Here is a 106,243-nt window from a genome sequence, read left to right as displayed (position 1 = left end):
GGCGACGGGGGACACCCCCGGCCGGGCCGGCCGTCGCGCACTCCCCCGTCGCCCCACCCGACACCGCACGGCGGAACTGATCCGCAAGCCCCCCCACAAGCTCTTCGTATGCACGTCCCGAAAAGATCGAAAGGCGGTGGGAGCTGTGCGGCTCTCACGAAGAGGCCTGCTCCGCGCGGGCCTGGGCGGTACAGCCGCCGCGGCACTCGGCGGCCTGGCCACCGGCTGTGCCGTACCGACCGGTTCCACCGGCCGGAACATGGTCCTCTGGTACTGGAGCGGCGGTCTGAGCGACACCGTCGTCAAGAACGCCAAGGCCCGCTACGGCGGTTCGGTGGACCTCCAGGCCATCCAGATCGGCGGTCAGTACCGCTCCAAGCTCATCACCACCATCACCGGCCGGGCCCACATCCCCGACATCGCGGGGCTCAAGGGCGAGGACATGGCCGCCTATCTGCCGAACGCGGACCAGTTCATCGACCTCAGGACGCTGGGCGCGGAGAAGTACAAGGACCGGTACCTGTCCTGGAAGTGGGACCAGGGCATCGCCGACGACGGCACGATGGTCGGCTTCCCGATCGACTGCGGCCCGGTCGCGCACTTCTACCAGTACGACGTGTTCCGCAAGGCGGGACTGCCGTACGAACCCGACGACGTGACCGCCGGACTCGACACCTGGGAGAAGTTCTTCGACGCGGGCGAGCAGTTGGGCAGACGCGTGTCGGGGGCGAAGCTGCTCACCGACGTCAACTCGGTCTTCGAGAACGTCGTGCAGCAGGGCGCGAAGCGGTACGTCGACAAGGACCGCCACTTCATCGGCGACCAGGAACACGTGCGCCGCGCCTGGGCGCTCGCCGTCGAGGCCAAGCGGCGGGGCATCGTCTCGGACCTGGTCAGCGGTACCCCGGACCAGCTCTCCGCCATCCAGGACGGCAAGCTGCCGAGCCAGCTCAACGCCTCCTGGGCCTCCTTCGACATCAAGAACGGCGTGCCGCGGACCAAGGGCAGGTGGCGGGTGGCACAGATGCCCGTGAGCCCCGCGAACAACGGCGGTTCGTTCCTGTCGATCACGAAGGAGTGCCGGGAGCCGGAGCGGGCCTTCGAGATCATCACCTGGATCCTCAACGCGTCCAACCAGGCGCAGGGTTACGTCGACGCGGGCCTCTTCCCCTCGACGCCCGCCTCCTACGGACTCCGGCAGATGCAGGAGCCCGACCCCTTCTTCGGCGGCCAGGTCACCACCGATGTCTTCGGGCCCGCCGCGCAGAAGATCGTGGTCGCCTACAACAGCCCGTTCGACGTCGCGCTCGGGCAGCCCCTCAAGGACGAGATCAAGAACGTCGGCGTCCTCGGCAAGGACCCGAAGAAGGCCTGGAGTGACGCCATGAGCAAGTGCCGTCGGATCGCGAAGCACCTGGGGGTGAGCTACTGATGGCCGTTCTGGAGCAGACCCCGCCCGTGGTGGCGCCGCCCTCGCCGGCCCGGCCCGCGAAGGGCTGGCGCAAGTACTGGCACCTGTACGCCGCGATCTCCCCCTTCTACCTGATCTTCCTCGCCTTCGGCCTCTTCCCCGTCGGCTTCTCGCTCTACCTGTCCTTCCACCGCTGGGACGGCCTCGGCTCGATGGAGTGGGCCGGGCTCTCGCAGTACCAGTACCTGCTGAGCGACAGCGACTTCTGGAACTCGATCGGCAACACGATCGTCATCTGGGCGCTGGCCACCTTCCCCATGATCTTCCTGGCGATGGTCACGGCCGTGATGCTGAACTCCGCGGTCCGCTTCAAGGGCCTGTACCGCGTCGCGTACTTCCTGCCGAACGTCACCTCGGTCGTCGCCATCGCCATCGTCTTCGGCTCGATCTTCTCCACCAACGCCGGCATGGTGAACGCCGTCCTGCACGCGGTGGGCATCGACCAGGTGGCCTGGCTCAACACGCCCTGGGGCATCAAGGTCACCATCGCGGCCCTGATGACCTGGCAGTGGACCGGCTACAACGCCATCATCTTCCTCGCCGGGCTCCAGACCGTCCCGGGCGAGCTGTACGAGGCCTCGCGCGTGGACGGCGCCGGCCCGGTCCAGACCTTCTTCCGGATCACTCTCCCGCTGCTGCGGCCGACCCTGCTGTTCGTCCTCGTGGTCTCGACCGTCACCGGCCTGCAGAGCTTCTCCGAACCGCAGGTGCTGCTCCAGACCTCCTCCAACGACTCGACGTTCGCGGGCGGTCCGGGCCACTCCGGCCAGACCATGGTCCTCTACTTCTTCCAGCAGACCTTCGACAACAACGACTTCGGGTACGGCGCCGCGGTGGCCTGGGGCATCTTCCTCGTCGTCGTCCTCTTCTCGATCATCAACTGGCGCCTCGTGCAGCGCCGGGGCGACTAGGAAGGGCCCGTCATGGCTTCCATCAAGGGGTCCCGCCGCAGAGGGATCGCGCTGCACCTCCCGCTGGTCCTCGGCACGATCGTCTCGGCCTTCCCGTTCTACTGGGCCGTGATCATGTCGACGCACAGCTCGTCGGAGATCTTCTCCTACCCGCCCAAGCTGCTGCCGGGCACGCACTTCCTGGAGAACGTCCGCAACCTGTTCGACGCCGTCGACTTCTTCGGGTCGATGTGGAACTCGCTGCTGGTCGCGGTGTCGGTGACCTTCCTGGTCCTGCTCTTCGACTCCCTCGCGGCCTTCGTCTTCGCCAAGTTCGACTTCCCCGGCAAGAACGTGCTGTTCGGGCTGCTGATGGTCATCTTCATGGTGCCCGCGCAGCTGTCGGTCATCCCACAGTTCGTGATCATGGCGAAGATCGGCTGGATCGGCTCGATGACCGCGCTGATCGTGCCGGCCGCGGCCAACGCCTTCGGCATCTTCTGGATGCGCCAGTACATGAGGACGGCCATCCACGACGAACTGCTCGACGCCTCCAAGCTGGACGGCGCGAACTTCCTGCGCCAGTACTGGCACGTGGCCCTCCCGGTGGTCCGGCCCGGCCTCGCCTTCCTCGGCATCTTCACCTTCATGGGCCAGTGGAACGACTTCGCCTGGCCCCTGATCGCCCTCACCAACCCGGACAACGTCACCCTCCAGGTGGCGCTGTCCCAGCTCAACGGCACCCACGGCACCACCGACTACGGCATCGTGATGACCGGCGCCCTGCTCGCCCTCGTCCCGCTGCTGATCGTGTTCGCGATCGGCGCCAAGCAGATCATCGGCGACCTCGCGAAGGGAGCCGTGCGCGGATGACGGACGATCCGCTGATCGCCCTGCGCCCCTGGGAGGCACCCGAGGTGACCTCCTGGGGACGGCTGCCCATGAACGCCGTCGACCGGCGCTCCGGAGCACTCCCCCTGGACGGCGACTGGCGTTTCCAGTTGCTGCCCGCTCCGGACGCGCCGGTCGGCGGCTCCTGGTCGACGGCCCACGTCCCCGGCGCCTGGACCATGCAGGACACCGGCGACCTGCCGCGGTACCTCAACGTCCGCATGCCCTTCCCGGAGTTCCCGCCGCACTCCCCCGCCGCGAACCCCACGGGCGTGTACGAGCGTGAGGTGGACGTCCCCGCCGACTGGGCCGGACGCCGGATCGTGCTCCAGGTCGGAGCCGCCGAGAGCGTGCTCCTCGTCCATGTGGACGGGCGGCCCGTCGGGATCTCCAAGGACTCCCACCTGGCGGCCGAGTTCGACCTGACGGGGCGGGTGCGCGCCGGCGAGCGGGCCGTCGTACGGCTGACCGTGGTCAAGTGGTCGGACGCCTCGCACATCGAGGACCAGGACCACTGGTGGCACGGCGGGATCACCCGCTCGGTGCTGCTGTACGCGACGGACCCGCTGCACCTGTCGGACGTGACCGTGCGGGCCTCCTGCGACGGCTCGTTGCGGGTGGACTGCCGGGTGCGGGAGGCGGGCGGGGCACTGCCCGGGGGCTGGTACGTCAGCGGGGAGCTGGACGGGCTCCAGCTGGCACAGGACGCGGAGTTCGACCGGATCAACCGGGAGGACGAGCGGGTCTCCGACTTCCTCGGCGAGGCACGGCTACGGACCGTCGTGGAGGACGTCCGCACCTGGAACGCCGAGACGCCCGAGCTGTACACGCTGACCGTCCGGCTGCACCGCGCCGACGGCACGGTCGCCGACACCGCACGGCACCGGATCGGCTTCCGGGACGTCGAGATCACCGGCCGGGACCTGCTCGTCAACGGCGAGCGGGTGTTCGTCCGGGGCGTGAACCGGCACGACTTCCACCCGCTGACCGGGCGGACGGTGTCGTACGACGACATGCGCGCGGACCTGGTCACGCTGAAGCGGTTCGGGTTCAACGCGATCCGCACCTCGCACTACCCGAACGACCCGGCGCTGTACGACCTCGCCGACGAGCTCGGTCTCTACGTCGTCGACGAGGCGGACATCGAGTCGCACGACCACGCCCACGAGATCGCCGACGACCCGCGCTACCTGAACGCCTTCGTGGACCGGGTCTCGCGGATGGTGCTGCGGGACAAGAACCACCCTTCCGTGATCATCTGGTCGCTGGGCAACGAGTCCGACTACGGGGCGAACCACGACGCGGCCGCGGGCTGGCTGCGCCGCCACGATCCGACGCGTCCGGTGCAGTACGAGGGGGCGGCGAAGCTCGACTGGGCGGCCGCCGGCGACGCCACCGACATCGCCTGCCCGATGTACGCCCCGCTGGACGAGTGTGTGGAGCACGCCCTGTCCGGGCGGCAGACCAAGCCGCTGATCTGGTGCGAGTACTCCCACGCCATGGGCAACAGCAACGGCACGCTCGCGGACCATTGGGCGGCCATCGAGTCCACGCCGGGTCTTCAGGGCGGGTTCATCTGGGAGTTGTGGGACCACGGCATCCTCCAGCGTGTGAACGACGGCAGACCGGTCGGACGTGGGGGCGTCGGACTCCATGACAACGGTGTCGCCTCGCCCGGGTACCGCTGGGCGTACGGCGGTGACTTCGGCGAGAGCGACCACGACGGCGCCTTCGTCGCCGACGGTGTGGTCCTTCCCGACCGCACACCCAAGCCGGTGATGTACGAGCACCGGGAGATCGCGGCGCCGGTGCGCATCGAGTGCTTCCGGCACGAGGGGATCGTGCTCGGGAACCACCAGCACTTCCGGGGCCTCGACTGGCTGGCCGCCGAGTGGGAGCTCTCCCTCGCCGACGGCCGCGTCCTGACCGCGCCCGCCGAGCTGCCCGACCTGCGGCCCGGCCAGACGGCGGCGGTGCCGCTGCCCTTCGAGCTGCCGGGGGACGGCGGCGAGGCGTGGCTGACGCTGCGGGTGACGACCGCGCGCAACGAGCCGTGGGCTTCGCGCGGGACGGTGGTGTGCCTGCCGCAGGTGCGGCTGCGGAAGGCGGAGCGCCAGGCACCCACGGCGGTGCGGAATCGTTCCGTCAAGGTCGACGACGACGGGCTCCTGGTCCATCCGCTGCTCACCGCCGCCCCCACGCTGTCCCTGTGGCGGGCGCCCACCGACAACGACGAGCTGGGCGGAACGGCCTCGCGCTGGCGCGGCTGGGGCCTGGACGCCCTGGTGCGCAAGGTCGCGCACATACGGCAGACCCCGGGACGCGTCACCGTCCGTGCCGAGTACGTGTCCGACGCGGGTGTGGTCCGTCATGTGCAGGTCCTCACCGCGGTGGAGGGCGGGGTGCACGTCGAGGAGTCGGCCGAACTGCCGGACGCCCTCGCCGATGTGGCGCGGGTCGGCTCCGTGTTCGAGACGGTCGCCGGGCTCGACCTGATGGAGTGGTTCGGGCAGGGCCCCTGGGAGTCGTACCCGGACCGCGCCTTCGGGGCGCCCGTCGGCCACCACTCGGTCCCCGTGGACGAGCTGTTCACGCCCTACCTGCGCCCCCAGGAGAGCGGCGGGCGGCACGGCGTACGGCACTTCAGCCTCCGCGCGCCCGACGGCACCGGCCTCTCGGTCGTCCTGGACGAACCGCGCCAGGTCGGCGTGACCCGGTTCCGGGCGGCGGACCTGACCGCCGTGGCCCACCACGACGAGCTCGTCCCGAGAGCGGGCTGTGTGGTGCACATCGACGCCGCCCACCGGGGCCTGGGCACCGCCTCGTGCGGCCCGGACACCTTCGCCTCCTACCTCGTCACGCCGGGCGTCCACCGCTGGAGCTGGACGCTGCGCACGCTCTGACCCCTCTCCGATCCCCCCGTCATGTCCTGGAGCACACGTGTGTACCTCGCATGAGCACGACCACGGCCAGGAGGCCGCTCAGGCCGGTGCCGGCCGGCGCGGTTTCCTGCGGGCCACGGCGCTGCTGGGTGCCGCGGCCACGGCGGGCGTCGCCCTGCCCGTCGCCGCGGCCGGTACCGCCTCCGCGGCCTCGCCCACGTGGCGCCCCGACACGGAGAGCCGGCGTTTCACGCTCGCCGTGATGCCCGACACGCAGTACCTCTTCGACGGGCCGAGCATCGACAAGGCACCGGTCGAGGCCTCGCTGCGGTATCTGCTGGAGCAGGGCGAGGAGGAGAACATCGTCTTCCTGTCCCACCTCGGCGACCTCACCCAGAACGGCGCCGCGGCCGAGTTCGCCGCGATCGGCGAGGCCTTCGCGCTGCTCGACCGGCGCGGGGTCGGCTACAGCGTCCTGGCGGGCAACCACGACGTGAAGTCGTCCAGCACCGACCAGCGTGGCCCGACGCCGTACCTGGACGTGTTCGGTCCGGACCGTCTCGAACGGCACAGGACCTTCGGCGGCGCCTCCGCCGACGGCTACAACACGTACCACCTCTTCAGGGCGGCGGGCCGCGAGTGGATGGTGCTCGCGCTGGACTGGCGGCTCTCGGACCAGGGGTACGCCTGGGCGAGGAACGTCCTGGCCGCTCACCCGAGGACTCCGGTCGTCCTGACCACGCACGAGCTGGTCGTCGAGGACGACACCCTGTCGGCCTACGGGCAGCAGCTGTGGGACCGGCTGGTCAAGGACCACGACCAGATCTTCCTCACCCTCAACGGGCACTACTGGCCGGCCGGCCGGGCGACCCGCACGAACACCGCGGGCAACGACGTCCACCTGCACCTGACGAACTACCAGAACCGGTACTTCGGCGGCGCCGCCATGATCCGGCTGTACCGCTTCGACCTCGACCGCGGGGTGATCGATGTGGAGACGGTCTCCCCGTGGATCCTCGGCCGGGCCGCCGAGGGGCTCAACGAGCTGGAGCGGCAGGAGATCGAACTCAGCGGCGACGCCGACCGGTTCTCGGTCGCCGTCGACTTCGAAAGGCGTTTCTCCGGCTTCGACCCGGTGCCGGAGCGGCCGGCCCGTCCGGTGTCCAGGATGCTGATCCGCGGGACGGCCGCGTACTGGCGCTTCGAGTCACCCGTCTCCGGCACGGTCCGCGACCTCTCCGGCCGCGGCAACGACCTCACCGTGGTGTCGGTGGGCGGCGGCACGCTGGGCTGGTCCCCGGACCATCATCCGGACCAGCCCGGTCACGGCAGCCTGGAGTTCCAGGGCTACAAGTCGCCGCTCAGGGGCGCCTACCTGCGCACGGTCGACGGCGCTCCCCTCAACTCGGCCACCTTCAGGGACGGTTACACGATCGAGGCGTTCTACCGGCTCCCCGCGGACTGGGACCCGGACCACAACGCCTGGTCGGGCCTGGTGAGCCGGACCGGTACCGGCGGTGCCGCCGGCAAGACGGCCGACGACCCCGACGAGCCGCTCGCCACGCTCTCGCTGTCCAACGACCGTGAGCCGCAGTGGGCGATGCGGCCGGTCGACCAGGAGGGCATCGCCACCAACTGGGGCCAGGAGACCCCGCTGGAGACCTGGTGGCACCTCGCCGTCGTCAACGACGGGAAGCACACCACGCTGTACGTCCAGGGCTGCCCGGTGGTCCGCAACCCGAAGGCGTCGGCCGTCGGGATCACCTCGGTCGGCGAGCCCTGGCTGCTGGGCGGCTACACCTACGCCGACAGGATCGACCAGATCTTCCACGGCCGACTCGGCGACGTGCGGATCGCCTCACGGGCGCTGCCCGTCTCGTCCTTCATGACTCACTGACCCGCTTGCGAGGATCACCATGACCGAGCAGCAACTGCCTTCCTGGGCCGACCCGTCCGTCTCCCCCGCCGACCTCGACGCGCAGGGTGTGTCACGACGTGGACTGCTGCGCCGTGCGGGCCTGTTCGGCGCGGCTTTCGCGCTGGGGTCGGCGACTCCGGCACTGGCCGCCCCCGGTCGTCCTCGCCTGGGCGGCGACGACCCACGCCTCGCCTACCTCGTCGGCGACCACCACGTGCACTCCGTCTACAGCCACGACGCGAAGTACACCTTCTCCCAGCAGGCGAGGGCCGCCGCGAAGTACGGCCTCGACTGGATGGTGTTCAACGAGCACTCCAACTTCGGACACGCCTACTACGGTGCCGAGTTGGAGCACGCGGAGATCGTCAGGGCCCGTGCGGAGAACCCGCGCCAGCTCATCTTCCAGGGTCTGGAGTGGTACATCCCGGCCGCCGAGCACGGCACGGTGTTCGCGGCTCCCGGCCCCCACGAGACCGACCTGCTCACGCAGTTCGAGCTCGCCTACGACGGCAAGCTGCTCGGCTACACCGAGGGCTCCGTGGGCGCCGCCGACACCGCGCGCAACGAGGCCCATGCCGTGAAGGCGATCAAGTGGCTGGCGGAGCAGCGCCGTTCGGGCTACGTCGACGACGTCCTCGTCATCGCCAACCATCCGCTGCGGCTCGGCATCGACTCGCCGCACGAGATGCGGGCCTGGCGAGACGCGGGGCGGGGTGGCGGGAGAGGAGCGGGGCCGGGCGGCGGGAGAGAAGGTGCCCCCGAGATCGTGATCGGCATGGAGGGCGCGCCGGGCGCCCAGGGCGCGGCGATCCCCGGCTGGCGCGGGGCGACCTCGATCCGCGGCGAGTACGAGAACAAGCCGTCGGCGCAGTCCTGGCCGGGCTATCCGGCGGAGGCGTACGTGACGTACGGCGGTTTCGACTGGGCGACGGCGACCGTCGGCGGGCTGTGGGACTCGATGCTGGCCGAAGGCAGCCTGCTCTCGATCACCACGAACTCCGACAACCACCGCACCGTCTTCGACACCTGGAAGAACGGTGACTGGCCGGCCGGGCAGAACTTCGACAACACCGGCAGGCTGCCCGACCCGGTTAACACCGACACCCCGCAGCCCGGCAGCGACTTCTGGCCCGGCCAGTTCAGCCGCACCCATGTCGGCGTCACCCGGTACGGCTACCGCCCGGTGATGGCGGGCCTGCGCGCGGGCCGCGTCTGGGTGGACCACGGGCACCTGCTCGACGGACTCGACGTCCGTGTGAAGCGGGACTGCGACGCAGGGCGCGGTGTCACGCTGGGCGGGCGGCTGCGGGTCCGCAAGGGTGAGCGGATCACGCTGTACGTGACGGTCACCAGCGCCTCCCGAGTGAACCCCCACGGATTCCTGCCCGAGTTGGCGCACGTGGACGTGATCCGGGGCGCGGTGCGCGGTCCGGTGGGCGACCGGGACGCCTGGCGGGCGCCGGACACCAGGGTCGTACGGACGACGGACGTGTCCGGCCGGAAGGGCACGTACACCCTGCGCGTTCCGCTGACCGTCGGGGACGAGTCCTTCTACGTCCGGCTGCGCGGCAGCGACGGCAAGCGGCACGGCACGGGCTACCTCGGCGCCTCCGTCGACCCGCACGGCCCGATCCCCCACGAGCCCGGCAACGGGGACCCGTGGGAGGACACGTGGTTCTACTCGAACCCGGTCTTCGTTGATATTGCGGGATCCTGACGGTCGGTCACCCCGTAGCTCACTTTGCGTAGGCGTCGGGACATCTCAAGGTGTGTGCGAAACGTGTCCGGTCCGCTACTCAGGGTTGGAGAAAGTCTCGCCCCGCCCCTCCGGCACGTCGGCGCTGCGGTTTCCGGGAAGGTGCCTGCTGACAATAGGAGGGGCGGGGGGACGGCCACCCCCTAATTCACACCTGCCGCCCTTCGTGCGAGAGGGCGGCCATACCAGGCAATGAGTTCGGGTATTCCTGCGGCCGCATGCCGATACATATCGCGTCACCTCCCCGCAACAGGCCAGAGGAGAGAAATTCAGAGGCGAGAAGTCCGGTACACGCTTCACCGAATATGCCACGTAGATTTATGCAAGGACCGGCACATACTGCATACACCGAACACACGAGCGGGGTCACTCTCCGACAAGATCCCGCCGTGGCGGCCAGTCCGGAATGGTCCTCAAGTGATCGCCATTCACCACTGATGCACCTAAACACAAGACGAACAGGGCAAGACGCGGAACATAGAGCCGTCAACACGACAAAGGGTTCATTTCTCCCTCGAATCGATCAAGGCGCGCGCCGCCGACCTCGCCGCCCAAGTCGACTGCGCAAAGCCCTCCCCGTGGGGACTCCAGGGCGGGGAGTTGGCACCCAGGTGACCTTTTCCAGGCAGGTGGTGTTTACTGGGTATCGGTCTGAGCCTCGACGGGTCCAGGCCCTTTCCGGGAGGCTCCGGGGGTGGTTCCCCGGAGCCTCCTCTTTTTCTCTCGCGGTTACCGGCGGGCCCTTCGCCACTCATCTGCGGTAAAAATTCGCAACGGACTGCATAAAATCCCAGGGGACCCCTGCAGATAAAGTCGCATCCTTCCACCCTGCTGAAGGCGCTGTGATGCACATCACACCACCAAGGAAGCGTGACGGGAACTCCCTCTGGCGAGGGAGAGATTTACTGCTCCGCCGCCCACGACGGGAAACTTTGCTCTCCGTCATCAGTGACTGGCGATTTCCTGGGGCAGAGGGGTAACTTGTCAAAACGTCTTCGCCTCGCAGCCCGCCTAACCACCGGGCCGACAACGCGAGAGAGAGGACCTGGACCCGTCGCCCGGGTGGGCCGCAGCCAGCGGTGCACCCGGATCCCACCCTCGCCCGAAGGACCTCAGACCGATGAACACCGCCATCGCCGATGGCTTCGGCATACCCCCCACTCCACCTCATGACACAGCGTCACCTCTGACGCTGTGTGACGACCGCGGTGCGGCTGCGCGGCGGCACGACCGCCGGCCCCTGACCGCGGCCCGCCTGACCGGGGCCCGGTAATGGTCCCGAAGGTCGACGCCTTCCGGACCGCCGACGTCCTCAAGGGACGTCAGGCCATGCGACCCGGCAGCTTCCTCGCCCATCTCCCCGAAGGCGCCTGGCCGTTGCTGGTCAGCTCCTGGGGCGCGGACAGCCGCGTCTACCAACGCGACGACGAACTGCCCATCGGGCGACACGACGAACACGTGCACATCGTGCTGGGCGGATGCGTCCGGCAGGAGCGCCATCCCTTCGGCCCCGGCAAGGACGCACCCAAGATCACCCGCTTCCGGGGCGTCGGTCAGCTGCTCGGCGAGACCAAACTCATCGAGCCGGACGCCACGGTCAGGACGACGTGCCTCACCACGACCTGGGTCATGCCGTGCCCGTTGCAGGGCATGAACCTTCTTCTGCGCCGACGCCCACACATCCAACTGGCCCTGCTGCGCAGCCTGGAGGACCGCAACCGCACCGACGAGATGATCTACGGCACCCTCACCCGCACCCCGTTGCAGCGGGTCAGTGCGCTCCTCGTCCATCTCGCCGCGGTCGCCGGGACCGCCGACCCTGCCGCGCCGGGCCAGGTCACCATCCAGGGCCCCAGCCAGAAGGACATGGCGGATGCCCTCGTGCTGGGTGTCTCGACCGTGGAGAACACGATCCGTCTCCTGCGTGCCCCCGGCACCGACAGCGGTCTGCCCCACGGCGGTGTACTGCGCAGCGGATACCGCCAGTTCGTCGTGACGGACCTGCCCGCCCTCCGCCGCACGGCCGGACTCTCGTAGACCGCGCCACCGCTCCCTGCCCCCGCGCCACCGTCTCCCGCGTCACCGCTTCCGTCCCCGCCTTCGAATGTGTCCGTGCTCCTCGTCAGGGGCGTGCGTACGCGTTCTCATGAACGGATGACACACCCATGATGTCCAGCACAACCGTCCTGGCCGCCGGAACAGACACCGGATCCGCCCTGGTGGGCGCCGTCTGCGGCGTGGCCGCGACCTTGATCGCCGTTCTCACCCTCCGTCACCACCGTCGGGCACTCGCCTGGGTCCAGCGCATGCGCAGGTCCGACGAGGACGGACACGACTTCGACGACGCCACGACCTACCTCAGGAGGCTCGTCGAGAAGCTGTGCGAACACGCCCACAAGCCGTGCCACTCGGCGAACTTCGAACCGCTGCACGGTCTGCGCCACCTGCTGGACGACACGGCACAGCGCACGGAGGCCATCCGACCCGAACTCCAGGTCGTCGTGGAGCGCCTCGACCGCTATCTGGCCACGGTGCTTCCGCCGGTACCGGGTACGGGCGAGATCCCGGCCGCCGAACTGACCGCGCGTCTGGAGGCCGCGATGCAGCAGGAATACGCCCGCATCGAGCTCAAGAACGCGGTCGGTGCCGCGCAGCAGCGGATCCGCACCCTGCGCAGGGCCACCTGATCAGACGTAGAACCGGGAAAGGCTCTGGAGCACGGCCGCCGGCTTCGCGCCGCCCTCGATCTCGATCGCCCCGTCGACGGTGATCTGGACACCGCCCGGCACCTCCTCGACCTCGGTCAGCTTGCCGACCAGGCGGATGCGGGAGCCGACCTTCACCGGGGAGGGGAAACGGACCTTGTTCAGGCCGTAGTTGACCTTCGTCGTCACGCCCTGGACGTCCAGGAGTTCGGTGAAGAGGGGGATGAACAGGGACAGGGTCAGGTAGCCGTGGGCGATGGGGGCGCCGAACGGGCCGTCCTTGGCGCGCTCGGGGTCCACGTGGATCCACTGGTGGTCGCCGGTCGCGTCGGCGAAGGTGTCGATGCGCTCCTGGGTGACCTCGATCCACTCACTGGTGCCGAGGTCGCTGCCGGCGAGCTTCTTCAGTTCGTCGACGCCGTTCACGGTGAGGCTCATGGGGTTCCTTAGCTGTTGCCGTAGCGCTTGCGCACCCGGGACTTGAGGAGCTTTCCGGAGGCGGTGCGCGGGAGTCCGTCCGCGATCACCACCGACTTGGGGATCTTGTACTTGGCGAGCCGGCCGGCCAGGGAGGCCAGGATCTCGTCGGGGTCGGGCGTGGCGCCCTCGCGCGGGACGACGACGGCCCGCGGCACCTCGCCCCACTTGTCGTCCGGGACGCCGATGACCGCGCACTCGGCGATGTCCGGATGGCCGAGGAGCAGGTCCTCGATCTCGGCGGGGTAGATGTTCTCGCCACCGGAGATGATCATGTCCTTGATGCGGTCCACGATGAAGACGTATCCGTCCTCGTCGACGCGGGCCGCGTCCCCGCTGCGGAACCAGCCGTCCGCGAAGGAGGCGGCGGTCTCCTCGGGCAGCCCCCAGTAGCCGGGCATGACGTGCGGGCCGCGGAGCACGACCTCGCCGGTCTCGTCGACGTCGACGGGCGCGAGGTCCGGCCGTACCACCCGGACGTCGCTGAAGAAGTGCGGCACGCCCGCCGAACCCGCCTTGCTGACGGCGTGCTCGGCGTCCAGGAACAGGGTCCCGGGAGAGGCCTCGGTCATGCCGTAGCCCTGGAGGAAGGTGAGGCCTCGCGCCTGGTAGGCGGCGATGAGGGGGGTCGAGACCGGGGAGCCGCCGCACGTCAGGATGCGCAGGGAGGACAGGTCGGCGTCCGGCCAGCGCGGGTGTCTCGCCACCTGCTCGAACATCGTCGGCACCCCGAACATGAAGGTGATCCGGTGCTGTTCGATCAGGTCGAAGGTGGCGTCGGGGTCGAAGGACTCGACCAGGACGCAGGTGCCGCCCTTGAGGAGCACCGGGAGGGTCAGCATGTTCAGGCCCGCGGTGTGGAACAACGGGGCGGAGACCAGGGCGCGTTCGTCGGCGATGAGGTCGGTGTCGACGAGGACGTTGATCGCGTTCCAGGTCAGGTTGCCGTGGGTGAGCATCGCGCCCTTGGGGCGGCCGGTCGTGCCCGAGGTGTACATGATGATGCAGGTGTCGTCGGGCGTGACCGGCTCGTCGACCGGCTCGGCCGGCGACTCGGCGAGCAACCGCTCGTACTCGGCGCCGACTTCGACGTACGTGCGGACGTCGGTGTCGCCCGGCAGTCCGGCGACGAGTCCCGCGTGCGAGGGGCCGTAGACCAGTGCCCTGGCCCCGGAGTCGGAGAGCTGGTAGGCGATCTCCGGCCCGGCGAGGCGGGTGTTGAGGGGGACGAAGACCGCGCCGAGGGTGCCGGCCGCGAACAGCGTCTCCAGGTAGGAGGGGTGGTTGGGGCCGAGGTAGGCGACCCGGTCGCCGCGCCGGATGCCCCGGGCGCGCAGGACGTGCGCGAGGCGGGTGACGCGGGCGTGCAGCCCGGCGTAGGTGACCGTCGTGCCGCCGTGGACCAGGGCGGTGCGGTGCGGGGTCTTGCGGGCCCGGCGTGCGGGCCACGAACCCAGTCCCTCGTTGCGCATCAGGGGCCCCTTACGGCTTGGTCAGCCCGAGCAGACGGGCGGCGTTCTCCTTGAGGATCCTCGGCTTCACGTCGTCCTTGACCGACAGCTTCTCGAAGTCGGCGAGCCAGCGGTCGGGGGTGAGGACGGGGAAGTCGGAGCCGAAGAGAACCTTGTCCTTGAGCAGCGTGTTCGCGTACTGCACGAGCTGCGGCGGGAAGTACTTCGGCGACCAGCCGGACAGGTCGATGTGCACGCCCGGCTTGTGCGTGGCGACGGCGAGGGCCTCGTCCTGCCAGGGGAACGACGGGTGCGCCAGGATGATCTTCAGGTGCGGGAAGTCGGCGGCCACGTCGTCCACGTGGAGGGGGTTGGAGTACTTCAACCTGATCCCACCGCCGCCGGGGACCCCGGCGCCGATGCCGGTCTGCCCGGTGTGGAAGAGGGCGATGGTGCCGGTCTCCTCGATGACCTCGTAGAGGTCGTAGGCCACCGAGCGGTCGTTGGGGAAGAAGCCCTGGATGCTGGGGTGGAACTTGAAGCCCTTCACCCCGTACTCCTCGACCAGGCGGCGGGCCTGCTTGACGCCCGCCCTGCCGCGGAAGGGGTCGATGGAGGCGAAGGGGATCAGCACGTCGGAGTTGGCGGCGGCCGCCTCGGCGACCTCCTCGTTGGGGACGGGCGCGGTGCCGGTCGCGGACTCGGCGTCCACCGTGAAGATCACGGCGGCCATCCTCCGCTCCCGGTAGTAGGCGGCGGTCTCCTCCAGGGTCGGCTTCCGCTTGCCCTCCACCTTGAAGTAGGCGGAGGAGGCGTCGTGCAGGTCGTCGTCCAGCGAGGAGTGGCCCTTGGAGGAGACCTCGGCGTGGGTGTGGACGTCGATGGCGACCAGCGACTCGATGTCCATCACGCCTCCGGAAGCTTCGGTGCCGGGATGCCGACGGTCTGGAGCTCGGCGCCGACCGAGCCGGTGAAGGCGTCGGCGAGGGTCTCGGGGGTCCAGCCGCCGTCGGCGTAAGCCGTCCTGATCTCCTGCGGATGGGACCAGAGTGCCACCTTGTCGCCACCGATGCCGATGGCCTGGCCGGTGATGCCTCGGGCGGCCTCGGAGGCGAGGAAGGGGACGAGGGCCGCGCAGTCCTCGGGGGTGCCGAAGCCCTCGCCCTTGCGGAGGAAGTCGGGGAGCGGCTCGCCGTTCCGCATGGCCTCGACGTAGGGGGCGAAGGCGGGGATGGTCTCGGTCATCGCGGTGGCCGCGACGGGCACGATCGCGTTGACGGTGATGTTCGCGCGGCCCAGTTCCATGGACCAGGTGCGGGCGAAGGCGGCGATGCCGGCCTTGGCGGCGGCGTAGTTCGTCTGCCCGAAGTTGCCGCGCTGGCCGGCCGGGGAGCCGACCAGGATCAGGGTGCCGCCCTCGCCCTGTTCGCGCATGCGGACGGCGGCGGCGCGGGCGCAGGTGAAGGTGCCCTTGAGGTGGGTGGCGATCACCGCGTCGAAGTCGTCGTCGGTCATCTTCCACAGCACCTTGTCGCGCAGGATGCCCGCGTTGGTGACCAGGACGTCGAGCCGCCCGAACTCCGCCACGGCCCGGTTCACGAGCCGCTCGGCGGCTTCGGTGGTGCCGACCGGGACGACCTCGGCGACGGCGGTGCCGCCCGCCTCCGCGATGGACTTCACGGCCGCCTCGGCCACGGCCTCGTCGACGTCGTTGACGACCACGGACGCGCCGTGGGCGGCCAGGGCGTGCGCGTAGGCGAGGCCGAGGCCCCGGCCGCTGCCGGTGACGACGGCGGCCTTGCCGGTGAGATCGATGCTGGGCACGAGGAGGTCCCTTCACGAACGGATGCGGGTGGCGCGGCTTCGGAAAGCGCGGTGTGACTCCGGGATCGAAGCTAAGAGCAATAATTGGTGACGTCAATAGTTGTTGGCGACCTTCGGGTGCGTCATGCTGGAATCTCCCTGACACCCCGAGCACGAGGAGCCCGCCATCACACGTCAGCACGTCACCCCGAAGGCCATCGACTCGGAGGAGCCGTGGATGCGCGGGCTGCACGCGGACACCGGCTATCTGCTGTACCGCCTGGGGCTGCGCTCGGGTCAGTTGTTCAACACGTTCCTCCAGGAGTCGGGACTGCGGCTGCGGCACTACGCGGTGCTGCGCTACCTCGCCGGCTCCGAGGGCGCCCTCCAGCGGGAGCTGAGCACCCGGCTCGGCTACGACCCCAGCGCGATCGTCGGCCTGGTCGACGACCTGGAGAAGCTGGGCATGACCGAGCGCCGCCCCTCCCCCGACGACCGCCGCAGCAAGACCGTCGTGCTCACGGACAAGGGCCGGGCGTTCCTGCGCGACACCGACGAGGCGGGCAGACGGGTCACCAACGACCTGCTCGCGCCACTCGACCCCGCCGAGCGCGACACCCTCCAGGCCCTCCTGCTGAGAGTCGCCGACCGGCCATGACCCTGCGCTCCGCCCCGGACCGCCTGCTGGCCGTGCTCGCCGCGTTCGACCACGACCACCCGGCGCTGTCCCTCACCGACATCAGCCGGCGGGCCGGACTCACCCTGACGACCACGCACCGGCTGGTGGGCGCGCTGGCCGACTGGGGCGCGCTGGAGCGGGACGACGCCGGGGTCTACCACGTGGGACTGCGCCTGTGGGAGGTCGCCGCGCTCGCGCCGCGCGGGGTCGCGCTCAGGCAGCTCGCGCTGCCGTACCTGGAGGACCTGTACGAAGCCACCCACGAGAACGTGCAGTTGGCGGTGCGGGACGGCGCGGACGTCGTCTACATCGAATGGATCGCGGGGCGTTCGTCGGTCGGCGTGCACATCCGGGTCGGGGCGCGCTGGCCGCTGCACGCCACCGGGGTCGGCCTGGTGCTGCTGGCGCACTGCGAGCCGCACGAGCAGGAGGAGTACTGCGCGGGCCCGCTCGCCGTCTTCACGCCGTACACCATCGCCGAACCGGTGCGGCTGCGCCGGGTCCTGGCCGAGGTGCGGCGCACCGGCGTCGCGGTGAGCAGCCGTCAGGTCACCGACGACGCCCTGTCGGTGGCCGCCCCCGTGCGGGGGCCCGACGGGGCGGTGGTCGCGGCCGTGTCGGTCGTCGTGCCGTACGCCGACGCCCAGGTGCCGGCGCTGGTCCCGGCGGTACGGCTCGCTGCGCTCGGGATCTCGCGGGCGCTGGGCTGGCAGCCGGCGGTGCCGCCCCTGACCGGCACCGGATATCCCTCGCACCGGTGAGGTCCGGGCCACCTCGGCGTCGTGATACTGGAACGGCCCCGGCCCCGAGGAGCCGCTCATGCCCGCCGCCCGGTCCTGGTACGCCCCCGTCGTGACCCGTCTGAGGACGACGAACCCCTACGTCGTCGACAGCGCCCTCGCCCTCCTGGTGCTGTTCGCCGCCTCCCTGCAGTGGCTGTTCCCCGACGAGGGCGACGACCGGCTGACCCTGGCGGGCTGGCTGCTGGGCGCCGCCACCGCCGTCCCCCTGGTCTGGCGCCGCCGCTTCCCCTGCTCCTGCGCCCTGGCCGTCTCGGCGGCCACCACGGCCATGGCCTACTACCACGCGCCACCGCCCGACGTGCTCTACGGCGGGCTGGTCGTCCTGTACACCATGGCCGCCCAGAGCCTTCCCTGGCAGCGCCGCTCGATGCTGGTGGGCTGGCTGCTCGGGGCGGTGCTGACCATGCAGCACAAGGAGCACTCCGAGCCCTTCGAGTACGCCTTCCACATCACCGGCATGATCTGCGCCTACGGCCTCGGCGTCCTGGCCCGTGTCCAGCGCGCGTACACCGCAGCCGTCGAGGACCGGGCCCGCCGGCTGGAACGGGAGCGGGCCGCCGAGACCGCGCGGGCCATCGCCCAGGAACGCTCCCGCATCGCCCGGGACATGCACGACATCCTCGCGCACGCGGTGAGCCTGATGGTCGTCCAGGCGGAGGCCGGGCCGGTCGTGGTGCGCAGTGATCCGGCCCGCGCCGAGGCCGCGTTCGACGCGATCGCGGCCAGCGGCCGGGACGCGATGGCCCAACTGCGGCGGATTCTTGGCGTGTTGAAGGAGGAGGAGCGCCTGGGCGGGGCCGTGCGGCTGCCGCAGCCGGATCTCGCCGGGCTGCCCGCCCTGATCGGCCAGGTCGCCGAATCCACCGGGCTCCGGATCGACCTGAGCGTTCGCGGCCGGCCTCGTCCGCTGCCCCCGGACACCGAGGTCGCCGCCTACCGCGCGGTGCAGGAGGCCCTGACCAACACGCTGAAGCACGCGTACGCTTCCTGCGCACAGGTGGAACTCGACTGGGCGGAGGACGGGTTGACCCTCACGGTGACCGACGACGGCAGGGGCCCCGCGCGCACGGCCGGCGGACACGGGCTGATCGGGCTCAGGGAGCGGGCGGCCGCCTGCGGGGGCAGCGCGCAGGCCGGTCCGGGCCCGGAGGGGGGCTTCCGGGTCGTCGTACGGCTGCCCGCGACCGCCGAACGGGAAGCGGCCCTCGGGTGAGCATCCGGGTGGTCGTCGCCGACGACCAGGAACTGGTCCGCAGCGGCTTCACCATGATCCTGGAGGCGCAGCAGGACATCGAGGTGGTCGCCGAGGCCGGGGACGGCGCCGAGGCGGTGGAGGCGGTGCGCAGCCACGCGCCCGACGTCCTGCTCCTCGACATCCGGATGCCCGTCATGGACGGCCTGGAGGCGGCCCGGCGGGTGTGCGCCCGGTCGAGCTGCAAGGTGGTCATGCTGACCACGTTCGACCTCGACGAGTACGTGTACGACGCCCTGTACGCGGGCGCCAGCGGCTTCCTCCTCAAGGACGTGCGCCGGGACGACCTCGTGCACGCGGTCCGCGTGGTGGCGGGCGGCGACTCGCTGCTCGCCCCGACCGTCACCCGCCGCCTGGTCGCGGACATCGTGCGCCGCCGCCGCGAGGAGGCCGCCGCCGGACCCGCCCCCGACCGCCTGGACGTCCTGACGGCCCGCGAGGTGGAGACCCTGCGGATGCTGGCCCGGGGCCTGTCCAACGCGGAGATCGCCACGACCCTGTTCGTCAGCGAGCACACGGTCAAGACCCATGTCAGCAACGTGCTGGGCAAACTGGGACTGCGGGACCGGGTGCAGGCGGTGATCTGCGCCTACGAGACGGGGCTGGTGACGCCGGGTGCGCCCTAGTCCCCCAGTTCGGTGAACAGGGTCAGTTGCAGCGAACCGGGCGCCTCCAGGCGGGAGTTGAGCGAGTTCCAGGGCGTGCGGGTCGGTTCGGCGACCACCTCCGCCCCGGCCTGCGCCAGCCTCGCCGTCATGACCGTCGAGTCGTCCACCTGGAACGCCACGCGGATGTGCCCGGCGGCCCGCCGCCCCACCTCGACCTCGTCGATGAACGCGGCGTGGTTCGGATCGGTGAGCTCCAGCGTCGCGCGTCCGGCCTCCAGGATGGTGACCCGTCCGTCGGGCGAGGAGAACGCGGCCCGTTCGGGCAGCCCGAGGACGTCCCGGTAGAAGCGCAGCGCCTCGTCGTAGTCGTCCGCCGTGACGACGAGCCGGAGTTCACGGACAGCGGGCGGTACCTCGGACATGCGGCCTCCTCTTGGGTGTCTGCTGGGTCAACTGCCCGACCGGTACCGGAGATTCCTCCCCCGCGGGAGTGAGGGACCGCCCCGTCTCACCCGTGCGGCGGAGGGGCCGAAACCGCCCGCCCCGGCGATCCGGCGGGCGCGCCCGCGGCAGCAGTCTGAGGTGCCACCGACCACCGACCGCTCCGACCCGCCGGGAGGCCCCCGTGCTCTCCACCCTCGCCCGGGCTGCGACCCGCCGCCCGCTGACCGTCATCGGCCTCTGGGCCGCCTTCCTGCTGCTGGGCTTCGGCCTCGGGACGGGCGTCTTCGCCGACCTCTCCGACGACGTGCCCGACGTGCCGGGCACCGAGTCCGACCGGGCCGACGACCGGCTCTCCGCCGTGGACCCGTCCGGCGAGTCCGTCACCGCGGTCGTCGCGGGCGAGGCCGTCGCCGACGCGGCGCTGCGCGCCCAGGTCGAACGGACCGTCGCCGAGGTCCGCGAGATCGCCGGGGTGGCCCAGGTGCCGGACCCGTACCGCACGCCCGGTCTCACCGCCCGCGACGGACAGGCACTCGTCATCCCCGTGACCTTCGAGGGCGGCCTGAGCGACGAGGCCGAGGAGGAGGCGACGGACACCGTCGTCGAGACCGTCAAGCGGATCGACGCGCCCGACGTCCACGTCAGCGGCGGCGAACTGCTCGGCCGGCAACTCGGCGAGCGGGCCCAGGAGGACGTGCGGAACGCCGAGTTGATCTCCCTGCCGGTCGTACTGGCCCTGCTGCTCGTCGTGTTCGGCGGACTGCGTGCCGCCGCCCTGCCGCTGGTGATCGCGGTGAGCGGGATCGCGGGCGCCTTCCTGGGACTGTTCGCCTTCAGCCAGGTCACCGACATCTCGGTGTACGCGATCCAGGTCACCACCATGCTCGGGCTCGGACTCGCCGTCGACTACGCCCTGTTGCTGCTGGTCCGCTTCCGGGAGGAGCGACGGCACACCGAGGACCTGGTCGAGGCCGTGCACCGCACGGTCGACGCGGCCGGCCGGACCGTCCTGTTCTCCGGCCTCACCGTGGCCGTCAGCCTGACCGGGCTGCTGGTGTTCCCGAGCGTGTTCCTGCGCAGCATGGGTCTGGCCATCGCCGCCGTCGTCGTGGTCGACATGCTGGCCGCGGTCACCCTGCTGCCCGCGCTGCTCACGAGGTTCGGGGGGCGCATCCGGCCCTCGAAGGCGCGTTCCGAGGACGAGGAGGGCCGGGTCTTCGCCCGTCTCGCCCGGTTCGCGCAGCGCCGCCGGATCGCCGTCCTGGTCACCGTCGTCCCGGTCCTGCTGCTGCTCGCCCTGCCGCTGACCGGCCTGCGCATCGCCATCGGCGACGCCCGGCAACTGCCCGCGAGCACCGAGGCACGGCAGCTGTACGACACCGTGGACGCGCACTTCCCGAAGGGCACCGGCGTCTCCCCCGTGGTCGTCCTCCTCGGACCCGGCACCGACAGCGCGACCGCCGACCGCGTCCGCGCCCTGGTCCCGCACGCCGAGTCCCGTGACCTGCCGGGCGGCAGCACCGTCGTGGAGCTGCCGCCGCCCGGCACGGTGGACGGCAAGGCGGTCACCGCCCTGGTCGAGCGGGTACGGGACCTGCGCGGCGACCAGCCCGTCGAGGTGACCGGGGTCGCGGCCCGGCTGGTCGACTTCCGCGCGATGCTCGCCGACCGGGCGCCCTGGGCGGCGCTGACCGTCCTGGCCGCCGTCTTCGTGCTGCTGTTCGCCTTCACCGGTTCGGTGCTGATCCCGCTGCGCACCATCGCGACCACCCTGCTCAGCCTGGGCGCGGCGCTCGGTGTGGTGGTGTGGGTCTTCCAGGACGGCCACGGGGCCGGGCTGCTCGGCGGCGAGGGGCTGGGCGCACTGAGCCTGACCGCCCCGCCGCTGATCGTGTCGATCGCCTTCGGGCTCGCCATGGACTACGAGCTGTTCATCCTGGCCCGGATGCGGGAGGCCCGGCAGCGCGGCGGCGACGACGAGGGGGCCGTCGTGACCGGGCTGCGCCGCTCGGGGCGGGTCGTCACCTGTGCCGCGCTGCTCCTCGCGGTCGTGTTCGGCGCCTTCATGACCGGCGGGTTCTCCCCCATCCTGCAGATCGGTCTCGGGCTGACCCTCGCGGTGCTGATCGACGCGACGGTCGTACGGATGCTGCTGGTCCCGGCGACCATGGCGTTGCTCGGCCGGCGCGCCTGGTGGGCCCCGAAGCCGCTGCGCAGGGTGCACGACCGGTTCGGGCTGCGGGAGTCGACCTCACACGAGCGGTCCCTGACGGCGACGGACGACGGTTCCCGGGAACCCCGGAGGGCGGCGCCCGGGAGCCGGCGACCATGACACTGGTTGGCCGTTCCTGGTGGGCGCGTGCGGCCGGGAGCCGACGACCGCGGCCCCGGCCGGCCGCCATGTTCCGCGAACACCAGTGCGGGGAGCGGTACGGAGAGGGTGGCACCGCTCGTCCGTTGGCCGCGGGCCGGTGGGGGTTTGTCGCGCGGTTCCCCGCGCCCCTTGAGCAGGTGCGGTTGCAGCTCTTTCAGGGGCGCGGGGAACTGCGCGACAAGCCACGGCGCACCCGCAGCCGCCCGACGACCCAACCCGGCGCCCTGTAACGTCGATGGGCCCGCCCCGACCCACTGAGCGAGCCCATCGACGTTCAGCCAGGTACTGCTCAGCCGGCGAGGATCTCCCGCGCCGGCTTCGCCGTCTCGCGCAGGGCGCACGGCCGGTCCGGGCTGCGGGATGCGGCAGCGGTCCCTGTCGACGAACGCCTGACAGCGACGGACGGTCGTGCCCCGACGCGCCACCGTGCCCGCGTGTCCGACGGCGGTCGGGGCACCCCTCGAAGTCATCCACTCGTGCCGGCCGACGGGCGGGGCCGACCCTGGAAGCCGCCCCGGCGTATCCGCAGGAGGCCCGGCCGCCCCTCGGGGCCTCTTATCGGAATCTCAGCCCACGGCCCGGTGATTCAAAGGATCACCCAAGGTGCGAGGCGCACGATGCACCCGCAAAGGCGGACATCTCAGGAAGGCCTCCCGTGGGCGACTCGCACATATCGAACCGGTCCGAGCAGTCGGAGAAGTGGTCCCGCCGCGGGATCCTCGCCGCGCTCGGCGCCGTACCGGCCGCGACCCTGCTGACGGGGTGCGGCAGCGGTGGGGCGGGCGCCTCACCGGGGTCGGCGGCGACCGCGTCCGTGCGGGCGGCCACCCGGAAGCCGGTCGTCACGGTCACCCCGGCCGACGGCACCACGAAGGCCGACTTCACCGCCCCCGTCGAGGTCGTCGTCACCGACGGAACCCTCGCCTCGGTGAAGGTGACCGGCAACGACGGCTCCGCACTGGACGGGTCCTACAACGACGACAGGACGACCTGGACCTCGTCGCGGAACCCCTACTCGGGCACCGAGTACACGGTCGCGGTCACGGCGCAGGACGGCACCGACGTGACGGCGGCCTTCACCACGAGGTCGCCCGGCGAGACGTTCGTGGGCTACTTCACCCCCGAGGCGGGCTCCACCTCCGGCGTCGGCATGCCCGTGTCGATCGACTTCACCCGTGCCGTGTCCGACAAGGCCGCCGTCCAGAAGGCGATCACCGTGACCGCGGAGCCCGCGGTGGAGATCGTCGGCCACTGGTTCAGCGACACCCGGCTCGACTTCCGGCCCGAGACCTACTGGGCGGCCGGCACGAGGATCACGCTCGGGCTGCGGCTCAAGGACGTCCAGGGCGCGGACGGCGTCTACGGCGTGCAGTCGAAGGACGTCACCTTCCACATCGGCCGCGAGCAGATCAGCACGGTCGACCTGGCCACCAAGGAGATGGTCGTCCAGCGGGGCGGCGAGACGATCGCCACCTACCCGGTCAGCGGCGGCGACGCCGAGCACACCACCTGGTCCGGGATCATGGTGATCAGCGAGCGGTTCGAGCAGACCCGCATGGAGTCCTCGACGGTCGGGCTCGGCGACGAGTACGACATCTCCGACGTCCCGCACGCCCAGCGCCTGACCACCTCCGGCACCTTTGTGCACGGCAACTACTGGGCGTCCACCGCGGTGTTCGGCCACCAGAACACCAGCCACGGCTGCATCGGCCTGCACGACGCCAAGGGCGCGAACGACAGCTCCGTGGACGGCTACAAGTTCTACGACAGCTCCATGCTCGGCGACGTCGTGATCGTGAGGAACTCCGGGGAGAGGACCGTGGAAGCGTCGAACGGCCTCAACGGCTGGAACCTGTCGTGGTCGGACTGGAAGGCCGGCAGCGCGCTCTGACCGTCACAGGAGTCTGGCGAGGGCGGCCTCGGAGGGGCTTCCCGGCGCCGCCTGGTAGACGATGATCACCTGCTGCTCGGCGCCCCCGACGGTGAGCGCCTGCCGCCGCAGGGCCAGCTCGCCGACGACCGGGTGCGCGAAGCGTTTGAGCTCGTCACGGGCGGGCCGCGCGTCGTGCCGGGCCCACAGGCGCCGGAAGTCCTCGTCCGCCTCCAGTTCGGCGACGAGCCGCCCGACCCGGGGATCGCGCGGATCGGCCTCGGCGCGCAGGGCGGCGGCGGTCTGCGCGGCGATCCCGGGCCAGTCGGGGAACAGGCGGCGGGCCGCCGGGTCGAGGAACACGTCCCTGACCAGGTTGTGTCCCGGCTCGTACAGGGGGGCGAGCGCGCGGGCCCACTTGTTGGCGGCGAGCACGTCGAAGAGCCGGTCGCGCACATAGGCCGGGGTACCCGCCCACGCGTCGAGCAACTGGTGCACGTCCGGGGCGACTTCGGTCCGAGCGGGGCGTACGGGGCCGGGCTCGGGCGCGGCGAGCGCGAACAGGTGCGCGCAGGAGTCGTCGTCCAGTTCCAGCGCCCGGGCGATAGCCCGCAGCACCTGCGGCGACGGATGCCGGTCAACGCCCTGTTCCAGGCGGGTCAGATAGGGCTCGCTGATGCCGGCCAGCCGGGCCAGCTCGTCACGGCGCAGCCCGGCGACCCGGCGCCTGCCGTGGTCGGGCAGCCCCGCCCGCGAGGGCGGGACCCGGCCCCGCCGGGCCTTCAGGAACTCTCCGAGCGTGTTGTCGGCCGCCATCTCGGAAGGGTAACCCTCCGGGGGTGCTGGCTGCCGTCCGGCAGGAGGCGCAGGGTCGAGTGCATGCAGAAGACATGGTTCATCACCGGAGCGTCCCGCGGCTTCGGCCGGATCTGGACCGAGGCCGCACTGTCCCGGGGCGACCGCGTGGCCGCCACCGCCCGCCGCGTCGAGTCCCTGAAGCCCCTCGCCGACACCTACGGCGACAGCGTGCTGCCCCTCACTCTCGACGTCACCGACAGGGCGGCCGCGTTCACCGCGGTCCGACGAGCCGCCGACACCTTCGGACGCCTCGACGTGGTCGTCAACAACGCGGGCTACGGCCTGTTCGGCATGGTCGAGGAGACCACCGAGGAACAGGCCCGCGCCCAGTTGGACACCAATGTGCTCGGCCCGCTGTGGGTGACGCAGGCGGCCCTGCCGGTGCTGCGCGCCCAGGGCGCCGGGCACATCCTCCAGGTGTCCAGCCTCGGCGGCCTGGCCGCCTTCCCCTCCCTGGGCCTCTACAACGCCTCCAAGTGGGCGCTGGAGGGCATGAGCGAGGCGCTCGCCCAGGAGGTCGGTCCGCTCGGCATCCGCGTCACGATCGTCGAACCCGGCCCCTACGGCACCGACTGGTCCGGCTCCTCCGCGGTGCACACCGACCCCATCGACGCCTACGACCCCGTCCGCGAGGCACGCCGGGCCGGGGCCGCGGCCCGCGCACCGCAGGATCCCGCGGCCACCGCCGAGGTCGTCCTCGAACTGGTCGACACCGACGAACCGCCCCTGCGGCTCTTCCTCGGCACGTACCCCTACCCCGTCGTCGAGGCGGCCTACCGGCAACGCCTGGACACCTGGGAGGCGTGGCGGGGGCTCGCCGCGCAGGCATGAGCCTGCCCTCCGCCGGGGCCCTGGAGGCGCCCCCGGACTCGGCACGCGAACGACCGAACACCCGACACCCCTCACCACACGGGGCCGACCAGCGAACACCACGCGCGCCCCGAGCCGGGGCCCGGCCGCACGCATCCCGGCCCGGCACCGGCCGACGCATCACCCGACGGCCGCGGTACCAGCCCTGCCGCCGCTCACCGCCGCTCACCGCCGCTCACCGGCCGGGCCGGCGGGGATCGACCCGGCACCGGCCACCGTCGTCGAGTCCCGCTCGGCGCAGGGTCCGGGTCGCATTCACGCGGTGAACTCACCTGCGGCGCGGCGACTTTCACTGTTTCACCTCTTGACGACCGGAGTGGCCGAGAGCACATTGGGCGCACTTTGAGAGCGCTCTCAGAGCGCCCCGAGAAGCACCCGCACCCCCACCCCGTACCCGAGAGGCACCCCCATGAGCGAAACCTCCGGCATACCCAGACGGCGCCGCGCCCTCGTCGCCGTGCTGAGCACCCTCGGCCTGGCGGCCGCCCTCGCGACGGCCGCCACCCTGCCCGCCGACGCCTCCGCCCCCACGCCGCCCTCGGGCTGGTCGCAGGTCTTCCTGGACGACTTCAACGGGCCCGCCGGAACCGGCGTCTCCACCTCCAACTGGCAGTACGCGACCGGCACCTCCTACCCGGGCGGCCCCGCCAACTGGGGCACCGGCGAGGTCGAGCGGATGACCAACAGCACGAGCAACGTCGCCCTCGACGGCAACGGCAACCTGCGCATCACCCCGCTGCGCGACGCGGCAGGCAACTGGACATCGGGCCGCATCGAGACCAACCGCACCGACTTCCAGCCCCCGTCCGGCGGCAAGCTGCGCGTCGAGGCCCGCATCCAGATGCCCAACGTGACCGGCACCGCGGCCGAGGGCTACTGGCCCGCCTTCTGGATGCTGGGCGCTCCCTACCGCGGCAACTACCAGAACTGGCCGAGCGTCGGCGAGCTGGACATCATGGAGAACGTCCAGGGCATGAACCGCGTCTGGGCCACCATGCACTGCGGCACCAACCCCGGCGGCCCGTGCAACGAGACCTCGGGCATCGGCAACAACGTCCCCTGTCCGGGCGCCTCCTGCCAATCGGCCTTCCACACCTACACCATGGAGTGGGACCGCTCGGTCAGCCCCGAGACGATCCGCTTCTCCGTCGACGGCACCCAGTTCCACTCGGTCAACGCCGGCCAGATGGACGCGGCGACCTGGTCCAACGCCACCAACCACGGGTTCTTCATCATCCTCAACGTGGCGATGGGCGGCGCCTTCCCGGACGCGTTCGGCGGCGGCCTCGACGCCGGCACCCAGTCCGGCGTGCCCATGGTCGTGGACTACGTCCAGGTGCTGTCGGCGGGTGGGAGCGGTACCACGCCGCCGCCCACGGGCGGTGTCGACGCCTACGGCACCATCCAGGCGGAGTCCTTCACCAGCCAGAGCGGTGTCGGCACCGAGACCACGTCCGACACCGGCGGCGGGCAGAACATCGCCTCCCTCGCCAACGGCGACTGGGCGCTCTACCAGAACGTCAACTTCGGCTCCACGGCGGCCAGGCAGTTCGTCGCCCGGGTGGCGAGCGGCGCGGCGAGCGGTGTCAGCGGCCTGGTCGAGGTGCGCCTGGACAGCCGTACCGCCACCCCGATCGGCAGCTTCGCGCTCGCCAACACCGGCGGCTGGCAGTCCTGGCGGACGGTCCCGGCGAACATCAGCGGCGTCACGGGCACCCACAACGTCTATCTGACCTTCACCAGCGGCCAGCCGGCCGACTTCGTGAACGTGAACTGGTTCAACTTCGGTCACTGACCGACTGGTCGAGTCGCCCCGCGAGGCCGCCGAGCGGTCTCGCGGGGCAGCTCCGTGTCACCCCAGGTAAGCGGGCGCGACCGCGGAGTCCATCAGGCGGCGGGCCGTACCGGTGCCGTCGGCGGGCACGGTCCACAGGTCGGAGCCGTAGTCGCCGGGGAGGGCGTAGACGAGGGTGTCGTCGTCGGCCCACAGGGCCTGGTCGTCGAGGTTGCGGGACTCGGCCGTCGCGGTCTCCTTCATGGTCCGCAGGTTCAGGACGTACAGACGCCAAGGGGCGTCGGCGGAGGCCCCCTTGACGCGTTTCTTGTAGGCGACGCGCGTGCCGTCGGGCGAGAGGGAGGGGCATTCGACGTTGCGGTGCAGGGTGGTGAGGGTGCGCGCGGTGACGTCGCCCCGCACGAGATAGGTCCGGCCGCCGGTCGCCAGCGTGGCGTAGAAGCGGTCGTCGTCGGCGAAGGTGACGCCCCAGACGTTGGTGTCGGCGGAGTGGTACGCACGGCCGTCCTTGATGATCCGGAAGGTCTCCAGGTTGTCGTCGATCGCCCAGGTACGGGTGTCCACGACGGCCGTGCGGGTGGAGAAGTCCGTTCCGGCGTACGAGTCCCCGCTGACGAACACCGTCCAGGCGACCATGTGCCCCGAGGGCGAGACCCGGGCCCGGGTGGGGATGCCGGCCGCCGGGAAGCGGTGGCGTTCGCGCAGATGGGAGTCGAGCACCACCGCGCGGTAGGTGTCCTCCAGCGCCCCGTGCACGGCCTGGAGACAGATGCCGGTGCCGGCCGCCGCGTGGAAGCGCAGGCACTTCACCCCCGAAGCGGTGCGCGGGCCCTCGGGATCGTCGGCGGGGACGGTGGCGATCTCGTCGCGGTGCGGGCCCCAGGCGAGGTTGCGCACCAGCAGGCGGCGTTCGGCCGTCGGGCCGAGCGAGACGGTGCCGGCCCGCACGGTCGGTCCGTCGGCCTGCTGCCGGTCCCGCAGGCCCGAGCGGTGGGCGGCGTACAGCACCGAGCCGGTGCCGACCGCGCCGAGCAGCACGACGGCGACGAGCAGGGTCAGCAGACGGGTCGTCCGGGTCATGCGGGCACCTCGTCGGGGGTGTGGGTCTCGTCCGTGCCGCGCAGGAGGAACGCGGCCACGACGGCGCCGGCGGCCAGCGCGGCCGCGGTGAGGGCGAGCGCGGTCCGACCGCCCCACAGGCTCCAGGCCGCGCCGAAGGCGAGCGAGCAGGCGAACCGGGCCAGCGCCTGCCCGGTGCCGACCAGCGCCTGTCCCGCGCCCTGGTGCCGGGCGGGGACGACCGCGGCGGTCGCGGCCGCGAGCACTCCGTCGGTGGCCGCGTAGAAGGTGCCGTGCAGCACGAGGACGGCGAGCAGGGCGGGGACGCCGTGCCACGGGGAGAGCACGAGACCGTAGCCGAGCAGCAGGACGCCGTGGCCGGCCAGGAAGAGCCGGCGGCGGCCGACGCGGTCGGCGAGTGCGCCGAGCGGCACGGCGAGCAGCAGGAAGAGGGCGGCGGTGCCGAGCGGCAGCAGCGGGAACAGGTGGGCGGGCAGGTTCCCCTCGCGCTGGAGCAGCAGATACAGGAAGGAGTCGCTGACGGTCGTCAGTCCGAGCAGGGCCGCGCACAGCGTGAGGCGGCGCAGTTCGGGCCGCCGCAGCAGCCCGATCGCGTCGCGCAGCGCCGGGGGCCGGTCCGGCCCGGGCGGCGGAGTCGGTCGTACGGCAGCGGCGGGGGCGTCGGCGCGGCGGGGCACGAAGAGCACCAGCACCACGACGCCGAGCACGGCGACGCAGCCGCTGACCGCGAAGACCGCGTCGTAGCCGTCGACGGTGGCCCGCAGGACGGCGAAGGCGAGGAGCGGGCCGAGGAGCGCGCCGGTGGTGTCCATGGCGCGGTGGACACCGAACGCCCGGCCCCGCTGGGCGGGTTCGGTGGCCAGGGAGATCATCGCGTCCCGTGGGGCGGTGCGCAGTCCTTTGCCGGTCCGGTCGACGGCGAGCACGGCGCTGAGCACGGGCAGGGTGTGGGCGAGGAGCAACAACGGCTTGCACAGCGCCGACAGGCCGTAGCCGAGGCCCGCCACGAGCTTGTGGCGGCGGCCTCCCCGGTCGGCGAGGTGGCCGCCGGCCAGCCGGACCAGGGCGCCGACGCCGTTGTTGATGCCGTCGAGGAGGCCGAAGCCGAGGGGCGAGAGGCCTAGGCCCGCGACCACGTACAGCGGCAGGACGGCCGTCACCATCTCCGAGGAGACGTCCGTGATCAGGCTGACGGCGCCCAGCGCCAGCACGGTGGAGGGCACGGCGGCCGGCCGCCGCCCCGGACGGGTGTCCGGGACGGCGGCGGCCTCGGTGCCGCGGGAACCCGTGCTCCGGGAGTCCGCGAGGTACACGGGCGTCAGTTCCAGATGCCGGTGATGTCGGAGGCCGAGGCGGCGTTGCCCGCGTGGGTGCTCAGACCGGCCAGGTCCTCCACCGTACGCAGCACGTTGTAGTGGTTGTAGGTCGTGGAGCTGGAGCTGCCTGCGGCGACGTGCTGCCCGTAGAACAGCGTGGGGATGCGGTTGCCAGAGAGCTTGTTGTCCTCGTCGAAGGTGACGGCGAGGATGCTGTTGTGGGTCCTGGCCCAGGTGGCGTAGGCACCCAGCTCGTTCTTGATCCAGGTGTCACCCGTGGAGACCGAGCAGTCGTGCATGTCGCTGCACAGGTTCGGGACGACGAAGGACACCTTGGGCAGGGTCGTGTAGTCGGTGGGGAACTGCGCGAAGGTCTTCGCGGTGCTGGTCGGCACGTTGGAGAAGCCGAACCACGGGTTGTGCTTCTGTGCGTAGTCGCCGCTGCTGCAGGTCGTCGAACCCTGGCTGGGCAGGGATTCGTTGTAGCTCGCCCAGGTCTTGCCCGCGGCGATCAGCTCGGAGGCGAGGTTGGGCTTGGCGATGGATCCCACGCTCACGCAACTGTCGTCGGTGCGGCCCTGGTTGGAGCCGGAGAAGAGCATGTAGTAGTTCGGCTCACTGGGGTGGGTGAGGCCGTAGGACTGGGTGAGGGTGGCGCCACCCGCCTTGAGGGTGTTGTTGAGGTAGGGGGCGCTGGAGCTGCCGATGACCTGCGAGTAGGCGTGGTTCTCCAGCACCACGACCACGACGTGGTCGGGGGTGGGGAGGGCGGCTGCCTCGGCGCTGGAGGCCGTCGCGGCCCACACGCCGATCGAGCCTGCGGTGAGGGCGAGGGCTCCGGCGAGTGCGGAGAGGGAACGTCGGTTGCGCTGGGGTGCCTTGACGGCGGCCATGACTGTCCTCCGGACAGAGGTGACGGACGTTCGGGGGGAGCGGCGCCGCAACCCTAGGAGCCCTCGGCCGGGTCCGCGTGAAGGCCCGGCGAACCGTGGGCTCCGCCAGGCAAAGATCACCCCACGCACAGGTCATGCACAGCAAAGGGCCGGTCAAGTGAGCGTCGGGCCAGCCAGTTTGACGGGATGTCAACCGTCCCGGCCCGTGAGGCAGAACTCGTTCCCCTCGGGATCGGCCAGTACCAGGTGGTCCGCGAACCGGTCCCGGACCGTCGCACCGAGCCCGACGAGCCGCTCGGCCTCCGTCTCCATGTCCCGGGCGGACAGGTCCAGATGCACCCGGTTCTTGCCGCTCTTGCCCTCCGGCACCAGCTGGAACCACATCCGGGGCCCGCCCTCCGAGGACTCGACGAGCACGGTCGGGTCGTCCTCGACGTCCGTGATCCCGAGGGCCCGCAGCCGGGCCAACTCCTCGTCGTCGTAGGGTGCCACGGCGTAGCCGTCCAGCGCGTCCGCCCAGAACCGGGCCGTGGCGGCGGGACGGGCGCAGTCGAAGACGATGTCTCGCAGCCGGGCCATCCGGTCCCCTCCTACCGCAGGTCCGCGCGGAAGGCGGCCGGCGTCATGTCGGTGTGCTGATGGAAGAACTTGGAGAAGTTCGCGGCATCGGGGAACCCCACCGCCGCCCCCACCCGCCCGATCGGCATGTCGGTGTGGGCCAGCAGCCGCTTCGCCTCCAGCACGACCCGCTTGTCGATGAAGCCCTTGGGCGTCTCCCCCGTGGCGGCGCGCACCGCGCGCACCAGGGTCCGGCGGGAGTAGCCGAGCGCGTCGGCGTACGCGCTGACGCTGTGGTTCGTGTGGAAGCCCTTCTCCACGGCGTCCCGGAACAGGGTGAACGTCGACTCGGTGCGCCGCCCGGCCTCCGCCGAACTCGCCGCGAGGTGGGCGAGCCGCAGCAGGAACGCGGTCAGCGCGTGCCGCAGCACCGAGGTGTGCAGGCTCAGCGGCAGGGTCGTGGTGTCCTCGTACTCCCGTTGCAGCAGGGCCAGCGAGGCCCTCAGGCCCGCCGACTGATCGTCGGAGGGCCGCAGCAGCGGCGGGAGGTCGTAGCGGTAGAGCCCCGTCGCCTCCACCGTGGCCCGCGGCAGGAAGCCGGGTTGCATGGTCAGGACGGTTCCGCGGTACTCGCTCGTCGGTGAGAAGCGGTGGACCTGGCCCGGGCGGATCCACAGGAGGTCGCCCGCCGTGGCCTCGTACTCGGCGAAGTCGATCATGTGGCGCACGGGGCCGCCGTCGAAGAGCATCACGACATGGAAGTCGATGCGGTGCACGCGCTCCAACGGGGCATCCGCGTGCCATGTGCGGTCGGCTCCCATGGGGCCGACCTGCATGCCGACTCCGCACACACTCAGCTCGCTGGGGAAGGGGAACGTTCTGATCCCGTCCACACCGCCGTCACCGTCTCCACCCTGGATGGAGCCTTGGGATGTTCTGTCCGCCATGTCCTGCTCGTGCCGCCTGCCTGGAGCGTTCCGTGTCCCACTTTCACCACAGGCTGACACACGGCGACCTTCCCCCGTTTAAGTCAGACTTTTAAGTTCGAACACATCAGACCAGCAATCCCGCTCCGATCGAGGACTTCTTGAAGATGAGCACGCAGACACCGGACAGCTTCGAATGGACCGAACTCGACCGGCGTGCCGTCGACACCGCCCGCCTCTTGGCGGCGGATGCCGTGCAGCAGGTCGGCAACGGACACCCTGGCACCGCGATGGCCCTGGCCCCGGCGGCGTACACGATCTTTCAGAAGGTGATGCGTCATGACCCCGCCGATCCCGAGTGGACCGGCCGTGACCGCTTCGTCCTCTCCCCCGGGCACACCTCGCTGACGCTCTACACCCAGCTCTACCTCTCCGGGTACGAGCTGGAACTGGACGACCTCAAGGCCTTCCGCACCCACGGCTCCAAGACGCCCGGCCACCCCGAGTACGGGCACACCGCCGGGGTCGAGACCACGACCGGTCCGCTCGGCCAGGGTGTCGCCAACGCGGTGGGGATGGCGATGGCCGCCCGCTACGAGCGCGGCCTCTTCGACCCCGAGGCCCCCGAGGGCGAGTCGCCCTTCGACCACACCGTCTGGGCCATCGTCTCCGACGGCGACCTGGAGGAGGGCATCTCCGCCGAGGCCTCCTCCCTCGCCGGCCACCAGAAGCTCGGCAACCTGGTCTTCCTCTACGACGACAACCACATCTCCATCGAGGGCGACACCGCCACCGCGTTCTCCGAGGACGTGCTGAAGCGGTACGAGGCGTACGGCTGGCACACCCAGCGCATCGAGCCCGGCGCCGACGGCGACGTCGACGTCCATGCCCTGTACGCGGCCCTGAGGGCGGCGCAGGCCGAGACCGGACGCCCCTCGATCATCGCGATGCGCACGATCATCGCCTGGCCCGCCCCGAACGCGCAGAACACCGAGGCCGCCCACGGCTCCGCGCTCGGCGCCGACGAGGTGGCCGCCACCAAGCGCGTCCTCGGCTTCGACCCGGAGCGCACCTTCCAGGTCGACGACGAGGTCCTCGCCCACACCCGCCTGGCCCTGGACCGGGGTGCCGAGGCGCACGCCGCCTGGGACAAGCAGATCTCCGCATGGCGCGGTGAGCAGCCCGAGCGGGCCGAGCTCTTCGACCGGATCGTCGCCGGCCAGCTCCCCGAGGGCTGGGAGTCCGCGATCCCGGTCTTCGAGGAGGGCAAGTCCGTCGCCACCCGCGCCGCCTCCGGCAAGGTGCTCCAGGCGCTCGGTCCGGTCCTTCCCGAGCTGTGGGGCGGTTCCGCCGACCTCGCCGGCTCGAACAACACCACCATCGACAAGACCAGCTCCTTCCTGCCGAAGGGGAACGCGCTGCCGGAGGCCGACCCGTACGGCCGTACCGTCCACTTCGGCATCCGCGAGCACTCGATGGCCGCGGAGATGAACGGCATCGCCCTGCACGGCAACACGCGGATCTACGGCGGCACCTTCCTGGTGTTCTCCGACTACATGCGCAACGCCGTGCGCCTGTCCGCGCTGATGCAGCTGCCCGTCACCTACGTCTGGACGCACGACTCCATCGGCCTCGGCGAGGACGGCCCCACCCACCAGCCGGTCGAGCACCTGGCCTCGCTGCGCGCCATCCCGGGCCTGAACGTCGTCCGTCCGGCCGACGCCAACGAGACCGCGACCGCCTGGGCCGAGATCCTGAAGCGGCATGCCACCGACCCGGCCCCGCACGGCCTCGCGCTCACCCGCCAGGGGGTCCCGACGTACGCCCCGAACCCGGACGCGGCCAAGGGCGGGTACGTGCTCCGGGACTCCTCCACCGGGACCCCGGACGTCGTCATCATCGCCACCGGGTCCGAGGTCCAGCTCGCCGTCGCCGCGCGGGAGCAGCTGGAGGCGGAGGGGGTCGGCACCCGGGTGGTGTCGATGCCGTCCGTGGAGTGGTTCGAGGAGCAGCCGCGGGAGTACCGGGACAGCGTCCTTCCGCCGTCCGTGCGAGCCCGCGTCGCCGTCGAGGCCGGTATCGGTCTCACGTGGTACCGGTTCACAGGTGACGCAGGACGCATCGTCTCCCTCGAACACTTCGGCGCCTCCGCCGACGCGAAGACCCTGTTCGCCGAGTTCGGGTTCACCCCCGAGAACGTCGCCGCCGCAGCCAGGGAATCACTGGCCGCCGCGCGTGGTTGATCCGACCGCCAGAAAGAAGATGATCACTGTGACCGAAGCGACCGCGACCGCGGGAGCACTCAAGCGCCTGACCGACGAAGGCGTCTCCATCTGGCTGGACGACCTGTCCCGGGGGCGGATCGAGTCGGGGAACCTGGCCGGGCTCGTCGCCACGAAGCACGTCGTCGGCGTCACCACCAACCCCTCCATCTTCCAGGCCGCCATCGGCTCCGGAGCGGGTTACGAGGAGCAGCTCGGCGACCTCGCCGCCCGGGGTGTGACGGTCGACGAGGCCGTACGGATGATGACCACGGCGGATGTCCGTGCCGCCGCCGACGTGCTGCGCCCGGTGTACGACTCGACCGGCGGCCGGGACGGCCGGGTCTCCATCGAGGTCGACCCGCGCCTCGCCCACGACACCCGGGCGACGATCGCCGAGGCCAAGCAGCTCGCCTGGCTGGTGGACCGCCCGAACGTCATGATCAAGATCCCGGCGACCAGGGCGGGCCTCCCCGCCATCACCGAGGTCATCGGCCTCGGGATCAGCGTCAACGTCACGCTGATCTTCTCGCTGGAGCGCTACCGCGAGGTGATGGACGCCTACCTCGCCGGTCTGGAGAAGGCGGCCGCGAAGGGCCTCGACCTCTCCACGATCCACTCCGTCGCCTCCTTCTTCGTCTCCCGGGTCGACTCCGAGATCGACAAGCGGCTGACGGTCCTGGGCACCGACGCGGCCCTCGCGCTCAAGGGGAAGGCCGCGCTCGCCAACGCGCGGCTCGCCTACCAGGCGTACGAGGAGGTCTTCGCCTCGGCCCGCTGGACCGCCCTCGGCGGCGCCCGCGCCAACAGGCAGCGCCCGCTGTGGGCCTCGACCGGCGTGAAGGACCCGGCCTACAAGGACACCCTCTACGTGGACGAGCTGGTCGCGCCCGGCACGGTCAACACCATGCCGGAGGCCACGCTCGACGCCACCGCCGACCACGGCGTGATCACCGGCGACACGGTGACCGGCGGCTACGCGCAGGCCCGCGCCGACCTGGCCGCCGTGGAGGCGCTGGGCATCTCGTACGACGAGGTCGTGCAGCAGCTGGAGGACGAGGGCGTCGCCAAGTTCGAGACGGCCTGGCAGGACCTGCTGGACGCCGTCACGAAGTCGCTGAACAGCAAGGGAGTGGACGCGGAATGACCATCACCGCCGACTGGGAGAACCCCCTGCGCGACGAGCGCGACCGGCGTCTCCCCCGGATCGCCGGCCCCTCCGGGCTCGTCATCTTCGGCGTCACCGGCGACCTGTCCCGCAAGAAGCTGATGCCGGCCGTCTACGACCTCGCCAACCGCGGCATGCTCCCGCCGGGCTTCTCGCTCGTCGGGTTCGCCCGCCGGGACTGGGAGGACGAGGACTTCGCGCAGATCGTGCACGACTCCGTGCGCGAGCACGCGCGGACCGAGTTCCGTGAGGAGGTGTGGCAGCAGCTCGCCGAGGGGATGCGGTTCATCCCGGGCGACTTCGACGACGACACGGCGTTCAAGCAGCTCCGCCAGACCGTGGAGGACCTGGACAAGGCCCGCGGCACCAGCGGCAACTACGCCTTCTACCTCTCCGTACCGCCGAAGTTCTTCCCCAAGGTGGTCCAGCAGCTCAAGAAGCACGGGCTGGCGAACGCCCCCGAGGGGTCCTGGCGGCGGGCGGTCATCGAGAAGCCGTTCGGCCGCGACCTGAAGAGCGCCCGCGAGCTCAACACCCTCGTGCACGACGTGTTCGAGCCGGACCAGGTCTTCCGCATCGACCACTACCTGGGCAAGGAGACCGTCCAGAACATCCTGGCGCTGCGCTTCGCCAACCAGATGTACGAGCCCATCTGGAACCGTTCCTACGTCGACCACGTGCAGATCACGATGGCCGAGGACATCGGCATCGGCGGCCGGGCCGGCTACTACGACGGCATCGGCGCCGCCCGTGACGTCATCCAGAACCACCTGCTCCAGCTCATGGCGCTCACCGCCATGGAGGAGCCGGCCGCCTTCGACGCCGAGTCGCTGCTCACCGAGAAGCTGAAGGTCCTCAGGGCCGTGAAGCTGCCGGAGGACCTCGGCAGGCACACCGTGCGCGGCCAGTACGCGGGCGCCTGGCAGGGCGGCGAGAAGGTGCTCGGGTACCTGGAGGAGGACGGCATCGACGCGGCCTCCACCACGGACACGTACGCGGCCGTCAGGCTGAACGTGGACAACCGGCGCTGGGCGGGCGTCCCCTTCTACCTGCGCACCGGCAAGCGGCTGGGCCGCCGGGTCACCGAGATCGCGGTCGTCTTCCAGACGGCCCCGCACTCGCCCTTCGACTCCACGGCCACCGAGGAGCTCGGCTCCAACGCCATCGTCATCCGGGTGCAGCCGGACGAGGGCATGACGGTCCGCTTCGGGTCGAAGGTGCCGGGCACCTCGATGGAGATCCGGGACGTGACGATGGACTTCGCCTACGGCGAGTCGTTCACGGAGTCCAGTCCGGAGGCGTACGAGCGGCTCATCCTGGACGTCCTCCTCGGGGACGCCAACCTGTTCCCGCGCCACCAGGAAGTGGAAGAGTCCTGGAAGATCCTCGACCCGATCGAGGAGCACTGGGCGAACCACGGCCGTCCGGCGCAGTACGCGTCGGGCACCTGGGGACCCGAGGAAGCCGACGAGATGCTCGCACGAGACGGACGGAGCTGGCGCAGGCCATGAAGATCGACCTGACCGACACCACGGCAAGCAAGATCAACAAGGCGCTGGTGCAGGGTCGCCGCGCCATCGGAACGCCCGCGGTGGGCATGGTCCTGACGATGGTGATCGTCACGGACGAGGAGAACGCCTACGACGCGATCAAGGCGGCCGAGGAGGCCTCGCACGAGCACCCCTCGCGCACCCTGGTCGTCATCAAGCGGCACGCCCGCACCCCGCGCGACCGCACCAACTCGCACCTCGACGCCGAGGTCCGGGTGGGCGCCGACGCCGGCACCGGCGAGACTGTCATCCTGCGGACCTACGGCGAGGTGTCCGACCACGCCGACTCCGTCGTGCTGCCGCTGCTGCTGCCCGACGCCCCGGTCGTCGTGTGGTGGCCGGTGGACGCGCCGGAGAACCCCGCGAAGGACCCGCTGGGCGCGCTGGCCCAGCGCCGGATCACCGACCTGTACGCCGTGGCCAACCCCCTCGACGTCCTCGCCGCCCGGGTCCGCTCCTACGCTCCGGGCGACACGGACCTCGCCTGGACCCGGCTGACGCCGTGGCGCTCGATGCTGGCGGCGGCCCTCGACCAGGCCCGCGCGGAGATCGTCTCCGGGGCCGTGGAGGCCGAGGCCGAGAACCCGGCCGCCGAACTGCTCGCGCGCTGGCTGGAGGCGCGGCTGAAGGTGAGGATCGACCGCGTGGTCAGCGACGGTCCGGTCGTCACGGCCGTCCGGCTGGGCACCGCGAACGGCGAGATCGTCATCGACCGCCCCGAGGGCCCGCTGGCCACGCTGTCCCTGCCGGGTCAGCCCTCCCGCACCCTCGCGCTGAAGGTCCGCTCCACCTCTGAACTGATCGCCGAGGAGCTTCGCCGCCTCGACGCCGACGAGATGTACGCCGTCGCCCTGCGGGGCGAGGCCGGCAAGGAGACCCCTGCTCATGTCTGACTCCCCTCTTCTGACGCACCGCCCCGAGTGGACGGCCCTGGAGGACCACCGCGCCGAGCAGCACGCGCATCTGCGTGAGCTGTTCGCAGAGGACCCCGGGCGCGCCGAGCGGTACGTGGTGCGCGTGGGCGACCTGCGCATCGACTACTCCAAGCACCTGATCACCGACGAGACCCTGGCCCTGCTCCAGGAACTGGCCACCGCCACCGACGTGTTCGGGCTGCGCGACGCCATGTTCCGCGGCGAGAAGATCAACACGACCGAGGGTCGGGCCGTGCTGCACACCGCGCTGCGCGCCCCCGCCGACGCGGTGATCGAGGTCGACGGCGAGAACGTCGTGCCCCGCGTGCACGCCGTGCTCGACAAGATGAGCGACTTCGCGAACCGGGTCCGCTCCGGCGAGTGGACCGGCCACACCGGCAAGCGGATCAAGAACGTCGTCAACATCGGCATCGGCGGCTCCGACCTCGGCCCCGCGATGGCCTACGAGGCCCTGCGGGCCTTCACGGCACGGGAGTTGACCTTCCGATTCGTCTCCAACGTGGACGGCGCCGACCTGCACGAGGCGGTGCGCGACCTCGACCCGGCCGAGACCCTGTTCATCGTCGCGTCCAAGACGTTCACCACCATCGAGACGATCACCAACGCCACCTCGGCCCGCACCTGGCTGCTGGAGGGCCCGGACGGCCTCCACGACGACAAGGCCGTCGCCAAGCACTTCGTGGCCCTGTCGACGAACGCCGAGAAGGTCACCGACTTCGGCATCGACCCGGACAACATGTTCGAGTTCTGGGACTGGGTCGGCGGCCGCTACTCCTACGACTCGGCGATCGGCCTCTCCTTGATGATCGCCATCGGCCAGGACCGGTTCCGGGAGATGCTCGACGGCTTCCGGATCGTCGACGAGCACTTCCGGAACGCGCCCGCCGAGGCCAACGCCCCGCTGCTGATGGGCCTGCTGGGCATCTGGTACGGCAATTTCCACGACGCCCAGTCGCACGCGGTCCTGCCCTACTCGCACTACCTGTCGAAGTTCACGGCCTACCTCCAGCAGCTCGACATGGAGTCCAACGGCAAGTCGGTGGACCGTGACGGACGGCCCGTGGAGTGGCAGACCGGGCCGGTGGTGTGGGGCACGCCCGGCACCAACGGGCAGCACGCCTACTACCAGTTGATCCACCAGGGCACCAAGCTCATCCCGGCCGACCTCATCGGCTTCGCCCGTCCGGTCGGCGAACTGAGCGACGAACTCAAGGCGCAGCACGACCTGTTGATGGCCAACCTGTTCGCGCAGGGGCAGGCGCTCGCCTTCGGCAAGACCGCCGAGGAGGTGCGCGCGGAGGGCGTGGCCGAGGAGCAGGTGGCGCACCGCACCTTCCAGGGCAACCACCCCACGACCACGATCCTGGCCAAGGAGCTCACCCCCTCCGTCCTCGGCCAGTTGATCGCCCTCTACGAGCACAAGGTGTTCGTCCAGGGCGCGGTCTGGAACATCGACTCCTTCGACCAGTGGGGCGTCGAGCTCGGCAAGGTCCTCGCCAAGCGCGTCGAGCCCGCCCTGACCGAGGGCGCCGAGGTCCCCGGCCTCGACGCCTCCACCACCGCCCTCGTGGCCGCCTACCGTGAACTGAAGGAAGTGCACTGACATGACAGCGATGCAGCTCGGTCTCATCGGCCTGGGCAAGATGGGCGGCAACATGCGCGAGCGGATCCGCCGCGCCGGCCACACCGTCATCGGCTACGACCGCAACCCCGAGGTCTCCGACGTGGCGAGCCTCGCCGAGCTGGTCGACAAGCTCGAGGCGCCGCGCACGGTGTGGGTGATGGTGCCGGCCGGCGCCGCCACCCAGTCCGTGGTGGACGAGCTCGGCGAGCTCCTCTCCCCCGGTGACACCGTCGTCGACGGCGGCAACTCCCGCTGGACGGACGACGAGAAGCACGCGGCGGAACTCGGCGCCAAGGGCATCGGCTTCGTCGACGCGGGCGTCTCCGGCGGGGTGTGGGGCCTGAAGAACGGCTACGCCCTCATGGTCGGCGGCGACAAGGAGCACGTGGACCGGCTCCAGCCGATCTTCGAGGCGCTCAAGCCCGAGGGGCCGTACGGCTATGTCCACGCCGGCAAGGTCGGCGCCGGGCACTTCTCCAAGATGGTCCACAACGGCATCGAGTACGCCATGATGCAGGCGTACGCCGAGGGCTGGGAGCTCCTTGAGAAGGTCGAGTCGGTGGACAGCGTGCGGGAGGTGTTCCGCTCCTGGCAGGAGGGGACCGTCATCCGTTCCTGGCTGCTCGACCTCGCGGTCAACGCCCTCGACGAGGACGAGCACCTGGACAAGCTGCGCGGGTACGCGCAGGACTCCGGTGAGGGCCGGTGGACCGTGGAGGCGGCCGTCGACAACGCGGTGCCGCTGCCCACGATCACCGCGTCGCTGTTCGCCCGGTTCGCGTCCCGCCAGGACGACTCCCCGCAGATGAAGATGGTCGCGGCGCTGCGCAACCAGTTCGGCGGGCACGCCGTCGAGTCGAAGAAGTAGGCGCGCCATGGGGGATCTCCTTCTGGTCCGCCATGGTGAGACGGAGTGGAGCGTGTCGGGACAGCACACCAGCTGGACCGACCTGCCCCTCACCCAGCACGGCGAGGAACAGGCCAAGTCGCTCGCTCCGCTCCTGTCCGGCCGGACCTTCTCACTCGCGTTGACCAGTGAGCTGGGCCGCGCGATACGCACCGCCGAACTGGCGGGCATCACCGGGGCGGTGACCGACCCCGACCTCCACGAGTGGGACTACGGCGCCTACGAGGGCGTCACCACGGTCGACATCCACCGGACCCGGCCCGACTGGGACCTGTGGACCGACGGGGTCCCGCCCGGGCCCGAAGGGCACCCCGGGGAGTCGCCGGAGCAGATCGGCCGGCGGGCCGACCGGGTCCTCGCCCGCGTCGACGCCGCCCTCCCCGACGGGGATGTGGTCCTCGTGGCCCACGCCCACTTCCTGCGGGTCCTGACGGCCCGCCGGCTGGGCCTGACCCCGGCGGAAGGGCGTCTGTTCCAGCTCGCGACCGGCACGGTGAGCCGGCTGTCGACGGAACACGACCGGCCGGTGATCGCTGAGTGGAACACGAGGGCCTAGCACGGCAGTTGTGGACGGCCCGGGAGCACCGACTCCCGGGCCGTCGCCGTCCGTGGGGCCAGTTGACACCGTGACGCGGGCGTTGGAGAGTCACGGCTGATGGAGATCGACAACCTGACCCCGGCCGAACTGCGGGTGTGGCGTGCCTTCCCGAAGGGCGAGGCCGTGGACTTCCGTACGGCGGAGGGCGAGGACGTGGCGGGCGGCGCCGGGTGGGGCGGCGAACGCACCGTGCGGGCCTCCGTGTTGCGGGCGCTGATGCTCAACGGACCCCAGGAGGATGGGGAGATACCCGCGCTCAAGGTCGCGGGTGCCCGGGTCACCGGTGTGCTCGGGTTGCAGTACGGCACCGTCGAGCACGCCGTACGCCTCAGTCACTGCTTCTTCGACGACACACCCCTGCTGTACGGCTGCCGGCTGCGCCAGTTGAACCTCAGCGGTTCCGTGCTGCCGGGGCTGACCGCCGCCACCCTGCACGTGGAGGCGGTGCTCCGGCTGACGGACGCCCGGGTGAACGGCCCGGTGCGGCTCGGCGGAGCGCAGATCGCGGGGGCCCTGTTCATGGACCGCGCCGAGATCACCGCGGTCGACGCCGGGGAGCCCGCGCTCCAGCTCAACCACATGAGCATCGGCGACGACCTGTGGGCCCCGGGCCTGCGCGCCCACGGCGAGGTCCGTCTCAACGGCGCCACCGTCGCCGGCTCCGTCAACCTCAACGACGCGCGGCTCAGCCACCCCGGCGACATCGTCCTGGACGCGCAGACCCTCGTCGTGGAGGGCGACTTCCATCTGCGCCGGTCGCACGCCTTCGGCTGGATCGGCCTGCGGGGCGCCCGGATCGCGGGCCGGCTCGACTTCTCGTACGCCCATCTGTCGAACCCGGGCGACGCCGCCCTCAGGGCGAACAGCTCCACCATCGGGGAGCTGTGGCTGCGCAAGGGGCCGCCCGTCGAGGGCACCCTCAGTCTGCGTCGCGCGCAGATCGACGACCTGTTCCTGGAACCGGAAGTGGTGCCGGAGGAGGTGCAGTTCAACAAGCTCGTCTACACCTCGCTCACCCCGCAGGAGCCCGCCGAGCGCCGCCTTCCCATGCTGGAGCGCGACCGGGAGGGCTATGTCCCGCACGCCTACGAGCAGTTGACGGCCGCGTACCGCCGGATCGGCGACGACCACGCCGCCCGGCTGGTCCAGCTCGCCAAGCAGCGCCGCCGTCGCGCGACGCTGCCCTGGTACGGACGGCTGTGGGGCCACGTCCAGGACGCCGCCGTCGGCTACGGCTTCCACCCGCTGCGCGCGGGGGTGTGGCTGGTCTCCCTGCTGGCCGTCGGCTCGGTCGCGTTCGGCCTGCACCATCCGCCGCCGCTGAAGGCGGGCGAGGCCCCGCACTTCGACCCGGTCTTCTACACCCTCGACCTGCTGCTGCCGGTGATCTCCTTCGGCCAGGAGGGCGCCTTCGCTCCGCGGGGCTGGTACCAGTCGCTGTCGTACGCCCTGGTCATCGCGGGCTGGATCCTCGCGACGACGGTCTTCGCCGGGGTCACCCGGACCATCAACCGGCAGTGATCCGGGGCTGCTCGGGGGTGCCGGCCGCGGCCGCCAGTTCGGCGATGTCCGCGAGCATCCGGGCCGCGTCCGGCTCCCGCCCCGTGAACAGCCGGAACGCGTCCGCGGCCTGGAAGGCGGCCATCCCGCCCCCGTCGAGCGTGGCGCAGCCCAGCGTGCGGGCGGTGCGCAGCAGTTCGGTCTCCAGCGGGCGGTAGACGACCTCGGCGACCCACAGCTCGGGGCGCAGCAGGCCGGCCGGCAGCGGCAGTCCGGGATGGGCGGCCATGCCGGTGGGGGTCGCGTGCACGAGACCGTCGGCGTCGGCCAGCAGCGGGGCCAGCCGGTCCGGGCCGGCCGCGGCCGCGCGTCCCTCGCCGAAGTGGCCGTTCAGGGCGGCGGCGAGGGCGGCGGCCCGGTCGGCGAGCGCGTCGACGACCGTGACCCGCCCGGCGCCCAGGGTGAGCATGGCGTGTGCGACGGCCGCCCCCGCCCCTCCGGCGCCCAGTTGCACGACCCGGTCCAGGGGCACGTCGGGCAGCCCGCGCGCGAAGGACGCGGCGAAGCCGGTGACGTCCGTGTTGTGCCCGGTCGCCCGGCCGTTCTCGAAGACGACGGTGTTGACCGCGCCCAGCGCCTCGGCCTGCGGGCTGAGCGCGTCCAGGTGCCCGATGACCAGCTGCTTGCAGGGGTGGGTGATGTTCAGCCCGTCGAAACCGAGGTCGCGGGCGGCCCGCACCAGTTCGCCGACCGCCTCGGGGCGCACACCGAGCACGTCGATGTCGATGAGCCGGTACAGACAGCGCAGGCCCTGCCGGTCCGCCTCCCGCTCGTGCAGCGCCGGGCTCAGCGAGGGGCCGATGCCGGCGCCGATCAGTCCGACGAGAAACGAGTCCCTGGCCACGCGACCTCCTGAGCCGAGCACTAATGTACGAACCAGTACGTTAGCTATATCAGCCGGACGGCCGCCGGGGAAGAGCGGGGCGGCGCCTTCTAGAATCTGCGGCACCGGCCGCTCTCCCGAAGGAACCCGATGACCAGCGTCGACGAACCGGCACGACCCGGCGGGCGGATCCGTGACGCCGCCCGCACCCAGGCCGAGATCCTCGACGTGGCCACCCAGGAGTTCGCGCGGGCCGGCTACGACGGCGCCCGCGTCGACGAGATCGCCGCCCGCACCCGTACCACCAAGCGGATGATCTACTACTACTTCGGCGGCAAGGAGCAGTTGTTCACCGCCGTCCTGGAGCGGGCGTACGGCGTGATCCGGGAGGCGGAGCAGGAGCTGGACGTCGAGCACCTGGACCCGGTCGCCGCGATCCGGCGCCTCGCGGAGCTGACCTTCGACCACCACGAGCAGCACCCCGACTTCATCCGTCTGGTCAGCATCGAGAACATCCACGGGGCCGAGCACATCGCCGGCTCCGAGAAGCTCGGCAGGATCGGCTCCCCCGCGCTCGACGTGATCCGCCGCATTTTGGCCTCGGGGCAGGAGTCCGGCCTGTTCACCGCGGACGTGGACGCGGTCGACCTGCACGCGATGATCAGCTCGTTCTGCTTCTTCAGGGTCGCCAACCGGCACACCTTCGGCGCCCTCTTCGGCCGCGACCTGGTCGCCCCGGAACAGCGCGAGCACTACCGGGCCATGCTGGGGGACATGGTGATCGCGTATCTGACCGCGGAGCGTGCGGCGGACTGAGCCGGGCCCGGTACGACCCCTTGACACGCCGGACATGCGGGCGCAACATCCTCCGCAACCGCTACTAACTATCCAGTGGGTTAATTAACTGGATAGCTCCCGGAGTCCCCCCGAAGGAGCACCCCGTGACGCCCACCGTCGCCCCCCGCGACCCCGCCCAAGCCGCCGGGCAACCGAAAAAGGCCGCCACCGCCGCCTGGATCGGCAGCGCCCTGGAGTACTACGACTTCTTCATCTACGGCAGCGCCGCAGCCCTGATCTTCCCGAAGGTGTTCTTCGACGAGTCCGACCCGGCCACGGCGACCCTGCTGTCGCTGGCCACGTTCGGGGTCGCCTACGCGGCCCGGCCGGTCGGCGCGCTCTTCCTCGGGCATGTCGGCGACCGGGTCGGCCGCAAGAAGATCATGGTGTTCACGCTGGTCCTGATGGGCCTGTCGACCTTCCTCATCGGCTGTCTGCCCACCCGCCACCAGGTCGGCGCCCTCGCCCCGGTCCTGCTGGTGCTGTGCCGGGTCCTCCAGGGCATCTCCGCGGCCGGTGAGCAGGCCAGCGCCAACTCCATGAGCCTGGAACACGCGCCGGCGCACCGGCGGGGCTTCTTCACCAGCTTCACGCTCAGCGGCACCCAGGGCGGGCAACTGCTCGCCACCCTTGTCTTCCTGCCGGTCGCCGCGCTGCCCGAGGAGCACCTGCTGTCCTGGGGCTGGCGGGTGCCGTTCTGGCTGAGCGTGGCGGTCGCCGTGGTCGGCTTCGTCATCCGCCGCAAGCTGGACGAGACACCGGCGTTCGAGCAGCAGGCCGCCTCCGGCGAGGTCGTGAGGCTGCCGCTGGCGGTGCTGCTGCGGGAGCACTGGGCGGACGTGCTGCGGGTGATCGGGGGCGCGCTGATCGCGTCGGTGTCCACGATCTTCACGGTGTGGGCGCTGGCGTACGCGACGAGCGACGCGGTCGGGATGAGCCGTTCCTCGATGCTGTGGGTGGGCGCGCTGGCCAACCTCGTCGCGCTCGCGGCGATCCCCCTGTGGGCCACGCTGTCCGACCGCATCGGGCGCCGGCCGGTCTTCCTGGTCGGGGCGGTGGGCAGCGCGGTGACGATGTTCCTGTACCTGTGGGCTGTCTCCACGGGCAACTACCCGCTGACGCTGCTGCTCGGCATCGTCGCCTTCGGTGTCGTCTACAGCGCCGCGAACGGGGTCTGGCCGTCCTTCTACGGCGAGATGTTCTCCACCCGGGTCCGGCTGTCGGGCATGGCGGTCGGCACGCAGATCGGGTTCGCGGTGGCCGGTTTCGCGGTCACCTTCGCGGCGCAGATCGCGGGGCCGGACGGCACCGACTGGTCCTCGGTGGCCCTGTTCACCGCGGCTCTGTGCGTGCCGCCGGTGATCGCGGCGCTGACGGCCCGCGAGACCCACAGGGTCGCCACGGAGGACCTCGGCTCGCGTACGCCCCGGGAGGTGCCCCGTCCGCAGAAGGTGACGGCCTGACCCCGCCCGTCGCGTCTACCGGTTGGACCAGCTCCGCGTGCACAGCACCAGCCGGTAGCCGTCCGGGTCCTGCACGGTGACGCCCCACTCGTTCCAGTACGGGTTCGGCGAGAGCACCCGCTTCCCGCCGTGCGCCTCCAGCCGGGCGACCAGGTCGTCCGGCACCGGCCCGTCGACGTAGACCACCAGGAGATCCTCCTCGGTGGGGCGGGGTTCGACGGGCCGGCCCCGCTCGTGCACCAGCTCCAGGTGCCAGCCGGCGTCCGGCCACCCGAGCATCAACAGGTCGTGCTCACCCGGTTCGGAACCGCCCTCCGCACGCCATACGACCCCCAGGCCGAGCCCTCCGGCCCAGAACCGCTCGGCGGCGGCCAGGTCCCGGGAGGGACGGGCGATGCGCAGGTGACTGTGACCGTTGACGGGCATGGTGTCCTCTCCCTGGATGTGCCGGTCAGCGTAGGCGACCGCCGTTCCCTGGCACATCGGCCGTCCGCCCTGCGCCCGGGGTCGTAGGACCGGCGGACGGCGGTGGCCGGTGCGTGCGGTCGAGGACGGGCGAGTTCCTGGCGGCGGGCGGCGCGGGTGGGCGGATTCCCCGCGCCGGCCATACGCGTACGCCCCCGGCTCGCGGATCCGGCGGACAGCGGCGAGCCGGTCAGCCGGTCAGCGTCCCGGTGGGGATCCCGTACGCGCGTTCCACCCGCAGCCGCAGCACCAGTCGCCGGTCGCGGACCATCGCTGCCCGGTAGTCGTCCCAGTCGGGGTGTTCGCCCTGGACGTCCCGGTACAGGCGGACGAGTTCCTCGACCGTGTCGTCGTGCGGGTCCTGGGCCACGGGCGTGAGCTCGGCCGTGCCCTCGGCGACGGTGTACGCCCACCGGTCCGCCGTCGTCACGTGGTACGAGGCACGGGGATCCCGGCGCAGATTACGGGTCTTGGCGCGGTCGTCGGTCAGGGAGACCCGGATGATCCGCTCGTCGGGGTAGTAGGCGTGCGTGACGTTCGACAGCTGGGGGCGGCCGTCGCGCTTGAGGGTGGTCAACACCCCGCCGTGGCTCTCGGAGAGCAGTCGGAGCAGTGCGTCCTGTGTCGCGTCCTCGGTCATGACTCGGTCAACCGGCCCGGCCCGGCCGGGCATTCCCGCGCCCCCGGATTCCCGGCAGACCCGCAGCTCGTCGCGGTTTTCTGAGCGACGATGATGTCTGAGGCGGTCCGGGCCGGGTAGGTCGGTCCGCACCTCGACGCTGCGACGGAGGAGAGCGATGGCACAGCTTCGACAAGAGGTCGATCCCGGTGAGGTGGGACTGGACGAGAAGGCGCTCGACCGCCTCGACCGGCACTTCGCCCACTATGTCGACGAGGGCCGCATACCCGGCTTCCTGGTGTCCGTCGCCCGCGGCGGACGCGTCGCCCACCTCACCACGCACGGCCACCGTGACCTCGCAGCCGGCCTGCCGGTCGAGGCCGACACCCTGTGGCGGATCTACTCGATGACCAAGCCGGTCACCTCGGTGGCCGCCCTGATGCTGGTCGAGGAGGGCAGGCTGTCGCTGGACGACCCGGTCGCCGAGTACCTGCCGGCGTTCGCGCGGCCCCGCGTCTACGTGGACGGCTCCGGCGACGACGTCACGACCCGCCCCGCGGACGGCCCGGTCCTCATCCGGCATCTGATGACCCACACCGCGGGCCTGACCTTCGCCTTCTACCACTCCCACCCGGTCGACGCCCTCTACCGGGAGGCCGGCCTGGAGTCGTCCGTGCTGCCCGGCTCCGACCTCGCGAAGACCGTCGACGTGTACGCGAGCCTGCCGCTCCAGTTCGAGCCGGGCACCCAGTGGAACTACTCGGTCGCCTCCAACGTCCTGGGCCGGGTCATCGAGGTCGCGTCCGGCCAGACCCTGGACGCCTTCTTCGCCGAGCGCGTCTTCGGCCCGCTCGGGATGACCGACGCCGGCTTCTGGGTGCCGGACGAACAGGCGGACCGGCTGGCGGAGTTGTACGGCGAGAAGGACGACGGCTCCATCGAGCCGGTCCCCGGACTGCCGCTGCGTGGCCGCCCCCGCCTGCTGTCCGGCAGCGGCGGCCTGGCGGCGTCGGCGTACGACGTCCACCGGTTCGCGGAGCTGCTGCGCCGCCGGGGCGAACTGGGCGGCACCCGCCTGCTGTCGGCCGCGACGGTGGACCTGATGACGTCCAACCACCTCCCGGGCGGCGCCGACCTGCGCGCGTTCGGCACCAAACCGGCCCACGACGAGCCCGGCAACGACGGCGTCGGCTTCGGCCTCGGTGTCTCGGTGGTGATCGACCCGGCCCGCACCCTGGCACCCTCGACCGCCGGTACCTTCGGCTGGAGCGGGGCGGCGTCCACGACGTTCTGGGTCGACCCGGTCCGCGATCTGACCGTGCAGTTCCACACCCAGGTGCGGCCGAAGACGCTGAAGCTCTTCCCCGACCTCAAACGGCTGGTCCACGAGGCGGTCGTGGCGTAGGACCTGTCCGACCGCCCGGTGGGCCGTGCCGCCTACTGGTCGACGCGCAGCGTGAAGTGCACGCCGCCGCGGGCCAGTTCGCCCAGCCACTGCTCCGAGCGGGCCGCGGTCTCGGCGGCACGGTTCAGTCCGGCCGGGAGCGAGCCGTCCAGGATGTGGCCGACGCCCAGGGCGAGGGTGCGGGAGACACAACGGGCCATGGCGCTGTCCTCGTCGTCGCCCACCAGGTCGAGGAGGTAGCCGCCGGACCAGGTGCGGCCGTCCTCGGCGCGCACGTCGAGGGAGACGGCGAGGACGACCCGGTCGCGGTCGGCGTCCGTCGTCGGGTACGTGGCCGCCAGCTCCCGCGCCAGGGCGGCGATCCGGGTGTCGTCGCCGGTTCGCAGCTCCTCGAAGACCGGCTCCCAGGCCCGCAGCCAGCCGTCCAGACGCAGGGTCCCGCGCACGAAGGTCCGCGGTGTCCAGGCGGCCGGCAGCCCGTACTGCTCGACGAAGGGGACGCTGTCGCGGTTGGGGTAGACCTCGAAGGTCTCACCGTCCACGACATGCCGCCGGGTCGCCTCCCAGGGGCGCCCGGCGGTGACCGGGGTGCCGTGGTCGATGTAACGGGCCGGTGAGCGCAGGGCGTTGAGGACTCCGGCGGGGGCCCAGCTGAAGCGGTACCTGAACTCATTGGGGACGGCGGGCACACCGCCGCAGTAGGAGGTGAGGTGGTACGACGCCGGTGTCCCGTCACCGATCGCCGCGCGGGCCCGGGCGACGAGGCTGTGCGCGAAGAGGTGGTCGACGCCGGGGTCGAGGCCCGCCTCGGTGAGGACGACGAGCCCCGCGTCCCGGGCCGCCGGCACGTGGTCGAGGACGGCGTCGGACACATAGCTGGAGCAGGCGAAGTGGGCCTGCTCGCGCACGCAGGCGGCGAGGATCCCCGCGTGCTCGGACGCGGGCAGCATCGACACCACGACGTCACCGGGCGCCAGTTCGGCCGCGAGCGCGGACAGCGTCCAGGCGCGGGGCGCGGCCCGTCCGCCCAGCCGCAGCCCTTCGAGGGCCTGCTCCGCCCGCTCCTCGGTGCGGTGCCACAGCAGCACCCGGTCGGCCGTGTCGCACAGCGCGGCCAGACCGCTGCCGGTGGAGAGCCCGGCGCCGATCCAGTGGACGGTGCCGGTCGCGGGTACCAGGTCAGTCACGGTGGAACTCCCCGTCCTCGATGCCGAGTTCACGGCACGCCTGGTGGAACCGGTCCAGAGCGCGTCCCCACGGGCCGCCGGCCCCGAACTCCAGCAGCAGGGGCAGCAGGGAGCCCGAGAACCCGACGCTGGACTCCTCGGGGAGCAGGGACGGCAGGTTGTCGATGGCGATCAGGTCGAGCGGGGGTTCCTTGTGCAGCCGGCGGACCGGCTCGGCCCACTCGGTGGTGCGGTCGTAGACCGGCAGGACGTTCAGAGGGGAGCCGACGTCGCAGGTGACGTCGGAGAGGGTGCGCAGCCGGCGGGCCGGGTCCTCCAGATCCGCCTCGCGGACGAACGGCGGGATCGGGCTGGTGGCGAGGACGCAGTTCACCAGCACGTCGTGGGCGAGCAGGGCCGCGCGGTCCAGGTCCCGGGTCTCGTCGAGGTCCCAGCAGGTGGGCTCGATCCCGGCGGCCCGCAGCGCGACGCGGGCACCCCGTCCGCTGCGGCCCAGCGCCCCGATCACCAGCGCCGTGAACTCCTCGTCCCCGGCCACGGGCCGCAGCGCCTGCTCCAGTTCCTCCTGCGAGGTGGGTGTGAGGGGCGCGGACAGCCTGCCCCGGTGCTGGAGCACGGCCAGGGCCGCGCCCAGGTAACCCGCCCAGTAGCCGAAGGCGGCCAGCCTGCGGCCGTGGTCGTCGACCAGGTACTCCAGGTCGAGGAGGGCCCCTCCCCCGGCGGCGAACCGGCGCAGCAGGTCGCGGGCGCCCGGCTGCTCCTTGTAGGCGTGCCCGAAGAAGACGTGCCGGTGCGTCAGGGCGGCGGGCTCGTCGGGGAGTTCCTTCAGGCCGACGACGACGGCGTCCTGCGGTGCCCGGGAGGCCCACGAACCCGCGGGGGCCACACCGCAGCCGGCCGCCTCGTACTGCTCGACCGGGAAGATCCGCTGCGGTGACTCCTCCACGGTCACCGTCACGCCGCTGTCGACGAGGCGCCGGGCGTCGGACGGCACGACGGGCGTGCGCCGCTCGGTGGAACGGACCTCGTGGCGCAGCCACAGGTGGAGCTCGGTCATACGCGGTTGGCCTCCGGGCGCGGGGCGTCGGCCGCGAACCGGCCGGCGCTGAGCGGGCTGATGTCCACGAAGGGTACGCGGCCGAGGTACAGGTCGCGGACGACCTCGCCGACGGCCGGTCCCTGGAGGAACCCGTGGCCGGAGAAGCCCGTCGCGTACAGGAAGCGGGAGACCGAAGTGGCCTCGCCGATCAGGGCGTTGTGGTCCGGGGTGATCTCGTACAGGCCGGCCCAGCCGCCGGTGCGGCGCAGGTCGAGCAGGGCGGGGGCGCGGTGCCGCATGGCCTCGGCCAGACGGGGGATCCAGCGGTCGTGCGGGGCGGTGTCGAAGCCGGGCCTCTCGTCGGGGTCGGACATGCCGAGCAGGAGGCCGGGGCCTTCGCCGTGGAAGTAGAGGCTGGTGGTGAAGTCGATGGTCATGGGGAGGGTGGGCGGCAGTTGCGGGACCGGTGCGGTGACCGCGATCTGGCGGCGCAGCGGCTCGACGGGCAGGTCCACGCCGGCCATCGCGCCGACGGCCCGCGACCAGGCGCCGGCCGCGCAGATCACCGTGGAGGTGGCGATCCGGCCCCTGGTTGTGACGACGGCCGTGATGTCCTGGCCGCGCACCTCGATGCCGGTGACCTCGGTGTGCCGCAGGACGGTGGCGCCGTGGCGGCGGGCGTCGGCCGCGTAGCCGTGGACGACGGATTCGGGGGTGCAGTGGCCGTCCTCGGGCGAGAAGACGGCGGCGAGGAGGCCGTCGGTGGTGATGAGCGGGGAGAGCCTGCGCGCCTCGGCCGGGTCGATCATGCGGCTCGGGACGCCGAGGGAGTTCTGGAGCCGGACGCTCGCCTCGAAGGAGGCGACCTCCTCGGGCGTCGACAGCAGGAACAGGTACCCGACCCGGTGCAGCCCGATGTGCTGCCCGGTGTCTTCCTCGAAGCGGCCGAACGCCTCCAGGCTGCGTGCCCCGAGGCGGATGTTGAGCTCGTCCGAGAACTGCGCCCGCACCCCGCCCGCCGCCTTCGAGGTGGAGCCGGAGGCGAGTTCGTCCCGCTCGACGAGGACCACGTCGGGGACGCCCGCACACGCCAGGTGGCGGGCGATGCTCGTGCCCATGACGCCGCCGCCGATGACGACGACGTCGGCCGTGCGCGGGGTCATCGGTACTCCCCTTCACCCCCGGCGGTCAGGACAGGTGGGCCACCGCGTCCAGGTGGGGCAGGTGGTGGTCCATGCGCTCCCGCTTGGTGCGCAGGTAGGTGATGTTGCTCTCGCACGGTGTAATGAGCAGCGGCACCGTCTCGGAGACCTCGATGCCGTGCCGTTGCAGGGCCTCGCGCTTGCGCGGGTTGTTGGACATCAGGCGGACCGAGTTCACGCCGAGGTCGTGGAAGATCCCGGCGGCGACGCCGTAGTCGCGGGAGTCCACCGGCAGGCCGAGCGCGAGGTTCGCCTCGACGGTGTCCAGGCCCTCCGCCTGGAGCGCCATCGCGCGCAGCTTGGCGAGCAGGCCGATGCCCCGGCCTTCGTGGCCCCGCAGATAGACGACGATGCCGCTGCCCGCCTTGACGACGGCCCGCAGCGCGGCGTCGAGCTGGTCACCGCACTCGCAGTGCTGGGAGCCGAACGCGTCACCGGTCAGGCACTCGGAATGCAGTCGCACGAGGACGTCGTCCGCGCCTATGTCGCCGTGGACCAGGGCGACTTGTTCGTCACCGCGGTCGTGATCGAGGTAGCCGATCGCCTGGAATTTCCCGTACACGGTGGGCAGCGGGGCATTCACCACGCGTTCCACGCCGGTGCGCTGTGGTGCCTTCTTGCCGAGGACGCCAACTTTGTCTGTCATGATCTGTTTCCTAAGCAGAGACGAAAGGCCGTGAAAAGATGAGCGGTTCGGGAATGCGGTCGACGGCGTACGGTCTGTTGCCGGCGGACACTACGGAGGACGTACGGACACGGGGAGCGGGCGTCTCAACGCAGGTCGCCGTCCTTCCGGTCGGGAGCTTCGAACAGCACGGTCCGTACCTGCCCCTGGCGACCGACACCCTCGTCGCCTGTGCCGTCGCGCGGCAGATCGCCGCGGCGTACCCGGTGCACCTCCTCCCCCCGGTGACGGTCTCCTGCTCGCACGAGCACGCGGCCTGGCCGGGGACCGTCAGCATCTCCGCCGTCACCCTTCACTCGGTGGTTCGGGACATAGCCGCCTCGCTGCGCCGCTCGGGCGTCGAGGCCCTGGTCGTGGTCAACGGGCACGGGGGCAACTACGTGCTGGGCAACGTCGTGCAGGAGACCTCCGCCCGCGGGGAGCGGATGGCGCTGTTCCCGGCCGCGGAGGACTGGGAGACCGCCCGTACGGAGGCGGGAGTGCTCACCTCGCTGCTCACCGACATGCACGCGGGAGAAATCGAGACCTCCATTCTTCTGCACGCGCACCCGGAATGTCTGCGCCCCGGTTACGAGACCTCCGATTTCGTCGCGGACGACCGTCGTCATCTCCTCACCCTCGGCATGTCCGGTTACACCGATTCCGGTGTCATCGGGCGCCCTTCACTGGGCACGGCGGAAAAGGGGAAAGCCTTGTTGGAGAGCCTCGCGGCATCCTTCGGGACGTATTTCTCGATGCTGACGGAATCCGACGCCGGGTGAGTCGTCGCCGGGCGCCGCAGACCCTGGTACCAGCGGACGACCAGGACGGCCGCGCCCGGCAGGCTCGCCACGAAGCTGAGGACGCCGTACACGATCGCCGTCGCGAGGCCGGCTCCCGCGCCGAGGCCCATGGCGGCGAACGCCCAGGCGGTGACGCCCTCGCGGGGGCCGAACCCGCCGATGTTCAGGGGCAGTCCCATGGCGAGCAGGGCGAGCACGGCCAGCGGCAGCAGGACGGCGACGGAGGCCCCGGAGCCCGCGATGCGGGCGGCGAGCACGAACATCCCGAGGTGTCCGGCGAGGACGACGACCGAGGAGAGGGCGACGCCGGGCCAGTTGCGGCGGGACAGCAGTGCCTCGCGGGCCTCGCCGAGGGTCGAGCCCAGGGCCCGCCCGGGGCGGTGGGGGCGGGTCCGGTTCATCCGCAGGGCCACAACGACGGCGAGCGCGCCGAGGGCGGCGAGGCCGGCCAGGGGGGCGAGGTGGCGGGCCTCGGCCAGCACCGGGGAGTCCATGGTGAGCAGCACGGCACCGCCGACGACCGCCAACGCGATCTGTCCGGCGACCCGTTCGAGGACGACGGCCCGCACTCCGCGGCCCATGTCGCCCGCGCTCTGCCCGTGCCGTACCGCGCGGTGCACATCGCCGAGCACACCGCCCGGCAGGGCCGCGTTCAGGAACAGGGCCCGGTAGTAGTCCGCCACGGCCTCGCCGAGCGGCAGCCGGATGCGCAGCCCGCGGGCCACCAACTGCCAGCGCCAGGCGCTGAAGACGGTGGTCAGGACGCCGATCGCGAGGGCCGCCAGCAGAGCGGGAGCGTCGATCCGGCGCAGCCCGTCCAGGAAGACGCCGGTGCCGAGGCGCCACAGCAGGAGAGCGAGGATGGTGACGCCGGCGACGGTGCCGAAGTGGGTGCGCAGCGCGCGGGAGTTCAGCACCGCGCGCAGACCGGTGCGCCGGCGGGGCCGGGCCTCGGCCACGATCACACCGATCCGGTCCCGGGAGACGGCGGCCTCGGTGAGGTCCGCGGCGGGCACACCGGCCGCTTCGAGGATGTCGGCCCGGGCCACCAGCGCCTCGGTCCGTGCCGTGAGCACGTCGTCCCGGGTCCGGACCACCTCGGCGCGCAGGGTGCGGGCCCGGTGGGAGAGGGGGGCAGGACCGGCCGGTTCCGCGGGTCGCCGTACCGGCAGACCTGCCTCGGTGCGGGCCGGCTCCGGCCGCACCGTCTCCACGCTCATGACGCTCCGCCCGTCGGACGGGACAGCGCCAGCAGGTCGCTGTGGTGGACGACGGCCTTCAACTCACCGGCGCGGCACGCCTCCAGACGCTCCCGGAGGTAGGGCTCGGCGCGCTCCTTCAGTTCGGGGCGTTCCTCGACGGCCGCGCCGACCCAGCCGCGCAGCCACTGCGCGGTGAGCGCGGACTCGGCGGGCCCCAGACGCCAGGCGCTCGGGTGCAGGCGTACCGTCGCGCCCCGTTCGGAGAACGCCTCGCAGGCGACGGTGACGGCGTCGGGGCCGAGCAGTGCGCCGCGCCGCTGGTGGGCGTTGAACGCGTCGGCGATCTCCTCGTCCAGCGGGTCGGCCGGGTCGAGTTCGACGCGGCCCGCCACGGACAGGGTGAGCAGGGCCGGGCAGCCGGCGCCCGTGCAGGCGGCGGCGAGGGTGTCGATCTCCTCGCGGGTCAGCACGTCCAGGAGGGCGGAGGCCGTCACCAGAGAGGCGCCGGCGAGGGCGTCCGGGGTGAGCAGGCCGACGTCGCCGCGCCGTGTCTCCACGGTGACCCGGCTGCCGTCGGCCGCGGAGCGCGGGGAGGCGACGGCCGCGAAGTGCAGCAGGTAGGGGTCCCGGTCGTGCAGGATCCAGTGCTGGGGGCCGTCCAGGCGGGGCGCCAGCCAGCGGCCCATCGAGCCGGTGCCGCAGCCCAGGTCGTGGATGACCAGCCCGGCCTTGCCGGGCAGGTTGGCCAGCCGGATCCGCAGCGGGTCGAGCAGGTCCGTCGCCCGGGCGGCCGCGTCGGGCCCTTCCCGCAGCTCCAGCCACTCGGGGGCGTACCGGGGAGCGTCGTCGGGCCCCGCGTCCCGCAGGCGTACGGTCGGACGCTCACCGGGGCGGGTGCTGGGACCGGCACCGGGGATCACCGAATCCGTGTCGGAGGGGACACCGGCCTGCATCGCCACCTCCCGGGGGCCCGGCTGGGCCGGGATCCTGCCGCTCTGCTCGGTCGCCGTCTTCCTCATGCCGCCCTCCTGGGCTCGCTGGGGAGCCGGCCGAGCACCCCGGCCAGGCTGCGGGCGGTGGTCGCCCAGCCGTCCAGGGCGGCCCGCCGGCCCCGGGCAGCCGCCTTGAGCCTGCGCCGTACGTCCGCCTCGCCGAACCAGCCGCGCAGTTCGGCGGCGAGGGCGGCGGGGTCCTCCGGCGGCACGAGGATGCCGGGCACCCCGCCGTCGGGCGCGCGGCCGACCGCCTCGGCCACTCCGCCGACGTCGGTGGCCAGCACCGGGATGCCGCGGGCGAGGGCCTCGGTGACCGCCATGCCGTAGGTCTCGGCGTAGGAGGTGAGGACCATCAGGTCGGCGGCGTGGTAGCTGGCGTCGAGCTCGGCCCCGGCCTGCGGTCCGGCGAGGTGCAGGCGGTCCTGGAGGCCGTACTTCTTGATGAGCGTCCGCAGATGTGCGACGTACTCGGGGTCCTGGGTGATCCCGCCGACGCAGACGCAGCTCCACGGCAGGTCCTGGGCGCCGGCCAGGGCCTCGATCAGCCGGTGCTGTCCCTTGCGGGGGGTCACCGCGGCCACACACAGCAGCCGGGAGACACCGTCGGTGCCGGAGGCCAGCGGGGCGATGTCGGCGCCCGGGGTGGCGACGTGGACCCGCTCGGGGGCGAGGCCGTGGTGGGAGACGAGGCGCCGTACGGCCCAGTCGCTGGTGGCGACCACGGCGGACACGGCCCGCAGCACCTCGCGTTCCCTGGCGTCCAGTTCGAGGGCGAGTGCGGGTTCGAGTCCGGTCTCGTCGCCGAGCGGCAGGTGGACCAGGACGGCGAGGTGCAGCCGCTGCGCCTCGGGGACGACGATCTCCGGGACCCCGCAGGCCACCAGGCCGTCGACGAGGACGACGGTGTCGTCGGGCAGGTCCCGCAGGGTGCGGGCCAGTTCGGTACGGGCCGCCGCTCCGGGGCGGGGCCAGCTCCCGGCCACCGCGTGCCGCTCGACCTGCCAGCCGAAGCCGGGCAGGTCCAGGCAGACCCGCCGGTCGTAGGCGTTGCCGCCGCTCGGCGCGGTCGGGTCGTCCACGCCGCCCGGCATCACGAAGTGCACGGAGCGCAGGGACATCGGGATGATCTCGGCCTTCTTGAGGGCGGTGTGCTGCACGGGCACGTAGTCGAGTGTGGCCGTCCGCCCGGTGGTCATGTCGGTCACAGGGCACGCTCGTAACTCGCCCAGGCGACATGCGACTCGTGCAGGGTGACGGTCAGGCCCGCGAGGCCCTTGGCGCCCTCGCCGAGCGCGCCCTTCTCGATGCGTTCGGCGAGCCGGTCCGCGATGACCTTCGCCAGGAACTCCGTGGAGGTGTTGATCCCGGCGAAGTCGGGTTCGTTGTCGAGGTTGCGGTAGTTCAACTCGCTGACGACGGCACCGAGTTCCTGGGTGGCCAGTCCGATGTCGACGACGATGTTGTCGTCGTCCAGCTCTTGGCGCCGGAAGGTGGCGTCCACCAGGAACGTCGCTCCGTGCAGACGCTGCGCGGGCCCGAAGACCTCGCCGCGGAAGCTGTGGGCGATCATGATGTGATCGCGGACGGTGATGCTGAACAACGGACGACCCTCCAGGTGCGGCGCGTCTGGTCCTCCGGCTGATCCCTGCCGGGGGATGCCGTGTAGTACGGCTCTCCGCTTCCCCGCGTTCAGCCGGATCTCACTCTTTTCTCAGGTCAGGCGCTCTTGCCGTACCTCACGAGGTGACAGAGGGCCGGAATCTCCCCACTGGCCAGCGCGGGCATCACCTCCGGCAGTTCTTCGAACGCGCTTTCCCCCGTGATGAGGGCGTCGAGCGCCGGATCGGCCAGCAGCTCGAGGGCGAGGGCGAGCCGGTCGCCGTAGCTGCGGTTCGCCCGGGCCGGGGAGACGGTGCCGACCTGGCTGCTGCGGATGACGAGGCGCCGGGAGTGGAAGGCCTCGCCGAGCGGGAGGGCGACCTTCCGGTCGCCGTACCAGCTCAGTTCGAGGGCGGTGCCCTCGGGCCTGAGCAGTTCCAGCGAGCGGGCGAGGCCCTGTTCGGTGGCGCTGGCGTGGACGACCAGGTCGCAGTCGCCGAGGGCGTCCGCGGGGACCGCGAAACCGACGCCGAGGGCTTCGGCGGTCGCGGCGCGGGCCGGGTCGGCGTCCACCAACTGGACCCGCACGCCGGGGAAGCGGGCCAGGAGCGCGGCGACCGAGCTGCCGACCATGCCGCCGCCGACCACCGCGATCCGGTCGCCCACCAGGGGCGCCGCGTCCCACAGGGCGTTCACGGCGGTCTCGACGGTGCCGGCGAGGACGGCCCGCCGGGCGGGCACGTCGTCCGGTACGACCGTCACGGCGCTCGCGGGCACTACGTACCGCGTCTGATGCGGGTACAGACAGAAGACGGTCCTGCCCTTCAGCGCGGCGGGCCCCTCCTCGACCAGCCCCACGCTGAGGTAGCCGTACTTCACGGGACCGGGGAAGTCGCCCTCCTGGAACGGTGCCCGCATGGCCGCGTGCTGGCTCTCGGGGACCCCGCCGCGGAACACGAGTGTCTCCGTGCCCCTGCTGACTCCCGAGTACAGCGAGCGGACCAGCACCTCGTCCTCGCCGAGGGCCGGAAGGGGAGCCTCCCGTATCTCGCCCTCACCCGGGGAGCGGAGCCAGAACGCGCGTGCGGCGGGCTTCATCGAGAACCTCCTGAACGATCGGCAACCCGTGCACGTACCTCGTTCACGTACCGAGATGTGCACAGGCCGCGCACAGTACGCGGCCTTGATCGACTCTGTCATCTGGCCGGAGGAATGTGCGGTGGCCCTGAACAACACTTACGAGGCAAGGCTGGTCCAGCAGGAGACCGCTGTCGGAGCGGGCGTGCAGATCCTGTTGCTGGCCCTGCTCGGCACGGCGATCGGCATGGGGCCGGCGGGCTGGCTGACCGGCCTCGCCTTCGCCGTCGCCACCTGGGCCGTGCTCTCCAGGGCGCTGCACCGCACCCGGCCGCGGTCCTTCGGACCCGCCAACCGGGTGACGCTCGGCCGGGCCACCCTGGTGGGCGGGGTCACGGCCCTGGTCGCCGACTCCTACCAGGACTCCCCGCCGGTCACCCTCTTCGTCGGGCTGACGGCAGTGGCCCTGATCCTCGACGGCGTCGACGGCAAGGTGGCCCGCGCGACGGGCACGTCGACCCCGCTGGGCGCGCGGTTCGACATGGAGGTCGACGCGTTCCTGATCCTGGTGCTCAGCGTGTACGTGTCGATGTCCCAGGGCCCGTGGGTCCTGCTCATCGGCGCCATGCGCTACGGCTTCGTGGCCGCGGCCCGCGTCTGGAACTGGCTCAACGCCCCGCTGCCGCCGAGCATGGCCCGCAAGACGGTGGCCGCGCTCCAGGGCATCCTGCTGCTGGTGGCCGCCTCCGGGTACCTGTCGTTCGCGGCGACCTTCGGTGTGGTGGCGCTGGCCCTGTCCACGCTGGTCTGGTCCTTCGGCCGGGACGTCCTGTGGCTGTGGCGCACCCACCGCGCGGACCAGGCGGCGGTGGAGGAACTCCTGGACCTGGTCCCGACACCGGCCCCGCAGGTCGTGGCGTCCTGAGGTCGGGGCGGGACATCGGAAGACAGCCCGACGCCCGCACCGCGAGGCTCCGGCGTCCGAGGCATGGCGCGACGGCCGCCGGCGACCGCCCGCCAGGACCGCGGTCGGGGCAAACGGAGGGCAGCCCGACGCCTGCTCCACAAGCCGCCGGCTCCCGAGAGAGCGTGGCGTGAGAGCGGCCGCCGGTCACGGCGCCCTCCCAGGCGGGAGGACCCCGGCCGAGGCAACGGAAGGCGGTCCGGCGCGTGCACCGCGAGCGGCCGGATCCAGAGGGGCAGCCCCTCGGTGGCCGGGGACCGCACGGCGGCTCACGCGGTGACCGTGGGACGGGGCGCGGCCGGGAACTTCCGAAGCCGACCTCTGCATCCGCACCGGAGCCGGTCGCCCGCTGAAGGGGGCTCAGCCTTTCAAGCGGAAGACTTCCGGGGCTGATCCCTGACACCCGCCCCGCAGGCCGTCGGTCAGCCCTTCAGGGGTACCCGGTAGACCGTCGACTCCCGCTGGCGGAAGCCCTGGCGCTCGTACAGCCGGTTGGCGGCCGCCCGGTCGGGGCGGGAGGTCAGGTCGACGGTGCGGGCCCCGGCTTCCCGGGCGAGCCGGATGGCCTCCCTGATCAGCAGTCCGGCGATGCCCTGGCCGCGTGCCTCGTGGTCGACGATCACATCCTCGATGCGGGCCCGCAGTCCCGCGGGCGCCGGGAACATCACGAGGGTGAGGGTGCCCACGACCGACCCGGACGTGGACCTGGCGAGCAGCATGGTGTTGGCGTCGCAGGCCAGGATGCGGCCGAGCGCGGCGAGGTCGAGGGCCTCGGCCGTCGAGGACAACTGCGGCAGCATCCGCGCGAAGGCGTCGACGAGTTCCTGGTCGGCCTCCCGGGCGATCTCCACCCGGATGTCCTGAGTCTCCATGGGGTGGACCCTATCGCCGCGACCCCGCGTCCTCCGGCAGGGGCAGCAGTCCCACCGCCGCCACCGGCACCGCCGCCAGCAGCAGCCACGGCACCGCGGCCGGCAGGCCCGCGTCCAGGAGTGAGCCCGTGACAGAGCTGCCGATCAGGACGACCAGGCCGGAGACCGAGGAGAGCGCCCCGGTGTAGAGGCCGAGTCGCCCCGGGTCCGCGAGGTCGGGCACCCACGCCCGGGCCACCGGCGCGACGAGCATCTGCCCGAAGGTGAGCAGGACGACGAAGCCGGCCGAGGGCAGCAGTCCCGCCGTACCGGTCCGGTCGGCGGGCCGGGACACCGCGACGACCGCGAACCCGGCGCCGATCAGCAGGAGCCCGGCCGCCATCGACCGGCGCAGCGGCAGCCGGGAGCCGGCCCAGCGGGTGACGGGGAGCTGGGCGGTCACCACCAGCAGCGAGGACAGGGCGAACAGCCAGGCCAGCGCCGCCTGCGAGCCGGTCGCGCGCTCCACCTCGGCGGGGAGGGCGAGGTAGAGCTGGTTGTAGGCGAGCAGGTAGGCGCCGTACGCGCAGCACAGGGCGAGGAAGCGGCGGTTGCGGAGCAGAGTTCCCAACCCGCCGCGCAGAGCGACCCGTTGGCGGCCGGGGATGTGCTGGGGCAGCATCCACGCGTGCCCGGCGAGGACGAGCACGAAGATCCCGGCGCCCGCCAGGCACACCGTGCGGAAGTCCACCGCCAGCAGCAGCGCTCCCAGCAACGGCCCGACGAACGCCCCCGCCTGCCCGGCGACGGTGAACAGCGCCAGCACCCGGTTCCGTCGACCGCCCGCCTCCTCGTGGACGACGGCCTGCCGTGCGACCTCCGACTCCACCGCCGGCGAGAACAGCGCGGCCGCGAACCCGATGAGCAGCACGGCCCCGATGACCGCGCCGGTCCGTTCGGCGTACCCCAGCCACGCGAACCCGGCGATCCGCAGCGCGCAGCCGGCGAGGACGACCGGCCGGATCCCGTACCGGTCGGCGAGCGCCCCGCCCACCACGAACAGCCCCTGCTGACTGAAGGTCCTCAGCCCGAGTACGAACCCGACGAGCCACCCCGCCATCCCGACGGCCTGCCCGAGGTGTTCGGCCAGGAAGGGCAGCACCGCGAAGAAGCCGATGTTGAAGGCGAGTTGGGTGAGGATCAGCAGCCGCAGCAGCGGCGAGAGCCGGGCCGCGGTCCGCGGCGCACCGACCGGCGTCGACGTCATCGGGCCTCCCCCTCCGCCGGCTCCCGGGCGGATGCGCACGGGGTGGCGGTACGAGGACGTGGGCGCCGGCGCGGCCACCGCACCCCGTCCGCCGCGCTCACCGCGAGCGCGCCCAGCAGGGCGAGTGCGGCGGCGGGGGCGAGGACGGCCCAGGGGGCGCGTTCGGCGTAGGGCTGGTTCTCGGCCAGGAGCAGGCCCCACTCCGGGGCGGGCGGCTGGGCGCCGAGGCCGAGGAAGCCGAGGGACGCGAGGGCGAGCGCGACACCGGGCAGGCGCAGCAGGGCGTGCCGGGTGACGGGCGGCAGGATCGCGGGCAGCAGTTCGTGCCGCAGCAGGTACCGGCGGCCGGCGCCCAGGGCCCGGGTGGCCGCGAGGTGCGAGGTGGCGCGTTCCTGCCGGAGCAGCGCGGAGGTGTGCGCGGCGAGCGCCGCCCAGGAGACGGTGGCGACGGCGATCGCGGGCGTGGCGGCACCGCTCCCGGCGACGGCGGTCACGAGCAGCGCGGCGAGCACCGGCGGTACGGCGTTGACGGTGTCGACGAGCGGACCGGACAGCCGGGGCAGCAGCCCGAGCAGGACGCCGGCCGCCAGCGCGGTGACGCTGACGGCGAGGGCGGTCAGCAGGGTGTCGAGGGCCCCGTGCCCGACCCGGGCGAGCAGGTCCCGGCCGAGCGCGTCGGTGCCGAACGGGTGGGCCCAGGAGGGGGGTTGGAGCCGGGCCCCGGTGTCGAGGGCGAGCGGGTCGCGGGGCAGGCCGAGCACGACGACGGCGGCCAGGAGACCGCCGTACAGGAGGGGCCGGGTGCCGCGGGCGGGCCGTCGGGGGCGGTGCAGGGAGTCGAGGGCGCCGTCCCGCAGGGCCGGGCTGGTCAGGAGGCGGACGGTGAGTGCCGCGAGGCCGGTGGCGACGGCCGCGAGGAGCAGCAGGGCGAGGGTGCCGGCCTGGAGCACCGGCAGGTCCTGGGCGAGGGCGGCCTGGAGGGTGGTGCGGCCGAGGCCCGGGATGTCGTAGATCTGCTCCACGGCGACGGATCCGGCCGTGAGGCCGACGACGAACAGGCCCAGGTTCGGCAGCAGTGCGGGGAGGCAGCGGCGGACCGCCTTGGCGGCGACGGTGCGGCCCGGCAGTCCGCGGGCCGCCGCGGCCGCCGCCCAGGGTTCGGCGAGGGCGCCGGGCAGCAGGTCGTCGAGCAGCCGCCCGAGCACGGCTCCGGCGGGCAGACCCAGGGCGAGGGCGGGCAGGATCGTCCACCGTGGCCCGTACCAGCCGAGGGCGGGCAGCCAGCCGAGCTGTACGCCGACGACGGTGGCGAGCACGGAGGCGGTGAGGAACTCGGGCAGTGCGGCGAGCATCGCCGAGGCGCCGCCCCGGGTCCGCCGTCCGTCGAGGCGGCCGTGCGCGCCGAGCCACAGGGTACGGGCGCACACCAGGGCGGCGGTACCGGCGGCGACCGCGAGCGCCACCGTCACCAGCAGCAGGGACACCCCGAGTGCCTGGGCGACGGTCGGGGCGACCTGGGTGCCGTTCAGCCATGACCGGCCGGCGTCCCCGCGGGGCAGCCCGCCGAGCCACTGGCCCAGCAGGTGCACGGGGCCTTCGTCCAGGCCCAGCCGGTCCCGGATGTCGGCCAGGACCCGCGGTGTCGGGGCGCGGTCCGCGGAGCGCGCCTTGAGCACGGTGAGCGCGGGGTCGGTGCGCGACAGCCACGGCAGCAGGCCGATCCCGCACACCAGGGCCGCCGCGAGCAGGACACGCCACAGCAGGGTGGCCACGCGGTGCGCCACGGGTCAGCGTCGCGTTCCGGGGCCGACCAGCGTCCGTTCGTACGGGTCGAGCAGCACGCCCCGGACGCCGGTGGCGACACCGGTGATGATCCTCTGGTGGGCCAGCGGCACCACGGCGTCGGTGCCGAGGACCGCCGCCTCGGCGCGCATCGCCGCGTCCTGCCGCGCACCGGTGTCGGCCACGGCGTCGGCCTCGGCGACCGCCCGGTCGACCTTCCCGTCGCACAGCCGGGCCAGGTTGTAGCCGCCGTCGCAGGTGTGGTCGCTCGCGAGGACGCCGACGGGGTCGCCGGTGTCGACGAGGCTGTTGCGGGCGCCGACGAACCCGTCGAACTTCCCGGCGAGCACGTCGCTTTCGAGCCGCGCGTACTCACGGACCACCAGCGTGACCCGGAACCCGGCTCTGCGGAGCTGCTGTTGCAGCACCTGGGCGGTCTCCGGGAGTTCGGGCCGGTTGTCGTAGGTGGCGAGGGTGACGGCGGTGCCGTGCGGGTCCGCGGCGGCCGCGCGCCCGGCGGGCCGTACGCGCTTGCCCTCGGCCCACGTCACGGCCGGTCCGTAGAGGCCGGCGCCGGGATCGGCGTGGCCCTCGAAGACGCCCTTGACGACGGCGGAGCTGTCGACGGCCGCGCGGGCGGCGGCGCGCAGCTTCGGGTCCCTGAAGGGGCCGGACCGGGTGTTGAGGTGCAGGCTCGTGGTGCGGGTGGTGGCGGTCTCCTCGACGGTGGCCTCGTCGAGGGTGGCGGCCTGGGCGACCGGGACCGCCTCGGCGATGTCGACCTGGCCGGTGCGCAGGGCGTTGGCGCGGGCGGTGCCGTCGGCGACGAAGCGGGCATCGATGCCGGGGGCCTGGGCGCGGCCGCCCCAGTAGTCGTCGAAGCGGTCGAGGGCGGCGGAGGCGGAGCCGGTGACCCCGGTCAGCTCGAAGGGGCCGGCGCCGGTGCCGACGGGATCGACGCGGCCGTCCTTGCCGTATGCCTTCGCGGCGAACACGGCGAGGCTCGGGCTGGACAGCCGGAGCGGCAGGACGGGGTCGGGGGTCCTCGTGGTGATGCGTACGGCGTCGCCGGCCGCCTGTGCCGTCAGCGTGACGCCGGAGAGGGCGGCCGGGGCGGGCTTCGCCTCGCCGGCGTGGGTGAGGGCGGCGGCGACGGTGGCCGGGGTGACCTCGGAACCGTCCTGGAAGCCGGCCTCGCGCAGGGTGAACAGCCAGGTGCGGTCGTTCTCGCGGCGCCAGGACTCGGCGAGCGCGGGCGTGGCGGCGCCGTTGGCGTCGAGGGCGGTCAGGCCCTCGCTGACACCGAGGCGGCTGAGGAGGGTGGCGTCGTCGCCGTACGGCGAGAGGTTCTCGGCGGGCGGGAAGGCGAGGGCGACACGGAGCCGGGAGCCGTCGCCCGTGGCGCTCCCGGAGTCGCCGCCCGGGGAGGCGAAGCAGGCGGTGAGCAGCGGGGCGAGCAGGAGGGAGCCGAGTGCGTGACGGCGGCGCATCGCGGTCACCGTCCCATCGGTATCTCGAAGTGGACGACGTTGCTCGCGCCGCCCGTCGTCTCGCGTTCGTCGTGCACGACCTTGCCGATCGAGCGCCAGAACGGTTCGGCGCCCGGGACCGCCGGGTCGGTGTGCAGATACACGGAGCGGTAGCCGCCGTCTGCGGCCGCGAAGGCCAGCAGCTCGTCGACCAGGCGGCGGGCGAGGCCGCGCCTGCGGTGCTCGGGGCGGACGTAGATCCGGCGCAGTTGGGCGGTGTCGCCGTCGGGGTAGCGCTCGGCCAGTTCGCGCGGGTTCGGCGGGTGGGCGGGGCCGCGGGAGTCGAGGGCGCCGGTGGCGACGACGGCCCGGTCGTCCGGGTCGAGGGCGACGAGGAGGGTGTGGCGGGCCGGGACGAGGTAGGCGGCGGCCGGGTCGATGATGTCGGCGTGCCAGCGGGGCACGTACCCGGTTCCGAAGTCGCGGTAGACGGTGTCGAGCATCACGGCTCGCGCACCTTCGAGGTCGTCCGGGCCGGCGGCCCTGATGCTGTAGTCACGCACTTGCACATCATATGCATTAAGGGTCAGGGTCTTGATCACGGGGGCGATTTGACAGTGATCGAACGCACGCCATAGAACCTACCGACATGACATCCATTTTCAAAAAGATGGAGCGGTAGTGCGGATCGCCTTCGTCGGCAAGGGCGGCAGCGGCAAGACCACCCTGTCGGCGCTCTTCTCCCGCCATCTGGCCCGTTCCGGCGCACCGGTGCTGGCCGTGGACGGCGACATCAACCAGCACCTCGCCGAGGCTCTGGGCCACGACGGCGACGACCTGGGCGCCCCTCCGCTGGGCGCGCACGTGGCCGACATCAAGGACTTCCTGCGCGGCGACAACCCGCGCATCGCCTCCCCCGAGGCGATGATCAAGACCACGCCGCCGGGCCGGGGTTCACGTCTGCTGCGGCTGCTGGGCGACGACGAACTGCACGCCCGACACGTCCGGCGGGTCGGCGACGTCCCGCTCATGGTGACGGGCGCGTTCGAGGAGAGCGACCTCGGCGTCGCCTGCTACCACTCCAAGCTGGGCGGGGTGGAGCTGTACCTCAACCACCTGGTCGACGGCCCCGGCGAGTACGTCGTCGTCGACATGACCGCCGGCGCGGACGCGTTCGCCTCGGGCCTGTTCACCCGCTTCGACGTGACCTTCCTGGTGGCCGAACCCACCCGCAAGGGCGTCTCGGTGTACCGCCAGTACCGGGACCACGCACGGGAGTTCGGGATCCGGATCGCCGTGGTCGGCAACAAGGTGACCGGCGAGGACGACCTCCTCTTCCTCAAGGAACACGTGGGCGACGACCTGGTGACCCACCTGGTCCAGTCGCCCTGGGTGCGCGCCGCCGAACAGGGGCGCGCCGAGGGCGGCCCGGACTCGCTGGAGCCCCACAACCGGCACGCCCTGTCGATCCTGCGCGAGACGGTCGACGCCCACCCCCGCGACTGGCCGACCCTCCACCGCCACGCGGTCGAGTTCCACCTGCGCAACGCCCGCTCCTGGGCGAACGAGGCGACCGGCCTCGACCTGGCCTCTCAGGTGGACCCGGACTTCGTACCGGGTCCCGCCTCCCTCGGCTGACCCCCTCCTCCCACTGACAGACAGGAACCGCAGCACATGTCTCTCGACGTATCGCCGAAACTCCTCGCCGAAGCCGAACAGGGCGACATCCGCGAAGAGGACTTCGTGGACACGGTCCGCGCCTCCCTCCCCTACGCCTACGACCTGATCGCCTCCCTGGCCGAGGAACTGCGCGGCGGCCAGGCCGAGTTCACCGACAATCAGACCCCGCCCCCGTCGGAGAAGGAGCGCGGCCAGCTCCTGCGCGCCCTCGCCAGCGACGCCATCCGCGGCAGCCTGGAACGCCACTTCGGCGTGGCCCTGGCCTTCCAGAACTGCCACCGCGTGGCCGCCTTCCGCCCGGAGTCGGCCGACGGCGAGACCTACACCCGCTTCACGTCGGTGCGCTCGCAGGTGCTGAACCAGTCGCCGGAGTTCAGGGACTGCTGAGCGGAGTCCGGTGCGCGGGGCGGAAGGGCCGGGCGGTGCGACCGCCCGGCCCTTCCCCCTCGTGTCCGGGACTTCCGTCCCCTACGTCACGTCCCCGACGTCACGTCACCGCGGTGACGTCGCCGCCGGCGCCGGCGCGTACCCCGTCGGACGGGCCGTGAAGGTGCCGCGGCCCTGGGTCCGGCTGCGCAGCCTCGTGGCGTAGCCGAAGAGTTCGGCCAGCGGCACGGTCGCCGTGACGGCCCTCGAACCGCCGCGCACGGCCGAGCCGGAGACCCTGCCGCGGCGGGCGGCGAGGTCGCCGAGCACGGCGCCCACGGCGTCCTCGGGCACGGTGACCGTGACCTCGGCGACCGGTTCCAGGAGGACCATCGCGCAGGCGCGCAGCGCCTCCCGGAGTCCGGCCCGGCCCGCGGTGCGGAAGGCCGTGTCAGAGGAGTCCTTCACATGCGTCGCCCCGTCGGTGAGGGTGACGCGCAGGCCCGTCACCGGGTGTCCGCCGAGCGGCCCTTCGGCCAGGGCGTCCCGGCAGCCGGCCTCGACGGCGCGGACGTACTCCTGCGGGACGCGCCCGCCCACCACCGCGGAACGGAACTCGAAGTCCTCCCGCGAGGGTTCGACGTCGAGCACGACATGGGCGAACTGCCCCGCCCCGCCGTCCTGTTTGACGTGCCGGAAGACCAGACCCGACACGCCCCGCCCAACTGTCTCCCGGTAACCAACCCTGGGACGGCCGGTGTTCAGAGCGAGGCCGTGCTCGCGCCGTACCTTCTCCACCGCGACCTCCAGATGCAGTTCACCCATGCCGGACAGCAGGGTCTGGCCGGTCTCGGGGTCCGTGCGGACGACGAGCGAGGGGTCCTCCTCGGCCAGCCGGGCCAGCGCGGACGCCAACCGGTCGCTGTCGACGGCCCGTTGCGGCTCGACCGCCACGGACACGACGGGGTCGGCCACGCTCGGCGGTTCGAGCACGAGCGGGGCCTCCGGCGCACACAGGGTCGAGCCCGCCCGGGCCGACCGCAGCCCGACGACGGCGACGATGTCACCGGCGACCGCACGCTCCAACGGGGCGTGCCGGTCGGCCTGCACACGCAGGATCCGCCCGACCCGCTCGGTGCGGCGCGCGCCCGCGTCCCACACGGTGGCTCCCTTCTCGATCGTTCCCGCGTACACCCGGACGTACGTCAGCCGTCCCGTCGGGGTGGCGTGCACCTTGAACGCCAGCGCCGCGAAGGGCGCCGCCGGGTCGCAGGGCCGCTCCTCGCCGTTCTCGCCGCGTACGGCGGGCACGTCGAGCGGTGACGGCAGGTACGCCACGACGGCGTCCAGCAGCGGTTCGACCCCGCGGTCGCGGTAGGCCGAGCCGCACAGGACGACCACGCCGTCGCCGCTGCGGGTGAGGTCCCGCAGGGCGGCGGTGAGGGTGCCGGCGGACAGGGTCTCCCGGTCGCAGAACTCCTCCAGGGCGGCCGGATGCCGTTCGGCGACGGCCTCCTCCAGCGTGCGGCGACGCCCGAGCGCCTCCTCGCGCAGGGAGTCCGGCACGGGTTCTTCCCTGACCGTGCCGTCGTCCGGCCAGGTCAGTGCCCGCATCCGGACCAGGTCGACGACACCGGTGAAGCCGTCCTCGCTGCCGATGGGCAACTGCACGACCAGCGGGGCCGGATGCAGCCGCCGCCGGATCGACTCGACGGCCGCGTCCAGGTCGGCGCCCGCGCGGTCCATCTTGTTGACGAACGCGATCCTCGGCACACCGTGCCGGTCCGCCTGCCGCCACACCGACTCGCTCTGCGGCTCCACGCCCGCGACCGCGTCGAACACCGCGACCGCGCCGTCGAGCACCCGGAGCGAGCGCTCCACCTCGTCGGCGAAGTCGACGTGCCCGGGGGTGTCGATCAGGTTGAGGCGGTGTCCGTCCCAGGCGCAGCTCACGGCCGCGGCGAAGATGGTGATCCCGCGGTCCCGCTCCTGCGGGTCGAAGTCGGTGACGGTGGTGCCGTCGTGGACCTCGCCGCGCTTGTGCGTGGTGCCGGTGGCGAACAGGATCCGCTCGGTGACCGTGGTCTTGCCGGCGTCGACGTGGGCAAGGATGCCGAGGTTGCGGACGACGGCGAGCGGGTCGGGGTGGTGGGTGGTGCGCACGGCCCATGGCCTTTCGGGTGGTGTGGTGACAGGGCTGCGCGATGTCCCGTACGACGGCATGACGGCACGTCGGTGCGTGTGCGTGGCAGGGGTGTCCGGCCTCGGTCAGGCGGTCGTCGCGGGCGTCCGGTGCCGGCCGCGCAGCGGGCACCGGAGGGCCGGGGACACGAGGATCACGTCGTACGACGTCCGGGGAACGGCGACAGCGCTGCGCACGCACACGGCCGTACTCCCCTCGTTCGTCGTCCCCTTCACGGGCTGCGTGGTGAGTGTAGGGACACGGGAAGGGGCGGGGCACGGGATTTTTTCCGTGCCCCGCCCCTTCCGGCCGGACGTCGGCGCTAGAGGCCCTGGAGGCCGTCGTAGGCGGCCATGACGAGGTCCAACCCCCGGGTGTCCTCGGCGGGTTCGCGCATCTGGTTGGTCGTATAGGCCACCACCATGCGGGCGTCGGGGTCGATCATGACGAGGGAGCCGCCCCAGCCGCCCCAGCCGAAGGAGGTGCCGAACAGGCCGTAGCCGAGGCCGTACCGCTGTGTCATGCCGATCACGCGGTCCTCGCCGTTGAACTGCTCCTCCCGGGCGCGTGCGGCGCCCGCCGCCGACAGCAGCCGTACGCCCCGGACGGTTCCGCCGCAGGCGAGCGCGGACTGGACGAGGGCCACCGAGCGGGCGTTGCCGAACCCTCCGGCGGCGGGGATCTGGGCGCGCCGCCAGGCCGTGCTGTTGCCGTCCCGGAGGCGGAAGGCGGTCGCCGTGGTGCGCGGGGCGTCGCTGTTCGCGGCGCCCGCGGTGTAGTCCTCGTCTCGGCCGGGCGGCGGGAGCGTACGGGCGACCCGGTGGTCGTGGTCGGCGGGGAGCCCGATGTGGAAGTCGGCGCCGAGGGGGCCGGTGACCTCCTCGGCGAGGAACCCGCCGACCGTGCGGCCGGTGATCCGGCGCAGCACCTCGCCGACCAGGAAGCCCTGGGTGAGCGAGTGGTAGCCGGCGGCGGTGCCGGGCTCCCACAGGAGCGGCTGGGCGGCGAGCCGGGAGGTGGCGGCCGGCCAGTCGTAGAGCTCCTCGACCGGGCCCTCCCAGTGGGGCAGGCCCGCGGTGTGCGACAGCAGGTGCCGCACGAGCACCTTCTCCTTGCCGGCGGCGGCGAACTCCGGCCAGTAGCGGGCCACGGGGGCGTCCAGGTCGAGAGCGCCGCGGTCGGCGAGGATCAGCGCGCACAGCGCCGTCATCGTCTTGGTGGTGGAGAAGACGTTGGTGATGGTGTCCCGTTGCCACGGGACCGTCCGGCGGGCGTCGGTGAAACCGCCCCAGACGTCCACGACCGGTTCACCGTCCACGAGGACGGCCACGGAACCCCCCGCGTCCCCTTCGTCCAGCAGCGCCGCCAGCCCGCTCGGTACCGCGGAGAACAGGTCGTCGTACGTGCCCTGGATGTCGGCCATGGAGGGTATTGAGCTCCTCGCCCGCCGCGCCGGTCAACCGATATTCGGGTGGATCGCTCCGCCGTGCCCACACCAGCGCCGCCGCCGACGCCGCCAAGGTGACCAGGCCGCCGGCCAGGAGTCCGGACCTGGCGCCCTCCGCCTCGACGAGCGGGCCCAGCGGAAGCGCGCCCAGCGGTGTCGATCCCTGGAAGATCACGACGTAGAGGGCCAGCACCCGGCCGCGGTACCTCGGGTCGCTGCCCAACTGCACACGGTGGTTGGTCGCCTGCGCGAAGTAGCCCGCCCCGAAACCGGTGGCGGCGAGCGCCACGAGGGTCAGGGCGAACGTCGGTGCCAGGCCCGAGGCGGTCTCGCACAGCCCGAACAGCGCGCTCGCGCCGATCACCACCCCGGCCGTCGGTCTGCGCACCCGGGCGGTCGTGACGAGCGCGGCACCCAGCGAGCCGGCCGCGAGTGCGGAGGTCAGCAGTCCGAACGAGGCCGGGCCGGTCCCGAACTCCGCCTTCGCGAGGACGGGCAGGGTGAGCTGGAAGTTGAAGCCGAAGCTCCCCACGACCGCCAGCAGGGCCAGTGGCAGCAGCAGGTCGGAACGCCCCAGCACATGACGGAGTCCGGCCGTCACTCCGCTGCTCCGGCGGTGCCGGTCGGACCGCGGATGGACGGAACACCGCTCGTGCTCCCGCATCAGCGCGACGCTCGCCACGGTCGCGCCGTAGCTGACGGCGTTGAGCAGGAACACGGAGGCGGCGCCGAGGCGGCCGATGAGCAGGCCGGCGAGCGCCGGACCCACCATCCTGGCGACGTTGAAGTAGGCGCCGCTCAACGCCGAGGCGTTGGGCAGGAGTTCGGCGCCGACCAGCTCCCCCACCAGGGCCATGCGGGTCGGTGCCTCCACGGCGGTGACCATGCCCAGGGCCGTGGCGAACACGTAGAGGTGCCACAGCCGCAGTCCCGGGCCGACGGCCACCAGGAAGACCAGCGCGGCGAGCAGTGCGGCGATCCCGTTCGCCACCGCAAGGAGCCGCCGCCTGTCCCACCGGTCCGCGAGGGTGCCGCCGTGCAGCGTGAGGAGCAGCACGGGGGCGAACTGGAGGCCGGTGACGATTCCGAGCTGTGTCGCCGAGTCGCCGGACAGGGACAGCACCAGCCAGTCCTGGGCCACCAGCATCATCCAGGTGCCGGTGACGGAGAACACCTGGCCGATGACGAAGAGCCGGAAGTTGCGCACGGCGAGCGATCTGAACGTGTGCCGGAACATCTGCTCGTGCCGGTCAGGGCGCGGTGCGCGCGGCACCCCGGGGTGCCGCCGCCCACGCTCCCGCCGGCACGTGGGGGCGCTCCTCGGCAGGCCACCGGGGCGTCCGAGCGCCGGGCGCCCGGGGCCCCGCGTCCTGCGCGGAGGCACGGACCAGGGCGAGCAACACGGCGGTGACAGCGGCCAGTTCGGTGTCGGACGGCCGGCCCGCGCGTACCTCGAAGGCCGCGGAGACGGGACGGGCGGCGGGGTCGCCGGTCACTGCGGCTGGTTCCCGTGCTTGCGGCTGGGCGCGGCGACGTACTTGGCGCGCAGCATGCCGAGCGCGTCGGTCAGGCGCATCCGGGTCTCCGCCGGGTCGATCACGTCGTCGACGAGTCCGCGTTCCGCCGCGTGGTACGGGTGCATCAACTGCTCCCGGTACTCCTCCATGTACTGTTTGCGGGCGAGTTCGGGGTCCTGTGCGGCGGCGATCTCGCGCCGGAAGACCACGTCGGCGGCGCCCTCGGCACCCATCACGGCGATCTCGTTGATGGGCCAGGCCAGCGAGACGTCGCAGCCGATCGAGCGCGAGTCCATGACGATGTAGGCGCCGCCGTAGGCCTTGCGCAGGATGACCTGCACCCGGGGCACGGTGGCGTCGCAGTAGGCGTACAGCAGCTTGGCGCCGTGGCGGATGATGCCGCCGTGTTCCTGGTCGACCCCCGGCAGGAAGCCCGGGACGTCGACGAGGGTGACGAGCGGGATGTTGAACGCGTCGCAGAACCGCACGAACCGGGCGGCCTTCTCGCTGCCCTTGATGTCCAGCACCCCGGCCAGCACGGACGGCTGGTTCGCCACGACACCGACGACGTGGCCCTCCAGGCGCGCCAGGGTGCACAGCACGTTGGGGGCCCAGCCCTGGCGGACCTCGAAGTGCTCGCCCCCGTCGACGATCTCCTCGATCACCCGGCGCATGTCGTACGGGCGGTGGGGGTCGGCGGGGACGAGGGCCGCCAGGGTGTCGGTGCGCCGGTCCGCGGGGTCGGTGGAGGACTCGGCGGGCGGGGCCTCCCGGTTGTTGGCCGGGAGCAGGGAGAGCAGGTAGCGGACGTCCGACAGACAGGCCGCTTCGTCGTCGTAGACGAAGTCCGCGACGCCCGAGACCGTGGCGTGCGGGTCGGCGCCGCCCAGTTCGTCCTGGGTGATCGTCTCGCCGGTGACCGCCTTGACCACGTCCGGGCCGGTGATGAACATCTGCGAGGTGCCGCGGACCATGAAGACGAAGTCGGTGAGCGCGGGCGAGTAGGCCGCGCCCCCGGCGCACGGCCCCATGATCACGCTGATCTGCGGGATCACCCCGGAGTTGCGCACGTTGCGCCGGAAGATGCCGCCGTACCCGGCGAGGGCGCCGACCCCCTCCTGGATCCGGGCGCCGGCGCCGTCGCACAGCCCCACCAGGGGAGCACCGGCCGTGGACGCCATGTCCATGATCTTGTGGATCTTCTCGGCGTGCGCCTCTCCGAGCGAGCCGCCGAAGACCCGGAAGTCGTGGGCGTACGCGAAGACCATCCGCCCGTACACCCGGCCCCAGCCGGTGACGACCCCGTCCGTGTGGGGCCGCTTGTGCTCCAGGCCGAAGCCGGAGGCCCGGTGCCGGCGCAGACCCTCGACCTCGGTGAAGTCACCGTCGTCGAACAGCAGGGCGAGGCGCTCACGGGCGGTGAGCTTGCCCTTGGCCCGCTGGGCCCGGGTGGCCTTCTCGTCCGGGCCCTCCCGGACGGCGGCGCGGATCGCGTGGAGTTCCGCGACCCGGTCGCGGGCCGCCTGGAACGGATTGTCCTGTACGACGGTCATGACTGCCCTTTCTCCTGACAGGCCGGGTGTGCGGGGGCGCCGGGTTCAGGCGTGGCAGGTGGGGAGGCCGCCGTGGAACTCCAGCATCTCGCCGAACGCGGCCATCTCGTCGATCGGTTCGCCCAGGGGCCCGCCGCGTTCCTCCGCGACGGCCCGGACGAGGTTGGGCACGAGCCGCTCCGGGTCGAGCAGAGCGCCCCACTCCCCCAGGTCCGTCTCGCGGGCTGCCTCCAGGGGGGAGACGCCCGCCGACACGGTGTCCTCGGCGAGCCGTTGCACCCAGCGCAGATAGCGGGCGCAGGTGTCGAACACCTCGGGTCCGCAGACCGGGCCGTGTCCCGGTACGACCGTGGTGGGCTCCAGTTCGCGCAGGAGCCGTATCGCGCGGAGCGAGCCTTCGACGGAACCCATGAGGCAGAAGGGCGTCACCCCGTTCATGACGATGTCCCCGGTGAACAGCACACGCCGGTGCGGCACCCAGACGACGGTGTCCCCCGTGGTGTGCGCGGGGCCGGGGTGGATCAGCTCGACCTCCTCGCGGCCGGTGTGCAGGGTCATCCGGTCCGAGTAGGTGAGCTCCGGCAGGGTGACCCGCACCTCGCCCCACGGCACGTCGGGCCACAGCCTCTGGAGTCCGAGGCCGGACCTCGCCATGTCCGAGCGTGCGGTGTCATGGCCGACGAACAGGGCGTCCGGTGCGAAGACGCAGTTGCCGAAGGTGTGGTCGCCGTGCTGGTGCGTGTTGGCCACCAGCAGGCGTGAGCCGCCCCTGAGCCGCTCGGTCGCCGCGCGGAGCCTGAGGGCCCGGGCCCGGGTCGCGGCGGTGTCCACGACGAGGGTGACGTCGGTGCCGGGCAGGACGCCCGCGTTGCTCAGGCACCAGCTCCCGTCCGGCTGGACGAAGGCGTGCACACCGTCGGCGACCTCCTCGAACCGCGGCTCGTACGGGCCGAGTCCACTCATGTCGGCTCCTCCTCCTGGACCCCGGGCACGGACCGCCGCCCGGCGGGCCTTCAGCGTCGGTCCCGCGCTTCGAGGACGGTTAGAGACCGGACGGTGGCGCGGGACCGCCACGGCGCGCGATCCGTTCTCGATCATTCGTCGACGGGGGCCTGTGACCCTGGACCGCACACGGCCCGGAGGAGGGTGATCATGAGCGGGAAAGCGGTGGTGACGGGCGGCACCCGGGGTGTCGGACTGGCGGTCGCGCGCAGGCTGTGCGCGGACGGCCGCGACGTCCTGCTCGTCTACGGGCACAGCGACGCCGACGCCAAGCACGCCCTGGACTCCCTGTCCGGGCTGCCGGGGACCGTGACCGCGGTGCGGGCGGACCTGACCGCTCCGGGCGGCGTCGTGCGGGTGCTCGACGAGGTGCGGGAGACCTGGGGCGTCCTGGACGTCTTCGTGCACGCGGCCGCCCACCGGCGTCCGCCGGCCGGGCCGCGGGCCTCGCTGCGGGACGTACGGGACGATCTCGCCCTGGCGCTCGCTCCGCTGCTCGCCGGTGTGCCCGTCCTGACCGGGCTGATGGCGGGCCGGCCTGGCCGGGTGGTGGCGGTGAGCAGCGCGGGCGCGGGCCGGGTCGTCCCCGCCTATCTATCGCAGGGGGTGGCCAAGGCCGCTCTGGAGAGCCTGGTGCGCTATCTCGCCGTGGAGCTGGCCCCGGCAGGCATCACCGTGAACGCGGTGTCCACCTCGAAGATCGACAAGGGGCCCGGTGCCGGAGGTCCGGCGGAGGCGGTGGCGGCGCTGGCCGCGCGCACCCCGGCGGGGCGGCTGACCACGCCCGACGACATCGCCGACGCCGTGGCCCTGCTGTGCCGCCCGGACGCGGGCTGGATCCACGGCCAGGTCGTCACGGCCGACGGCGGCCTGTCCCTGGTGGCCGGCTGACCCCGCGCCACGGCCCGGGAACAGGAGGGCCGTGTGCCCTTCCTGCCCTGGCCCCCGGCCCTGGAACGGGAGCAGGTCCCGCTGCCGCGTGACCAGGCCGTCCCTGTCGCCCGCGGAAGGTGCCGCCGGCGACGGGGGCGCGGCCGGTTCCTGTTTCGCCCGAGCGGAGCACGTCCAGGTCGGACGGGCCCGGGCCGTATCGCCGCGGAGATGATCGGCTCGTACCCTCCCGGCGCGGCGGCCATCGCTCCGGGTGCACCGCCCCTCAAGCGGCCCACCGGCACCCGCCATCCCCCGTCGGGCGCCGGTGGGCCTGTTCGTGCGGCTCCTGCCCCCTGCGTCTCAGGTCCGGGCCGGGCCCGCGACGGTCCGCAGGCTCTGGTGGATCTCCAGGGCGGCCGAGGGCCGGTTGAGGGTGATGCAGTGCAGTCCGGGAGCGCCTTCGGCGAGGAGCCGGTGCGCCATGGCGGTCGCGTACTCGACGCCGATGCGATGTCCTTCGTCCGGCCTGTCCCGGGCGGCGTCCAGGCGCCGGGCCAGGTCCTCGGGGAAGGCCGCGCCGGACAGCGCGGCGAACCGCCGGATCTGGCGTACGTCGGTCGCCGGCATGATCTCCGGGATGATCGGTGTGTCACAGCCCGCGGCCCGGACGCGGTCGCGCAGCCGCAGGTAGTCCTCCACGTGGAAGAACATCTGGGTGATGGCGTAGTCGGCGCCGGCCCGGCACTTGGCCACGAAGTGCCTGATGTCGCTGTCCCAGTCGGCGGAGCGCGGGTGCATCTCCGGGAAGGCCGCCACCCCCACCCCGAAGTCCCCGGACTCCTTGACCAGGCCGACGAGTTCGCAGGCGTGGCGGAAGCCGTGGGGGTGCGCGCGCCAGGGGGCGTTCGGGTCTCCCGGCGGGTCTCCCCGCAGGGCGAGCACGTCACGGACGCCCGCGTCGGCGTACTGGCCGAGGACGTGGCGCAGCTCGGCCACCGAGTGTCCGACGGCGGTGAGATGGGCCACCGGGCGCAGGGTCGTCTCCGCGGCGATCCGCCGGGTGACCGCCACGGTGCGGTCCCGGGAGGAACCGCCGGCGCCGTAGGTCACCGACACGAAGGCCGGTGACAGCGCCTCGATCCGGCGGACGGTGTTCCACAGGGCCTGCGTGCCCTGCTCGGTCCGCGGCGGGAAGACCTCGAAGGAGAAGAAGGGGACCCCGCCGGCCAGGACCTCGCGCACGGTGGGTGCGCTCACCCTGCTGTGCACGGCAACACCTCCAGGAACGGCGCGAGTTCGGCGGCCGCCCCGGGGCCGTAGGCCTCGTGGAGGCGGGCCAGCAGGACCGGTGCCCGCGGGGCGTACTCCTGGGTGCCGACCGTCTCCAGCGCCAGTGTGGCCAGCGCGCAGCCCAGTCGGGCCGCGGCCTGCTCACCGAGTCGCCACGCGCAGGCGGCGAGGAAGCCCGCGCGGAACGCGTCGCCGACGCCGGTCGGGTCGACGGCGGGTGCGGTGGTGACGGCGGGGACCCGCAGCGGCCGGTGTCCGGCCCGCTGGACACGGGCGCCCCGGTGGCCGAGGGTCGTCACCCAGGAGCCGACGCGGCCCAGGATCTGCGCCTCGGTCCAGCCCGCCCGCTCCTGGAGGAGCGCGGACTCGTACTCGTTGGTGAACAGCAGCCGTGGGTGGTCCAGCAGGGCGCGGACCTCGGACCGTCCCAGGTGCGCGAGTTGCTGGGAGGGATCGGCGGCAAAGGGGATCCCCAGGGCGATGCACTCCCGGGTGTGCCGGAGCATCGCCTCGGGGTCGTTCGGCGAGACGACCACCATGTCGAGGCCGCCGGTGCGCTCGATCAGCGGACGGAGGCTGATGTCACGGGCCTCGGCCATCGCACCGGCGTAGAAGGTGGCGATCTGGTTCTGCTCGGCGTCCGTGGTGCAGATGAAGCGGGCGGTGTGCCGGCTGTCGGAGACGGTGATGGAGTCGGTGTCGACCCCGTTCCGCTTCAGCCAGAGCTGGTATTCGGCGAAGTCGACACCGGCGGCGCCGACCAGGTACGGCGTCAGACCGAGCCGGCCGAGTCCGAAGGCGATGTTGGCGGCGACTCCGCCCCGGCGGATCTCCAGTTCCTCGGCGAGGAAGGAGAGCGAGACGCGGTCCAGGCTGTCGGCGAGCAGCTGCTCGGTGAAGCGGCCGCGGAACTGGAGCAGATGGTCGGTGGCGATCGATCCCGTCACGGCTATGCGCATGGCGGCCTCTCTTTCGTGATGGTGCCGGACGAACGGGATCAGACACCGGCCGCCCGGCGCAGAGCCTCGGCGCGGTCGGTGCGTTCCCAGGTGAACTCGGGCAGCTCACGGCCGAAGTGGCCGTACGCCGCGGTCCGGGCGTAGATCGGGCGCAGCAGGTCGAGGTCGCGGATGATCGCGGCCGGACGGAGGTCGAAGACCTCGTGCACGGCCTCCTCGATACGGCTCTGCGCGACGTCGGCCGTGCCGAAGGTCTCGACGAACAGGCCCACCGGCTCGGCCTTGCCGATCGCGTAGGCGACCTGGACCTCGCAGCGCGGGGCGAGTCCGGCGGCGACGACGTTCTTGGCGACCCAGCGCATCGCGTACGCGGCGGAACGGTCCACCTTGGACGGGTCCTTGCCGGAGAAGGCGCCGCCGCCGTGGCGGGCCATGCCGCCGTACGTGTCGATGATGATCTTGCGGCCGGTCAGGCCCGCGTCACCCATCGGGCCGCCCACCTCGAAGCGGCCCGTCGGGTTCACCAGCAGCCGGTGGCCGTCCGTCTCCAGCTTGATGCCCTCGTCCCCGAGCTCCGCCAGCACGGGCTCCACGACGTGCCGCCGGATGTCCGGCGCGAGGAGCGCGTCGAGGTCGACACCGGCGGCGTGCTGCGAGGAGACGACGACGGTGTCGAGCCGGAGGGGCCGGCTGCCCTGGTACTCGAGGGTGACCTGCGTCTTGCCGTCCGGCCGCAGGTAGGGGACGGTGCCGTCCCGGCGGACCTCGGACAGCCGCGCCGCCAGGCGGTGTGCCAGGTCGATGGGAAGCGGCATCAGGGTCGGCGTCTCGTCGGTCGCGTACCCGAACATCAGGCCCTGGTCGCCCGCGCCCTGCCGGTCGAGGTCACCGGCGTCGCCGTCGACCCGGCTCTCGTAGGCGGTGTCGACGCCCCGTGCGATGTCGGGCGACTGCGCACCGATGGACACCGAGATCCCGCAGGAGGCGCCGTCGAAGCCCTTCGCCGAGGAGTCGTAGCCGATCTCGAGGATCTTCTCGCGCACGAGCCGCGCGATCGGCACGTGGGCCTCGGTGGTGACCTCGCCGGCCACGTGCACGAGACCGGTGGTGACCAGCGTCTCCACGGCGACTCTGGAGGCGGGGTCCTCCCGCAGCAGCGCGTCCAGCAGGGTGTCGCTGATCTGGTCGGCGATCTTGTCGGGGTGGCCCTCGGTGACGGACTCCGAGGTGAACAGGCGTCCGGGCATGGCTGTGCCTCCTGAAGGGGCGTCGGCTCCGGTGGGGATGGGGAGCGGCTGGTCCGGTCCCCCGCACCGTAGCCAGCCGCGTTAGAGCCCTGTTCGCGCCAGTGTCCGGATCCGCACGGGTGTTCTCCGGCATCTCGACGAACCCTCGAACCGGGGTGCGGACGATGGACCGTCATCCGAACTCCCGAGGGATGCGAGGACACTTCATGACCATCAGCGACACCAGCGCCGGGCCGTCCCTGGACGCGCCGGCGATCGCCCGCCTGAGCGCCTCCTACGCCGAGGCCCGCATACTGCACAGCGCCGTCGAGGTGGGGCTCTTCGAGCTCCTGTCCGAAGGGCCGCAGAGCCAGGGCGAGATCTGCGCACGGCTGGAGCTCCACCCGCGTCTGCTGCGGGACTTCCTCGGCGCGGTGGCCGCGCTCGGTCTGATCCGGCGCGACGGCGCGGAGTACCGGCTCACGCCCGAGGTGGAGCAGTTCCTCGTGCCCGGCGGCCCGCTCTACCTGGGCGCCCGGATCCGTACCGCGGGCCGGCGCCACTACCACACCTGGGGCCGGCTCACCGAGGCCCTGCGGGACGGCGAACCCAAGGCCGGGGTCGGCACGGACGCGTTCGCCACGCTCTACAGCGACCCGGAGGCCACCCGGAACTTCCTGGTCCACATGGACGCCAACAACGGCGTGGTGGGGCCGCAGCTCGCCGAGGCGGTGGACTGGTCGGCGTACTCATCGTTCGTCGACGTGGGCGGCGCCCGGGGCAATGTCGCCGCCCAACTGGTGCGTCGGCACCCCCATCTGTCCGGCGGGGTCTTCGAACTGCCCGCCGTGCAGCCGTTCTTCGAGGAGTACATGGCCGAACTGGGCCTGACCGGGCGGGTGGTGTTCCACCCGGGCGACTTCTTCGCCGACTCCCTGCCGCAGACCGACGTGCTGGTGTTCGGGCATGTGCTGCACGACTGGTCGCAGGACGAACGGCAGGAGCTGCTCGACCGCGCCCACGCCGTGCTGCCGCCGGGCGGGGCGGTCGTCGTCTACGACCAGATGCTCGACGAGGAGGCACCGGACCTGCGCAGCCTCGTGGGCAGCCTGAACGTCGGCCTGATCACGCCGGGCGGCTCGGAGTACACCGTGTCGGAGTGCCGCACCTGGGTGGAGAAGTCGGGCTTCACCTTCCTGTCGGCCACCAGGCTGGCGAAGGGCAACGACACGGTCGTCGTCGCCGCGAAACGCGACTGACCCGGCGACGGCGCACACTTCGGCCCCGGAACCGGGAAGGGTTCCGGGGCCGAGGTGTGCCGGGAGGGCTGCTCAGCCCGCCGTACCGGCCAGCTCGGTGAGCTGGTCGCGCACGTCGGCGTCGAGCTGTTTGCGCGCCACGCGGGACTCCTCCTCGGGAACCGGCCCTGTCAGGGTGACGGTCCTGCGGAGGCGGACCGTCGTGCCGCCCTGTTCCTCGGTGAACCCGAACTCGCCCGTCGACGCGTGCAGTTGCGGGGCGAGCTCGGTGTGCCGCTTGAACACGAGGCGCCCCTCGGAGGGTTCGACGCACACCCAGTGCGCGGCGCCGTCCGGGAGGGTGCCCGCCGCGCGGGCCGCCACCTCCTCGCGGGGCGCCTGCACCCGGACCGTGCGCACGCTGGTCAGGGTGTCGCGGCGCAGTGCCTCGATCGACCCCGCCAGCCGGGCGATCCCGGCGAGCTGGCGGGGCACGTTGTCGTCGAGCTGCCGGGCCACCTTGTCGGCGGCCGCCGGGCCGGCGCCCTCGGCCGGCTCGAAGGAGTGCCGCACCCGCAGCCTCGTCCCGCCGTCCGCCAGGCGTTCGAAACGCCACTCGCCGCGCATGGCGGTCAGCGGCGGCCGGGGCGTCTCGTGCTCGAAGGAGATGAGCAGGTTCTCGGTGTCCCGGACCCGCCACAGCCGCCAGCCCCGGGGCGCGCCGCCGTCGATCACCCAGCGGGCCACGAGATCGCGCTCGGCGCTCTCGGCACGGACGATCTCGGCGTGCAGATGGGTGGCGAAGTACTGGGGGGCCTCGACCACGTCGGCGACCAGGTCGAAGAGGAGGCGGGCGGGCGCCGCCGCGGTCAGCTCATGGGTGAGTTCGGTCATCGGAGTTCCTCCGTGCGTCGGTGGTCCGGGGACACGCTGCGGGCGAAGGGGCCCGCCTGCCAGTTCGCCTCGATACCCCAGGAGACGACCCGCGTCGGGGTGATCCGGATCAGCTCCTGGGCCACCTGGTCGCCCAGGCGCCGCCCGCCTTCGGCCAGGGCTTCGGCGAGGCCGCGGATCTCGATGCCCCGGGGTGCCGTCGGATCGGCCGGGTCGACGTCGTCGACGACGAACGCGACCCGGGGGCGGGCCCGGACATCCCGGTACTTGCGGCTCCTGCCGAGGTTGAGGCCGCCGATGTCGATGGTCGCGAGGTCCGGGTTGTAGTGCAGGCCCACCGGGACGACGTGCGGATCGCCGTGCGGGCCGACGGTCGCCAGGCGGCCGAACGGCTGCGAGGTCAGGTACTCGATCTCCTTGTCGGTGAAGATCACGCGATCCTCCCCCTCACAGCTTCGCGGCGGGGCCGAGCGGATCCAGGGTGAGCGACGGGTCGTCCCGGACCACGGGGGCCACCACCGCGTCGACGCGGCGCAGGAGTTCGTCGTCGAGGACGACGTCGGCGGCGGCCGCGTTCTCCACCACCTGCTCCGGACGGGAGGCGCCCATGACGGTGGCGGAGACCCCCGGCCGGCCGAGCACCCAGGCGATCGCCAGCCGGGGCAGGGTGAGTCCGGCCTCCGCCGCGAGCGGCTCCAGGTCCGCCACGGCGGCGAGCACCTTCTCGTTGAGGTAGTCCCAGCGGCCGATGGACTTCGCCCCGCCCGGACCCGACCCGGCCCGGCTGCCCTCCGGCAGGCCCGCGCCGGGCCGGTACTTCCCGGTGAGCGCGCCGCCGGCGAGCGGCATCCACGCGATCTGGCCGACGCCCGCCTCCCGGCTCGCGGGGAGCACCTCGGCCTCGACGACCCGCCACAGGAGGGAGTACTGCGACTGGTTCGCGATGAGCGGGACGTGGAGTTCCCGGGCGATGCGGGCCGCCGCACGGATGCGGTCGGCCGGCCATTCGGACACCCCTATGTAGTGCGCCTTGCCCGCGCGGACGACGTCGGCGAGGGCTTCGAGGGTCTCCTCCAGCGGGGTCTCCGCGTCGTGGCGGTGCGTCTGGTAGAGGTCCACGTGGTCCATGCCGAGCCGGCGCAGGGAGGCGTCGACCGACTCGGTGATGTGCTTGCGGGAGAGCCGGCCCGCGTTCGGGTCGCCCGGCCGGGCCCAGCGGCCCGACTTGGTGCAGACGACCAGTTCCTCGCGCCGGACGCCGGCCAGGGCGCGGCCGAGGATCTCCTCCGCCCGGCCCTCGGCGTACAGGTCGGCCGTGTCGAAGGTGGTGATGCCGTTGTCCAGGGCGGCCCGTACGCAGTCCCGGGCGACCGACTCGTCAACCTGGTCCCCGTGCGTGATGGCGTTCCCGTAGACGATCCGGCTCACCACCAGACCGCTGTCCCCGACCCGTGCGTACTTCATCGCTTGGTTCCTTCCTGTGTGTCCACGGCCGTGGGCGCGCCGGGGGCGGCCGTCACGACGTGTACGGGCAGCGGATCGACCCGGTGGGTGGAGACCTCCGTCAGTCCGGCGGCCGCGACCATCCGCCGTGTCGTGTCCAGGGAGTGGGCCTCGCCGCCGGGCGTGGAGACCAGCATCAGCAGCGACAGCAGATGGGCCGCGTGCTCCTCGGCCGGGGGGCCGCCGTCGACGGTGAACCCGACGGTGACCAGCCGCCCGCCGGGGCGCAGCGCGCCGGAGAGCCGGCGCAGCAGCGCGACGCCCTGGTCCTCGGGGAACATGGGCAGCAGGTTGGCGACGACGATCAGGTCGTACGGTCCGGCGAGCGGGGCGGTGAAGGCGTCGCCCTCGATGCGGCGGGTGCGGTCCGCGAGCCCCATGCGCTCGGCGTGGACCAGGGCCTGGTCGAGGACGTCGGGGCGGTCGAGGGCGTGCAGGACGGCGGTGGGGTGCAGCCGGGCGAACTCGAGGCCGAACAGCGCGTGCCCGCAGCCGACGTCGAGCACCCGCGGTACCGGCACGGTGTCCGCCCAGGCCCGGGTGGACTCGACGAGGGCGGCCGCGGCGGCCCGGGTCACGAAGGTGCCGTCCGCGGCGAAGTCCCGCCAGTAGGAGAACCCCGGCTCGGTGGCGTCGGGGGTGAGGAGGGTGCCGCCCTTGCGCACCACGGCGGCGAGGTCGCGCATCGCCTCCCACTCCCAGTCGCTGACGTTGATGCGCAGCGCGTGTCCGGCGTACTGGGGGCTGTCGCTGACCAGGAGTTCGGCGGCGCCGGGCGGGAGGGCGAAGCGGGTGCCGTCCTGGACGAGCAGTCCGGTGGCGGCGGCCGCGCCGAGCAGGATGCGCAGGGCCCGGGCGTCCGCGCCGACGGCACGGGCCAGCCGGTCGGGGTCCAGGGGGCCGGCGGCGAGCGCGTCGAAGACGCCGAGTTCGGCCGTCGCCCTGAGCAGACTGGTGCGTTTGAAGGCCTGGAGGGTCTCCAGCAGGCTCTGCCGGGTGACGGCCGGCGCCGCGTGGGTCGTCATCGTCAGCTCTTCTGGAAGATGAAGCCGTAGGTGCGCTCGACCCGCACGCGCAGCACGAGCCGCTGGTCCTTCACCTTGGTCCGGCGGAACTCCTCCCAGTCCTCGTGCTCGCCCTGGGTGGCGCGGTACATGTCGCAGAGTTCGTCCACCACGGCGTCGTGCGGGTCGGCGGCCACCTCGGAAACCGAGGCGGTGCCCTCGAACACCCCGAAGGCGAACATGTCCTCGGTCGTCACGTGGAAGCTGACCCGGGGGTCCCGGCGGGCGTTGCGCGTCTTGGCGCGGTCGTCGGTGGTGGCGATCCGGATGGTGTCCGTGGCGGGGTCGTAGCTGTACCCCACGTTGGAGAGCTGGGGGCGGCCGTCGCGCTTGAGGGTGACCAGGACGCCGCGGCCGCCGCTGCGTTCGGCCAGCAGCCGCCGGTAGGCGTCCTCCTGGTGCTGACTCATGACTTCTCTCCGTTCGTACGGCTGTGAACTGACGTGTGGGGCTGGGGTGTTCAGGACGCTTCCGGCAGGGAGGCGGCTGCGGGGGGTGTGACGCGGGCCGCGGTGAGTCCGGCGGACCGCAGGGTGTGGTCGAGGTCCGTGCCGTCGGCCAGCGGGCCGCGGGCGGCGAGGTGGCCGTCAGGGCGGACGAGCGCGAAGTCCCCTGGCCCCAGGCCGAGATCGCGGCGCAGGACGCCGTCCGGGTCCAGCAGCGGGCGGGGTCCGGAGGTGTCGCCGGCGTCGCACAGGCGGCGGACCGAGACCGCCCGGCCGTGGGTCGCGTCGAGCCGTCCGACCAGCTCTCCGGTGGGACGCCCGCCGGCCGTCGCGGGCAGCAGCAGGGTCCAGCGCGGGTCGTGCAGCTCCTCGCACAGGTCCCGCCAGCCGGCCCTGGTGCGCCGGTCCTCGGCGGTGCATCCCACCCGCTGTCCGGGCCGCGGGCCGGGGCCGGGCGGAGCGGGCCGGCTGAGCGGGCTGTCGGGGTACTCGACGGTCAGTCCGCAGAAGCCGCGGATCATCTTGCGCTCCAGCTTCCGCTTGAGCGGGGTGATCCGCCGGACGGCGCCGAGACCGACCGGCAGCAGCACGGGCCCGAGGGCGTTGCGCAGGGCGACCAGGGCGGTGGCCACGCGGGTGGAGCCGAGCAGGCGTTCGCCGACGGGGACGCGTTCGGCGCCGTAGCTGTCCAGCAGCCGGTCCTCGGCGTGGCCGCGGATCACGTCGGCGAGTTTCCAGGCGAGGTTGTAGGCGTCCTGCATGCCCGCGTTCATGCCCTGCCCGGAGGCGGGGCTGTGCACGTGGGCCGCGTCCCCGGCGACGAAGCAGCGGCCGACGCGCATCCTCTCGATCATCCGCTGCTGCACGGTGAAGACCGAGATCCAGGTGGGCGGTGCCACCTTCACGGGCCGGCCGAGCGCGGTGGAGATCTTCCCAGCGAGGCGGTTCCTGATCACCTCCGGGTCGTCCGCGTCCGTGATGTCCTGGGTGTCGATCACCCGCCACTTCCCGGAGGCCGGGAAGGGCACCATCAGCAGGGTGCCCTTGCCGGTGTGCAGCAGGTGGTTGCTGTCCCCGGGGAGCGGGGCGTCCGTCTCGACGTCGGCGTTGAGCCAGGTCTCGCTGGCGTCGCCGAGGAGCCGGAGCCCCAGGCTCTTGCGGACGGTGCTGTGCGCCCCGTCGGTGCCGACCAGCCACGGCACGGAGGAGGTGGTCGCGCGGCCGTCCGCCGCGACGAGCCGTACGTCCACGTGGTCGTCGTACGGGGTGAAGGAGTCGAGGGCGACGCCCCACTCCACCTCGACGCCGCGCTGGGACAGCCGCTCCCGCAGCACCTCCTCGGTCACCACCTGGTCGACCATGAGGCTGAAGGGGTAGCGGGTGGGCATCGTGGAGTAGTCGGTGTCGAAGCGGACCAGGGTGCGTCCGCGCAGGTGCAGGGTGAAGTGCTCGACCTTGCGGCCGCGCGGCAGCAGGCCGTCCAGGACGCCCATCTGGTCGCAGATCTCCAGGGTGCGGGCATGCACGGCGAGGGCCCGGCTGGTGACCGCGGGGCCCGGGGCCCGGTCGACGATCCGTACCGCCACTCCGCGCCGCGCGAGTTCGTGGGCGAGGGTGAGACCGACGGGGCCCGCGCCCACCACGAGGACGTCGGCGCCCGCGGGGCTGTCAGTCATGCCGTGCCTCCGTGAAGGCCTTGGCGAGGGCGAGTGTCGCCGCGCTGTTGCCGCCGACCGCGCGGCGGACGAACGCGGCCGCGGACGCGCGGGTCCCGCCGGCCTGCGGGACCTCGGGGATGGCGGCCTCGTTCAGACGCACGCGGTGCCAGGAGGTCGCCCGCACGCCGTCGGCGGTGGGCACGACGGTCCACGCGCCGACATGAGCGGTCATCAGCGGCGGCGTAACGAGTTGCTTGTAGACGATGCGCCGCTGCTCCGGGAAGCAGACCCGGACCGACTCGGTGGTGTGGGCCGAGCCCTCCTTGGTGACGGTGTCCATCACCATCCACTGGATGTTCTCGACGTCCTCGCGCAGCCTCATCCGGGAGACGTGGGGCAGCCGGTCCGGCCAGGCCGCGGCCTCGTACAGGAACCGGTAGACGTCCCCGGGGTCTGCGTCGACCAGCGTGGAGTCCTCGAACTCGAAGACGAGGCCGGCGGTGTCCGCGGCCTGTTCGGCGAGCGCCTTGATGCCGGCGAGTTCGGTTCCGCTGTTGCGGTCGGTGGCCTGCTCGATCCATGCGAGGCCGGCCGGGTCGTCGTCGACGGCGGTGAACTCGTGGAGCAGGGTGAGGCGGGCGGTGCCCGGTGCGGTGCCGGCCTCGACGATCCACTCGCCGCTCATCGAGGCGACCGGCGGCGTGGAGACCTCCTGCCGGAAGGTGATCCGAAACCGCTTCGGGTCCAGGTCCCGGCGCGAAGTCCAGGTCTTAGCCTCGCCGTTGGCGGTGGCCCAGATCCGCAGCCGTTCCACGCCCCCCGCCTGCGGGTCCGCTTCCTCGACGCGTTCGACGTGGATCGTCGGGGCGAAGTGGACGGGCCAGGAGAGCGCGTCGGCGATGATCCCGTAGACGGTCCCGGCGGGTGCGTCGATGTCGATGTGGTGCGTAGTGCGCTGGGTTCCGGTGCGCAGCATTGCCGTGCCTTTCTCTGGGTCGGACCGGGCGCCGGCCCGCGGGGTCAGAAGATGCCGAGTCCGCCGCAGACGTTGAGGGCCTGCGCGGTGATGGAGGCGGCGGTGTCGGTGACGAGGTAGTCGACGAGGCCGGCCACCTCGTCGGGGGTGGAGTACCGCCCCAGCGGGATCTTGGCGTGGAACTCGGTGAGCACCTCCTCCTCGGACAGGTGACGGGTGTGCGCGTAGGACTCGCGCACCCGGACGGCCATGGGCGTCTCGACATAGCCGGGGCAGACCGCGTTGACCGTGACCCCGGTGGGGGCGAGTTCCTTGGCGAGGGCCTTGGTGAAGCTGATGACACCGCCCTTGGCGGCCGAGTAGGGGGCGCCGAAGGGCACGCCCTGCTTGCCTCCGGTGGAGGCGATGCTGATGATCCGTCCGCCCTCGCTGCCCTCCAGGCCGCCGGTGGTGAGGACTTCGCGGGTGACCCGGAAGACGCTGCTGAGGTTGGTCTCGATCACGTCGTCCCACAGCTCGTCGGTGATCTGCGCGGTCCGGCCGCCGCCGCTGCGTCCGGCGTTGTTGACCAGCACGGTGATCGGCCCGTAGCGCTCCACGGCGGCGCGGACCAGGGCCCCGACCGACTCGCCGGAGCGCACGTCGGCGGCCCGGCCGTCCACCTCCAGGCCCTGCTCCCGCAGCCCCTTCACGGTCGAGGACACGTTCTCCTCGGTCCGCGCGCACAGGTACACCGGGATGCCTCGCCGGGCCAGCCGGGTCACCACGGCGAGCCCGATCCCGCTGGTGCCGCCTGTCACGAGGGCCGCGCGGTGCGGACCGCCCGCCCCGGCCGTGCCCGGGGGTTGCGCTGTGGTCATCTCGTCCTCCTCCGTCGGGGTGCCCCGGCAGCCTCCCGGACCGGGTTCGAGGGGCGGCCGAGGATGCCTCGAACCGTTGCGGGGCGGGTGGACGGACCGGTGAGGAGATCTCCAGCGGTTCTCGAGGCGCCGGTGCGAGCGTCTGCTGCACACCACGTCACCGTGACCGAAAGGGGGACCGTCATGCCGTTGTCGGCACCGCCCGCGAACAGCGCCCACGACACCGCGCTGTACCAGGAGGTCCTGCACTTCTACGCCCGGCAGATGCGCAGCCTCGACGAGGGGAACGTCGCCGAGTGGGCCGAGACCTTCACCGAGGACGGGGTGTTCCGCGCCAACGCCCACCCCCGGCCCCAGGAGGGCCGCGCCGCCATCCGCCAGGGTGCGGCCGAGGCCACCCGCCGGCTCGCGGAGCAGGGTGTCCGGCGCCGTCACTGGCTGGGCATGCTGGAGGTCTCCCGCAACGCCGACGGCACGGTGACGGCCCTGACGTACGCGCAGGTGCTCGCCACCCCGCAGGGCGGCAGGGCCGAGCTGGAGCTCAGTTGCTCCTGCGAGGACCTGCTGGTGCGCGAGGGCGAGCGGCTCCTGGTACGGCGCCGGCAGGTGTACCGCGACGACCTTCCGCGCTCGTGATGCCGGGCGCGGTGCACGAGGGGGTGGCGGCCGGGGCACCGCTCGGTTCGCTGGCGGATCTGCTGGGCGGGCCCCGGATCGACGACCTGCTGCGCCGGGCCGCGGCCTCGGCGCCGCACCGCACCGCCGTGCGCACCGCCGAGGGGACGATCGACTACGCCGGGCTGTCGGCGCTGGCCGACCGGTACGCCGCCGGTCTGCGCGCGCTGCTGGGCGGTTCGAACGCCGTGGTGGCCCTCACCACGACGCTGGACCGGCACTTTGCCCCGGCCTTCTTCGGCATTCTCCGCTCCGGCAACGTCCCGGCCCTGGTCAACCCGTTGCTCCGGGAGGAGGGGCTGGCCCATGTCCTGGGCATCAGCGCGGCGAAGGCGGTGCTGGCGCCCCCGGAGCTCCATGAGCGTCTGGACGGCGTCCGCGGCCGGCTGCCGGAGCTGCGGCACGTCGTGCTGACGCACCGGGACGCGGGCCCGGCCGGGGTGCCCGAGGGGGTACCGGTGCTGGACGAACTGCCCGACGGCGGGCCGCGGGAGCGGCCGCCGGTGCTGGACGACGACCCCGAGGCCGTCGCCTGTGTGCAGTTCACCAGCGGCACCACGGGAGCGCCGAAGGCCGTGCTGCTCAGCCACCGCAATCTGGTGGTCAACGCGGCGCAGTCGGCGCGGGCGCACGGTCTGGACCCGGACGCGGTGGTCTTCGACTACCTTCCGACGTTCCATCTGATGCACCTGACCGTCACGGTCGCGGTGGCCGGGACCCTCGTGCTGTGCACCGAGCCCGACCCCGCGGACGCGATGGACGCGGCGAACCGGGTGCGCGCCACGCACTTCTACAGCCTGCCGGTCCGGCTGTCCCGGCTGGCCGTGCACCCGCGGCTGCCCGAGCTGGAGTGCCCGTCGCTGCGGGCGGTCCTCTCCGGCGGCTCGACCCTGGCGCGGCCCGCGGCCGGCACGCTCGGCCAGCACTTCGGCGTACCGGTGGTGCAGGGCTACGGCCTTCAGGAGACCTCCCCCTCCACGCACTTCGACAGCCTGGTCGCGCCGCGCGCCGGTTCGTCCGGGCGGCCGGTGGCGGGCACCGAGTGCCGGATCGTCGAGGTCGACTCGCGGAAGGTGCGGCCGGTGGGCGAGCGGGGCGAGATCCAGGTCCGCGGGCCCCAGCTCATGAAGGGCTACCTCGGCCGGGACCTGTCGTACGACACCGACGCGGACGGCTGGTTCTCCACCGGGGACATCGGGCTGATGGACGCCGACGGATACCTGTACGTCGTCGACCGGCTCAAGGACGTCTTCAAACGGGACAACTGGCTGGTGTCGCCGACGGAGGTCGAACGGGTGCTGCTGCGCCATCCCGCCGTCGCCGACTGCGCCGTGATCGACCGGCCGCACGAGTTCAGCGGTGCCGTGGCGCACGCCTTCGTGGTGCTCGCCGAGGGCGCGGGCACCGTCGACCCGGCCGCCGTGGCCGCCGAGGTCAACGCCGGACTGCCGTACTACGAACGGCTGGAGCACATCGAGGCGACCGACCGCATCCCCCGTTCGCCCACCGGCAAGGTGCTCCGCCAGGAGTTGCGCGCGCGCCTTGCGACCGCACAGGAAAACCCCTCCCATCCGAAGGAGTCCACCGTCATGCACCACTTCGTCAACCGTTTCACCGTGTCCGGCGACACCGAGGAGTTCGAACGCCTGCTGGGGAAGATCACCGACTACATGGCGGAGCAGCCCGGCTTCCGCGCGTACCGGCTGTACCGGTCGGTGCAGGACCCGCAGGTGTACGTGGAGACCGCGGAGTGGACGGACGGCGCGGCCCACCAGCAGGCGGTCTCCGGCGACGGCTTCCGCGGCCCGGTGATGGAGATCATGAAGCTCGCCCGGGCGGAGGCCGGCCCGTACCGGCTGGTGACCGAGCGGCAGGCCGACGCGGGCGCATGAGCCGCGTCTGCGGGCCGGCCGGCGCCCCCCGTCGCCGGCCGGCCCGCGTTCCCGTGCGCATCCTTGGAGGGAAGGGAATTCGTGATGACCGACGCGACAACCGCCGTACCGGGACCGGTCATGAGGCTGCGGGAGCTGGCGCACAGCGCCGCCTGCGCCGCCTCGGTCCGGGCCGCGGCCCTGCTCGGGCTGCCGGAGGCACTCGGCGACGAGCCGGCCACCGCCGCCGATCTGGCCCAGGCCGTGGGCGCGGACGAGGAGGCGCTGGTCCGCCTGCTGCGTTCGCTGACGACGTACGGCGTCTTCGCCGAGACCGGTGAGGGCGCCTATGTGCACACGGCCGAGTCCAGGCTGCTGCGCGAGGACGCCCGGCACAGCATCAAGTACAACGTCCTGTGGGCCACCGAGCCGTGGACCTGGGAACTGTGGGCCCATCTGGACGAGGCCGTCCGCACCGGCAAGGGCGTGTTCCCCTCCCTGCACGGGGAGGACTTCTTCACGTATCTGCACGCCCGGGCGCCGCACTCGGCCGAGGTGTTCGACAAGGCGATGACGCAGTCCAGTCAGCTCTCCGCCCGTGCCGTCGCCGAGCAGCTCGACCTGTCCGGTGTGCGGACCGTGGCCGACATCGCGGGCGGGCAGGGGCTGGTGCTGGCGACCCTGCTGGAGGAGAACCCCGCACTGCACGGCACCCTGCTCGACCTGCCGGGCGTGGTCGCCAACCCCGACCCGCGCCTGGGCGAGGGCGGTTCGCTGGCGTCGCGGGCCACGCTGCTGCCCGGCGACTGCCTGCGGGAGATCCCGGTCCAGGCGGATGTCTACATCTTCAAGAACATCCTGGAGTGGGACGACCGGAGCACGGTCACGGCGCTGCGCAACGCGGTGGCCGCGGCCCGCCCGGGAGCCCGGGTCCTCGTGATCGAGAACCTGGTGGACGGCAGTCCCGAGCTGAGGTTCACCACCGCGATGGACCTGCTGCTCCTGCTGAACGTGGGCGGCAAGAAGCACACCCGACAGGGGCTCGCGGCCCTGATGGAGCAGGCCGGGCTGCGGGTCGGGGACATCCGCCCGGTCAACTCGTACCTGCACCTCTTCGAGAGCACCGTGGTCTGACCGAGGGCCGCGCCCGCGCTCCCCTCCCCTCTTCCCACATCTGGCTCCTCACCGCCGGCGCGGACCTCCGTGCCGGCCGTGAGGCATGCCCGGGGACGACCGCGCGCTTCGGTGCGGCGCTCGTCCCCGTACGACTTCTTCGACCGGAGGACCACCATGCCGTCCGTCCCCGCCACCGACACCTCCGCCCTGGCCGCCCTCGCCTCCCCCACGGGCCCCGTCGCCCTGCTGTTACCGGGTCAGGGAGCCCAGCAGCCGGACATGGCCACCGAACTCTACGGACCCGAGCCGGTGTTCACGGCCGTGATGGACGAGTTCTTCACCCTGCTCGGGCGGGAAGGCGCTGAGCTGCGTGAGGACTGGCTGAGCGCGTGCCCGCGCGTTCCGCTCGACGACGCCTGCCGCGCCCAGCCGTTGCTGTTCGCCGTCGGCTACGCCCTCGGGCGCACCCTGCTCGCCCACGGCGTCCGGCCCGCGGTGTTGCTCGGGCACAGCGTCGGAGAGCTGGCGGCGGCCGCGCTGGCCGGGGTGTTCGACCTGGCCGACGCGGCCTGGCTGATGTCGGCCAGGTCCGCCGCGATGGCCGGCGTCGGGCCCGGGGGCATGCTGGCCGTGGCGGCGCGTCCCGAGGAGCTCGCGCATCTGCTGCCGGGCGGCCCGGGCGGCATCCCGGGCGCGGTGGCCGTCGGTGCGGTCAACGCGCCCGCGCAGACGGTGTTGAGCGGGCTGGAGCCCCACCTCACCGAGGTCGAGGAGACCCTGCGCGCGGCCCGGTTGGCGGCGCGCCGGGTGCCCGCGCGGCAGGCGTTCCACTGCCCGGCGGTGGCGGGCGCCGCCGACGTGTTCCAGGCGGCGTTCAGCGGGGTGTCGCTCAACTCGCCGCAGATCCGCGTGTGGTCGACCCGGACGGGGCGGCCGGTGCGCCCGCACGAGGCGGCGGACGCCGGCTTCTGGGCCCAGCAGCTCGCCGAGCCGGTGCTGTTCTGGCCCGCGCTGGACAACCTGCTGCGGTACGGCGACTTCACCCTCGTGGAGACGGGACCGGGACAGGGGTTGTCGATGCTGGCCCGCCGCCATCCCCAGGTGCGTTCGCGGCGCAGCCGGGTGGTGCCGCTGCTGCCGCCTCGGCCGGGCGGGGACCTGGCCTTTCTCCGAACTGCCCTGACCCGACTCTCCACTTGACGATCGTACAGTTACTGCCTTACCGTTTGGCAAGCAAGGACTTGTCGATGAGACAGTCACGGCCCGGCCGGCCCGCACACCTTCCGTTTTCCTGACCTTCCCGAACCACTCGAAGGGGGCTGACCCGTGGCGCGAGCACACGGAAAGAGCCGGACCCGACCACCCGGCCCCAGCACTACGGAGCCGGTCTTCAGGCCGCGCGGTCTCGCCGGCCGCATGGGCAGCTGGAGCGCCGAGCACCGCTGGGCGGCCGTGGCCGCCTGGCTGCTCTTCGCGGTCGTCTCCGTGGTCCTCGGAGGCGTCGTGGGCCAGATCGACGCGGCGGACCACGACACCGTGCCCGGCGAGGCCGGACAGGTCATCAGGACCCTGCACGACAAGGGCGTCCAGGACCCCGCGCTGGAGTCCGTGCTCGTCCGGTCGTCGGGCGCGGTGACGGACCGGGCCGCCCGTGACACGGTCGACGACGTGATCACCTCGGTCCGCGCCACCGGACAGGTCACCGACATCCGCTCGCCCTACGACACCGAGGCCGTCTCCGGGGACGGCCACGCCGCCCTGGTGCAGTTCGCCGTCACGGGGGACCCGGCCACCGCGGGTGACCGGGTGGGCCCGGTCCTCACCGCCGTCGAGCAGGTGGCGGACCGTCACAAGGACATGAAGGTCGAGGAGTTCGGCGCCGCGAGCGCGGACAAGACCATCGGGGACGCGTTCAGCGACGACTTCGCCCAGGCCGAGTACTCGGTGGTGCCGCTCGCCATCGGCATCCTCTTCATCGCCTTCGGCGCCCTCGTCGCGGCCGTACTGCCGGTGATCCTCTCGCTGACCGCCGTCGTGGCCACCACCGGCCTGGTGGCGCTGGCCAGTCACGCGGTGCCCATGAGCGACAGCTCCGGCATCGTGATGCTCCTGGTCGGCATGGCCGTCGGCGTCGACTACTGCCTCTTCTACCTGCGCCGCGAACGCGAGGAACGGGCCCGCGGCAGGGACGCCCGGACGGCGCTGAACATCGCGTCCGCCACCTCGGGCCGGGCCGTCCTCGTCTCCGGCAGCACGGTGATCGTCGCGATGGCCGGCATGTTCCTCACCGGCATGACCGAGTTCGAGGGCATGGGTCTGGCGACCCTGCTGGTGGTCGCCGTGGCCATGATCGGCTCGGTGACCGTCCTGCCGGCCGTGCTGTCCCTGCTCGGCGAGCGGGTGGAGAAGGGACGGCTGCCCTGGCGCAGGCCGGCCCGGCAGGCCCCGGACGCCGAGAGCCGCGTCTGGCGCGCCGTCCTCGGCACCGTGCTGCGCCGCCCCAAGCTGTCCCTGCTGGTCGGCGCCGGCGCGCTGATCGCCCTCGCCGTCCCGGCCACGGCCCTGCATCCGGCGGATCTCACCCTCAAGCAGGAACTCGGCGACGTGGCCATGGTCCGCGCCTACGAGGACATCAGCACGACCTTCCCGGGCGGTCCCGAGCCCGCCGAGGTCGTGGTGACCGCCGAGGACATCACCGGGGCCCGGGTGACCGCCGCCATCGCCGCGTTCCGGGAACGTGCCGTCAGCTCCGGCGCCTCCGGCGGCCCGGTCCAGGTGAGCGTGCACGAGAAGCAGAACCTCGCGGTCATCGAGGTGCCGCTGACCGGCGGCGACTCGCGGGCCAGGAGCGAGAAGAGCCTCGAGGTCCTGCGCGAGCAGGTGCGGCCGCAGACGCTCGGCAGGGTCGAGGGCGTAAAGGCACCGATCGGCGGATCCGTCGCCGCCTCCAAGGACTTCGCCGACAAGCTGGGCTCCAGCGTGGCCCCGGTGTTCGCGTTCGTCATCGCCTTCGCGTTCCTGCTGATGCTGCTGTCCTTCCGGTCGCCGCTGATCGCCCTCACCTCCACCGTGCTCAACCTGCTGTCCGTGGGCGCCGCCTACGGCATCCTCACCGCGGTCTTCCAGAAGGGCTGGGGCGCCTCGCTCATCGGTGCGCACGGCGTGGGGGCCATCGAGTCCTGGCTGCCCCTGTTCCTCTTCGTCATCCTGTTCGGGCTGAGCATGGACTACCACGTGTTCGTGGTGTCGCGGATCCGTGAGGCACGGCTGCGCGGCATGAGCACGCGGGACGCCATCGCGCACGGGATCGCGACCACGGCCGGCGTCGTCACCAGCGCCGCGGTCATCATGGTCGGCGTCTTCGCGATCTTCGGCACCCTGTCGCTCCAGGGGATGAAGCAGATGGGTCTCGGGCTCGCCATCGCCGTCCTCATCGACGCCACCGTGATCCGGGGCATGCTGCTGCCGGCGGCGATGCTCCTGCTCGGCGAGCGCAACTGGCACGTCCCGGCCCTGCTGAACAGGCTGCCCGACCTGGAGGGCGGTGACCTCGCGGCACCGGAACGACCGGTCGTGACGCACCAGCGGGACGACGAGGCACCCGAGCACGCCAGGACCTGAACCGGGCGTCGCATGCCGAAAGGGACGGTCCCCGCGGACCGTCCCTTTCGGCATGCCGGACATCGGATCAGGAAACCGACTCGTACGCGGCCACCCAGCCCGCACGCAAAGCGGAGTACTTATTGACGGCATCAATTCGGGAAACAGCTCCGAGTTTCACGAAAATACTGTGCACATGCCGTTTCACAGTCCCCTCCGAAATGGAAAGCCGCCGGGCTATCTGCCCGTTGCTCAATCCGTCCGCTATTCGCGTCAGGATTTCCTTCTCCCGGCGGGAGAGGGCGCTTTCATCATCCGGGCGGCTAATGCGCTCGATACTGGCGCGGGCCACCGAGAGCACCACCCGGCCGTCACGTGCCGCCACGGTCCGGATGGCTGTGACCAGCTCGAGGACCGTCACGCTTTTCGTCAGATAGCCGCTGATGCCCAGCGCGAGCAGTTCCTGGAGCAGGGCCGGCTGGTCGTGCGAACTCAGCACCAGAAACCGGGAGTCGCGGACGGCCACCCGGAGCTGCATGAAGGTCTCCATGACACCCTCCGGCCGGTCGGCGTCGACGATGACGACATCAGGCTGGACCGTGACCGCCAGATCGACCGCCTCCGCGCCTCCGACCGCGCAGCCGACGACGGCCAGATCCCGCTCCGCGCCCAGCATCGATCCCAGGGACTCCCTGAGAAGCGTCTGGTGATCAACAAGAAGGATCTTGATCTGTCTCGACACCATCCGTCGAACCCCCCGTTTAGTGCGATGTGAACCACGACAGCACGCTGGGCCAATGGAACAGAGCATCAACGCGAGAAGACTTCCAGTGCATTCCTTCGCTGCACTGTATCTCAACCAGGGCAGCAATCAGGTAAAGATTCAGTAATAGTAAAAGATTGGAACGGTCATTGATGGTGCGGAATTCAACGCTCCGCACTTGCCATGCACACTGTCCGAGAATGCGTCGCAGACCCCCACAGCAATGTGGGGGCCTGAAACGTACAGAATTTGCTACTTGCCGGTGCGGGTACGGTAGAGGCGAACGGCCAGCGGAGCGAAGACGACGATCATTCCGACCGAGTAGACGGTGGTCGCGAGCACCGGGTGCTGGAGCGGCCAGGCGTGCACGCTGCTCGCGGGATTCGGATTGCCGAAGAGATCCCTGATGGCGGCCGAGAGCGAGCTCAGCGGATTCCAGTTCGCCACCTCGCGCAGCCACGCCGGCATGCCCGAGGTGGGGACGAAGGCGCTCGACACGAAGGTCAGCCCGAGCATCATCAGCACCCCGAACTGCTGGACGCCCTCCGCGCTGCGGAAGACCATGCCGAGGCAGGCCATCCCCCAGTTGAGGGCGTAGGCGAAGAGCAGAATCAGCGCGAAACCCTCCACGGCGTGCCCGACGTCGGTGTGGATGCGCCAGCCGATGGCGAGACCGGTCGCGGCCAGGACGATCACGGCGATGATCGTGGTCAGCAGGTCCGCGAGGCTCTGCCCCGCCAGCACACCGGCCCGGGACATCGGCAGGGAGCGGAACCGGTCGATGATCCCGTTGGACATGTCGTGGTTGACCGCGGTCGCGGTGCCGGTCGACGCCGAGGCCATGGTCATCGCGAACATGCCCGGGATCAGGTAGTCGTGGTAGCTCACCCCGTGGGGCAGCGCGATGGCACCGCCCACGACGTAGGCGAAGAGCAGGGTGAACACCACCGGGGTCAGTGTCACGTCGATCAGGGACTCGGGTTCGCTGAGCGTCCGGGCGAGGTTGCGGCGGGCAAGCACCAGGGTGTCGCCGATCACCTGGCGCACCTTGCCGATCGTGCCGGGGCCCGCGTCGAGGCGGCCGGGGACAGCCGTGAGGGTCGTCATCTGGGGTTCTCCAATACAGGAATACGGGGGCGGTCAGCCGGCCGCGGCCACGACGCCGTCCTCGCTGGCCGACTCGTCCCGGGCGAGGGCCGAGTGACCCGTGAGCGCCAGGAAGACGTCGTCCAGCGACGGGCGCCGCACGGAGCAGTCGTCCAGTTCGATCCCGGACCTGAGCAGGGACCGGACGACGTCGGTGGCCAGCCGGGGACGCGCGGTCACGGGCACCTGCACGTGGCGGGTCTCGGGGTCGATGGTGGCCGGGCCGGTGCCGAAGCCGCCCAGCACCAGGGCTGCCGTGGCGAGATCGCCGCCGGCCGAGACGACGACCTCCAACTGGGCCCCGCCCAGAATGGACTTGAGCTCGCGGGGCGTCCCCTTGGCAATGGTCTGCCCGCGGTCGATGACCACGATCTGGTCGGCCAGCTGATCGGCCTCCTCCAGGTACTGCGTGGTCAGGAACAGCGTCGTGCCGTCGGCCACCAGGTCGCGGATGACGTCCCACATCACGTTGCGGCTGCGCGGGTCCAGACCGGTGGTGGGTTCGTCGAGGAACAGGATGCGCGGGCGGGCCACCAGGCTGGCGGCCAGGTCGAGCCGGCGCCGCATGCCGCCGGAGTAGCCCTTGACGGGGCGGCCCGCCGCCTCGACGAGATCGAACTCCGCCAGCAGCTCGTCGGCCCGTTCACGGGCCGCGCGTCGCCGCAGGCCGGCCAGGCGCCCGATCATGACCAGGTTGTCCCGCCCGCCCTGGAACTCGTCGAGGGCCGCGTACTGCCCGGTCAGCCCGATGGCCCGGCGGACGGCCGCGGGGTCCTTGCTCACGTCGTGACCGCCCACGAGCACCTGTCCGCCGTCCGGCTTGAGCAGGGTCGCGAGCACCCGCACGGTCGTCGTCTTGCCCGCGCCGTTGGGCCCCAGCACTCCGACGACCGAGCCCGCGGGCACTTCGAGGTCGACGCCCTTGAGGGCCTCGTGGTCGCCGAAGCGCTTGACGAGTCCTCGGACGCTGACGGCGATGTCGCCTCCAGGAGAGACAGACACGGATTTCTCCTCATCGAGTCGGGGTCAGGGCACTGCGACCGCTGTGCGGGGCCTTGAGACCGCGCGTGGATCCCGGATTGCTACTGTGCATCCCATAATTGATCCCGTCGGCAAGCCCGAATTAGGCACACCGGCCAGTGGCCACTTGCCAAACGGTAAGGGAGCCACTTGCCAATCGTCAAGGAGAGGTCGGACGTCATGGTCGCGCCATCAGCAAAGGACCAGGCCAGCAAGAAGGACGCCGGATCCTCCGGTTCGGGCAACACCCGCGACCGGCTGCTCGCGGTGGCCACGGAGCTCTTCACGACCCAGGGGTACGGAGGCACCTCCCTGCGGGAGATCGCCGAGCGGCTCAGCGTGAGCAAGGCGGCGATCTACTACCACTTCCGCACCAAGGAGGACATCGCCCGGGCGATCGTGGAGCAGATCATGGAGGTGAACGGCGGCATCGCCGACCGGCTCACCGTGGCGGGCAAGGACGCCGAGGCGTGGCAGCGCGCCTTCGACCAGATCATCGAGATCGCCCTGACCCATCGCCGGCTGTTCATGGTGTGGGACCGCAACGACGACGCGTTCCAGAAGCTGTTCGCCGACGATCCGGTCCTCGGGCCCCAGATCGAGGCCCAGGGCGAGCCGCTCGCCGCGCTCTTCGCCGACGCCTCCCTGCCGCCCTCGGACCGCATCCGGCTGGGCTGCGCGTTCGGCGCCATGATGGGCCCGCTCGTGATGTACACGTCCTTCTACGAGGACCTGAGCACCGACGTGCTGCGCGAGCACATCCGCACCACCGTCTCCACCCTGCTGAGCGGCTGACCCCCGACCCGGGAAGCACACACACGGACGGCGCATCGGCGGGCTCCCCGCCCCGATGCGCCGTCCGCGTGGCCTCCGGGGACGCTCAGACCACGTCCAGCCGCTCCCCGCGGGCCTGGGCGGCGACCCGGGCGCGCAGGGCCTCCTCCGCCGTGCACTCGATGCGCCGGGTGGCGAACCCGAGGATCGGCGGCGCCATCAGCGACGTGATCACCGCCACCAGCACCACGATCGTGTACGACTCGGACGTCAGGACACCCAGCCGCAGCCCCACCGAGGCCACCACGATCTCGATGACGCCTCGCGCGTTCATGCCGGCGCCGACCGCGAGCGCCTCCCAGCGGCTGAGCCTGCTGAACCTCGCCCCCACGAACGCGCCGGCGAACTTGCCGAGCACGGCCAGCAGCAGGACGACCAGGGCCGTGCCGAGCACCTCGGGACGGCGCAGCGCGGTCAGATCCACCCGCAGTCCCGCGGTGGCGAAGAACAGCGGTGCGAGCACACTCATCACGAAGGTCCGCATCGGTGCCAGCGCGGACAGCTCGATCCCGCCGGACCGGCGCAGCATGATGCCGGCCACGAACGCGCCGAACACCGCTTCCAGGCCCATCGACTGGGTCGCGGCACTGCACAGCACGATCGCGGCCACCGCGAGCGCCACCGGCCCACCGGACCCGGGGCCGCGGCCGGACACCCGCAGCGCCGCGCGCAGCAAGCGGTGCCCCACCGTCGCCGCCACGAGGACGACCACCGCGAGCCACATCAGCGACGTCGCGACGGTCGACGCGTGCACGCCGGTGGTGGCCATGGCGGAGACGACCGACAGCAGGATCCAGCCGACGACGTCGTCGATCATGCCCGCGGCCAGGGTCAGCTGGCCGACGTTGCGGTGCAGCAGGTTCATGTCGGACAGCGTCTTGGTGATGACCGGTATCGCGCTGACGCACATGGCCACGCCGAGGAAGAGCGCGAACACGTGCCGCTCCCGCACCGCCGCACCGAGGAACGACTCCGGCACGTACCAGCCGGCCAGCACTCCCAGGCCGAGCGGGACGACCAGCCCGACGAGGCTGACGCCCAGCGCGGTGCGCCCCCTGCGGCGCACCAGGCCGAGATCGAGCTCCATGCCGGTGACGCCGACCAGGAGCAGCACCCCGATCTGCCCCACCGCGTCCAGCAGGTGGAACTGCTCCGGCTGCTGGGGCAGCAGCCACCGCGAGAGGTCCCCGGCGACATGGGTGAGCACCGAGGGCCCGAGCACGACGCCCACGCACAACTCCCCTACCACGGCGGGCAGTCCGAAGCGTGTCGCCAGCTTGCCGAACAGCAGCGCCAGGAGCAGCAGCAGTCCGGCCTGGAGGAGGAAGACGAGCAACGAGTGGGCCGGGATCGGGGCCACCGGCGAGGCGATCGGCATGGCGCTCCTCTGCACAGGAAGGGTCGCGTACGGAGCGAACACCGTGGCACCGGCGATCGGAGAGTCGTTCAAGGGGCGGCGGAGGAAGGTTCCCGCCACAGAGCAAGTCGGACAACCACCGCAAAGGGCGCGCCCCGCCGGGTCCGACTACATCGAAAGTTACATCGGCACCGGTCCTACCGGTTCATGTGAGGCAACCTTCAGAAGGCCCCGTTGCCCACAACCTCTGCGGCACATAAAGTTCAGGCCAGAGATAATCCAGAACCCGTCTTATTGCTTCGGAAGGGACAGGTAAATGGAATTCAGGCTACTCGGCCCACTGGAAGTGCTGCACGATCGTCAGCTATGCACGCCCCACGCCCCGAAAGTCAAGAAAGTATTAGCTCTGCTCCTGCTCAGGGCGAACCAGGTCGTCAGTCTCGACACGCTGATCGAGGAGTTGTGGGGCGACAAGTCGCCGCAGACCGCCATCACCACGACCCAGACGTACATCTACCATCTCCGCAGGTCACTGACGCGGGCGGTAGGGCCTGAGAAGGCCGAGGAGATCGTCAGGACGGCGGCGCCCGGTTATGTCCTGCGGGTCGAGGACCACGAGGTCGACATCACGCAATTCGACGCGCTGATCGCGCGCGCCAAGGTGTCGGCGACGGCCCAGGATTTCCGTACGACAGCCCAGTACGCAAAAGAGGCACTGGCGCTCTGGACGGGTACTCCGCTGGCCGGCGTGGACTGCGGAAATGTACTGCGAGGATATGTGGTGAACCTGGAGGAACGCCATATCGCCGCTCTTGAATTGCGGGTCTCGGCGGAAATGAAGCTGGGGAACTACCGCGAAATGATCGCCGATCTCCGCTCCCTGGTGACGGTGCATCCGCTCAACGAGTGGTTCCACGGCCAGCTCATCGTGGCGCTGAACAAGGCGGGACGCCGCAGCGAGGCGCTGCACGCCTACCAGAACGTGCGCGAGCTGCTGCGCCGCGAGCTCGGCCTGGAACCGTCGTCCGAGCTGTGGCACCTGCACCAGGAGATCCTCGCCGCCGACTCCCGGGCGCGCAGCTCCCACCGGCGGCTGCCCGCGCCCCCGCGCGGCGTCGTCGGTCGCGCCTCCGCCCCCGTGCACTAGCCGTGAAGGAGACGTCCATGTCGCTGCCGACACCACCCGCGTCCTCGGCACCGCCGGTCGAGCCGGAGACGTTCCGCGCCATCATGGGCGCGCTGCCGACCGGCGTGACCGTCGTGACCACGCTCGACTCCCGCGGCGAGCCCTGCGGCTTCACGTGCAGCGCCGCGTGCAGCGTGTCCCAGGATCCGCCGCTGCTGCTGGTCTGCGTGAACTCCCGCAGCCGGGTCCTGCGGGAGATGCTGGGCACCGGAGCGTTCGCCGTCAACGTCCTGCGCGCCAACCGCGAGTGGGTCTCCTCCCACTTCGCGTCCCGGGCCGAGGACCGTTTCGCCTCCGTCGCCTGGCAGCCCGCCGACGCGCTGGGCCTGCCCTGGCTGCCGGACCACACCGTCGCCTACGCCGAGTGCCGGCTGGACTCGGCCATCACGGCGGGCGACCACACCGTGGTCATCGGCACGATCGTCGGCGGGGACGCCCTGCAGACCCGCGGACCCCTCATGTACTGGCGCCGCGAGTACGCCGGCTGGCCGGGCCACGACGCCCTGGGCTCGGGTCTCACCCTCGCGACCGAGGGATGACTCCCCCGACGCGGATGCGGTGTGCCGCTGCCGGACGATCCGGCAGCGGCACACCGCATCCGCGGGTTCCTCAGAGCGTGGCCTGCACCTGCTGCGGCGAGACCGCCAGCAGATCGCGTATCTCCGCACGCGGATGGTCCTGCGCCCACTCGGCGACCACCTGCATGTTCTCGGCCGTCGGACTGATGAACCGCTGCTCCGGCCGGTTCAGCCCCAGCGCCGGGAACATCCAGTCGGACTCCCGGACGCGCGCCAGCATGGTGTCGGCGGCCTCCTGCGCCGACAGCCGGCCCTCGTCCACGGCGTCGCACTGGGCGACGAGTTCCTCGAACATCTCCGCGTTGAAGTCCGTCGGGCACCACAGCCCCGGGTACTTGCTGTCGTCCAGGGCGCGCAGCGGTTGGTCGTTGCCGGCCGCCTTGGCCGCCTTGAGGGCGTTGAGGAACCTCTTGCTGCCCACCGCGCTGCCCGTCACCCAGATACGGAAGACGGCGTTCCACAGGTCGTAGTTCTGGAAGCTGATGTACGAGGCGTTCACCAGCTTGTCGTTGTAGTCGAGCAGCCCCTGCTCCAGCCGCTCCACCGGTTCGAACCGCTCCGCCGAGAAGTCGTCGTCGCGCAGGGCCTCCATCAGCCGCCACGCGAGGGTGTTGATGAGCTCGCAGGTGTTGGACAGACCCCGCGAGAACAACGGGTCGATGAAGCCCGCCGCGTGGGACATCAGGCACCACCGGTTGCCGACGGTCCGGGTGGACGAGTACTGCATCCGGGGCGTGCGCACCCACTCGCGGGCGCTGCGGGCCCCGGCCAGTTGCCGCTCGACGGCGGGGAACCGGCGTACGTGCTGCCAGAACTCGTCCTCCGGGGACAGGCCCGGCTGCTCCGGGTAGCGCCGCTCGTCCACCTGGAGTCCGACGCTGCACAGCGGGTTGGTGGCGTCCGGGTGGTTGTCGAACGGGATGATCCAGATCCAGCCGCGGTCGAACATGTGGTGCAGGGTGCCGCTGTGCCAGGGCACCGGCGGCCGGTCGGCGGGCCCGTGCCGCAGATGGTCGTCGGCCGGCTCGACGCCGATCATGTGCGTGAAGATCGACCGGGCGTGGTGCTTCAGCCGGCTGGGCTCCTCCCGCAGCCCCAGCTGGTCGGCGAGCGGCGAGCGGAAACCACTGGCATCGACGAGGTAGCGGGCCTGGTACGACGAGCCGTCCGCACCGATCACCGTGACGCCGTCGTCGGCGAAGTCGACCTTGGCGACCCGGTAGTTCTGCCGGGCCTCGCAGCCGTACTTCAGGGCCACGTGGAACATGTACGCGTCGCTGTCCTGGCGGAAGAAGTGCGCCGCGTTCCCGGTGACCTCGAGCAGCCGGAACATGTTGGTCTCACGCGGGTCGGGCTCCTCACCGTCCCGGTGGATCATGAAGCCGAAATTGCTCTTCTGGCCGTGCGAGGAACCGACGTGTTTCTTCACGCTCTCGAAACTGCCGAGGTGACCGATCTCGGGCACGTCGTAGCGGTGCGCGAGAAGACGCAGAATGAACAGCGTCTGCCCGATCGTGGATTCCCCTACGGCAAAACGGGGGTGCTGGGCCCCGTCCAGCAGGAGCGTACGGAATCCGTGCTTTGCGAGAATGGCACCGAGCATCGTTCCGGAGAGGCCGGTACCCACCACGGCCACATCGTACGTTCCTTCGTCGCGCCGCATATCTGCGTACCCCTTCGTTCGTTTCGCCGGACCAGGCCGGTCCATGACGACGGCTGGCTCTCCCCAGTGCAGCAAGGGGCCCTCAAAAACCGTTCGAGGGCCGATCGTTCGGGCTGCCGGAGTGCGCGCCGGCACCGGCGTACGCCCCCGTCGATCGCCCTTCGAGGCACCCTGGATCGGCCCGCAGCATTCTCGACTCCGGCCCGGTACGGAAGGCACGGAAAACACAAGTGCCGGGAAGCCCCAGCGGAGGGAGAGACGGTGGAAGGAACACCCGAGGGGCGCCGCGTCGTCATCACCGGAATAGGCGTGGTGTCCCCTGGCGGAATCGGCAGGAAACAGTACTGGGAACTCCTGACCTCGGGGCGTACGGCAACCCGCACCATCACGTTGTTCGATGCCTCGCCCTTTCGCTCACGCATCGCGGCGGAGTGCGACTTCGACCCGATAGCGGCCGGTCTCACCCGTCGGCAGATCCGGCAGTGGGACCGGACCACCCAGTTCGCCGTCGTGGCCGGAAAGGAGGCTCTGGAGGACAGCGGGGTCCTCGGCCAGTCCGACCCGTACCGCACCGGGGTCATGATGGGCACCGCCTGCGGCAGCACCATGAGCCTGGACAGCGAGTACGCGCTCGTCAGCGACGAGGGGAAGTCCTGGCTCGTCGACGAGTTCCACGGTTCGCCGTACCTCTACGACTACTTCGTGCCCTCCTCCATGGCCGCCGAACTCGCCTGGATCGCCGAGGCGGAGGGGCCTGTGGGCGTGGTGTCGACCGGCTGCACCTCCGGCATCGACGTCCTCGGGCACGCCGCCGACCTGATCCGGGAGGGCCACGCCGACGTCATCACGACGGGCGCCTCGGACGCGGCGATCTCCCCCATCACCGTCGCCTGCTTCGACGCCATCAAGGCGACGACCGCGCGCAACGACAGCCCGGAGACGGCGTCCCGGCCCTTCGACCGCACCCGCAACGGCTTCGTGCTCGGCGAGGGCTGCGCCGTCTTCGTCCTGGAGGAACTGGAGCACGCCCGCCGCCGCGACGCCCACGTCTACGCCGAGATCTCCGGCCACGCCTCCCGCTGCAACGCCTACTCCATGACCGGGCTGAGCGACGAGGGGCTGGAGATGGCCGACGCGATCACCAGCGCGCTGGACATGGCCCGGCTGGCCCCGTCCGACATCGACTACGTCAACGCGCACGGCTCGGCCACCAAGCAGAACGACCGGCACGAGACCAACGCCCTCAAACGGAGCCTGGGCGCGCACGCGTACGACACCCCCGTCAGCTCCATCAAGTCGATGATCGGGCACTCGCTCGGGGCCATCGGCGCCCTGGAGACCGCGGCCTGCGCCCTGGCCGTCGAGCACTCGGTCGTCCCCCCGACGGCCAACCTGCACGAGCCGGACCCCGACTGCGACCTGGACTACGTACCGCTGGTGGCGCGGGAGCAGGAGGTCGGCACGGTCCTCAGCGTCGCCAGCGGCTTCGGCGGGTTCCAGAGCGCGCTGGTCCTCAACAAGCCGCAGCGGAGGCAGGGGTGAGCGTCTCGGCTCCACGCCCCGTCATCACCGGCATCGGGGTCGTCGCTCCTACCGGGCTCAGTACCGGAGACTGGTGGGCGGCCGTGCTGCGCGGTGAGAGCGGCATCCGCCGGATCACCCGCTTCGACCCGTCCGGCTACTCGGCCACGGTCGCCGGCGAGATACCGGAGTACTCCACCGCCGACAAGCTGCCCGGCAGACTGCTGCCGCAGACGGACCGGATGACCCGCCTCGCGCTCATCGCCGCCGAGGAGGCCCTCTCCGACGCGGGTGCCGACCCCGCCGCGATGCCCGACTTCGCGTGCGGTGTCGTCACCGCGGCCTCCGCGGGAGGCTTCGAGTTCGGGCAGAAGGAGCTGGAAGCCCTGTGGTCCAAGGGCGGCAGGTACGTCAGCGCGTACCAGTCGTTCGCCTGGTTCTACCCGGTCAACACCGGGCAGATCTCCATCCGGCACGGGCTGCGCGGCCCCGGGAGCGCGGTGGTCGCCGAGCAGGCCGGCGGCCTCGACGCCATGGCCAAGGCCCGCCGGCACATCCGCTCCGGAACCCCCCTCATGGTCACCGGCGGGGTCGACGGGTCCCTGTCCCCGTGGAGCTGGCTGTGCATCATCCGCTCCGGCCGGGCCAGCGAGTCCTCCGACCCACGCCGCGCCTTCCTGCCCTTCGACCGCCGTGCGGAGGGGGCGGTCGTCGGGGAGGGCGGCGCCCTCTTCGTCATGGAGGGCCGGGAGCAGGCGCAGGAGCGCGGGGCGCACCACCGGTACGGCGAACTGGCCGGGTACGCCTCGACGTTCGACCCGCGCCCCGGGTCCGGGCGGCCACCGGGACTGCGCCGGGCCGTCGAACTGGCTCTGGCGGACGCCCGGACCGCTCCCTCGGACGTCGACGTGGTCTTCGCCGACGCGTCCGGAGTCCCCGAACTCGACCGTGTGGAGGCCGAGGTGATCGCCGGGGTGTTCGGCCCCCGGGCCGTCCCGGTGACCGCGCCCAAGACCATGACGGGCCGGCTGCTGGCGGGCGGTGCCCCGCTGGACGTCGCCGCCGCCCTGCTCTCCCTGCGCGACGGCGTCGTCCCGCCCACGGTCCACGTGGACGCCCCGGCCCACGAGGACCTGCTCGACCTCGTGCGGGACGAGCCCCGCGAGCGGCCGCTGTCCACCGCACTCGTCGTCTCCCGCGGCCTGGGCGGCTTCAACTCCGCCCTGGTCGTCCGCACCGCCCCGTGACGTCCGGCCCCGCCCCCCCCGGGCGGGCGGACGCGGCGGGGCAAAG

The 106,243-nt window shown here is 72.0% G+C and carries 92 protein-coding genes and 1 pseudogene; 43 read left to right on the top strand and 50 right to left on the bottom strand.

Annotation, left to right across the window (positions count from 1 at the left end; translation table 11 throughout):
* Positions 1-145 precede the first annotated feature (145 nt).
* From AOJ26_RS09825 to AOJ26_RS09790, 8 genes are all read left to right on the top strand, one after another.
* Complete coding sequence (locus AOJ26_RS09825; protein WP_053847829.1) at positions 146-1,432, top strand: ABC transporter substrate-binding protein; 1,287 nt, start codon at positions 146-148, stop codon at positions 1,430-1,432.
* On the top strand, positions 1,432-2,382 hold the full coding sequence (locus tag AOJ26_RS09820) for a carbohydrate ABC transporter permease (RefSeq protein WP_053847828.1): 951 nt from the start codon (positions 1,432-1,434) through the stop codon (positions 2,380-2,382). The genes AOJ26_RS09825 and AOJ26_RS09820 overlap by 1 nt, the downstream gene beginning before the upstream one ends.
* Before the next feature lie 12 nt (positions 2,383-2,394).
* Entirely contained in the window at positions 2,395-3,234 is an 840-nt protein-coding gene (locus AOJ26_RS09815) for a carbohydrate ABC transporter permease (RefSeq protein WP_053847827.1), read from the top strand.
* Complete coding sequence (locus AOJ26_RS09810) at positions 3,231-6,155, top strand: glycoside hydrolase family 2 TIM barrel-domain containing protein (RefSeq protein ID WP_053847826.1); 2,925 nt, start codon at positions 3,231-3,233, stop codon at positions 6,153-6,155. Before AOJ26_RS09815 ends, AOJ26_RS09810 begins: the two co-directional genes overlap by 4 nt.
* Before the next feature lie 37 nt (positions 6,156-6,192).
* Positions 6,193-8,031, top strand: coding sequence for a LamG-like jellyroll fold domain-containing protein (locus AOJ26_RS09805; protein ID WP_053847825.1), 1,839 nt, complete (start codon positions 6,193-6,195; stop codon positions 8,029-8,031).
* A gap of 19 nt (positions 8,032-8,050) precedes the next feature.
* The gene (locus tag AOJ26_RS09800) at positions 8,051-9,769 is read left to right on the top strand and encodes a PHP domain-containing protein (protein ID WP_053847824.1); all 1,719 of its coding nucleotides are present in this window, start codon (positions 8,051-8,053) and stop codon (positions 9,767-9,769) included.
* Between the two features lie 1,311 nt (positions 9,770-11,080).
* Positions 11,081-11,845, top strand: a complete 765-nt coding sequence (locus tag AOJ26_RS09795; RefSeq protein ID WP_053847823.1) for a Crp/Fnr family transcriptional regulator — start codon at positions 11,081-11,083, stop codon at positions 11,843-11,845.
* 128 nt (positions 11,846-11,973) lie between these two features.
* On the top strand, positions 11,974-12,495 hold the full coding sequence (locus AOJ26_RS09790; protein ID WP_053847822.1) for a hypothetical protein: 522 nt from the start codon (positions 11,974-11,976) through the stop codon (positions 12,493-12,495).
* Here the strand turns inward: AOJ26_RS09790 and AOJ26_RS09785 are convergent, their stop codons facing one another.
* Genes AOJ26_RS09785 through AOJ26_RS09770 form a run of 4 tightly spaced genes read right to left on the bottom strand, consistent with a single transcriptional unit; the run spans position 12,496 to position 16,265 of the window.
* Positions 12,496-12,951 carry a MaoC family dehydratase gene (locus tag AOJ26_RS09785; protein ID WP_053847821.1) on the bottom strand — a complete coding sequence of 152 codons (456 nt, stop codon included), beginning with the start codon at positions 12,949-12,951 and terminating at the stop codon, positions 12,496-12,498.
* 8 nt (positions 12,952-12,959) lie between these two features.
* Entirely contained in the window at positions 12,960-14,462 is a 1,503-nt protein-coding gene (locus tag AOJ26_RS09780) for an acyl-CoA synthetase (RefSeq protein ID WP_053847820.1), read from the bottom strand.
* 10 nt (positions 14,463-14,472) lie between these two features.
* Positions 14,473-15,348: an amidohydrolase family protein gene (locus AOJ26_RS09775; protein ID WP_053847819.1), complete on the bottom strand. Its 876-nt coding sequence runs from the start codon at positions 15,346-15,348 to the stop codon at positions 14,473-14,475.
* Positions 15,348-16,265, bottom strand: coding sequence for an SDR family NAD(P)-dependent oxidoreductase (locus AOJ26_RS09770; RefSeq protein WP_053847818.1), 918 nt, complete (start codon positions 16,263-16,265; stop codon positions 15,348-15,350). Before AOJ26_RS09770 ends, AOJ26_RS09775 begins: the two co-directional genes overlap by 1 nt.
* Positions 16,266-16,482: 217 nt before the next feature.
* Here AOJ26_RS09770 and AOJ26_RS09765 point away from each other — a divergent pair, with 217 nt between their 5' ends.
* The 4 genes from AOJ26_RS09765 to AOJ26_RS09750 are packed head-to-tail and all read left to right on the top strand — an operon-like array spanning position 16,483 to position 19,604.
* Complete coding sequence (locus AOJ26_RS09765; RefSeq protein ID WP_053847817.1) at positions 16,483-16,902, top strand: MarR family winged helix-turn-helix transcriptional regulator; 420 nt, start codon at positions 16,483-16,485, stop codon at positions 16,900-16,902.
* Positions 16,899-17,684 (top strand): IclR family transcriptional regulator, encoded by a 786-nt coding sequence (locus AOJ26_RS09760; RefSeq protein WP_053847816.1) that lies wholly within the window; start codon positions 16,899-16,901, stop codon positions 17,682-17,684. Before AOJ26_RS09765 ends, AOJ26_RS09760 begins: the two co-directional genes overlap by 4 nt.
* Before the next feature lie 58 nt (positions 17,685-17,742).
* Positions 17,743-18,939 (top strand): sensor histidine kinase, encoded by a 1,197-nt coding sequence (locus tag AOJ26_RS09755; protein ID WP_053847815.1) that lies wholly within the window; start codon positions 17,743-17,745, stop codon positions 18,937-18,939.
* Positions 18,936-19,604: a response regulator gene (locus AOJ26_RS09750; RefSeq protein WP_053847814.1), complete on the top strand. Its 669-nt coding sequence runs from the start codon at positions 18,936-18,938 to the stop codon at positions 19,602-19,604. The genes AOJ26_RS09755 and AOJ26_RS09750 overlap by 4 nt, the downstream gene beginning before the upstream one ends.
* On the opposite strand, the gene AOJ26_RS09745 is transcribed toward AOJ26_RS09750, so the two are convergent.
* Complete coding sequence (locus tag AOJ26_RS09745; protein ID WP_053847813.1) at positions 19,601-20,008, bottom strand: VOC family protein; 408 nt, start codon at positions 20,006-20,008, stop codon at positions 19,601-19,603. The two genes, AOJ26_RS09750 and AOJ26_RS09745, sit on opposite strands and share 4 nt — an antisense overlap.
* A 203-nt stretch (positions 20,009-20,211) precedes the next feature.
* Here AOJ26_RS09745 and AOJ26_RS09740 point away from each other — a divergent pair, with 203 nt between their 5' ends.
* Both AOJ26_RS09740 and AOJ26_RS09730 read left to right on the top strand, forming a co-directional pair.
* The gene (locus tag AOJ26_RS09740; RefSeq protein ID WP_053847812.1) at positions 20,212-22,362 is read left to right on the top strand and encodes an MMPL family transporter; all 2,151 of its coding nucleotides are present in this window, start codon (positions 20,212-20,214) and stop codon (positions 22,360-22,362) included.
* A 697-nt stretch (positions 22,363-23,059) separates the two neighbouring features.
* Positions 23,060-24,295 carry a L,D-transpeptidase gene (locus AOJ26_RS09730; protein WP_053847810.1) on the top strand — a complete coding sequence of 412 codons (1,236 nt, stop codon included), beginning with the start codon at positions 23,060-23,062 and terminating at the stop codon, positions 24,293-24,295.
* A gap of 3 nt (positions 24,296-24,298) precedes the next feature.
* Here AOJ26_RS09730 and AOJ26_RS09725 read toward each other — a convergent pair whose 3' ends face one another.
* Positions 24,299-25,090: a helix-turn-helix domain-containing protein gene (locus AOJ26_RS09725; protein ID WP_053847809.1), complete on the bottom strand. Its 792-nt coding sequence runs from the start codon at positions 25,088-25,090 to the stop codon at positions 24,299-24,301.
* A gap of 63 nt (positions 25,091-25,153) precedes the next feature.
* Here AOJ26_RS09725 and AOJ26_RS09720 point away from each other — a divergent pair, with 63 nt between their 5' ends.
* The gene (locus tag AOJ26_RS09720; RefSeq protein WP_053847808.1) at positions 25,154-25,963 is read left to right on the top strand and encodes an SDR family oxidoreductase; all 810 of its coding nucleotides are present in this window, start codon (positions 25,154-25,156) and stop codon (positions 25,961-25,963) included.
* Between the two features lie 448 nt (positions 25,964-26,411).
* Positions 26,412-27,797 carry a glycoside hydrolase family 16 protein gene (locus AOJ26_RS09715; protein ID WP_053847807.1) on the top strand — a complete coding sequence of 462 codons (1,386 nt, stop codon included), beginning with the start codon at positions 26,412-26,414 and terminating at the stop codon, positions 27,795-27,797.
* Positions 27,798-27,854: 57 nt separating this feature from the next.
* Here AOJ26_RS09715 and AOJ26_RS09710 read toward each other — a convergent pair whose 3' ends face one another.
* The 5 genes from AOJ26_RS09710 to AOJ26_RS09690 all read right to left on the bottom strand — a co-directional run bounded on the left by AOJ26_RS09710 (position 27,855) and on the right by AOJ26_RS09690 (position 32,591).
* On the bottom strand, positions 27,855-28,877 hold the full coding sequence (locus tag AOJ26_RS09710) for a TolB family protein (protein WP_053847806.1): 1,023 nt from the start codon (positions 28,875-28,877) through the stop codon (positions 27,855-27,857).
* Positions 28,874-30,190 carry an MFS transporter gene (locus tag AOJ26_RS09705; RefSeq protein ID WP_053847805.1) on the bottom strand — a complete coding sequence of 439 codons (1,317 nt, stop codon included), beginning with the start codon at positions 30,188-30,190 and terminating at the stop codon, positions 28,874-28,876. Before AOJ26_RS09705 ends, AOJ26_RS09710 begins: the two co-directional genes overlap by 4 nt.
* A 5-nt stretch (positions 30,191-30,195) precedes the next feature.
* Positions 30,196-31,086 carry an alkaline phosphatase family protein gene (locus AOJ26_RS09700; RefSeq protein WP_053847804.1) on the bottom strand — a complete coding sequence of 297 codons (891 nt, stop codon included), beginning with the start codon at positions 31,084-31,086 and terminating at the stop codon, positions 30,196-30,198.
* Positions 31,087-31,275: 189 nt separating this feature from the next.
* The gene (locus AOJ26_RS09695) at positions 31,276-31,665 is read right to left on the bottom strand and encodes a VOC family protein (RefSeq protein ID WP_053847803.1); all 390 of its coding nucleotides are present in this window, start codon (positions 31,663-31,665) and stop codon (positions 31,276-31,278) included.
* Between the two features lie 11 nt (positions 31,666-31,676).
* A complete protein-coding gene (locus AOJ26_RS09690) occupies positions 31,677-32,591 on the bottom strand; it encodes a helix-turn-helix domain-containing protein (protein WP_053847802.1) in 915 nt (304 codons plus the stop codon).
* A gap of 146 nt (positions 32,592-32,737) precedes the next feature.
* Between AOJ26_RS09690 and tkt the strand changes: the two genes are divergently transcribed.
* The 8 genes from tkt (at position 32,738) to AOJ26_RS09650 (ending at position 43,134) form a co-directional block, all read left to right on the top strand.
* The gene (gene tkt, locus AOJ26_RS09685; RefSeq protein WP_053847801.1) at positions 32,738-34,813 is read left to right on the top strand and encodes a transketolase; all 2,076 of its coding nucleotides are present in this window, start codon (positions 32,738-32,740) and stop codon (positions 34,811-34,813) included.
* A 19-nt stretch (positions 34,814-34,832) separates the two neighbouring features.
* Positions 34,833-35,978, top strand: coding sequence for a transaldolase (gene tal / locus AOJ26_RS09680; RefSeq protein ID WP_053847800.1), 1,146 nt, complete (start codon positions 34,833-34,835; stop codon positions 35,976-35,978).
* On the top strand, positions 35,975-37,510 hold the full coding sequence (zwf, locus tag AOJ26_RS09675; protein WP_053847799.1) for a glucose-6-phosphate dehydrogenase: 1,536 nt from the start codon (positions 35,975-35,977) through the stop codon (positions 37,508-37,510). Before tal ends, zwf begins: the two co-directional genes overlap by 4 nt.
* Positions 37,507-38,442: a glucose-6-phosphate dehydrogenase assembly protein OpcA gene (gene opcA / locus AOJ26_RS09670; RefSeq protein ID WP_053847798.1), complete on the top strand. Its 936-nt coding sequence runs from the start codon at positions 37,507-37,509 to the stop codon at positions 38,440-38,442. Before zwf ends, opcA begins: the two co-directional genes overlap by 4 nt.
* A complete protein-coding gene (gene pgi, locus AOJ26_RS09665; protein WP_053847797.1) occupies positions 38,435-40,087 on the top strand; it encodes a glucose-6-phosphate isomerase in 1,653 nt (550 codons plus the stop codon). The genes opcA and pgi overlap by 8 nt, the downstream gene beginning before the upstream one ends.
* 10 nt (positions 40,088-40,097) lie before the next feature.
* On the top strand, positions 40,098-40,976 hold the full coding sequence (gene gnd, locus AOJ26_RS09660) for a phosphogluconate dehydrogenase (NAD(+)-dependent, decarboxylating) (RefSeq protein WP_053847836.1): 879 nt from the start codon (positions 40,098-40,100) through the stop codon (positions 40,974-40,976).
* A 7-nt stretch (positions 40,977-40,983) separates the two neighbouring features.
* The gene (locus AOJ26_RS09655) at positions 40,984-41,571 is read left to right on the top strand and encodes a histidine phosphatase family protein (RefSeq protein ID WP_053847796.1); all 588 of its coding nucleotides are present in this window, start codon (positions 40,984-40,986) and stop codon (positions 41,569-41,571) included.
* 99 nt (positions 41,572-41,670) lie between these two features.
* Complete coding sequence (locus AOJ26_RS09650; protein ID WP_053847795.1) at positions 41,671-43,134, top strand: hypothetical protein; 1,464 nt, start codon at positions 41,671-41,673, stop codon at positions 43,132-43,134.
* On the opposite strand, the gene AOJ26_RS09645 is transcribed toward AOJ26_RS09650, so the two are convergent.
* Positions 43,121-44,017: a shikimate dehydrogenase gene (locus tag AOJ26_RS09645; RefSeq protein ID WP_053847794.1), complete on the bottom strand. Its 897-nt coding sequence runs from the start codon at positions 44,015-44,017 to the stop codon at positions 43,121-43,123. The genes AOJ26_RS09650 and AOJ26_RS09645 overlap by 14 nt on opposite strands.
* Before the next feature lie 129 nt (positions 44,018-44,146).
* On the opposite strand from AOJ26_RS09645, the gene AOJ26_RS09640 reads away from it, so the two are divergent.
* Together AOJ26_RS09640 and AOJ26_RS09635 are read left to right on the top strand one after the other, a co-directional pair.
* The gene (locus AOJ26_RS09640) at positions 44,147-44,812 is read left to right on the top strand and encodes a TetR/AcrR family transcriptional regulator (protein WP_053847793.1); all 666 of its coding nucleotides are present in this window, start codon (positions 44,147-44,149) and stop codon (positions 44,810-44,812) included.
* A 125-nt stretch (positions 44,813-44,937) separates the two neighbouring features.
* Complete coding sequence (locus AOJ26_RS09635) at positions 44,938-46,296, top strand: MFS transporter (RefSeq protein WP_053847792.1); 1,359 nt, start codon at positions 44,938-44,940, stop codon at positions 46,294-46,296.
* Positions 46,297-46,311: 15 nt separating this feature from the next.
* On the opposite strand, the gene AOJ26_RS09630 is transcribed toward AOJ26_RS09635, so the two are convergent.
* Entirely contained in the window at positions 46,312-46,722 is a 411-nt protein-coding gene (locus AOJ26_RS09630; RefSeq protein ID WP_053847835.1) for a VOC family protein, read from the bottom strand.
* Positions 46,723-46,951: 229 nt separating this feature from the next.
* Complete coding sequence (locus AOJ26_RS09625; protein ID WP_053847791.1) at positions 46,952-47,401, bottom strand: PPOX class F420-dependent oxidoreductase; 450 nt, start codon at positions 47,399-47,401, stop codon at positions 46,952-46,954.
* 157 nt (positions 47,402-47,558) lie between these two features.
* Between AOJ26_RS09625 and AOJ26_RS09620 the strand changes: the two genes are divergently transcribed.
* Entirely contained in the window at positions 47,559-48,785 is a 1,227-nt protein-coding gene (locus tag AOJ26_RS09620; protein ID WP_053847790.1) for a serine hydrolase domain-containing protein, read from the top strand.
* 32 nt (positions 48,786-48,817) lie between these two features.
* Here AOJ26_RS09620 and AOJ26_RS09615 read toward each other — a convergent pair whose 3' ends face one another.
* Genes AOJ26_RS09615 through ribA form a run of 4 tightly spaced genes read right to left on the bottom strand, consistent with a single transcriptional unit; the run spans position 48,818 to position 52,859 of the window.
* Positions 48,818-49,972 carry a saccharopine dehydrogenase family protein gene (locus AOJ26_RS09615; protein ID WP_053847789.1) on the bottom strand — a complete coding sequence of 385 codons (1,155 nt, stop codon included), beginning with the start codon at positions 49,970-49,972 and terminating at the stop codon, positions 48,818-48,820.
* Positions 49,965-51,029, bottom strand: coding sequence for a saccharopine dehydrogenase (locus AOJ26_RS09610; RefSeq protein WP_053847788.1), 1,065 nt, complete (start codon positions 51,027-51,029; stop codon positions 49,965-49,967). Before AOJ26_RS09610 ends, AOJ26_RS09615 begins: the two co-directional genes overlap by 8 nt.
* Positions 51,026-52,174: an NAD(P)/FAD-dependent oxidoreductase gene (locus AOJ26_RS09605; RefSeq protein ID WP_053847787.1), complete on the bottom strand. Its 1,149-nt coding sequence runs from the start codon at positions 52,172-52,174 to the stop codon at positions 51,026-51,028. Before AOJ26_RS09605 ends, AOJ26_RS09610 begins: the two co-directional genes overlap by 4 nt.
* Before the next feature lie 25 nt (positions 52,175-52,199).
* A complete protein-coding gene (gene ribA, locus AOJ26_RS09600; RefSeq protein ID WP_053847786.1) occupies positions 52,200-52,859 on the bottom strand; it encodes a GTP cyclohydrolase II in 660 nt (219 codons plus the stop codon).
* A 38-nt stretch (positions 52,860-52,897) separates the two neighbouring features.
* Between ribA and AOJ26_RS41690 the strand changes: the two genes are divergently transcribed.
* Positions 52,898-53,659 carry a creatininase family protein gene (locus AOJ26_RS41690; protein WP_078959816.1) on the top strand — a complete coding sequence of 254 codons (762 nt, stop codon included), beginning with the start codon at positions 52,898-52,900 and terminating at the stop codon, positions 53,657-53,659.
* A gap of 113 nt (positions 53,660-53,772) precedes the next feature.
* Here AOJ26_RS41690 and AOJ26_RS44305 read toward each other — a convergent pair.
* From AOJ26_RS44305 to AOJ26_RS09575, 5 genes and pseudogenes are all read right to left on the bottom strand, one after another.
* Positions 53,773-54,900: pseudogene (locus AOJ26_RS44305) on the bottom strand (lysylphosphatidylglycerol synthase transmembrane domain-containing protein); the annotation flags it as partial.
* Entirely contained in the window at positions 54,897-55,901 is a 1,005-nt protein-coding gene (locus AOJ26_RS09590) for a class I SAM-dependent methyltransferase (RefSeq protein WP_053847785.1), read from the bottom strand. The pseudogene AOJ26_RS44305 and the gene AOJ26_RS09590, both read right to left, overlap by 4 nt.
* The gene (locus AOJ26_RS09585) at positions 55,898-57,082 is read right to left on the bottom strand and encodes a glycosyltransferase family 4 protein (protein WP_053847784.1); all 1,185 of its coding nucleotides are present in this window, start codon (positions 57,080-57,082) and stop codon (positions 55,898-55,900) included. Before AOJ26_RS09585 ends, AOJ26_RS09590 begins: the two co-directional genes overlap by 4 nt.
* Positions 57,079-57,477 carry a 6-pyruvoyl trahydropterin synthase family protein gene (locus AOJ26_RS09580; protein WP_053847783.1) on the bottom strand — a complete coding sequence of 133 codons (399 nt, stop codon included), beginning with the start codon at positions 57,475-57,477 and terminating at the stop codon, positions 57,079-57,081. Before AOJ26_RS09580 ends, AOJ26_RS09585 begins: the two co-directional genes overlap by 4 nt.
* A gap of 116 nt (positions 57,478-57,593) precedes the next feature.
* Positions 57,594-58,574, bottom strand: coding sequence for a zinc-dependent alcohol dehydrogenase (locus AOJ26_RS09575; RefSeq protein WP_053847782.1), 981 nt, complete (start codon positions 58,572-58,574; stop codon positions 57,594-57,596).
* A gap of 121 nt (positions 58,575-58,695) precedes the next feature.
* Between AOJ26_RS09575 and AOJ26_RS09570 the strand changes: the two genes are divergently transcribed.
* Positions 58,696-59,478, top strand: a complete 783-nt coding sequence (locus AOJ26_RS09570) for a CDP-alcohol phosphatidyltransferase family protein (RefSeq protein ID WP_053847781.1) — start codon at positions 58,696-58,698, stop codon at positions 59,476-59,478.
* Between the two features lie 461 nt (positions 59,479-59,939).
* On the opposite strand, the gene AOJ26_RS09565 is transcribed toward AOJ26_RS09570, so the two are convergent.
* Genes AOJ26_RS09565 through AOJ26_RS09545 form a run of 5 tightly spaced genes read right to left on the bottom strand, consistent with a single transcriptional unit; the run spans position 59,940 to position 65,449 of the window.
* The gene (locus AOJ26_RS09565) at positions 59,940-60,389 is read right to left on the bottom strand and encodes a GNAT family N-acetyltransferase (protein WP_053847780.1); all 450 of its coding nucleotides are present in this window, start codon (positions 60,387-60,389) and stop codon (positions 59,940-59,942) included.
* A gap of 10 nt (positions 60,390-60,399) precedes the next feature.
* Positions 60,400-61,635, bottom strand: a complete 1,236-nt coding sequence (locus AOJ26_RS09560) for an MDR family MFS transporter (protein ID WP_053847833.1) — start codon at positions 61,633-61,635, stop codon at positions 60,400-60,402.
* Complete coding sequence (locus tag AOJ26_RS09555; RefSeq protein WP_420713207.1) at positions 61,632-63,407, bottom strand: ABC transporter permease subunit; 1,776 nt, start codon at positions 63,405-63,407, stop codon at positions 61,632-61,634. Before AOJ26_RS09555 ends, AOJ26_RS09560 begins: the two co-directional genes overlap by 4 nt.
* A 15-nt stretch (positions 63,408-63,422) precedes the next feature.
* Positions 63,423-64,907 carry an ABC transporter substrate-binding protein gene (locus AOJ26_RS09550; protein WP_053847832.1) on the bottom strand — a complete coding sequence of 495 codons (1,485 nt, stop codon included), beginning with the start codon at positions 64,905-64,907 and terminating at the stop codon, positions 63,423-63,425.
* A gap of 5 nt (positions 64,908-64,912) precedes the next feature.
* Positions 64,913-65,449, bottom strand: a complete 537-nt coding sequence (locus AOJ26_RS09545; RefSeq protein ID WP_053847778.1) for a GNAT family N-acetyltransferase — start codon at positions 65,447-65,449, stop codon at positions 64,913-64,915.
* A gap of 118 nt (positions 65,450-65,567) precedes the next feature.
* Between AOJ26_RS09545 and AOJ26_RS09540 the strand changes: the two genes are divergently transcribed.
* Together AOJ26_RS09540 and AOJ26_RS09535 are read left to right on the top strand one after the other, a co-directional pair.
* Entirely contained in the window at positions 65,568-66,524 is a 957-nt protein-coding gene (locus AOJ26_RS09540; protein ID WP_053847777.1) for an ATP-binding protein, read from the top strand.
* A gap of 36 nt (positions 66,525-66,560) precedes the next feature.
* Positions 66,561-66,953: an SCO5389 family protein gene (locus AOJ26_RS09535; protein ID WP_053847776.1), complete on the top strand. Its 393-nt coding sequence runs from the start codon at positions 66,561-66,563 to the stop codon at positions 66,951-66,953.
* 105 nt (positions 66,954-67,058) lie between these two features.
* Here AOJ26_RS09535 and fusA read toward each other — a convergent pair whose 3' ends face one another.
* The 6 genes from fusA to AOJ26_RS09505 all read right to left on the bottom strand — a co-directional run bounded on the left by fusA (position 67,059) and on the right by AOJ26_RS09505 (position 74,594).
* Complete coding sequence (gene fusA, locus AOJ26_RS09530; protein ID WP_053847775.1) at positions 67,059-69,095, bottom strand: elongation factor G; 2,037 nt, start codon at positions 69,093-69,095, stop codon at positions 67,059-67,061.
* A gap of 341 nt (positions 69,096-69,436) precedes the next feature.
* On the bottom strand, positions 69,437-70,537 hold the full coding sequence (locus tag AOJ26_RS09525; protein WP_053847774.1) for a serine hydrolase domain-containing protein: 1,101 nt from the start codon (positions 70,535-70,537) through the stop codon (positions 69,437-69,439).
* A complete protein-coding gene (locus tag AOJ26_RS41685; protein WP_256979429.1) occupies positions 70,422-71,798 on the bottom strand; it encodes an MFS transporter in 1,377 nt (458 codons plus the stop codon). The genes AOJ26_RS09525 and AOJ26_RS41685 overlap by 116 nt, the downstream gene beginning before the upstream one ends.
* Before the next feature lie 13 nt (positions 71,799-71,811).
* Entirely contained in the window at positions 71,812-72,057 is a 246-nt protein-coding gene (locus AOJ26_RS09515) for an acyl-CoA carboxylase epsilon subunit (RefSeq protein WP_053847773.1), read from the bottom strand.
* Complete coding sequence (locus AOJ26_RS09510; RefSeq protein WP_053847772.1) at positions 72,054-73,631, bottom strand: acyl-CoA carboxylase subunit beta; 1,578 nt, start codon at positions 73,629-73,631, stop codon at positions 72,054-72,056. The genes AOJ26_RS09515 and AOJ26_RS09510 overlap by 4 nt, the downstream gene beginning before the upstream one ends.
* Positions 73,632-73,676: 45 nt before the next feature.
* Positions 73,677-74,594, bottom strand: coding sequence for an MBL fold metallo-hydrolase (locus tag AOJ26_RS09505; protein ID WP_053847771.1), 918 nt, complete (start codon positions 74,592-74,594; stop codon positions 73,677-73,679).
* Positions 74,595-74,783: 189 nt separating this feature from the next.
* On the opposite strand from AOJ26_RS09505, the gene AOJ26_RS09500 reads away from it, so the two are divergent.
* The gene (locus AOJ26_RS09500) at positions 74,784-75,524 is read left to right on the top strand and encodes an SDR family oxidoreductase (RefSeq protein ID WP_053847770.1); all 741 of its coding nucleotides are present in this window, start codon (positions 74,784-74,786) and stop codon (positions 75,522-75,524) included.
* Between the two features lie 342 nt (positions 75,525-75,866).
* Here the strand turns inward: AOJ26_RS09500 and metF are convergent, their stop codons facing one another.
* From metF to metK, 3 genes are read right to left on the bottom strand one after another with little or no spacing between them, the layout of a single operon-like run.
* Positions 75,867-76,775 carry a methylenetetrahydrofolate reductase [NAD(P)H] gene (gene metF, locus AOJ26_RS09495; protein WP_078959814.1) on the bottom strand — a complete coding sequence of 303 codons (909 nt, stop codon included), beginning with the start codon at positions 76,773-76,775 and terminating at the stop codon, positions 75,867-75,869.
* The gene (locus AOJ26_RS09490) at positions 76,760-77,755 is read right to left on the bottom strand and encodes a carbohydrate kinase family protein (RefSeq protein WP_053847769.1); all 996 of its coding nucleotides are present in this window, start codon (positions 77,753-77,755) and stop codon (positions 76,760-76,762) included. Before AOJ26_RS09490 ends, metF begins: the two co-directional genes overlap by 16 nt.
* Before the next feature lie 38 nt (positions 77,756-77,793).
* Complete coding sequence (metK, locus tag AOJ26_RS09485) at positions 77,794-79,002, bottom strand: methionine adenosyltransferase (protein ID WP_053847768.1); 1,209 nt, start codon at positions 79,000-79,002, stop codon at positions 77,794-77,796.
* Positions 79,003-79,208: 206 nt separating this feature from the next.
* Here metK and AOJ26_RS09480 point away from each other — a divergent pair, with 206 nt between their 5' ends.
* Complete coding sequence (locus tag AOJ26_RS09480) at positions 79,209-80,240, top strand: methyltransferase (protein ID WP_053847767.1); 1,032 nt, start codon at positions 79,209-79,211, stop codon at positions 80,238-80,240.
* A gap of 72 nt (positions 80,241-80,312) precedes the next feature.
* Here AOJ26_RS09480 and AOJ26_RS09475 read toward each other — a convergent pair whose 3' ends face one another.
* The 8 genes from AOJ26_RS09475 to AOJ26_RS09440 are packed head-to-tail and all read right to left on the bottom strand — an operon-like array spanning position 80,313 to position 87,620.
* Positions 80,313-81,113, bottom strand: coding sequence for an SRPBCC family protein (locus tag AOJ26_RS09475; RefSeq protein ID WP_053847766.1), 801 nt, complete (start codon positions 81,111-81,113; stop codon positions 80,313-80,315).
* Positions 81,110-81,547: a PPOX class F420-dependent oxidoreductase gene (locus AOJ26_RS09470; protein WP_053847765.1), complete on the bottom strand. Its 438-nt coding sequence runs from the start codon at positions 81,545-81,547 to the stop codon at positions 81,110-81,112. Before AOJ26_RS09470 ends, AOJ26_RS09475 begins: the two co-directional genes overlap by 4 nt.
* Before the next feature lie 13 nt (positions 81,548-81,560).
* A complete protein-coding gene (locus AOJ26_RS09465; RefSeq protein ID WP_053847764.1) occupies positions 81,561-82,577 on the bottom strand; it encodes an aldo/keto reductase in 1,017 nt (338 codons plus the stop codon).
* Positions 82,574-83,641 carry a class I SAM-dependent methyltransferase gene (locus tag AOJ26_RS09460; RefSeq protein ID WP_053847763.1) on the bottom strand — a complete coding sequence of 356 codons (1,068 nt, stop codon included), beginning with the start codon at positions 83,639-83,641 and terminating at the stop codon, positions 82,574-82,576. The genes AOJ26_RS09465 and AOJ26_RS09460 overlap by 4 nt, the downstream gene beginning before the upstream one ends.
* A gap of 2 nt (positions 83,642-83,643) precedes the next feature.
* Entirely contained in the window at positions 83,644-84,090 is a 447-nt protein-coding gene (locus AOJ26_RS09455; protein ID WP_053847762.1) for a PPOX class F420-dependent oxidoreductase, read from the bottom strand.
* 50 nt (positions 84,091-84,140) lie between these two features.
* On the bottom strand, positions 84,141-85,802 hold the full coding sequence (locus AOJ26_RS09450; RefSeq protein WP_053847761.1) for an FAD-dependent oxidoreductase: 1,662 nt from the start codon (positions 85,800-85,802) through the stop codon (positions 84,141-84,143).
* The gene (locus AOJ26_RS09445) at positions 85,795-86,760 is read right to left on the bottom strand and encodes an aromatase/cyclase (RefSeq protein ID WP_053847760.1); all 966 of its coding nucleotides are present in this window, start codon (positions 86,758-86,760) and stop codon (positions 85,795-85,797) included. The genes AOJ26_RS09450 and AOJ26_RS09445 overlap by 8 nt, the downstream gene beginning before the upstream one ends.
* Positions 86,761-86,804: 44 nt before the next feature.
* Positions 86,805-87,620: an SDR family NAD(P)-dependent oxidoreductase gene (locus AOJ26_RS09440; protein ID WP_053847759.1), complete on the bottom strand. Its 816-nt coding sequence runs from the start codon at positions 87,618-87,620 to the stop codon at positions 86,805-86,807.
* Between the two features lie 183 nt (positions 87,621-87,803).
* Here AOJ26_RS09440 and AOJ26_RS09435 point away from each other — a divergent pair, with 183 nt between their 5' ends.
* The 5 genes from AOJ26_RS09435 to AOJ26_RS09415 all read left to right on the top strand — a co-directional run bounded on the left by AOJ26_RS09435 (position 87,804) and on the right by AOJ26_RS09415 (position 94,903).
* Complete coding sequence (locus AOJ26_RS09435) at positions 87,804-88,256, top strand: nuclear transport factor 2 family protein (protein ID WP_053847758.1); 453 nt, start codon at positions 87,804-87,806, stop codon at positions 88,254-88,256.
* Positions 88,256-90,187, top strand: coding sequence for an AMP-binding protein (locus AOJ26_RS09430; RefSeq protein WP_053847757.1), 1,932 nt, complete (start codon positions 88,256-88,258; stop codon positions 90,185-90,187). Before AOJ26_RS09435 ends, AOJ26_RS09430 begins: the two co-directional genes overlap by 1 nt.
* An 84-nt stretch (positions 90,188-90,271) precedes the next feature.
* Positions 90,272-91,300 carry a methyltransferase gene (locus AOJ26_RS09425; protein ID WP_053847756.1) on the top strand — a complete coding sequence of 343 codons (1,029 nt, stop codon included), beginning with the start codon at positions 90,272-90,274 and terminating at the stop codon, positions 91,298-91,300.
* A gap of 156 nt (positions 91,301-91,456) precedes the next feature.
* Positions 91,457-92,482, top strand: coding sequence for an acyltransferase domain-containing protein (locus tag AOJ26_RS09420; protein ID WP_053847830.1), 1,026 nt, complete (start codon positions 91,457-91,459; stop codon positions 92,480-92,482).
* Positions 92,483-92,698: 216 nt separating this feature from the next.
* The gene (locus AOJ26_RS09415) at positions 92,699-94,903 is read left to right on the top strand and encodes an MMPL family transporter (RefSeq protein ID WP_053847755.1); all 2,205 of its coding nucleotides are present in this window, start codon (positions 92,699-92,701) and stop codon (positions 94,901-94,903) included.
* Between the two features lie 67 nt (positions 94,904-94,970).
* Here AOJ26_RS09415 and AOJ26_RS09410 read toward each other — a convergent pair whose 3' ends face one another.
* From AOJ26_RS09410 to AOJ26_RS09400, 3 genes are all read right to left on the bottom strand, one after another.
* Positions 94,971-95,627, bottom strand: a complete 657-nt coding sequence (locus tag AOJ26_RS09410; protein ID WP_053847754.1) for a LuxR C-terminal-related transcriptional regulator — start codon at positions 95,625-95,627, stop codon at positions 94,971-94,973.
* Positions 95,628-95,897: 270 nt separating this feature from the next.
* Positions 95,898-96,752 carry an ABC transporter permease gene (locus AOJ26_RS09405; RefSeq protein ID WP_053847753.1) on the bottom strand — a complete coding sequence of 285 codons (855 nt, stop codon included), beginning with the start codon at positions 96,750-96,752 and terminating at the stop codon, positions 95,898-95,900.
* Between the two features lie 33 nt (positions 96,753-96,785).
* Positions 96,786-97,793 (bottom strand): ATP-binding cassette domain-containing protein, encoded by a 1,008-nt coding sequence (locus AOJ26_RS09400; protein WP_053847752.1) that lies wholly within the window; start codon positions 97,791-97,793, stop codon positions 96,786-96,788.
* A gap of 198 nt (positions 97,794-97,991) precedes the next feature.
* Here AOJ26_RS09400 and AOJ26_RS42755 point away from each other — a divergent pair, with 198 nt between their 5' ends.
* Complete coding sequence (locus tag AOJ26_RS42755) at positions 97,992-98,606, top strand: TetR/AcrR family transcriptional regulator (RefSeq protein WP_053847751.1); 615 nt, start codon at positions 97,992-97,994, stop codon at positions 98,604-98,606.
* 85 nt (positions 98,607-98,691) lie between these two features.
* Here AOJ26_RS42755 and AOJ26_RS09390 read toward each other — a convergent pair whose 3' ends face one another.
* Positions 98,692-100,023 (bottom strand): cation:proton antiporter, encoded by a 1,332-nt coding sequence (locus AOJ26_RS09390; RefSeq protein WP_053847750.1) that lies wholly within the window; start codon positions 100,021-100,023, stop codon positions 98,692-98,694.
* Between the two features lie 295 nt (positions 100,024-100,318).
* Between AOJ26_RS09390 and AOJ26_RS09385 the strand changes: the two genes are divergently transcribed.
* Both AOJ26_RS09385 and AOJ26_RS09380 read left to right on the top strand, forming a co-directional pair.
* Complete coding sequence (locus tag AOJ26_RS09385; RefSeq protein WP_053847749.1) at positions 100,319-101,149, top strand: AfsR/SARP family transcriptional regulator; 831 nt, start codon at positions 100,319-100,321, stop codon at positions 101,147-101,149.
* 17 nt (positions 101,150-101,166) lie between these two features.
* Positions 101,167-101,727: a flavin reductase family protein gene (locus AOJ26_RS09380; protein WP_053847748.1), complete on the top strand. Its 561-nt coding sequence runs from the start codon at positions 101,167-101,169 to the stop codon at positions 101,725-101,727.
* A gap of 70 nt (positions 101,728-101,797) precedes the next feature.
* On the opposite strand, the gene AOJ26_RS09375 is transcribed toward AOJ26_RS09380, so the two are convergent.
* A complete protein-coding gene (locus AOJ26_RS09375; RefSeq protein ID WP_234358512.1) occupies positions 101,798-103,396 on the bottom strand; it encodes an NAD(P)/FAD-dependent oxidoreductase in 1,599 nt (532 codons plus the stop codon).
* Positions 103,397-103,690: 294 nt separating this feature from the next.
* On the opposite strand from AOJ26_RS09375, the gene AOJ26_RS09370 reads away from it, so the two are divergent.
* Together AOJ26_RS09370 and AOJ26_RS09365 are read left to right on the top strand one after the other, a co-directional pair.
* Positions 103,691-104,971 (top strand): beta-ketoacyl-[acyl-carrier-protein] synthase family protein, encoded by a 1,281-nt coding sequence (locus AOJ26_RS09370; protein ID WP_053847746.1) that lies wholly within the window; start codon positions 103,691-103,693, stop codon positions 104,969-104,971.
* Positions 104,968-106,197, top strand: coding sequence for a ketosynthase chain-length factor (locus tag AOJ26_RS09365; RefSeq protein WP_053847745.1), 1,230 nt, complete (start codon positions 104,968-104,970; stop codon positions 106,195-106,197). The genes AOJ26_RS09370 and AOJ26_RS09365 overlap by 4 nt, the downstream gene beginning before the upstream one ends.
* Positions 106,198-106,243 lie beyond the last annotated feature (46 nt).

The organism is Streptomyces sp. NRRL B-24085, assembly GCF_001282115.1.
Taxonomy (GTDB): Bacteria; Actinomycetota; Actinomycetes; order Streptomycetales; family Streptomycetaceae; genus Streptomyces.
The sequence above is the reverse complement of the archived record's forward strand: the minus strand, read 5'-3'. Positions and strand labels throughout refer to the sequence as shown.

What these genes read in the sequence shown, in the direction of transcription:
- AOJ26_RS09820 (WP_053847828.1), top strand. Translation starts at nt 1,432, where the DNA reads ATGGCCGTTCTGGAGCAGACCCCGCCCGTGGTGGCGCCGCCCTCGCCG.
- AOJ26_RS09815 (WP_053847827.1), top strand. Translation starts at nt 2,395, where the DNA reads ATGGCTTCCATCAAGGGGTCCCGCCGCAGAGGGATCGCGCTGCACCTC.
- AOJ26_RS09810 (WP_053847826.1), top strand. Translation starts at nt 3,231, where the DNA reads ATGACGGACGATCCGCTGATCGCCCTGCGCCCCTGGGAGGCACCCGAG.
- AOJ26_RS09800 (WP_053847824.1), top strand. Translation starts at nt 8,051, where the DNA reads ATGACCGAGCAGCAACTGCCTTCCTGGGCCGACCCGTCCGTCTCCCCC.
- AOJ26_RS09795 (WP_053847823.1), top strand. Translation starts at nt 11,081, where the DNA reads ATGGTCCCGAAGGTCGACGCCTTCCGGACCGCCGACGTCCTCAAGGGA.
- AOJ26_RS09790 (WP_053847822.1), top strand. Translation starts at nt 11,974, where the DNA reads ATGATGTCCAGCACAACCGTCCTGGCCGCCGGAACAGACACCGGATCC.
- AOJ26_RS09785 (WP_053847821.1), bottom strand. Translation starts at nt 12,951, where the DNA reads ATGAGCCTCACCGTGAACGGCGTCGACGAACTGAAGAAGCTCGCCGGC.
- AOJ26_RS09780 (WP_053847820.1), bottom strand. Translation starts at nt 14,462, where the DNA reads ATGCGCAACGAGGGACTGGGTTCGTGGCCCGCACGCCGGGCCCGCAAG.
- AOJ26_RS09775 (WP_053847819.1), bottom strand. Translation starts at nt 15,348, where the DNA reads ATGGACATCGAGTCGCTGGTCGCCATCGACGTCCACACCCACGCCGAG.
- AOJ26_RS09765 (WP_053847817.1), top strand. Translation starts at nt 16,483, where the DNA reads ATGCGCGGGCTGCACGCGGACACCGGCTATCTGCTGTACCGCCTGGGG.
- AOJ26_RS09760 (WP_053847816.1), top strand. Translation starts at nt 16,899, where the DNA reads ATGACCCTGCGCTCCGCCCCGGACCGCCTGCTGGCCGTGCTCGCCGCG.
- AOJ26_RS09755 (WP_053847815.1), top strand. Translation starts at nt 17,743, where the DNA reads ATGCCCGCCGCCCGGTCCTGGTACGCCCCCGTCGTGACCCGTCTGAGG.
- AOJ26_RS09745 (WP_053847813.1), bottom strand. Translation starts at nt 20,008, where the DNA reads ATGTCCGAGGTACCGCCCGCTGTCCGTGAACTCCGGCTCGTCGTCACG.
- AOJ26_RS09725 (WP_053847809.1), bottom strand. Translation starts at nt 25,090, where the DNA reads ATGGCGGCCGACAACACGCTCGGAGAGTTCCTGAAGGCCCGGCGGGGC.
- AOJ26_RS09720 (WP_053847808.1), top strand. Translation starts at nt 25,154, where the DNA reads ATGCAGAAGACATGGTTCATCACCGGAGCGTCCCGCGGCTTCGGCCGG.
- AOJ26_RS09715 (WP_053847807.1), top strand. Translation starts at nt 26,412, where the DNA reads ATGAGCGAAACCTCCGGCATACCCAGACGGCGCCGCGCCCTCGTCGCC.
- AOJ26_RS09710 (WP_053847806.1), bottom strand. Translation starts at nt 28,877, where the DNA reads ATGACCCGGACGACCCGTCTGCTGACCCTGCTCGTCGCCGTCGTGCTG.
- AOJ26_RS09700 (WP_053847804.1), bottom strand. Translation starts at nt 31,086, where the DNA reads ATGGCCGCCGTCAAGGCACCCCAGCGCAACCGACGTTCCCTCTCCGCA.
- AOJ26_RS09695 (WP_053847803.1), bottom strand. Translation starts at nt 31,665, where the DNA reads ATGGCCCGGCTGCGAGACATCGTCTTCGACTGCGCCCGTCCCGCCGCC.
- AOJ26_RS09690 (WP_053847802.1), bottom strand. Translation starts at nt 32,591, where the DNA reads ATGGCGGACAGAACATCCCAAGGCTCCATCCAGGGTGGAGACGGTGAC.
- tkt (WP_053847801.1), top strand. Translation starts at nt 32,738, where the DNA reads ATGAGCACGCAGACACCGGACAGCTTCGAATGGACCGAACTCGACCGG.
- tal (WP_053847800.1), top strand. Translation starts at nt 34,833, where the DNA reads ATGATCACTGTGACCGAAGCGACCGCGACCGCGGGAGCACTCAAGCGC.
- zwf (WP_053847799.1), top strand. Translation starts at nt 35,975, where the DNA reads ATGACCATCACCGCCGACTGGGAGAACCCCCTGCGCGACGAGCGCGAC.
- opcA (WP_053847798.1), top strand. Translation starts at nt 37,507, where the DNA reads ATGAAGATCGACCTGACCGACACCACGGCAAGCAAGATCAACAAGGCG.
- pgi (WP_053847797.1), top strand. Translation starts at nt 38,435, where the DNA reads ATGTCTGACTCCCCTCTTCTGACGCACCGCCCCGAGTGGACGGCCCTG.
- gnd (WP_053847836.1), top strand. Translation starts at nt 40,098, where the DNA reads ATGCAGCTCGGTCTCATCGGCCTGGGCAAGATGGGCGGCAACATGCGC.
- AOJ26_RS09655 (WP_053847796.1), top strand. Translation starts at nt 40,984, where the DNA reads ATGGGGGATCTCCTTCTGGTCCGCCATGGTGAGACGGAGTGGAGCGTG.
- AOJ26_RS09650 (WP_053847795.1), top strand. Translation starts at nt 41,671, where the DNA reads ATGGAGATCGACAACCTGACCCCGGCCGAACTGCGGGTGTGGCGTGCC.
- AOJ26_RS09640 (WP_053847793.1), top strand. Translation starts at nt 44,147, where the DNA reads ATGACCAGCGTCGACGAACCGGCACGACCCGGCGGGCGGATCCGTGAC.
- AOJ26_RS09630 (WP_053847835.1), bottom strand. Translation starts at nt 46,722, where the DNA reads ATGCCCGTCAACGGTCACAGTCACCTGCGCATCGCCCGTCCCTCCCGG.
- AOJ26_RS09625 (WP_053847791.1), bottom strand. Translation starts at nt 47,401, where the DNA reads ATGACCGAGGACGCGACACAGGACGCACTGCTCCGACTGCTCTCCGAG.
- AOJ26_RS09620 (WP_053847790.1), top strand. Translation starts at nt 47,559, where the DNA reads ATGGCACAGCTTCGACAAGAGGTCGATCCCGGTGAGGTGGGACTGGAC.
- AOJ26_RS09610 (WP_053847788.1), bottom strand. Translation starts at nt 51,029, where the DNA reads ATGACCGAGCTCCACCTGTGGCTGCGCCACGAGGTCCGTTCCACCGAG.
- AOJ26_RS09605 (WP_053847787.1), bottom strand. Translation starts at nt 52,174, where the DNA reads ATGACCCCGCGCACGGCCGACGTCGTCGTCATCGGCGGCGGCGTCATG.
- ribA (WP_053847786.1), bottom strand. Translation starts at nt 52,859, where the DNA reads ATGACAGACAAAGTTGGCGTCCTCGGCAAGAAGGCACCACAGCGCACC.
- AOJ26_RS41690 (WP_078959816.1), top strand. Translation starts at nt 52,898, where the DNA reads ATGAGCGGTTCGGGAATGCGGTCGACGGCGTACGGTCTGTTGCCGGCG.
- AOJ26_RS09590 (WP_053847785.1), bottom strand. Translation starts at nt 55,901, where the DNA reads ATGAGGAAGACGGCGACCGAGCAGAGCGGCAGGATCCCGGCCCAGCCG.
- AOJ26_RS09575 (WP_053847782.1), bottom strand. Translation starts at nt 58,574, where the DNA reads ATGAAGCCCGCCGCACGCGCGTTCTGGCTCCGCTCCCCGGGTGAGGGC.
- AOJ26_RS09565 (WP_053847780.1), bottom strand. Translation starts at nt 60,389, where the DNA reads ATGGAGACTCAGGACATCCGGGTGGAGATCGCCCGGGAGGCCGACCAG.
- AOJ26_RS09560 (WP_053847833.1), bottom strand. Translation starts at nt 61,635, where the DNA reads ATGACGTCGACGCCGGTCGGTGCGCCGCGGACCGCGGCCCGGCTCTCG.
- AOJ26_RS09550 (WP_053847832.1), bottom strand. Translation starts at nt 64,907, where the DNA reads ATGCGCCGCCGTCACGCACTCGGCTCCCTCCTGCTCGCCCCGCTGCTC.
- AOJ26_RS09535 (WP_053847776.1), top strand. Translation starts at nt 66,561, where the DNA reads ATGTCTCTCGACGTATCGCCGAAACTCCTCGCCGAAGCCGAACAGGGC.
- AOJ26_RS09525 (WP_053847774.1), bottom strand. Translation starts at nt 70,537, where the DNA reads ATGGCCGACATCCAGGGCACGTACGACGACCTGTTCTCCGCGGTACCG.
- AOJ26_RS41685 (WP_256979429.1), bottom strand. Translation starts at nt 71,798, where the DNA reads ATGTTCCGGCACACGTTCAGATCGCTCGCCGTGCGCAACTTCCGGCTC.
- AOJ26_RS09510 (WP_053847772.1), bottom strand. Translation starts at nt 73,631, where the DNA reads ATGACCGTCGTACAGGACAATCCGTTCCAGGCGGCCCGCGACCGGGTC.
- AOJ26_RS09505 (WP_053847771.1), bottom strand. Translation starts at nt 74,594, where the DNA reads ATGAGTGGACTCGGCCCGTACGAGCCGCGGTTCGAGGAGGTCGCCGAC.
- AOJ26_RS09500 (WP_053847770.1), top strand. Translation starts at nt 74,784, where the DNA reads ATGAGCGGGAAAGCGGTGGTGACGGGCGGCACCCGGGGTGTCGGACTG.
- AOJ26_RS09490 (WP_053847769.1), bottom strand. Translation starts at nt 77,755, where the DNA reads ATGCGCATAGCCGTGACGGGATCGATCGCCACCGACCATCTGCTCCAG.
- metK (WP_053847768.1), bottom strand. Translation starts at nt 79,002, where the DNA reads ATGCCCGGACGCCTGTTCACCTCGGAGTCCGTCACCGAGGGCCACCCC.
- AOJ26_RS09480 (WP_053847767.1), top strand. Translation starts at nt 79,209, where the DNA reads ATGACCATCAGCGACACCAGCGCCGGGCCGTCCCTGGACGCGCCGGCG.
- AOJ26_RS09475 (WP_053847766.1), bottom strand. Translation starts at nt 81,113, where the DNA reads ATGACCGAACTCACCCATGAGCTGACCGCGGCGGCGCCCGCCCGCCTC.
- AOJ26_RS09465 (WP_053847764.1), bottom strand. Translation starts at nt 82,577, where the DNA reads ATGAAGTACGCACGGGTCGGGGACAGCGGTCTGGTGGTGAGCCGGATC.
- AOJ26_RS09460 (WP_053847763.1), bottom strand. Translation starts at nt 83,641, where the DNA reads ATGACGACCCACGCGGCGCCGGCCGTCACCCGGCAGAGCCTGCTGGAG.
- AOJ26_RS09455 (WP_053847762.1), bottom strand. Translation starts at nt 84,090, where the DNA reads ATGAGTCAGCACCAGGAGGACGCCTACCGGCGGCTGCTGGCCGAACGC.
- AOJ26_RS09450 (WP_053847761.1), bottom strand. Translation starts at nt 85,802, where the DNA reads ATGACTGACAGCCCCGCGGGCGCCGACGTCCTCGTGGTGGGCGCGGGC.
- AOJ26_RS09445 (WP_053847760.1), bottom strand. Translation starts at nt 86,760, where the DNA reads ATGCTGCGCACCGGAACCCAGCGCACTACGCACCACATCGACATCGAC.
- AOJ26_RS09440 (WP_053847759.1), bottom strand. Translation starts at nt 87,620, where the DNA reads ATGACCACAGCGCAACCCCCGGGCACGGCCGGGGCGGGCGGTCCGCAC.
- AOJ26_RS09435 (WP_053847758.1), top strand. Translation starts at nt 87,804, where the DNA reads ATGCCGTTGTCGGCACCGCCCGCGAACAGCGCCCACGACACCGCGCTG.
- AOJ26_RS09430 (WP_053847757.1), top strand. Translation starts at nt 88,256, where the DNA reads ATGCCGGGCGCGGTGCACGAGGGGGTGGCGGCCGGGGCACCGCTCGGT.
- AOJ26_RS09425 (WP_053847756.1), top strand. Translation starts at nt 90,272, where the DNA reads ATGACCGACGCGACAACCGCCGTACCGGGACCGGTCATGAGGCTGCGG.
- AOJ26_RS09420 (WP_053847830.1), top strand. Translation starts at nt 91,457, where the DNA reads ATGCCGTCCGTCCCCGCCACCGACACCTCCGCCCTGGCCGCCCTCGCC.
- AOJ26_RS09415 (WP_053847755.1), top strand. Translation starts at nt 92,699, where the DNA reads ATGGGCAGCTGGAGCGCCGAGCACCGCTGGGCGGCCGTGGCCGCCTGG.
- AOJ26_RS09410 (WP_053847754.1), bottom strand. Translation starts at nt 95,627, where the DNA reads ATGGTGTCGAGACAGATCAAGATCCTTCTTGTTGATCACCAGACGCTT.
- AOJ26_RS09405 (WP_053847753.1), bottom strand. Translation starts at nt 96,752, where the DNA reads ATGACGACCCTCACGGCTGTCCCCGGCCGCCTCGACGCGGGCCCCGGC.
- AOJ26_RS42755 (WP_053847751.1), top strand. Translation starts at nt 97,992, where the DNA reads ATGGTCGCGCCATCAGCAAAGGACCAGGCCAGCAAGAAGGACGCCGGA.
- AOJ26_RS09390 (WP_053847750.1), bottom strand. Translation starts at nt 100,023, where the DNA reads ATGCCGATCGCCTCGCCGGTGGCCCCGATCCCGGCCCACTCGTTGCTC.
- AOJ26_RS09385 (WP_053847749.1), top strand. Translation starts at nt 100,319, where the DNA reads ATGGAATTCAGGCTACTCGGCCCACTGGAAGTGCTGCACGATCGTCAG.
- AOJ26_RS09380 (WP_053847748.1), top strand. Translation starts at nt 101,167, where the DNA reads ATGTCGCTGCCGACACCACCCGCGTCCTCGGCACCGCCGGTCGAGCCG.